The 115,343-nt window shown below is 55.9% G+C and carries 98 protein-coding genes, 1 riboswitch and 1 other annotated feature (1 of these 100 running past the window's edge); of the genes, 48 read left to right on the top strand and 50 right to left on the bottom strand.

Annotation, left to right across the window (positions count from 1 at the left end; translation table 11 throughout):
• From cra to ilvI, 3 genes are all read right to left on the bottom strand, one after another.
• Positions 1-512, bottom strand: the 5' portion of a protein-coding gene (cra, locus tag EPE01S_RS17070; RefSeq protein WP_062747513.1) for a catabolite repressor/activator. Its footprint begins 499 nt before the window's first position; 512 of the gene's 1,011 nt are visible here — the first part of the coding sequence; the start codon lies at positions 510-512; the stop codon falls past the left edge of the window.
• Positions 513-674: 162 nt separating this feature from the next.
• Positions 675-1,166: an acetolactate synthase small subunit gene (gene ilvN / locus EPE01S_RS17065; protein WP_062747511.1), complete on the bottom strand. Its 492-nt coding sequence runs from the start codon at positions 1,164-1,166 to the stop codon at positions 675-677.
• Positions 1,167-1,168: 2 nt separating this feature from the next.
• Positions 1,169-2,893, bottom strand: coding sequence for an acetolactate synthase 3 large subunit (gene ilvI / locus EPE01S_RS17060; RefSeq protein ID WP_062747509.1), 1,725 nt, complete (start codon positions 2,891-2,893; stop codon positions 1,169-1,171).
• Between the two features lie 463 nt (positions 2,894-3,356).
• On the opposite strand from ilvI, the gene leuL reads away from it, so the two are divergent.
• The 5 genes from leuL to leuD all read left to right on the top strand — a co-directional run bounded on the left by leuL (position 3,357) and on the right by leuD (position 8,224).
• Positions 3,357-3,455, top strand: coding sequence for a leu operon leader peptide (leuL, locus tag EPE01S_RS24110; RefSeq protein WP_373279686.1), 99 nt, complete (start codon positions 3,357-3,359; stop codon positions 3,453-3,455).
• Between the two features lie 94 nt (positions 3,456-3,549).
• Complete coding sequence (gene leuA / locus EPE01S_RS17055; protein WP_062747506.1) at positions 3,550-5,118, top strand: 2-isopropylmalate synthase; 1,569 nt, start codon at positions 3,550-3,552, stop codon at positions 5,116-5,118.
• Entirely contained in the window at positions 5,119-6,207 is a 1,089-nt protein-coding gene (leuB, locus tag EPE01S_RS17050) for a 3-isopropylmalate dehydrogenase (protein ID WP_062747504.1), read from the top strand.
• A 4-nt stretch (positions 6,208-6,211) separates the two neighbouring features.
• Positions 6,212-7,609: a 3-isopropylmalate dehydratase large subunit gene (gene leuC, locus EPE01S_RS17045; protein ID WP_062747502.1), complete on the top strand. Its 1,398-nt coding sequence runs from the start codon at positions 6,212-6,214 to the stop codon at positions 7,607-7,609.
• Between the two features lie 9 nt (positions 7,610-7,618).
• Positions 7,619-8,224 carry a 3-isopropylmalate dehydratase small subunit gene (gene leuD, locus EPE01S_RS17040; RefSeq protein WP_062747500.1) on the top strand — a complete coding sequence of 202 codons (606 nt, stop codon included), beginning with the start codon at positions 7,619-7,621 and terminating at the stop codon, positions 8,222-8,224.
• An 85-nt stretch (positions 8,225-8,309) separates the two neighbouring features.
• Here leuD and EPE01S_RS17035 read toward each other — a convergent pair whose 3' ends face one another.
• Entirely contained in the window at positions 8,310-9,491 is a 1,182-nt protein-coding gene (locus tag EPE01S_RS17035; protein WP_062747498.1) for an MFS transporter, read from the bottom strand.
• A gap of 258 nt (positions 9,492-9,749) precedes the next feature.
• On the opposite strand from EPE01S_RS17035, the gene sgrR reads away from it, so the two are divergent.
• The 4 genes from sgrR (at position 9,750) to thiQ (ending at position 14,898) form a co-directional block, all read left to right on the top strand.
• Positions 9,750-11,411 carry an HTH-type transcriptional regulator SgrR gene (sgrR, locus tag EPE01S_RS17030; RefSeq protein WP_062747496.1) on the top strand — a complete coding sequence of 554 codons (1,662 nt, stop codon included), beginning with the start codon at positions 9,750-9,752 and terminating at the stop codon, positions 11,409-11,411.
• A 35-nt stretch (positions 11,412-11,446) separates the two neighbouring features.
• A riboswitch (TPP riboswitch) is annotated at positions 11,447-11,587 on the top strand.
• 38 nt (positions 11,588-11,625) lie between these two features.
• Positions 11,626-12,612, top strand: coding sequence for a thiamine ABC transporter substrate binding subunit (thiB, locus tag EPE01S_RS17025; RefSeq protein ID WP_062747494.1), 987 nt, complete (start codon positions 11,626-11,628; stop codon positions 12,610-12,612).
• A complete protein-coding gene (gene thiP, locus EPE01S_RS17020) occupies positions 12,588-14,198 on the top strand; it encodes a thiamine/thiamine pyrophosphate ABC transporter permease ThiP (protein WP_062747492.1) in 1,611 nt (536 codons plus the stop codon). Before thiB ends, thiP begins: the two co-directional genes overlap by 25 nt.
• Entirely contained in the window at positions 14,182-14,898 is a 717-nt protein-coding gene (thiQ, locus tag EPE01S_RS17015) for a thiamine ABC transporter ATP-binding protein ThiQ (RefSeq protein WP_062747490.1), read from the top strand. Before thiP ends, thiQ begins: the two co-directional genes overlap by 17 nt.
• On the opposite strand, the gene EPE01S_RS17010 is transcribed toward thiQ, so the two are convergent.
• Entirely contained in the window at positions 14,875-15,636 is a 762-nt protein-coding gene (locus EPE01S_RS17010; RefSeq protein ID WP_062747488.1) for a DedA family protein, read from the bottom strand. The genes thiQ and EPE01S_RS17010 overlap by 24 nt on opposite strands.
• Before the next feature lie 273 nt (positions 15,637-15,909).
• On the opposite strand from EPE01S_RS17010, the gene polB reads away from it, so the two are divergent.
• From polB to rluA, 3 genes are all read left to right on the top strand, one after another.
• Complete coding sequence (polB, locus tag EPE01S_RS17005) at positions 15,910-18,273, top strand: DNA polymerase II (protein ID WP_062747486.1); 2,364 nt, start codon at positions 15,910-15,912, stop codon at positions 18,271-18,273.
• 168 nt (positions 18,274-18,441) lie between these two features.
• Positions 18,442-21,348, top strand: coding sequence for an RNA polymerase-associated protein RapA (gene rapA / locus EPE01S_RS17000; protein WP_062747484.1), 2,907 nt, complete (start codon positions 18,442-18,444; stop codon positions 21,346-21,348).
• Positions 21,349-22,008: a bifunctional tRNA pseudouridine(32) synthase/23S rRNA pseudouridine(746) synthase RluA gene (gene rluA, locus EPE01S_RS16995; protein WP_062747482.1), complete on the top strand. Its 660-nt coding sequence runs from the start codon at positions 21,349-21,351 to the stop codon at positions 22,006-22,008.
• A 45-nt stretch (positions 22,009-22,053) separates the two neighbouring features.
• Here the strand turns inward: rluA and djlA are convergent, their stop codons facing one another.
• Positions 22,054-22,875 (bottom strand): co-chaperone DjlA, encoded by an 822-nt coding sequence (gene djlA / locus EPE01S_RS16990; protein WP_062747480.1) that lies wholly within the window; start codon positions 22,873-22,875, stop codon positions 22,054-22,056.
• 268 nt (positions 22,876-23,143) lie between these two features.
• Here djlA and lptD point away from each other — a divergent pair, with 268 nt between their 5' ends.
• From lptD to apaH, 6 genes are read left to right on the top strand one after another with little or no spacing between them, the layout of a single operon-like run.
• Positions 23,144-25,522 (top strand): LPS assembly protein LptD, encoded by a 2,379-nt coding sequence (lptD, locus tag EPE01S_RS16985; RefSeq protein WP_062747478.1) that lies wholly within the window; start codon positions 23,144-23,146, stop codon positions 25,520-25,522.
• Positions 25,523-25,576: 54 nt separating this feature from the next.
• The gene (gene surA, locus EPE01S_RS16980; protein WP_062747475.1) at positions 25,577-26,872 is read left to right on the top strand and encodes a peptidylprolyl isomerase SurA; all 1,296 of its coding nucleotides are present in this window, start codon (positions 25,577-25,579) and stop codon (positions 26,870-26,872) included.
• Positions 26,862-27,854 (top strand): 4-hydroxythreonine-4-phosphate dehydrogenase PdxA, encoded by a 993-nt coding sequence (gene pdxA, locus EPE01S_RS16975; protein WP_062747473.1) that lies wholly within the window; start codon positions 26,862-26,864, stop codon positions 27,852-27,854. Before surA ends, pdxA begins: the two co-directional genes overlap by 11 nt.
• Positions 27,847-28,668 (top strand): 16S rRNA (adenine(1518)-N(6)/adenine(1519)-N(6))-dimethyltransferase RsmA, encoded by an 822-nt coding sequence (rsmA, locus tag EPE01S_RS16970; RefSeq protein ID WP_062747471.1) that lies wholly within the window; start codon positions 27,847-27,849, stop codon positions 28,666-28,668. The genes pdxA and rsmA overlap by 8 nt, the downstream gene beginning before the upstream one ends.
• Positions 28,669-28,670: 2 nt before the next feature.
• Positions 28,671-29,048 (top strand): Co2+/Mg2+ efflux facilitator ApaG/CorD, encoded by a 378-nt coding sequence (gene apaG, locus EPE01S_RS16965; protein WP_062747469.1) that lies wholly within the window; start codon positions 28,671-28,673, stop codon positions 29,046-29,048.
• 14 nt (positions 29,049-29,062) lie between these two features.
• The gene (gene apaH / locus EPE01S_RS16960) at positions 29,063-29,881 is read left to right on the top strand and encodes a bis(5'-nucleosyl)-tetraphosphatase (symmetrical) ApaH (protein WP_062747467.1); all 819 of its coding nucleotides are present in this window, start codon (positions 29,063-29,065) and stop codon (positions 29,879-29,881) included.
• Between the two features lie 47 nt (positions 29,882-29,928).
• Here the strand turns inward: apaH and folA are convergent, their stop codons facing one another.
• Complete coding sequence (gene folA / locus EPE01S_RS16955; RefSeq protein WP_062747529.1) at positions 29,929-30,411, bottom strand: type 3 dihydrofolate reductase; 483 nt, start codon at positions 30,409-30,411, stop codon at positions 29,929-29,931.
• Positions 30,412-30,600: 189 nt separating this feature from the next.
• Here folA and EPE01S_RS16950 point away from each other — a divergent pair, with 189 nt between their 5' ends.
• Positions 30,601-31,215, top strand: coding sequence for a LysE family translocator (locus EPE01S_RS16950; protein ID WP_062747465.1), 615 nt, complete (start codon positions 30,601-30,603; stop codon positions 31,213-31,215).
• A 79-nt stretch (positions 31,216-31,294) separates the two neighbouring features.
• On the opposite strand, the gene EPE01S_RS16945 is transcribed toward EPE01S_RS16950, so the two are convergent.
• From EPE01S_RS16945 to ribF, 9 genes are all read right to left on the bottom strand, one after another.
• Positions 31,295-32,038: an acid phosphatase gene (locus EPE01S_RS16945; RefSeq protein WP_062747527.1), complete on the bottom strand. Its 744-nt coding sequence runs from the start codon at positions 32,036-32,038 to the stop codon at positions 31,295-31,297.
• A gap of 224 nt (positions 32,039-32,262) precedes the next feature.
• A complete protein-coding gene (carB, locus tag EPE01S_RS16940; RefSeq protein ID WP_062747461.1) occupies positions 32,263-35,487 on the bottom strand; it encodes a carbamoyl-phosphate synthase large subunit in 3,225 nt (1,074 codons plus the stop codon).
• An 18-nt stretch (positions 35,488-35,505) separates the two neighbouring features.
• Positions 35,506-36,642, bottom strand: a complete 1,137-nt coding sequence (carA, locus tag EPE01S_RS16935; RefSeq protein ID WP_062747459.1) for a glutamine-hydrolyzing carbamoyl-phosphate synthase small subunit — start codon at positions 36,640-36,642, stop codon at positions 35,506-35,508.
• A gap of 470 nt (positions 36,643-37,112) precedes the next feature.
• Positions 37,113-37,934 carry a 4-hydroxy-tetrahydrodipicolinate reductase gene (dapB, locus tag EPE01S_RS16925; protein ID WP_062747455.1) on the bottom strand — a complete coding sequence of 274 codons (822 nt, stop codon included), beginning with the start codon at positions 37,932-37,934 and terminating at the stop codon, positions 37,113-37,115.
• Between the two features lie 301 nt (positions 37,935-38,235).
• Positions 38,236-39,189, bottom strand: a complete 954-nt coding sequence (ispH, locus tag EPE01S_RS16920) for a 4-hydroxy-3-methylbut-2-enyl diphosphate reductase (protein ID WP_062747453.1) — start codon at positions 39,187-39,189, stop codon at positions 38,236-38,238.
• Positions 39,170-39,640, bottom strand: a complete 471-nt coding sequence (gene fkpB, locus EPE01S_RS16915; RefSeq protein ID WP_062747451.1) for an FKBP-type peptidyl-prolyl cis-trans isomerase — start codon at positions 39,638-39,640, stop codon at positions 39,170-39,172. Before fkpB ends, ispH begins: the two co-directional genes overlap by 20 nt.
• Before the next feature lie 3 nt (positions 39,641-39,643).
• A complete protein-coding gene (gene lspA, locus EPE01S_RS16910) occupies positions 39,644-40,153 on the bottom strand; it encodes a signal peptidase II (RefSeq protein WP_062747449.1) in 510 nt (169 codons plus the stop codon).
• Positions 40,150-42,966, bottom strand: a complete 2,817-nt coding sequence (ileS, locus tag EPE01S_RS16905; protein WP_062747447.1) for an isoleucine--tRNA ligase — start codon at positions 42,964-42,966, stop codon at positions 40,150-40,152. The genes lspA and ileS overlap by 4 nt, the downstream gene beginning before the upstream one ends.
• Positions 42,967-43,002: 36 nt before the next feature.
• The gene (ribF, locus tag EPE01S_RS16900; RefSeq protein WP_062747445.1) at positions 43,003-43,941 is read right to left on the bottom strand and encodes a bifunctional riboflavin kinase/FAD synthetase; all 939 of its coding nucleotides are present in this window, start codon (positions 43,939-43,941) and stop codon (positions 43,003-43,005) included.
• A 316-nt stretch (positions 43,942-44,257) separates the two neighbouring features.
• Here ribF and rpsT point away from each other — a divergent pair, with 316 nt between their 5' ends.
• Positions 44,258-44,521: a 30S ribosomal protein S20 gene (rpsT, locus tag EPE01S_RS16895; RefSeq protein WP_048914793.1), complete on the top strand. Its 264-nt coding sequence runs from the start codon at positions 44,258-44,260 to the stop codon at positions 44,519-44,521.
• 155 nt (positions 44,522-44,676) lie between these two features.
• Here the strand turns inward: rpsT and nhaR are convergent, their stop codons facing one another.
• The 6 genes from nhaR to mog all read right to left on the bottom strand — a co-directional run bounded on the left by nhaR (position 44,677) and on the right by mog (position 52,353).
• Positions 44,677-45,570, bottom strand: coding sequence for a transcriptional activator NhaR (gene nhaR, locus EPE01S_RS16890; RefSeq protein WP_062747443.1), 894 nt, complete (start codon positions 45,568-45,570; stop codon positions 44,677-44,679).
• A gap of 16 nt (positions 45,571-45,586) precedes the next feature.
• Positions 45,587-46,762 (bottom strand): Na+/H+ antiporter NhaA, encoded by a 1,176-nt coding sequence (nhaA, locus tag EPE01S_RS16885; protein ID WP_062747441.1) that lies wholly within the window; start codon positions 46,760-46,762, stop codon positions 45,587-45,589.
• Positions 46,763-46,931: 169 nt separating this feature from the next.
• A complete protein-coding gene (dnaJ, locus tag EPE01S_RS16880) occupies positions 46,932-48,071 on the bottom strand; it encodes a molecular chaperone DnaJ (protein ID WP_062747439.1) in 1,140 nt (379 codons plus the stop codon).
• A 107-nt stretch (positions 48,072-48,178) separates the two neighbouring features.
• Entirely contained in the window at positions 48,179-50,092 is a 1,914-nt protein-coding gene (gene dnaK, locus EPE01S_RS16875; protein ID WP_062747437.1) for a molecular chaperone DnaK, read from the bottom strand.
• A gap of 240 nt (positions 50,093-50,332) precedes the next feature.
• A complete protein-coding gene (locus EPE01S_RS16870) occupies positions 50,333-51,637 on the bottom strand; it encodes an MFS transporter (RefSeq protein ID WP_062747525.1) in 1,305 nt (434 codons plus the stop codon).
• Between the two features lie 128 nt (positions 51,638-51,765).
• The gene (gene mog, locus EPE01S_RS16865) at positions 51,766-52,353 is read right to left on the bottom strand and encodes a molybdopterin adenylyltransferase (RefSeq protein ID WP_062747435.1); all 588 of its coding nucleotides are present in this window, start codon (positions 52,351-52,353) and stop codon (positions 51,766-51,768) included.
• A gap of 414 nt (positions 52,354-52,767) precedes the next feature.
• Between mog and EPE01S_RS16860 the strand changes: the two genes are divergently transcribed.
• Genes EPE01S_RS16860 through EPE01S_RS23265 form a run of 5 tightly spaced genes read left to right on the top strand, consistent with a single transcriptional unit; the run spans position 52,768 to position 57,650 of the window.
• Complete coding sequence (locus tag EPE01S_RS16860) at positions 52,768-53,367, top strand: fimbrial protein (protein WP_062747433.1); 600 nt, start codon at positions 52,768-52,770, stop codon at positions 53,365-53,367.
• A 33-nt stretch (positions 53,368-53,400) separates the two neighbouring features.
• Complete coding sequence (locus EPE01S_RS16855) at positions 53,401-53,943, top strand: fimbrial biogenesis chaperone (protein WP_157076027.1); 543 nt, start codon at positions 53,401-53,403, stop codon at positions 53,941-53,943.
• A gap of 20 nt (positions 53,944-53,963) precedes the next feature.
• On the top strand, positions 53,964-54,089 hold the full coding sequence (locus EPE01S_RS24105; protein WP_373279685.1) for a fimbrial biogenesis chaperone: 126 nt from the start codon (positions 53,964-53,966) through the stop codon (positions 54,087-54,089).
• A gap of 2 nt (positions 54,090-54,091) precedes the next feature.
• Positions 54,092-56,539, top strand: a complete 2,448-nt coding sequence (locus EPE01S_RS16850) for a fimbria/pilus outer membrane usher protein (RefSeq protein ID WP_062747431.1) — start codon at positions 54,092-54,094, stop codon at positions 56,537-56,539.
• Positions 56,540-56,555: 16 nt separating this feature from the next.
• Positions 56,556-57,650 (top strand): fimbrial protein, encoded by a 1,095-nt coding sequence (locus EPE01S_RS23265; protein ID WP_161975954.1) that lies wholly within the window; start codon positions 56,556-56,558, stop codon positions 57,648-57,650.
• Between the two features lie 64 nt (positions 57,651-57,714).
• On the opposite strand, the gene tal is transcribed toward EPE01S_RS23265, so the two are convergent.
• Positions 57,715-58,668, bottom strand: a complete 954-nt coding sequence (tal, locus tag EPE01S_RS16840) for a transaldolase (protein ID WP_062747427.1) — start codon at positions 58,666-58,668, stop codon at positions 57,715-57,717.
• 259 nt (positions 58,669-58,927) lie between these two features.
• Here tal and yaaA point away from each other — a divergent pair, with 259 nt between their 5' ends.
• The 3 genes from yaaA (at position 58,928) to EPE01S_RS16825 (ending at position 61,530) form a co-directional block, all read left to right on the top strand.
• Positions 58,928-59,704 (top strand): peroxide stress protein YaaA, encoded by a 777-nt coding sequence (gene yaaA / locus EPE01S_RS16835; RefSeq protein WP_062747424.1) that lies wholly within the window; start codon positions 58,928-58,930, stop codon positions 59,702-59,704.
• Positions 59,705-60,074: 370 nt separating this feature from the next.
• Entirely contained in the window at positions 60,075-61,034 is a 960-nt protein-coding gene (locus EPE01S_RS16830) for a fimbrial protein (protein WP_084344214.1), read from the top strand.
• Between the two features lie 13 nt (positions 61,035-61,047).
• Positions 61,048-61,530, top strand: a complete 483-nt coding sequence (locus tag EPE01S_RS16825) for a fimbrial protein (protein WP_062747422.1) — start codon at positions 61,048-61,050, stop codon at positions 61,528-61,530.
• 56 nt (positions 61,531-61,586) lie between these two features.
• On the opposite strand, the gene thrC is transcribed toward EPE01S_RS16825, so the two are convergent.
• The 4 genes from thrC to thrL all read right to left on the bottom strand — a co-directional run bounded on the left by thrC (position 61,587) and on the right by thrL (position 66,407).
• Positions 61,587-62,873, bottom strand: coding sequence for a threonine synthase (thrC, locus tag EPE01S_RS16820; protein WP_062747420.1), 1,287 nt, complete (start codon positions 62,871-62,873; stop codon positions 61,587-61,589).
• A gap of 3 nt (positions 62,874-62,876) precedes the next feature.
• The gene (gene thrB / locus EPE01S_RS16815) at positions 62,877-63,806 is read right to left on the bottom strand and encodes a homoserine kinase (RefSeq protein ID WP_062747418.1); all 930 of its coding nucleotides are present in this window, start codon (positions 63,804-63,806) and stop codon (positions 62,877-62,879) included.
• A 2-nt stretch (positions 63,807-63,808) separates the two neighbouring features.
• The gene (gene thrA / locus EPE01S_RS16810) at positions 63,809-66,271 is read right to left on the bottom strand and encodes a bifunctional aspartate kinase/homoserine dehydrogenase I (RefSeq protein WP_062747416.1); all 2,463 of its coding nucleotides are present in this window, start codon (positions 66,269-66,271) and stop codon (positions 63,809-63,811) included.
• A 25-nt stretch (positions 66,272-66,296) separates the two neighbouring features.
• Positions 66,297-66,418: a sequence feature (Thr leader region), on the bottom strand.
• Entirely contained in the window at positions 66,354-66,407 is a 54-nt protein-coding gene (gene thrL, locus EPE01S_RS22980) for a thr operon leader peptide (RefSeq protein ID WP_233268544.1), read from the bottom strand. (Overlaps the previous feature by 54 nt.)
• Between thrL and EPE01S_RS16805 the strand changes: the two genes are divergently transcribed.
• Positions 66,394-66,597 carry a hypothetical protein gene (locus EPE01S_RS16805; RefSeq protein ID WP_062747414.1) on the top strand — a complete coding sequence of 68 codons (204 nt, stop codon included), beginning with the start codon at positions 66,394-66,396 and terminating at the stop codon, positions 66,595-66,597. The genes thrL and EPE01S_RS16805 overlap by 14 nt on opposite strands.
• 22 nt (positions 66,598-66,619) lie before the next feature.
• Here EPE01S_RS16805 and EPE01S_RS16800 read toward each other — a convergent pair whose 3' ends face one another.
• Positions 66,620-67,315: a tRNA/rRNA methyltransferase gene (locus tag EPE01S_RS16800; RefSeq protein ID WP_062747412.1), complete on the bottom strand. Its 696-nt coding sequence runs from the start codon at positions 67,313-67,315 to the stop codon at positions 66,620-66,622.
• 612 nt (positions 67,316-67,927) lie between these two features.
• On the opposite strand from EPE01S_RS16800, the gene arcA reads away from it, so the two are divergent.
• Entirely contained in the window at positions 67,928-68,644 is a 717-nt protein-coding gene (arcA, locus tag EPE01S_RS16795; RefSeq protein WP_062747410.1) for a two-component system response regulator ArcA, read from the top strand.
• A 46-nt stretch (positions 68,645-68,690) separates the two neighbouring features.
• Here arcA and creA read toward each other — a convergent pair whose 3' ends face one another.
• A complete protein-coding gene (gene creA, locus EPE01S_RS16790; protein WP_062747408.1) occupies positions 68,691-69,167 on the bottom strand; it encodes a protein CreA in 477 nt (158 codons plus the stop codon).
• A gap of 208 nt (positions 69,168-69,375) precedes the next feature.
• Here creA and robA point away from each other — a divergent pair, with 208 nt between their 5' ends.
• Positions 69,376-70,257, top strand: a complete 882-nt coding sequence (gene robA / locus EPE01S_RS16785) for an MDR efflux pump AcrAB transcriptional activator RobA (RefSeq protein WP_062747406.1) — start codon at positions 69,376-69,378, stop codon at positions 70,255-70,257.
• Positions 70,258-70,295: 38 nt separating this feature from the next.
• Here the strand turns inward: robA and gpmB are convergent, their stop codons facing one another.
• Positions 70,296-70,943, bottom strand: coding sequence for a 2,3-diphosphoglycerate-dependent phosphoglycerate mutase GpmB (gene gpmB, locus EPE01S_RS16780; protein WP_062747404.1), 648 nt, complete (start codon positions 70,941-70,943; stop codon positions 70,296-70,298).
• A 50-nt stretch (positions 70,944-70,993) separates the two neighbouring features.
• Here gpmB and yjjX point away from each other — a divergent pair, with 50 nt between their 5' ends.
• On the top strand, positions 70,994-71,536 hold the full coding sequence (gene yjjX, locus EPE01S_RS16775; protein ID WP_062747402.1) for an inosine/xanthosine triphosphatase: 543 nt from the start codon (positions 70,994-70,996) through the stop codon (positions 71,534-71,536).
• On the opposite strand, the gene trpR is transcribed toward yjjX, so the two are convergent.
• Together trpR and sltY are read right to left on the bottom strand one after the other, a co-directional pair.
• Positions 71,522-71,854, bottom strand: coding sequence for a trp operon repressor (gene trpR / locus EPE01S_RS16770; RefSeq protein ID WP_062747399.1), 333 nt, complete (start codon positions 71,852-71,854; stop codon positions 71,522-71,524). The two genes, yjjX and trpR, sit on opposite strands and share 15 nt — an antisense overlap.
• Before the next feature lie 157 nt (positions 71,855-72,011).
• Positions 72,012-73,934: a murein transglycosylase gene (gene sltY, locus EPE01S_RS16765; RefSeq protein WP_062747397.1), complete on the bottom strand. Its 1,923-nt coding sequence runs from the start codon at positions 73,932-73,934 to the stop codon at positions 72,012-72,014.
• A gap of 316 nt (positions 73,935-74,250) precedes the next feature.
• Here sltY and atzF point away from each other — a divergent pair, with 316 nt between their 5' ends.
• The 10 genes from atzF (at position 74,251) to deoR (ending at position 91,039) form a co-directional block, all read left to right on the top strand.
• The gene (gene atzF / locus EPE01S_RS16760; RefSeq protein WP_062747395.1) at positions 74,251-76,050 is read left to right on the top strand and encodes an allophanate hydrolase; all 1,800 of its coding nucleotides are present in this window, start codon (positions 74,251-74,253) and stop codon (positions 76,048-76,050) included.
• Complete coding sequence (gene uca / locus EPE01S_RS16755) at positions 76,043-79,660, top strand: urea carboxylase (protein ID WP_062747393.1); 3,618 nt, start codon at positions 76,043-76,045, stop codon at positions 79,658-79,660. Before atzF ends, uca begins: the two co-directional genes overlap by 8 nt.
• Before the next feature lie 2 nt (positions 79,661-79,662).
• Positions 79,663-80,382: a GntR family transcriptional regulator gene (locus EPE01S_RS16750; protein ID WP_062747391.1), complete on the top strand. Its 720-nt coding sequence runs from the start codon at positions 79,663-79,665 to the stop codon at positions 80,380-80,382.
• Complete coding sequence (gene urtA, locus EPE01S_RS16745) at positions 80,382-81,650, top strand: urea ABC transporter substrate-binding protein (protein WP_062747389.1); 1,269 nt, start codon at positions 80,382-80,384, stop codon at positions 81,648-81,650. The genes EPE01S_RS16750 and urtA overlap by 1 nt, the downstream gene beginning before the upstream one ends.
• Positions 81,651-81,712: 62 nt before the next feature.
• Entirely contained in the window at positions 81,713-83,272 is a 1,560-nt protein-coding gene (gene urtB, locus EPE01S_RS16740) for an urea ABC transporter permease subunit UrtB (protein ID WP_373279684.1), read from the top strand.
• Positions 83,272-84,348, top strand: a complete 1,077-nt coding sequence (urtC, locus tag EPE01S_RS16735) for an urea ABC transporter permease subunit UrtC (RefSeq protein ID WP_062747385.1) — start codon at positions 83,272-83,274, stop codon at positions 84,346-84,348. The genes urtB and urtC overlap by 1 nt, the downstream gene beginning before the upstream one ends.
• Positions 84,341-85,132: an urea ABC transporter ATP-binding protein UrtD gene (urtD, locus tag EPE01S_RS16730; protein WP_062747383.1), complete on the top strand. Its 792-nt coding sequence runs from the start codon at positions 84,341-84,343 to the stop codon at positions 85,130-85,132. The genes urtC and urtD overlap by 8 nt, the downstream gene beginning before the upstream one ends.
• Position 85,133: 1 nt before the next feature.
• Positions 85,134-85,832 carry an urea ABC transporter ATP-binding subunit UrtE gene (gene urtE / locus EPE01S_RS16725; RefSeq protein ID WP_062747381.1) on the top strand — a complete coding sequence of 233 codons (699 nt, stop codon included), beginning with the start codon at positions 85,134-85,136 and terminating at the stop codon, positions 85,830-85,832.
• A 386-nt stretch (positions 85,833-86,218) separates the two neighbouring features.
• On the top strand, positions 86,219-90,157 hold the full coding sequence (locus EPE01S_RS16720) for a non-ribosomal peptide synthetase (protein WP_062747379.1): 3,939 nt from the start codon (positions 86,219-86,221) through the stop codon (positions 90,155-90,157).
• A gap of 138 nt (positions 90,158-90,295) precedes the next feature.
• Positions 90,296-91,039 carry a DNA-binding transcriptional repressor DeoR gene (gene deoR, locus EPE01S_RS16715; protein ID WP_062747377.1) on the top strand — a complete coding sequence of 248 codons (744 nt, stop codon included), beginning with the start codon at positions 90,296-90,298 and terminating at the stop codon, positions 91,037-91,039.
• Between the two features lie 47 nt (positions 91,040-91,086).
• On the opposite strand, the gene EPE01S_RS16710 is transcribed toward deoR, so the two are convergent.
• A complete protein-coding gene (locus EPE01S_RS16710) occupies positions 91,087-92,031 on the bottom strand; it encodes a 2-hydroxyacid dehydrogenase (RefSeq protein ID WP_062747375.1) in 945 nt (314 codons plus the stop codon).
• A gap of 206 nt (positions 92,032-92,237) precedes the next feature.
• Here EPE01S_RS16710 and ettA point away from each other — a divergent pair, with 206 nt between their 5' ends.
• On the top strand, positions 92,238-93,905 hold the full coding sequence (ettA, locus tag EPE01S_RS16705) for an energy-dependent translational throttle protein EttA (protein WP_062747373.1): 1,668 nt from the start codon (positions 92,238-92,240) through the stop codon (positions 93,903-93,905).
• Between the two features lie 59 nt (positions 93,906-93,964).
• Here the strand turns inward: ettA and EPE01S_RS16700 are convergent, their stop codons facing one another.
• On the bottom strand, positions 93,965-94,861 hold the full coding sequence (locus tag EPE01S_RS16700) for a LysR family transcriptional regulator (protein ID WP_062747370.1): 897 nt from the start codon (positions 94,859-94,861) through the stop codon (positions 93,965-93,967).
• Between the two features lie 96 nt (positions 94,862-94,957).
• Between EPE01S_RS16700 and EPE01S_RS16695 the strand changes: the two genes are divergently transcribed.
• Complete coding sequence (locus EPE01S_RS16695) at positions 94,958-95,959, top strand: zinc-binding alcohol dehydrogenase family protein (RefSeq protein WP_062747367.1); 1,002 nt, start codon at positions 94,958-94,960, stop codon at positions 95,957-95,959.
• A 118-nt stretch (positions 95,960-96,077) separates the two neighbouring features.
• Here EPE01S_RS16695 and nadR read toward each other — a convergent pair whose 3' ends face one another.
• Genes nadR through serB form a run of 3 tightly spaced genes read right to left on the bottom strand, consistent with a single transcriptional unit; the run spans position 96,078 to position 99,693 of the window.
• Positions 96,078-97,310 carry a multifunctional transcriptional regulator/nicotinamide-nucleotide adenylyltransferase/ribosylnicotinamide kinase NadR gene (gene nadR / locus EPE01S_RS16690; protein ID WP_062747365.1) on the bottom strand — a complete coding sequence of 411 codons (1,233 nt, stop codon included), beginning with the start codon at positions 97,308-97,310 and terminating at the stop codon, positions 96,078-96,080.
• 13 nt (positions 97,311-97,323) lie between these two features.
• Positions 97,324-98,706, bottom strand: coding sequence for a DNA repair protein RadA (gene radA, locus EPE01S_RS16685; protein WP_062747363.1), 1,383 nt, complete (start codon positions 98,704-98,706; stop codon positions 97,324-97,326).
• A gap of 9 nt (positions 98,707-98,715) precedes the next feature.
• Positions 98,716-99,693, bottom strand: a complete 978-nt coding sequence (gene serB / locus EPE01S_RS16680; RefSeq protein WP_062747361.1) for a phosphoserine phosphatase — start codon at positions 99,691-99,693, stop codon at positions 98,716-98,718.
• Positions 99,694-99,827: 134 nt separating this feature from the next.
• Here serB and EPE01S_RS16675 point away from each other — a divergent pair, with 134 nt between their 5' ends.
• Both EPE01S_RS16675 and EPE01S_RS16670 read left to right on the top strand, forming a co-directional pair.
• Positions 99,828-100,517 carry a YtjB family periplasmic protein gene (locus EPE01S_RS16675; protein WP_062747359.1) on the top strand — a complete coding sequence of 230 codons (690 nt, stop codon included), beginning with the start codon at positions 99,828-99,830 and terminating at the stop codon, positions 100,515-100,517.
• Between the two features lie 132 nt (positions 100,518-100,649).
• On the top strand, positions 100,650-101,036 hold the full coding sequence (locus EPE01S_RS16670; RefSeq protein ID WP_062747357.1) for a DUF4354 family protein: 387 nt from the start codon (positions 100,650-100,652) through the stop codon (positions 101,034-101,036).
• A gap of 168 nt (positions 101,037-101,204) precedes the next feature.
• Here EPE01S_RS16670 and deoD read toward each other — a convergent pair whose 3' ends face one another.
• The 10 genes from deoD to EPE01S_RS16625 all read right to left on the bottom strand — a co-directional run bounded on the left by deoD (position 101,205) and on the right by EPE01S_RS16625 (position 111,291).
• The gene (gene deoD, locus EPE01S_RS16665; protein WP_062747355.1) at positions 101,205-101,924 is read right to left on the bottom strand and encodes a purine-nucleoside phosphorylase; all 720 of its coding nucleotides are present in this window, start codon (positions 101,922-101,924) and stop codon (positions 101,205-101,207) included.
• 42 nt (positions 101,925-101,966) lie between these two features.
• Positions 101,967-103,190 carry a phosphopentomutase gene (gene deoB, locus EPE01S_RS16660; protein ID WP_062747353.1) on the bottom strand — a complete coding sequence of 408 codons (1,224 nt, stop codon included), beginning with the start codon at positions 103,188-103,190 and terminating at the stop codon, positions 101,967-101,969.
• Between the two features lie 66 nt (positions 103,191-103,256).
• Positions 103,257-104,576 (bottom strand): thymidine phosphorylase, encoded by a 1,320-nt coding sequence (gene deoA, locus EPE01S_RS16655; RefSeq protein WP_062747350.1) that lies wholly within the window; start codon positions 104,574-104,576, stop codon positions 103,257-103,259.
• A 106-nt stretch (positions 104,577-104,682) separates the two neighbouring features.
• A complete protein-coding gene (gene deoC / locus EPE01S_RS16650; RefSeq protein ID WP_062747347.1) occupies positions 104,683-105,462 on the bottom strand; it encodes a deoxyribose-phosphate aldolase in 780 nt (259 codons plus the stop codon).
• 272 nt (positions 105,463-105,734) lie between these two features.
• Positions 105,735-106,511, bottom strand: a complete 777-nt coding sequence (locus EPE01S_RS16645; RefSeq protein ID WP_062747345.1) for a TatD family hydrolase — start codon at positions 106,509-106,511, stop codon at positions 105,735-105,737.
• Positions 106,508-107,560 (bottom strand): patatin-like phospholipase family protein, encoded by a 1,053-nt coding sequence (locus EPE01S_RS16640; protein ID WP_062747342.1) that lies wholly within the window; start codon positions 107,558-107,560, stop codon positions 106,508-106,510. The genes EPE01S_RS16645 and EPE01S_RS16640 overlap by 4 nt, the downstream gene beginning before the upstream one ends.
• A 96-nt stretch (positions 107,561-107,656) precedes the next feature.
• A complete protein-coding gene (locus EPE01S_RS22975; RefSeq protein ID WP_013200641.1) occupies positions 107,657-107,818 on the bottom strand; it encodes a DUF1328 domain-containing protein in 162 nt (53 codons plus the stop codon).
• A gap of 126 nt (positions 107,819-107,944) precedes the next feature.
• Positions 107,945-108,556: a molecular chaperone OsmY gene (osmY, locus tag EPE01S_RS16635; RefSeq protein ID WP_062747340.1), complete on the bottom strand. Its 612-nt coding sequence runs from the start codon at positions 108,554-108,556 to the stop codon at positions 107,945-107,947.
• A 328-nt stretch (positions 108,557-108,884) separates the two neighbouring features.
• Positions 108,885-110,474: a peptide chain release factor 3 gene (gene prfC, locus EPE01S_RS16630; protein ID WP_062747338.1), complete on the bottom strand. Its 1,590-nt coding sequence runs from the start codon at positions 110,472-110,474 to the stop codon at positions 108,885-108,887.
• Positions 110,475-110,643: 169 nt separating this feature from the next.
• Positions 110,644-111,291: a DNA-3-methyladenine glycosylase I gene (locus EPE01S_RS16625; protein WP_062747336.1), complete on the bottom strand. Its 648-nt coding sequence runs from the start codon at positions 111,289-111,291 to the stop codon at positions 110,644-110,646.
• Positions 111,292-111,434: 143 nt separating this feature from the next.
• Between EPE01S_RS16625 and yghU the strand changes: the two genes are divergently transcribed.
• On the top strand, positions 111,435-112,286 hold the full coding sequence (gene yghU, locus EPE01S_RS16620) for a glutathione-dependent disulfide-bond oxidoreductase (protein ID WP_062747333.1): 852 nt from the start codon (positions 111,435-111,437) through the stop codon (positions 112,284-112,286).
• A gap of 92 nt (positions 112,287-112,378) precedes the next feature.
• Here the strand turns inward: yghU and yjjG are convergent, their stop codons facing one another.
• The 3 genes from yjjG to EPE01S_RS16605 form a co-directional block, all read right to left on the bottom strand.
• Entirely contained in the window at positions 112,379-113,059 is a 681-nt protein-coding gene (gene yjjG / locus EPE01S_RS16615; protein WP_062747331.1) for a pyrimidine 5'-nucleotidase, read from the bottom strand.
• 112 nt (positions 113,060-113,171) lie between these two features.
• Positions 113,172-113,615, bottom strand: a complete 444-nt coding sequence (gene rimI, locus EPE01S_RS16610; RefSeq protein ID WP_062747329.1) for a ribosomal protein S18-alanine N-acetyltransferase — start codon at positions 113,613-113,615, stop codon at positions 113,172-113,174.
• Positions 113,578-113,997: a DNA polymerase III subunit psi gene (locus EPE01S_RS16605; protein ID WP_062747327.1), complete on the bottom strand. Its 420-nt coding sequence runs from the start codon at positions 113,995-113,997 to the stop codon at positions 113,578-113,580. The genes rimI and EPE01S_RS16605 overlap by 38 nt, the downstream gene beginning before the upstream one ends.
• Positions 113,998-114,139: 142 nt before the next feature.
• Between EPE01S_RS16605 and rsmC the strand changes: the two genes are divergently transcribed.
• A complete protein-coding gene (gene rsmC / locus EPE01S_RS16600; RefSeq protein WP_062747325.1) occupies positions 114,140-115,168 on the top strand; it encodes a 16S rRNA (guanine(1207)-N(2))-methyltransferase RsmC in 1,029 nt (342 codons plus the stop codon).
• Positions 115,169-115,343: the final 175 nt, after the last annotated feature.

The following is a 115,343-nucleotide window of genomic DNA, read 5'->3' as shown; positions in this document are numbered from 1 at the left end:
GCCAGCGCCTCAGCATCATCCTGGTCTGCCCCCACCACGCTGGTGAAATGTTCCCGATCCAGTGCGCGATCCAGCGCAATTATCGGTAACGGATCGTTGATCCAGCGCTGATAGAAAGGATGCTCCGGCGGCAATGAGGTCGAGACGATAATCGCATCAACCTGTCGTTGCAGCAGATGCTCCACGCAGCGCATTTCATTGTCCGGCTGATCTTCTGAACAGGCAATCAGCAGTTGATAACCGCGCTGGCGTGCCTGGCGTTCCAGGTAGTTTGCAATCCTTGTGTAGCTGGTATTCTCCAGATCGGGAATAACCAGTCCTATCGAACGCGTACGCCCGGCGCGTAACCCTGCCGCGACCGCGTTCGGATGGTAATTATGCTCACGCACCACCGCCATGACTTTCTCGACGGTTTTATCGCTGACACGATACTGCTTGGCCTTGCCGTTAATGACATAGCTGGCCGTCGTGCGCGAAACACCCGCGAGGCGCGCAATTTCATCCAGTTTCACAATAACCCCACACTTCGCTATGGATTAGTATTTGTAACATCTAACCGCAGAATACCTACGCGAGCAACCGCTTTTCATCGGCGGCGGGGGCTTTATGACAAAAATAAAAAAACCCGGCATTACGCCGGGTTAACTGACAATCTTAATTATCACGCCGTGGCATCAGCGCATGATGCGTTCGCCGCGGGCAACGCCGACGATCCCGGATCGGGCGACCTCAACAATTTCCGCCACTTCGCGCACGGCACTGAGGAACGCATCCAGCTTATCGCTGGTGCCGGCGAGCTGAACCGTATAAAGCGACGGTGTGACATCCACAATCTGCCCGCGGAAGATCTCAGCGCAGCGCTTCACCTCTTCACGGCCGTAGCCGCTGGCCTGAATCTTCACCAGCATGATTTCGCGCTCAACAAATGCGCCCTGGCCCAGTTCGCTGACGCGCAGAACATCCACCAGCTTGTGCAGCTGCTTTTCGATCTGCTCAATCACCTTCTCGTCGCCCACTGTCTGAATGGTCATCCGCGACAGCGTAGGATCGTCCGTCGGGGCCACGGTGAGGCTCTCAATGTTATAGCCACGCTGGGAGAACAGACCTACCACGCGGGACAATGCGCCGGATTCGTTTTCCAGCAGAACCGATAATACACGACGCATAATTAAGTCCTCTCCGTTTTGCTCAACCACATCTCGTCCATACCGCCACCGCGAATATGCATCGGGTAAACGTGCTCCGTGCCGTCAACGTTAACGTCGACAAAGACCAGGCGCTCTTTCGCCAGGTGTTCAAGCGCTTCCGTCAGCTTCGCTTCCAGCTCTTCCGGGCGGCTTATTGAAATACCCACATGACCATAGGCTTCCGCCAGGCGCACAAAATCAGGCAGTGACTCCATATAGGACTGGGAGTGACGGCCGGAATAGATCATGTCCTGCCACTGCTTCACCATGCCCAGGAAACGGTTGTTCAGATTGAGCACCAGCACCGGAATGCCGTACTGCAACGCAGTGGACAGCTCCTGAATATTCATCTGAATACTGCCATCGCCCGTGACACACACCACGGTTTCCTGCGGTAAGGCCAGTTTCACGCCCAGCGCGGCCGGCAAACCGAAGCCCATCGTGCCCAGACCACCGGAGTTGATCCAGCGGCGGGGCTTATCAAACTGATAATAGAGTGCAGCAAACATCTGGTGCTGACCCACGTCAGAGGTCACATAGGCATCGCCATGGGTCAGACGACAGATGGTTTCTATCACCGCCTGAGGTTTGATCTTATCGCTGGTGCGATCGAATTCGAGGCACTGGCGTGAACGCCACTGATCGATATTCTGCCACCAGTCGCGCACGCTGTCGTAATCCTGCTTCACATCGCTCTGCGCCAGCAGTTCCAGCATCTGCTGCAATACCTGCTTCGCATCGCCGACGATCGGCACATCGGCTGAAACGGTTTTAGAGATCGACGTCGGGTCAATATCGATATGCAGTATGGTGGCGTTCGGGCAATATTTTGCCAGGTTGTTGGTGGTGCGGTCATCGAAGCGTACGCCAACGGCAAAGATGACGTCAGAATGGTGCATCGTCATATTGGCTTCATAGGTACCGTGCATCCCCAGCATGCCCACGCACTGACGATGGGTTCCCGGGAATGCGCCCAGGCCCATCAGTGAGGTGGTGACCGGAATATTCAGCGTTTCAGCCAGCTGGCGCAGCTCCTCATGGCAGGCAGCGTTAATCACCCCGCCCCCGGCGTAGATCACCGGCTTTTTCCCAGCCAGTAGCGTTTGCAATGCGCGTTTAATCTGCCCTTTATGGCCCTGTGTCGTCGGATTGTATGAGCGCATACTGACTTCATCTGGCCAGACGTACGGCAGTTTATTCGCCGGACTCATCATATCTTTTGGCAGGTCTACGACCACCGGCCCGGGACGTCCGCTGGCGGCCAGCCAGAAGGCTTTTTTCATAATGGTGGGGATATCTTCAACCCGCTTCACCATAAAGCTGTGCTTCACGACCGGGCGGGAAATCCCCACCATGTCACACTCCTGGAAAGCGTCATAACCGATCAGGGAAGACATCACCTGGCCGGACAGCACCACCATCGGAATAGAGTCCATATAGGCGGTAGCAATGCCGGTAATCGCATTGGTCGCACCGGGTCCGGACGTGACCAGCACAACGCCGACATCACCGGTTGCACGGGCATAGCCATCTGCCATATGAACCGCGCCCTGTTCGTGACGAACCAGGATATGATCCACGCCGCCAACCGTTTGCAGAGCGTCATAGATATCAAGGACCGCTCCGCCGGGATAGCCGAATACATGTTTTACGCCCTGATCGATTAACGATCGGACTACCATCTCGGCTCCTGACAACATCTCCATTTTTGCCTCCAGGCTTTAAGGTGCTGATTTATCGGCCATCACGCGGACAGTAAAGGACTGCGGGCGGCAGATAAGGTCAAAACCTGTTTTTATTATGCTCAGACAGTGGAAGTCATTTCCAACATCCAGGTACAGGGCGAAGCCCCAGTTTTTCGAGGTTATGGCAAATACCATAACCGTAGAAAAGTTGGCAGGCAAACGGCAAACCCTACGACACGTGCGGAAAGGGATAATTAAGGCTCTGCCGCCCTCCCCCTGCCATCGACGTTTACACTGTAATTCTGCGCTTCGTAAAGCGGAATATACTGTGGTGATGAAATATACATTGTGATCGTTTTGTTATTAAAACCCTGCGGCCTTTAAAGCCCGGCGGCACAAATAATGCCCACACTCCGGGGAGCGTTATTGAAGGTTGACAGCTCCGGTCTTAATCAGGTATCAATAAAGTCACTTGCAGAATTTAATGAGGTTTGAGTCCATGATTCGTTCCAACCGCCTACTCGGTCTACTACTAAACGCATCCCCTTTGCGCGGTAGACTTGTGGGCGGAATCAATCACTGATTCAGGCCTGTAAAACCTAAGAAACCCGCGCCGATGCGCGGGTTTTTTTATGCTCGCAGCACCCGGCGACGTAAACCCGATAAGGAACTATCCCATGAGCGACCACGTCATTATTTTCGATACCACACTGCGCGATGGCGAACAGGCATTACAGGCCAGCCTGAGTGTGAAGGAAAAACTGCAGATTGCCCTGGCGCTGGAGCGTATGGGCGTTGACGTGATGGAGGTCGGTTTTCCGGTTTCGTCCCCGGGGGATTTTGAATCGGTACAGACCATCGCCCGTCAGATCAAAAACAGCCGGGTATGTGGCCTGGCACGCTGTGTAGAAAAAGATATCGACGCCGCCTATGAAGCGCTGCGCGTGGCAGATGCCTACCGTATTCATACCTTCCTCGCCACGTCCCCAATGCATATCGCCACCAAACTGCGCAGCACCCTGCCAGAGGTGATCGAGCGCGCGGTTAAAATGGTGAAGCGCGCACGTAACTACACCGATGACGTCGAATTTTCCTGCGAAGACGGCGGCCGCACGCCGATTGACGATCTGTGCAGGGTGGTGGAAGCCGCAATTAATGCCGGTGCCACAACCATTAACATCCCTGACACCGTCGGCTACACCCTGCCTTATGAATATGCCAATATTTTCAGCGCACTGCGTGAGCGCGTACCGAATATTGATAAAGCCATCCTGTCCGTACATACCCATGATGATTTGGGGATGGCGGTCGGCAATGCGCTGGCAGCGGTGAATGCCGGTGCCCGTCAGATTGAAGGGGCGATGAACGGCCTGGGCGAGCGCGCGGGTAACTGCGCGCTGGAAGAGGTGATCATGGCAATTAAAACCCGCGGTCAGCTGATGAAAGTTCAGACGAGGATTAATCATCAGGAGATCTACCGTACCTGCCAGACCGTCAGCAAAATCTGCAATATGCCTATCCCGGCGCACAAAGCGATTATCGGCTCCAACGCCTTCGCTCACTCTTCCGGTATCCATCAGGATGGCGTACTGAAAAATCGTGAAAACTACGAAATCCTGACGCCAGAATCCATTGGCCTGAAACAGGTTCAGCTGAATCTGACCTCCCGTTCGGGGCGCGCAGCCGTCAAGCACCGCATGGAGGAGATGGGCTACACCGACGCCGAGTACAACATGGATACGCTGTACGATGCATTCAAAGCGCTGGCCGATAAGAAAGGTCAGGTATTCGACTATGACCTGGAAGCACTGGCGTTTATCAATAAACAGTCTGAAGAGCCGGAATACTTCACACTGGATACCTTCAACGTGCAGTCCGGTTCAACGGTGATTGCCACTGCCACGGTACAGCTGGGCTGCGGCGAACAACAGAAAACCGAAGCGGCCACCGGTAACGGTCCGGTGGATGCCGTTTACCAGGCCATCAACCGTATCACCGACTTTGATGCCGAGCTGATTAACTATCAACTGACCGCGAAAGGCCACGGCAAAGACGCGCTGGGTCAGGTGGATATTGTGGTGCAGTACAACGGCCGTAAATTCCACGGCGTTGGCCTGGCGACCGATATTGTCGAATCCTCCGCTAACGCAATGGTGAACGCGCTGAATACCATCTGGCGCGCACGTCAGGTGGAGCAGGAATTGCAGCGTAAGTCTCAGAATAAAGATCAGAAGGAAGCCGTATAAATGTCCCGTACTTACCATATTGCTGTATTACCCGGTGACGGCATCGGCCCGGAAGTGATGGCCCAGGCCAGTAAAGTGCTGGAAGCCATTCGCCAGCGTTTCAGTCTGCGCATCTCCACCAGCGAATACGATGTCGGTGGTATTGCCATCGACCGTCACGGCGTTCCGCTGCCTGATGCGACGGTAAAAGGCTGTGAGCAGGCTGACGCCATTCTGTTCGGTTCGGTCGGTGGCCCAAAATGGGAGCATCTGCCCCCGACAGAACAGCCGGAGCGCGGCGCTCTGCTGCCCCTGCGTAAACATTTTCAACTGTTCAGCAATCTGCGACCAGCCAGCCTGTATAAGGGGCTGGAAGATTTCTGCCCGCTGCGCCGCGATATTGCCGATCAGGGCTTTGATATTCTGGTGGTGCGCGAACTGACTGGCGGGATCTATTTCGGTCAGCCGAAAGGCCGCGAAGGCAGCGGCATGCACGAACGCGCCTTCGACACCGAGGTCTATCACCGCTTCGAGATCGAACGCATTGCCCGTATCGCCTTTGAATCGGCACGCAAGCGCCGCAGCAAAGTCACCTCCATTGATAAAGCCAACGTGCTGCAGTCCTCGATTCTCTGGCGCCAGATCGTCAATGAAGTGGCGCAGGATTACCCGGACGTTGAGCTGAGCCATATGTATATCGATAACGCCACCATGCAGCTGATCAAGGCCCCGTCGCAGTTCGACGTGATGCTCTGCTCGAATCTGTTCGGGGATATTCTGTCCGATGAATGTGCCATGATCACCGGCTCCATGGGAATGCTGCCCTCCGCCAGCCTGAACGAAAAAGGTTTTGGGCTGTTTGAACCGGCGGGCGGCTCTGCGCCGGATATCGCCGGGAAAAATATCGCCAATCCGGTGGCTCAGATCCTGTCGCTGGCCCTGCTGCTGCGCTACAGCCTGAATGAAACCGAGGCGGCAGAGGCTATTGAACATGCCATTAATCGTGCACTGGCTGAAGGTTACCGCACCGGTGACCTGGCGGGCAGCGGCACGTCAATCGGCACCGATGAAATGGGCAGCACCATTGCCCGGTTTATTCGCGAAGCATAAAAATATGAAAACACTGTACGAGAAGCTGTTTGATGCGCATGTCGTGCACGAAGCACCCGGTGAAACGCCGCTGATCTATATCGACAGGCACCTTGTTCATGAGGTGACGTCGGCGCAGGCCTTTGACGGCCTGCGTGCACACGGTCGCACGGTGCGTCAGCCGTCTAAGACCTTTGCCACCATGGATCACAACGTCTCGACCCAGTCGCGTGACATCAACGCCAGCGGTGAGATGGCGCGGATTCAGATGTCTGCGCTGATAAAAAACTGTGAGGCCTTTGGCGTACAGCTGTTTGACCTCAGCCATCAGTTCCAGGGCATTGTGCATGTGATGGGGCCGGAACAGGGCCTGTCACTGCCTGGCATGACCATTGTCTGCGGCGACTCGCATACCTCTACGCACGGCGCGTTGGGTGCGCTGGCCTTTGGTATCGGCACGTCAGAAGTGGAGCATGTGCTGGCGACGCAGACGCTAAAACAGGCCAGGGCGAAAACCATGAAGGTCGAAGTCCGCGGTCAGACCGCGCCGGGGATCACGGCAAAAGATATTGCCCTGGCGATTATCGGTAAAACCGGCAGTGGCGGGGGGAACGGCCACGTCGTGGAGTTCTGCGGGGAAGCCGTCGCCGCGTTGAGCATGGAAGGCCGCATGACGCTGTGTAATATGGCGATCGAACTGGGTGCCAAAGCCGGACTGATTGCTCCGGACGACACCACCTTCCACTACGTGAACGGCCGTCGTTTTGCCCCCAGAGGCGCGGCCTGGCAGCAGGCTGTCGACTACTGGCGCACGCTGAAAACCGACGACGGTGCGCATTTCGATAAAGTGGTGACGCTGGACGCGGCTGAGATCGCGCCGCAGGTGACCTGGGGAACCAATCCGGGGCAGGTCATTGCCGTCAGTGACCCGATCCCCGATCCCGCCTCCTTCAGCGATCCGGTAGAACGCGCCTCGGCGGAAAAAGCCCTGGCTTATATGGATCTGAAACCCGGGGTTCGCCTGACTGAGGTGCCGATAGATAAAGTGTTTATCGGCTCCTGTACCAACTCACGCATCGAGGATTTACGCGCAGCGGCGGCGGTGGTGAAAGGACATAAAATTGCACCGGGTGTGCAGGGCTACGTGGTGCCCGGCTCCGGCCCGGTAAAAGCGCAGGCCGAAGAAGAAGGTCTGGATAAAATCTTTATTGATGCCGGGTTTGAATGGCGTCTGCCTGGCTGCTCTATGTGTCTGGCCATGAATAACGATCGCCTCAGCCCGGGCGAACGCTGTGCGTCCACCAGCAACCGCAACTTTGAAGGCCGTCAGGGACGCGGCGGGCGAACGCATCTGGTCAGCCCGGCGATGGCCGCCGCTGCTGCGGTCGCCGGCCACTTTGCTGATATCCGTGAGCTGATTTAAGGAACTTTTATGGCGAAGAAATTTACTCAACACAGTGGTGTTGTGGTGCCGCTGGACGCCGCTAACGTTGATACCGACGCGATCATCCCTAAGCAGTTCCTGCAGATGGTGACGCGCACCGGTTTTGGCCGCAATCTGTTTTTTGACTGGCGCTACACCGATGCTGAAGGGCAGATCCCAGACCCGGCGTTTGTGCTGAATAAACCCGAGTTCAGCGGTGCCAGTATTATGCTTACCCGGGAAAACTTTGGTTGTGGATCGTCACGCGAGCATGCGCCCTGGGCGCTGACCGACTATGGTATTCAGGCGATTATTGGCTCCGGCTTCGCCGATATTTTTGCCAATAACGCATTCAACAACCAGCTTCTGCTGGTGACACTGAGTGAAGAGGAAATTGATGAGATATTCCGGCGGGTCGCCGACCAGCCGGGGATCCGGTTTACTGTCGATCTGGAAAAACAGCAGGTGCGGGTCGGTGAGAAAGTGTATCCCTTTGAGATCGACAGTTTTCGCCGCCACTGCCTGATTAACGGGCTGGATGCCATCGGTATGACGCTACAGCACGACGCAGATATCACGGCCTACGAGCAAAAACAGCACGCGTTTCTGCGTTAATTTGGCGGGGGCGTAACAGCCGTTTAGCCCCTGACGCTGTTCAGGGGCTGATAGGGTGTTCCGTCGCCGCATGTCGAAGGCCCTGCTATATCACCCTTTTTTCCCGTACCCGCCATGATAATGCCAGCGCCATCAGTGCCAGCCCTAATGCGGCCCAGTAAACAGCGTGATGGCCGAAGGTTTCCGCCAGCGCCCCCTGAATAATCCCGGCCAGGATCACGCCGGTCGAAATACTGTTAGTAAACAGCGTGGTCGCCGCTCCCGGCCGTGAGGGCATTAAGTCCTGAAACCAGATCATACCTATTCCGGCAATAATGCCGATGTACACCGCGTTAAACAGCTGCAGCACCATCAGCGCCGTCCGGCTCTGAAACAGCACCAGGCCAAGGTAAAACAGCGCCCCACAGCCAATCGCCACCAGCATCATATTGCGTTTACCCAGCCGCTTAACATAATGGCCCGCCAGCAGCATCACCGGAATTTCCAGACCGGCCGCAGTGCCCATCAGCAACCCGGCCAGCGTATCCGGCATCCCCAGTACGCTGCTGATATACAACGGCATATCAATGATGTACATGGTGTTACAGGTCCACATCAGCACCGATCCGATAAACAGCATGCGCACATCGCGGCTCTTCCAGCCACTAATCGCCGTAATCGGCACGCCCGCGGATACCGCAGCGCGCGGCACCGAGGGCAGGGTAAACCAGACCAGCGCGACGCAGACCATAAACAGCAGCCCTGCCAGTAGAAACATGGCGGTAAAGCCGTAATTCAGCGCGATAGCAAAGGAGAGCGGCGGCCCAATTACCCAGGCAAGGGAAAGCTGGGCACGCATGACGGAGCTGAACATCACCGCTTCACGGGCAGAGCTGTCAGCGTATTCCCGCGCCAGCGCGAAAATCTGCGGCATCGCCACGCTGGCGATAGCAGAGAGAAAAACACCAGCGGTGACCAGCGTCAGATAATGACGGTTAAAGGCAAAAAGGAGTGCGTTGCCTGTCGCCATTACGCAGCAGAACAGGATCAGCATCCGCCGATCGCCCCGGGTGTCGGATCGCTTTGCCAGCAGCAGGCTGACCACAATCCCCGCGACCGCATTGACGGTGTAAAACAGCCCCACCCAGAACGGCCGGACTGCGACTTCGCGGCTGAGAAACAGACTCAGCGTCGGGGCCTGCAGCGCGCCGGCGATGCCGACCATAAAAGAAACCGCCATAAATGCCAGATACACCGGATGAATACGACGGCTAAAGAGCGATGACATGAATAAGGCCTCAGTGACGGGACAATGCGGATAGCTCCTCAGAGCTTAGAAGAAAACCCACGAAAAAAGCCAGCTATGCCGAAGCCAGCTGGCTGGTGAAAAGCACCATACTCAGAATACCCTTAATAGCAGGGAGATGAATAACGATGATCAAGTGCCATTCAGATATGAATGCCTCCCACTCTTTCATCTGCAGCCATTATCACCGTAATATAAGGCAGGAAAAACAGACAGCTTTTAACACAGGGTTCCTCTTTTATGTCCTCACCCCGTTTACAGCAGCAATTTATCCGGCTCTGGCAGTGCTGTGATGGTCAGCCTCAGGAGACCACCCTCAGCGACCTGGCGGTACAGCTCAGTTGCTCACGCCGCCATATGCGCAACCTGCTGAATGCCATGCAGGAACAGGGGTGGCTGGAGTGGCAGGCCGAGGCCGGGCGCGGCAAACGATCGCGTCTGACCTTCCGCTATACCGGGCTGGCGCTGCAGCAGCAGCGGGCTGAGGATCTGCTGGAGCAGGATCGCATCGATCAGCTGGTGCAGTTAGTCGGCGATAAAAACCGCGTGCGCCAGATGCTGCTCTCCCATCTGGGCCGCAGTTTCCGTCAGGGAAAACACATTCTGCGCGTGCTCTACTATCGTCCCCTGCTCAATCTGCTGCCCGGAACGCCGCTGCGCCGCTCTGAAACGCACCTTGCCCGGCAGATTTTCAACGGGCTGGCGCGGATAAATGAGGAAAACGGGGAAATCGAGCCGGATATCGCCCATCACTGGCAGCAGATTGCCCCGGATCACTGGCGCTTCTTTTTGCGTCCGGCGATCCACTTTCATCACGGCCGTGAGCTGGACGTCGACGATGTTATCGCCAGCCTGGAACGCCTGAAAACGCAGCCACTTTACAGCCATTTAAACCGGATTGAGTGCCACACGCCCTGGACCCTGGATATTTATCTGCACCAGCCCGATAACTGGCTACCGTGGCTGCTGGGCAGCGTCAGCGCGATGATCCTGCCAAAAGAGTGGCCGCATATGCGCAACTTTGCCCGCCAGCCGGTCGGCACCGGGGCCTACGCGGTGGAACGCAATCAGCACAGCCAGCTGCGTATCTCCGCCTTTGATGACTACTTCGGCTACCGGGCGCTGATAGATGAGGTCAATATCTGGGTTCTGCCGGAGATCAGCGATGAGCTGGTCTACTCCGGGGTCAAACTGCAGAGTGAGAATACGGATGAGAAGTCAGAAGAGAGTCGTCTGGAAGAGGGCTGCTATTTTCTGATGTTCGACCAGCGCTCTGAGCAGGGGCGCAATGAACAGCTGCGCCGCTGGATCAGCACCATTTTTAACCCGATTGCCCTGCTTAACCACAGCGGCATCGCCTATCAGCGCTACTGGTTTCCGGCTTATGGCCTGCTGCCGCGCTGGCATCACCGACGCTCAATGGCGACCGCAGAAAAACCCGCAGGCCTGACGTCACTGACCATTACCTGGTACAGCGATCATATTGAGCATCAGGGGATCGCCAACGCGCTGGGGCCGATCCTTGCCGCGCACGGCGTCACGCTCATTACGCAGGAAATTGACTACGAAAGCTGGTATCGCGGTGAGGCGGAAAGTGACATCTGGCTGGGTAGCGCCAACTTCACGCTACCGCTGGAGTTTTCCCTGTTTTCGCTGCTGTATGAGATCCCACTGATGCACCACTGTGTGCCTACCGACTGGGAAAATGATGCGCGGCAGTGGCGTGAACAGACCCTGCCACTGGCTGACTGGAGCAAACAGCTGATAGACAGTAACTACCTGCATCCCCTGTTCCATCACTGGCTGCTGCTGCACGGCCAGCGAAGCATGCGCGGCGTACGCATGAATACCCTCGGCTGGTTTGACTTTAAATCAGCCTGGTTTGCGCCGCCCGAATCATGACGCTTTCGTAACAAAGACGAAACCACTAGAATAAGCCGTTCTCAACGGGGTGCGAACACCCTGCTGTGATATTGCCCGATGCCGGGTCAATGTCTGCGCAGCACGTTTTCGCTGAGAAAAACCCGTCGAACCTGATCCGGATCATACCGGCGTAGGGATTTGAGAGTGTCACTGACTCAGATCCTTTGCGCATTTTCCCTTAAAGGAACGCAAAGTGTTGAAAAAATTACTCCCTCTGCTGGCGCTGTTTTCCCTGCCTGCCCTCGCGGCGAAAGATACCCTGACGGTTTACACCTACGACTCCTTCTCTGCCGAATGGGGGCCTGGGCCGGCGATTAAAAAAGCCTTCGAAGCACAGTGCAACTGTGAGCTGAAATTCGTCGCGCTGGAAGACGGTGTCTCGCTGCTCAACCGCCTGCGTATGGAAGGGAAAAACAGCAAAGCCGACGTGGTGCTGGGGCTGGATAACAATCTGCTGGATGCGGCCGAAAAAACCGGCCTGTTTGCGCCGTCAAAGGTAGACACCCGAGATGCTACCGTGCCGGGCGGCTGGACGAACACAACTTTCGTCCCCTATGACTACGGCTGGTTTGCTTTCGTTTATGACAAGACCCGGCTGCAGAACCCGCCGAAAAGCCTGAAGGAACTGGTCGAGAGCGACCGTCCTCTGAAGGTGATTTATGAAGATCCGCGCACCAGCACCCCGGGGCTTGGCCTGCTGCTGTGGATGCAGAAAGTTTACGGCGATAAGAGCCCGGAAGCGTGGCAGCAGCTGGCGAAGAAGACCGTTACGGTGACAAAAGGATGGAGCGAGGCCTACGGTCTGTTCCTGAAAGGGGAAAGTGATATGGTGCTCAGCTACACGACCTCGCCCGCTTATCATCTGATTGAAGAGAAGAAAGATCAGTACGCCGCGGCAAACTTCAGTGAAGGCCACTATCTTCAGGTTGAGGTGGCCGGGCAGTTAAAAGCCAGTAAGCAACCTGAACTGGCACACGCATTTATGCAATTCGTGATGACACAACCCTTCCAGAAAACCATTGCAACCGGCAACTGGATGTATCCGGCTACCCGTACCGCGCTGCCAGAAGGGTTCAACACCCTGACCGTGCCGGCCACCTCGTTGCAGTTCAGCCCGCAGGATGTTGCTACCCAACGCAGCCAATGGATTAGTGCATGGCAACGCGCCGTCAGCCGCTAATTCCTGGCTGGTTAGTCCCGGGCCTGCTGGCCGGGCTGCTGCTGGTCAGCGTGGCCCTGCTGGCGTTTTCCGCCCTGTGGCAAAACGCGCCCGCCACGGACTGGCGCGGACTGTGGCAGGACAGCTACCTGTGGCACGTGCTGCGCTTCTCCTTCTGGCAGGCGCTGCTGTCGGCATTGCTGTCGGTACTCCCGGCGATTCCCGTGGCGCGTGCGCTTTACCGCCGTCGCTTTCCCGGGCGTGACACGCTGCTGCGGCTGTGTGCTATGACGCTGGTGCTGCCGGTACTGGTCGCCGTGTTTGGCATTCTCAGCGTGTATGGCCGCAGCGGCTGGCTGGCACAGCTTTGCGCCCTGCTCGGCATTGGTTATTCATTCACCCCCTATGGCCTGCAGGGGATCCTGCTGGCCCATGTGTTCTTTAATCTGCCGCTGGCTACGCGCCTGCTGCTCCAGGCCTTACAGCAGATCCCCGGTGAACAGCGACAGATCGCCGCGCAACTGGGACTGAGTGGCTGGGCGCATTTTCGCCTTGTCGAATGGCCGTGGCTGCGGCGGCAGCTCCTGCCCGCCGGGGCGCTGATCTTTATGCTGTGTTTTGCCAGCTTTGCGACGGTACTGTCCCTCGGGGGCGGCCCGCGCGCGACCACCATTGAGCTGGCGATCTTCCAGGCACTGAGTTTTGATTACGATCCCGGGCGAGCCGCCCTGCTGGCGCTGATACAGATGGTGTGCTGCCTCGGTCTGGTGATGTTAAGCCAGCGGCTGAGTAAGGTGCTGCCCACGGGAAGTGACAGCCTCGGGGGCTGGCGCAACCCGCAGGACAGCGGCCCCGCCCGCCTGCTTGACGGGCTACTGATCGCCAGCATGGTGTTGCTGATCCTGCCACCGCTGCTGGCGGTGGTGGCCGACGGAATGAATCAGGGGTTAAGCGGCGTCCTGCACCAGCCTGCACTGTGGCAGGCGATGTTCACCTCGCTACGCATTGCGCTGGGCGCTGGGGTCCTCAGCGTGGTGCTGACGCTGATGCTGCTGTGGAGCAGCCGTGAACTGCGCCTGCGCCAGCGGCCGCTGTGGGGCCAGACGCTGGAACTCAGCGGGATGCTCATCCTGGCGATGCCGGGAATTGTGCTGGCCACCGGTTTTTTCCTGTTACTCAACCAGACCATCGGGCTGCCGGACTCTGCAGAAGGGATTGTCATCGTCACGAATGCACTGATGGCAGTGCCGTATGCGATGAAAGTGCTGGAAAACCCACTGCGTGATGTCGCAGCACGTTATAACCCGCTGTGCCTGTCGCTGGATATTCGTGGCTGGAACCGCCTGCGGCTGATTGAGCTGCGCGCCCTGAAACGACCGCTGGCCCAGGCGCTCGCCTTTGCCTGTGTGCTGTCGATTGGCGATTTTGGCGTAGTGGCACTGTTTGGCAATGAGCACTTCCGCACCCTGCCGTTTTATCTTTATCAGCAGATCGGCTCCTATCGCAGCAGCGACGGGGCGGTTACCGCCCTGTTACTTTTACTGCTCTGCTTTCTGCTGTACACCCTGATTGAAAAACTGCCGGGGAACCATGCTAAATCTGACTAATCTGACCTGGCTGTATCATCATCTGCCGATGCGCTTTACCTTCAGCGCGCAGGCGGGAGAGCGACTGGCCATCCTGGGCCCCAGCGGGGCAGGAAAAAGTACCCTGCTGAGCCTGATTGCCGGCTTCCTGCCGGTCAACGGCGGCGAATTGATACTGAATGGCAGCGATCACCGCAACAGCGCTCCCGCGCAGCGTCCGGTATCCATGCTGTTTCAGGAAAATAACCTCTTTCCCCATCTGACCGTGGCGCAGAATATCGGGCTGGGGTTACATCCCGGGCTGAAACTGAACCACCAGCAAAAGCACGCGTTACAGAACATTGCGCAGCGCGTCGGGCTGACGGAACATTTACACCGTCTGCCGCATCAGCTTTCCGGCGGCCAGCGTCAGCGTGCCGCCCTCGCCCGCTGCCTGGTCCGTCAGCAGCCGATACTGCTGCTGGATGAACCCTTTTCTGCACTGGATCCGGCCCTGCGTAAAGAGATGCTCGGCCTGGTGGATGAGGTCTGTACCGAGCGGAATATTACCCTGCTGATGGTGTCGCACAGCATTGAAGACGCCGCCGCGATTGCCCCGCGTAGCCTGCTGATTGTCGACGGACGGGTTTACTGGGATGGCAGCACCGCGCAGTTGCAGCGCGGTGCCGTACCGGAAGCGACAGTGCTGGGGATAACCTTAGAAGAACACGTCCCACAGTAGGTGGCGGAAAACCGGCATCATTGGGTGGAACTGCAGGGCCGTGAAGCTGGCCACTGCCAGGAGCATCACCAGCGGAGCCAGCCAGCGCAGACGCGTTCGCGGCAAATACTCTGTCGCCCAGTCGTTCTGTTTTTTGGCGCGCAGCCAGCGCCAGCAGAGCCAGCAGCCCAGCCAGACAAGGATCGCCACGCCCAGTAACAGCCACTTAAACATCGCACTGTTGGCGTCTTTCGGCACGTCGATTGCGACACCGGCAAGAATGCCCGGCAGTAAATAGAGCGGTGGCCAGAGAAGACAGCCAATGATATTAGGAGGAATAAATTTCCGTATCGGCAGCTCCAGCATTCCCGCCACCAGCGGGATCAGCGGGCGGGTCGGCCCGACAAAACGGCCCACAATAATGGTGAACATGCTGTGTGCGTGCAGCGCATGTTCCGTTTTATCCATCAGCTTCTGGTGTTTTTTTATAAACGACCAGCGGTGCAGCGGCCCTTTAAACTGCCAGCCAATCAGGTAGGAAACCCAGTCTCCCAGCAGGCAGCCCAGCGTACCGACGGCCCAGGCGGGATACAGGCCAATCTGCCCGCTGCCAATCAGGGCACCAAAGGATGCCATCAATACCGTACCCGGTAACAGCAATCCGACCAGCGCCAGTGATTCAAAGAAAGTGATCAGCCCGACGGCCAGCAGAGACCAGGCCAGCGACTGGGTGATTAAATGTTGTAGCCAGGCTTCCATAATGTTCCAAACTGATTAACAGAATCCCGGATTGTCCAGAGGCTTCAGTCAAGCGTCAAGGCCTGTTTTGTATGGGAACGTAGCATAAGAGAACCCCCGCATGAACACTGTATAAATAAACATGCTATTATTGAGCTTCTGGCAGCCTGTCACCACCATCATTCGAGTGGTATCAGGGCGGCAAATGAAGGTGCTCCCTCCACTGACTGAAGTCAGTAATGGGGTCAGTCAGTGCCGCCAACGCAGAGCAGCCTGAAATCTTAAGGAGAAAAGGTGAACGACGCACGTGCAGGATTTCTGTTAACTCGCCACTGGCGGGACACCCCCGCAGGCAGTGAAATCACGCTATGGCTGGCAACCGATACGGGACCTCAGCAGGTGGTACTGCCTCCGCAGGAGTCGGTGGCATTTATCCCTGCCGAACAGCAGGCTGCCGCCGCCGCACTGCTGACCGGCGAGCGTCACTGGCGCTTTGCTCCCCTTGAGATGAAAGATTTTCGCCAGCGGCCGGTGGTAGGACTGTACTGCCGTCAGCAGCGCCAGCTCCAGCGGCTGGAAAAACTGCTGCGGGAAAAGGGCATCACCCTGTATGAAGCCGACGTGCGCCCGCCGGATCGTTTTCTGATGGAGCGCTTCATTACCGCACCGGTCTGGTTCAGCGGTCAGCCCGCCGGAGATCGTATGGTCAATACCCGGCTGAAACCCCATCCGGACTATCGTCCCCCGCTGAAATGGGTCTCGCTGGATATTGAAACCACCCGTCACGGTGAGCTGTACTGCATCGGGCTGGAGGGCTGCGGCCAGCGAGATGTCTATATGCTCGGCCCGGAAAACGGCGATGCCAGCACGCTCGATTTTCATCTGGAGTACGTTGCCAGCCGGCCGCTGCTGCTGGAAAAACTCAATGCCTGGTTTGCACGCCACGATCCCGACGTGCTGATCGGCTGGAACGTCGTACAGTTTGATCTGCGTGTCCTGCAAAAACACGCCGACCGTTACGGCATTCCCCTGAATCTGGGACGCGGGCACAGCCCGGCACTCGAGTGGCGTGAACACGGTTTCAAGCCCGGGATCTTCTTTGCCCAGGCCAGCGGCCGGCTGATTATTGATGGTATCGATGCCCTGAAATCCGCGTTCTGGAACTTCGAGTCTTTCAGCCTGGAAGCGGTATCGCGCGAACTGCTGGGAGAGGGCAAAGCCATCAATAATCCCTGGCAGCGCATGGAAGAAATTAACCAGCGTTTTGCGGAAGATAAGCCTGCGCTGGCCCATTACAACCTGAAGGACTGTGAGCTGGTTACCCGAATTTTCCAGCACACCGAGCTGATGCCCTTCCTGCTGGAGCGCGCCTCAGTGAATGGTCTGGCGGTTGACCGGCACGGGGGTTCCGTTGCTGCATTTAGCCATCTTTATCTGCCGCGCATGCACCGTGCGGGATTTGTCGCGCCGAACCTGGGGGATGTGGCGCCGGAAGCCAGCCCGGGCGGATACGTGATGGACTCGCGCCCCGGCCTGTATGACTCGGTGCTGGTACTGGATTATAAAAGCCTGTACCCCTCGATCATCCGCACCTTCCTGATTGATCCGGTGGGACTGGTCGAAGGGATGGCACATCCGGATGAGTCCGACTCTGTCCCCGGCTACCGTGGGGCGCGGTTCTCCCGCACCACCCACTGTTTGCCCGCCATTGTGAACCAGATCTGGCAGGGCCGTGAAGAAGCTAAAAAACAGGGCAACAAGCCCCTTTCGCAGGCGCTGAAAATCATTATGAATGCCTTCTACGGCGTACTGGGTACCAGCGCCTGCCGGTTTTTCGATCCCCGCCTGGCGTCGTCAATAACGATGCGTGGCCACGATATTATGCGTCAGACCCGTGAACTGATCGAAGCAGAAGGCTATGACGTCATTTATGGCGATACGGACTCCACCTTCGTCTGGCTGAAGTCGGCTCATGATGAAACACAGGCCGCGGACATTGGCCGCCATCTGGTGAACCGGGTCAATCAGTGGTGGCAGGAGCATCTGCGCACAACGTTCAATCTGGACAGCGCGCTGGAACTGGAGTACGAAACCCACTTCTGCCGCTTTCTGATGCCCACCATACGCGGCGCTGAACAGGGCAGCAAAAAACGCTACGCGGGCCTGATCCGTAACGGGGATAATCAGCGTATGGTGTTTAAGGGGCTGGAAACCGTCCGTACTGACTGGACGCCACTGGCACAGAAATTTCAGCAGGAGCTCTATCTGCGCATCTTTACCGGACAGCCTTATCAGGATTATATCCTTGAAACCGTGCGCCAGCTGATGGAGGGCGAGCTGGACGATCAGCTGACTTACAGCAAGCGCCTGCGTCGCCCGCTGGGCGAGTATCAGCGCAACGTGCCTCCGCACGTGCGTGCCGCGCGTATTGCGGATGAACAGAATGAGAAGCTGGGCCGGCCGCTGCTGTATCAGAAAGGGGGGAAGATCCGCTATGTAATGGCGACGTCAGGCCCCGAGCCGCTGGAAGCCCGCCTCACGCCGCTGGACTACGATCACTACCTCACACGGCAGTTGGAGCCGGTAGCCGATGGCATCCTGCCCTTTATGCAGGATGACTTTGCTACACTGGTCACTGGACAGCTGGGGCTTTTTTGACAGGTGACGAACGGGCAGCCTTCCAGTACCATAGCGCCCTTCCTGAGTATCAACACCCTCATACTTGAAGCTGCTGTGCAGACTGTGTGCATTCATCGCCGGGCACTCTTTACCGGGCAGCAGTGCTATTGCCGAAAATAAACTAGACGAGAATCGAGCCGAATATTTATGCCTTTTACACTTGGTCAGCGCTGGATAAGCGATACGGAAAGCGAACTGGGATTGGGAACTGTGGTTGCCGTAGATACACGTATGGTTACCCTGCTCTTTCCTGCCACGGGCGAAAACCGTCTCTACGCCAGAAGTGATTCACCGATCACCCGCGTGGTGTTCAATCCCGGTGACACCATCACCAGCCACGAAGGCTGGCAGATGGAGGTTGACGAGGTAATTACCGACAATGGCGTGGTCAGTTATGTCGGCACCCGGCTTGATAGCGAAGAAGCAAACGTCGTTCTGCGTGAAGTGATGCTGGACAGCAAACTGGTGTTTGGCAAACCGCAGGATCGCCTGTTTGCCGGGCAGTTGGACCGTATGGACCGTTTTGCCCTGCGCTTTCGCGCGCGAAAGTACCAGAGTGAGCAGTATCGCCTGGCCACCAGCGGCCTGCGCGGAATGCGTACCAACCTGATCCCCCATCAGTTGCATATCGCTCACGATGTTGGCCGCCGCCACGCGCCGCGCGTACTGCTGGCCGATGAGGTGGGCTTAGGGAAAACCATCGAAGCCGGGATGATCATTCACCAGCAGCTGCTGGCAGGCCGTGCTGAACGTATTCTGATTGTGGTGCCGGAAACCCTGCAACACCAGTGGCTGGTTGAGATGCTGCGCCGCTTCAACCTGCGCTTCGCGCTGTTTGATGATGACCGCTATGCCGAAGCGCAGCACGACAGCGATAACCCGTTTGAAACGGAACAGATGATTATCTGTTCGCTGGACTTTGTCCGCCGCAACAAGCAGCGCCTGGAAAAACTGGCGGATGCCGAGTGGGACCTGATGGTGGTCGATGAAGCCCATCACCTGGTGTGGTCAGAAGAGGCACCAAGCCGCGAGTACCAGGTTATTGAACAGTTAGCCGAGCAGATCCCGGGGATCCTGCTGCTGACCGCCACGCCAGAGCAGCTGGGCATGGAGAGCCATTTCGCCCGTCTGCGTCTGCTTGACCCCAATCGTTTCCATGATTTCGCCCAGTTTGTTGAAGAGCAGAAGCACTTCCGTCCGATTGCCGATGCGGTAGCCATGCTGCTAGCGGACAAAACCATCAGCAACGATGAACTGAACCTGCTTAACGACCTGATGGGTGAACAGGATATTGAGCCGCTGCTGCAAACAGCAAACAGCGATCGTGAAGGCAAGCTGGAAGCCCGTCAGGAGCTGATCAGCATGCTGATGGACCGTCACGGCACCAGCCGCGTCCTGTTCCGTAACACCCGTAACGGGGTAAAAGGGTTCCCGAAACGCGAACTGCATCAGATTCGCCTGCCGTTACCTACACAGTATCAGACAGCGATCAAAGTTTCCGGCATCATGAGCGCCCGTAAATCTGCCGATGAACGCGCCCGCGATATGCTTTACCCGGAGCAGATTTATCAGGAATTTGAAGGCGACAGCGGTACCTGGTGGAACTTTGACCCGCGCGTTGAATGGCTGATGGGCTTCCTGACCAGTAACCGGGATAAGAAGGTGCTGGTGATCTGCGCCAAAGCCGCAACGGCACTGCAGCTTGAGCAGGTGCTGCGCGAGCGCGAAGGCATCCGTGCCGCCGTGTTCCATGAAGGCCTGTCAATCATCGAACGTGACCGGGCAGCCGCGTGGTTTGCCTCCGAAGAAGACGGCGCTCAGGTTCTGCTGTGCTCAGAAATCGGTTCAGAAGGCCGTAACTTCCAGTTTGCCAGCCAGATGGTAATGTTCGATCTGCCGTTCAACCCGGATCTGCTGGAACAGCGAATTGGCCGTCTTGACCGTATCGGCCAGGCGCACGATATCCAGATCCACGTTCCTTATCTGGAAAAGACGGCGCAGTCCGTGTTGGTGAAGTGGTATCACGAAGGGCTGGATGCGTTTGAGCACACCTGTCCGACCGGTCGTACCGTTTACGACAGCGTCTATGCGCCGCTGATCGAGTATCTGGCCGCTCCGGAAAATACCGAAGGACTGGATGACTTTATCCAGGCGTGCCGCAAGCAGCACGATGCGTTGAAAGTACAGTTGGAACAGGGACGCGACCGTCTGCTGGAACTGAACTCTAACGGCGGCGAAAAAGCGCAGGCGCTGGCAGATAAGATCGCCGAACAGGATAACGACATTGAGCTGGTCAATTTCGCCCTTAACCTGTTTGATATTGTCGGCATTAACCAGGAAGATCGCAGTGATAACCTGATTATCCTCACCCCTGGCGACCATATGCTGGTGCCCGACTTCCCGGGCCTGCCGGAAGATGGCTGTACCATTACCTTTGACCGTAACCAGGCACTGTCGCGTGAAGATGCGCAATACGTAAGCTGGGAACACCCCATCATCCGAAATGGTCTGGATCTGATCCTCTCCGGGGATACCGGCAGCTGCGCGATTTCGCTGCTGAAGAACAAGGCGCTGCCCGTCGGTACCCTGCTGGTTGAGCTGATCTACGTCGTGGAGGCTCAGGCACCGAAGCATCTGCAGCTGACCCGCTTCCTGCCGCCCACCCCGGTGCGCATGCTGGTTGACCGTAAGGGCACCAACCTTGCAGCCAAAGTCGAGTTTGAAAGTTTCAACCGTCAGCTGAACGCGGTAAACCGCCACACCGGCAGCAAACTGGTGAATGCGGTGCAGCAGGACGTACACGAGATCATCAAGCTGTCAGAAGAGCAGGCCGCCATCGAAGCACGCAAGCTGATTGATGCGGCAAGGAGCGAGGCCAATGAGAAACTGAGTGCGGAACTGTCGCGTCTGCTGGCTCTGAGCGCCGTCAATCCCAATATCCGTCAGGATGAAATTGAGGCACTGGAAAGTAATCGTGAACAGGTGCTGGCCAACCTTGACGATGCAGGCTGGCGTCTTGATGCGCTGCGTCTGATTGTTGTGACGCATCAGTAAATGATGATGGCACCCTATCATCCGCCGCTGGAGCCGTGGCTGCATATCCTCTATCAGGATGAGCACATCATGGTGATCAATAAACCCAGCGGGCTGCTGTCCGTACCGGGTCGTCTGGATGAGCACAAGGACAGCGTCATGACGCGCGTCCAGCGTGACTTCCCGACGGCAGAATCGGTTCACCGGCTGGACATGGCCACCAGCGGCGTTATCGTGGTAGCGCTGACCAAAGCCGCCGAGCGGGAGCTTAAGCGTCAGTTCCGCGAGCGTGAACCACAGAAAACTTATGTGGCACGCGTCTGGGGACATCCGCAGCCGGAGAAAGGGGTGGTGGATTTACCGCTAATCTGTGACTGGCCGAACCGGCCTAAGCAGAAAGTCTGTTTTGACACCGGGAAATCGGCACAGACAGAGTATCAGGTGCTGGATTACGCCAGTGATAACAGCGCCCGCGTAAAGCTGAAGCCGATTACCGGCCGTTCTCATCAGCTGCGCGTGCATATGCTGGCGCTGGGGCATCCGATACTGGGAGATAACTTCTATGCGCACGATGAAGCCAGAATGATAGCCCCCCGTCTGCAACTGCATGCAGAGAGTCTGAGCATTACTCATCCGCAGTACGGCACACCAATGACATTCCGTCAGCCAGCGGAATTTTAATCCGGCACGGGGCGAACCTTTTTTCGGTTCGCCCTCTTTCACCGATTATTTAAATCCTTTCTCGCGTTTGATCAGGTCGTATGCCCCCTGAATTTCCTGCGCTTTCTGCTTCGCCATCTCCATCATCTCCGGCGGTAAGCCTTTCGCTACCAGTTTATCCGGATGATGTTCACTCATCAGCTTACGATAGGCACGCTTAATGGTGGTGGCATCATCGCTACTCCTGACCCCCAGTACGCTGCAGGCATCGTCCAGCGTAGGCCCGCGCTGGGCGCCGGCAAATCCACCCTGTGAAGATCCGCCCTGATACGCCCCGCCGCCAAATTGCTGGCCGCTTTCCATCATGCGCAGGAACTGGTCAAACTGCGCCCGGGAAATACCCAGCTCCTCAGCGATGACATACAACACCTGGCGTTCATTGGGATGCAGCGAACCGTCGGCAAAGGCGGCCTGAATCTGAATTTCCAGGAACATTCGGATCAGGTCAAAGCGGCCAAAGCAGGCGCTGCGCAGTTCACGCAGCTTATCGCGCAGGGGATAGTCGCCCTGCTTACCTTCACGAAAGGCCTGCTGTGCTGCCGCCCGTCCGGCCGCATCAAGCTGCATACGATCCATTAACAGCGACGCCATCTGAATATCGGCGTCCGTGACCCGGCCTTTCGATTTCGTCAGATGCCCCATCACCTGGAATGTGGTGCGGAAAAACAGCGCCTGGCGGGTCTGCTGATTCGCAAAATATCCCTGACGGGCAGGTGAGCGCGCTTTATCAATCAGATGTCCGGCCAGCAGGCCAAAAACCACGCCCCAGAAGCCCGCGCCGGACAATAAACCCAGCACAAGACCCAAAACTTTTCCCCAATAGCGCATATACTCCTCAATTCGCCATGCTGAAGGCTAAAAATTGCATTATCATACCTGTCATTTCTCTCACAGCCTATTGGTACGCGGCCAGACAATCAGAAGTATACCCGAATGATTTCAAGAAGCAGAAGGCAGTTCCGGGCTAAACCCGCACACCGACTAAAAACAGGTGACCCGGGAGAGGAGCGCTGTCAAACTCAACATATGCTTGAAAGATTAAGGGTATGACTAGCGCAATGCAGTTGAGTACGTTAGTCTCTGACCGTTTGTCGGCATGATGCCAGTGATTACGGAATTCTCGATACCGCGTATGAATAAAAGACTACCTACATTGCTGGCCACGTTAATTGGTACAGCTCTTTACAGCCAGCAAGGGTTGGCCGATGACCTCGCATCACAGTGTATGCTTGGGGTGCCCAGTTACGACCGTCCTCTGGTGCAGGGAAAGGCGACGAATCAGTTGCCCGTCACCATCGATGCCGATACCGCCAAAGGCAACTATCCTGATGACGCCGTCTTTACGGGTAATGTTGATATCCGTCAGGGTAACAGCCGCCTGCAGTCCGATGAAGTTCAGCTGCATCAAAAAATACTTAACGGGCAAACGACGCCGACGCGAACCGTCGATGCCCTGGGTAATGTGCACTATGATGACAACCAGGTCATCCTGAAAGGTCCGAAAGCCTGGTCCAATCTGAATACCAAAGATACCAACGTCTGGAACGGTAACTATCAGATGGTGGGTCGCCAGGGGCGCGGTGTCGCGGACCAGATGAAGTTGCGTGATAATAACCGCTACACGATCCTGGAAAATGGCACGTTCACGTCCTGCCTGCCGGGACAAAACAGCTGGAGCGTGGTGGGTTCTGAAGTGATCCACGACCGCGATGAACAGCTGGCTGAAATCTGGAATGCCCGCTTTAAAATCGGTCCGGTGCCGGTATTTTACAGCCCTTACCTGCAGTTGCCGGTCGGCGACAAGCGCCGCTCCGGGTTCCTGATCCCGAATGCGAAATACGGCAGTAATACCGGCTTCGAATTTATGCTGCCGTATTACTGGAACATTGCGCCACAGGCCGATGCCACGCTGACACCACACTACATCAGCCGCCGTGGTATGCAGTGGCAGAATGAGTTCCGCTACCTGACCGTTGCCGGCCAGGGCCTGATGCAGTTCGACTACCTCGGTTCAGACAGTTTGTATAACCGAGAGCATCCGGACGATAAAGATTCCAACCGCTGGCTGTTCTACTGGCGCCATACCGGCGTTTACGATCAGCACTGGCGCTTCAATGCTGACTACACCAAAGTCAGCGATCCGTACTATTTTAACGATCTCGACTCCACGTACGGTTCCACCACCGATGGTTACGTCACGCAGAAGTTCAGTATTGGCTACGCTGATACCAACTGGGATGCCACGCTGTCGACTAAACAGTTCCAGATTTTCTCGACCAATGCGACCCGTGACGTCTATCGCGCCGAACCTCAGCTCGATATTAATTATTACCAGAATGATGTCGGCCCGTTTGATACTCATCTGTATGCCCAGGCGGTAAAATTCACCAACGTCAATGAGAAGCTGCCGGACGCCACGCGTCTGCACCTTGAGCCGACGATTGATTTACCGATGTCAAACGGCTGGGGAAGCCTGAACACCGAAGCCAAACTGCTGGCCACGCATTATCAGCAGGACAATATTGAGTACTACAACTCTCTGTCGGGCAACAGTGACAATCAGTTAAAAGACTCGGTCAACCGCGTGATGCCGCAGTTCAAAGTTGATGGCAAGATGGTATTTGACCGCGACATGGACTGGGCAAAAGGGTACACCCAGACGCTGGAACCGCGCGTACAGTACCTCTACACGCCGTATCGCGACCAGAGTGATATCCGTGCCTATGACTCTACGCTGCTGCAAAGTGACTACACGGGCCTGTTCCGTGACCGCACTTACAGCGGTCTGGATCGCATCGCCTCCGCAAACCAGGTCAGCACCGGTGTCACCTCGCGAATTTTTGATGATCAACTGGTTGAACGTTTTAACGCTTCCATTGGTCAAATCTACTCGTTCACCCCGGCTCGTACCGGGTTAAACACCACGAGCGACGACGACAGGGGGAGCCTGGTATGGGCTGGCGACAGTTACTGGAAGATCAGTGACCGGTGGGCAGCGCGCGGCGGACTGCAATATGACACTAACCTGAATGATATTTCGCAGGGTAATGCCGTACTGGAATACCGCCGGGATGCAGACCGGATGATCCAGCTGAACTACCGCTACACCAGCAAGGAGTATGTGCAGCAAACGCTGACCAGCTTAAATAACCCGCTTTGGCAGCAGGAGATTTCGCAGATCGGTGCTACTGCCAGCTGGCCAATTGCTGATGCATGGTCTGTCGTTGGGGCCTGGTATTATGATACCAAAGCCAACCAGGCTGCCGATCAGCTGATTGGCGTGCAGTACAGCTCCTGTTGCTATGCGCTCCGCCTTGGCTACGAACGTAAGATCAACGGTTGGGAAAACGACAACAGTAAGTACGACAATAAAATCTCGTTCAACATTGAACTGCGTGGCCTCAGCCCAAGCTATGGGTTAGGTACCGGTCAGATGCTGCGTCAGGGCATCCTGCCCTATCAACGCGCTTTCTGATGTTGTGATGTTTGGTAGGCAAACCCGCAGTGCGGATAGAAGAATGGAAAAAGTATGAAGAACTGGAGAATGCTGATCCTCGGTGCAGCCCTGACAGCCAACACGGCGTTCGCAGCCCCGCAAGTTGTTGATAAAGTTGCTGCCGTAGTGAATAACGGCGTAGTGTTGGAAAGTGATGTGGATGGCATGATGCAGTCCGTAAAAGGCCAGTCGCAGCAGGCAGGTCAGCAGCTACCGGATGACAAAACCCTGCGTCACCAGATCCTTGAACGTCTGGTGATGGATAATATTTTGCTGCAAATGGCAAAACAGGCCGGTATTCAGGTGTCCGATGCCCAGTTGGATCAGGCGATCGGTAACATTGCCGCTCAGAATAAAATGAGTGTCGATCAGTTGCGCAGCCGTCTGGCGTACGATGGTATGAACTATGCCACCTACCGTGAGCAGATCCGTAAGGAGATGCTCACCTCAGAAGTGCGCAACAACGAAGTTCGCCGCCGCGTCACCATCCTGCCCCAGGAAGTGGATCAGCTCGCTACGCAGCTGGCGTCACAGAATGATGCCGGTACAGAGCTGAACCTGAGCCACATTCTGCTGCCACTGCCAGAGAACCCGACTCAGCAGCAGGTGGATGACCAGGAAAGCCTGGCCAGACAGCTGGCTGGCGAAGCGAAGTCCGGCGCTGATTTCGGCAAGCTGGCAATCACCTACTCTGCCGACCCACAGGCGCTGAAAGGCGGCAACATGGGCTGGGGCCGTATTCAGGAGCTGCCATCCCTGTTTGCTCAGGCGCTGGTGACGGCGAAGAAAGGTGACATCATTGGTCCGATCCGTTCGGGTGTGGGTTTCCATATCCTGAAAGTGAACGATATGCGCGGTGATAACCAGAGCATCTCGGTAACTGAAGTTCATGCACGCCATATCCTGCTCAAGCCCTCGCCGATCATGACTGACGATCAGGCACGCCAGAAGCTGCAGGAAGTGGCCGCAGAGATCAAAAGCGGCAAGCTGACCTTCGCTGATGCGGCGAAACAGCTGTCGCAGGATCCAGGTTCAGCGAACCAGGGCGGCGATCTCGGCTGGAGCTCACCGGAGGTGTTCGACCCGGCTTTCCGTGATGCCCTGCTGCGCCTGCAGAAAGGCCAGATGAGCGGTCCGGTGCACTCCTCCTTCGGCTGGCATCTGATACAGCTGATGGATACCCGTAAAGTCGATAAGACCGATGCAGCGAAGAAAGAGCGTGCTTACCGCCTGCTGTTCAACCGTAAGTTCTCCGAAGAAGCGCAGACCTGGATGCAGGAACAGCGCGCGGCTGCCTACGTGAAGATTCTGGATCCGAATGCGCAGTAGCCAACGCGTGGTGATTACTCCCGGCGAACCCGCCGGGATTGGTCCCGACTTAATCGTTCAACTGGCCCGGCAAGACTGGCCGGTTGAGCTGGTTGTCTGTGCCGACCCTGAGCTGCTGCGCACCCGCGCGGCAGCTTTGCATTTACCCCTGACTCTGCGCCTCTATCAGCCGGACCGTCCCGCAGTGCCACAGCAGGCCGGCACCCTTACCGTGCTGCCGGTACCGCTGGCGCAGCCTGCCGTACCGGGTGAGCTCTGCGTCGAGAATGGTCAATACGTGCTGGCCACGCTTGCCCGCGCCTGCGACGGCTGCCTGAGCGGCGAGTTTGCCGCACTGATCACCGGACCGGTCCACAAGGGCGTGATTAACGATGCGGGTATTCCTTTCAGCGGGCATACTGAATTCTTCGCTGAACGTGCCGGGTGTGAACGCGTGGTCATGATGCTGGCAACGGAGGAGCTGCGCGTGGCGCTGGCCACCACCCATCTGCCGCTGAAAGAGGTTGCGGACAGCATCACACGTGACAGCCTGCATGAGGTGATCACCATCCTGAATGCGGATCTGCAACGCCAGTTTGGTCTGCCTGCGCCGCATATTTTTGTCTGCGGTCTGAATCCGCATGCGGGTGAAGGCGGCCATATGGGTCGTGAAGAGATAGACGTCATTATCCCGGCGCTGGAAGAACTCCGGCAGCGCGGAATACGGCTGACCGGGCCGCTGCCTGCTGATACGTTGTTCCAGCCGAAATATCTGCAACATGCCGATGCGGTGCTGGCGATGTATCACGATCAGGGACTTCCGGTGCTAAAATATCAGGGCTTTGGTCGGGCGGTGAATATCACCCTCGGTCTGCCATTTATCCGCACGTCTGTTGACCATGGCACAGCTCTTGAGCTGGCCGGAAGCGGTCAGGCTGATGCGGGCAGCTTTAAGACGGCGCTTAACCTCGCCATTACCATGATTAAGAGCAGTAATGAATAGTCGCGTTCACCAGGGCCACTTTGCCCGCAAACGTTTTGGACAGAACTTCCTTAACGATCCGTACATTATCGAAAGTATTGTTAATGCCATCCACCCACAGAAGGGTGAAGTGGTGGTTGAGATCGGCCCCGGCCTTGCTGCGCTTACCGAGCCGGTAGGGGAACGTCTGGATGCCATGACGGTCATTGAAATTGACCGTGACCTGGCCGCGCGTTTGCAGACTCACCCTTTTCTTGGCCCTAAGCTGACCATTTTCCAGCAGGATGCCATGGCCTTTGACTTCGCCGCCTATGCGCAGGAAAAAGGGCAAAAGCTGCGCGTGTTTGGTAATCTGCCCTATAACATTTCCACCCCCCTGATGTTCCACCTGTTCAGCTATACCGGTGCCATCCAGGACATGCACTTTATGCTGCAAAAAGAGGTGGTGAATCGCCTGGTTGCCGGTCCTGGCAGCAAAGCCTATGGCCGTCTGACCGTCATGGCGCAATATTACTGCCAGGTGATCCCGGTGCTGGAAGTGCCACCAGAATCCTTTACCCCGGCACCGAAAGTCGATTCCGCCGTGGTGCGTCTGATGCCTTATGCGCAGATCCCTCACCCGGTTGACGATATTCGTGCCCTGAGTCGCATCACCACAGAAGCTTTCGGCAAACGTCGTAAGACGCTGCGTAACAGCCTGGGTCATCTGTTCTCTGCCGACGCGCTGGCAGAAATGGAGATTGATCCGACGCTACGTGCGGAGAATATCAGCGTTGCACAATATTGCCGTCTGGCGAACTGGTTGACTGCGCATCCTCAGCCGCAGGAGAACTGAGTATGAACAATACGCCCAAAGTCTGTGTTCAGGTGCAAAGTGCTTACGTCGCGTCACAGTCTGCACCTGATGAAGAACGTTACGTGTTTGCTTACACCATCACTGTTCGTAATCTGGGGCGTATCCCGGTTCAGCTCATCGGCCGTTACTGGTTAATAACCAACGGTAACGGCCGTGAAACCGAAGTTCAGGGTGAAGGCGTGGTGGGCGAACAGCCACACATCGAACCCGGCGGCGAGTTTCAGTACACCAGCGGAGCGATACTCGAAACCCCAATGGGCACCATGCAGGGCCACTACCAGATGCTCGATGCCGATGGTGAGTCCTTCGTCGTTGATATCCCGGTCTTCCGTCTGGCTATTGCCACCCATATTCATTAAACCGGCCTTTTTGCATGAGCACTTATTTAATCGGTGATGTTCACGGTTGCTACGACGAGTTGCGTTCGCTGCTTGATCAGGCGCAGTTTGACCCGGCGTCCGATCAGCTCTGGCTGACCGGAGACCTGGTGGCTCGTGGGCCTGCGTCACTGGAAGTTCTGCGTTTTGTGCGTTATCTGGGCGACTGCGTCAGACTGGTGCTGGGCAACCATGACCTGCATCTGCTGGCGGTGTATGCCGGTATCAGCCGCAATAAACCCAAAGATCGTATCACGCCGCTACTGGAAGCCCCTGACGCTGATCTGCTGATCAACTGGCTTCGTCGTCAGCCATTGCTTCAGGTTGATGAAGAAAAAAAGCTGGTCATGGCCCATGCCGGGATAACCCCGCAGTGGGACATTGAAACGGCACAAAGCTGCGCACGTGAAGTGGAAGCCGTACTGAGCAGTGATACTTATCCGCTGTTTCTCGATGCCATGTACGGAGATATGCCTAACAACTGGTCCCCCGAGCTGACGGGGCTGGCCCGCTTACGCTTCAGCACCAATGCCCTGACGCGGATGCGTTTTTGCTTCCCGAACGGCCAACTGGACATGATTGCGAAAGAGGCTCCGGACAGTGCTCCTCCGCCGTTAAAACCGTGGTTCAACATTCCCGGAGTCGTACCGCGCGATTATACCATCGTGTTTGGTCACTGGGCTTCGCTGGAAGGAAAAGGTACACCAGAAGGGATTATTGCCCTGGATACCGGCTGCTGCTGGGGAGGTACGCTGACCATGCTGCGCTGGGAAGATAAGCGTGTATTTACTCAGGTGTCGAACCGCGAACGTTAACAGAGCCCAGGTCGGGCGGACCGGTACAGCGTGTCCGCCCCGGTCAGTTAACGGCGATCTAAAATCTCGAAGCAGAAGCTGTGGGAGTTCTTCTCATCCGCATCATGGAATTCGCTGAACACGGACTGCCATTCATCCGGTTCATAGTCCGGGAAATGGGTGTCCCCTTCCACTTCTGCATCAATATGCGTCAGATACAGGCGGTCTGCGCGCGGCAGTAATTGTTCATAAATACGCCCACCGCCGATCACCATCAGTTCCTCAACATCCCCTGCCGTTTTCAGCGCCTCCTCAATCGAGGTTACCCAGGTCACCCCGGCTGCATCGCCTTTCTGGCTGCTGATAACAATGTTCAGACGCCCTGGCAGCGGACGGCCAATTGATTCCCAGGTGCGACGGCCCATGATCACTGGCTTGTTGAGGGTGTGCTTCTTAAACCACGCCAGGTCGGCAGGCAAGTGCCAGGGCATGGCGTTTTCCATCCCAATAACGCGGTCAGCCGCAAGGGCTGCAATCAGGCTAATCATCATATCAAACTCAGCAGGGGGTAAAATTGGCGCCATGATACGTAAAGGCGAAACTTTCGTCGATAGGTAAGCGGAGGATATTCGGTAAAGGTTTTTCAGTGTATCGGTTACATCACCTTCCGCCTATTTTTCGCCGCACAAAACAAGGAGACATGGTAGAATCTGCCGCTCAATCCGCTAAAGACCGCCACTATGTTAGAAACCAGCTTATTCGTCGCCACGATTGTGGTGCTGGGCATGCTCTCCCCCGGCCCTGACTTTTTTCTGATTATCAAAAACGCCGCACGTTACCGTCGCAGCGCCGCGCTGATGAGCGCATTAGGCGTAAACTGTGCCGTTGCCACCCATATGGCTTACTGCGTGGCCGGGCTGGCCGTGGTCATCACCACAACGCCGTGGCTGTTTATGCTGCTGAAATATGCCGGTGCCGCCTATCTGATTTATATCGGCATACAGGCGCTGCTGTCGCGCGGTGGCAGCAAGATGGACCTCAGTAACGTGACGCCCGAGCAAACCTCACTGAAAAAGGCCTTTTTGCAGGGTTATTTGTGTAACCTGCTGAATCCTAAAGCGACGTTATTTTTCCTGTCGATCTTCACACAGGTTCTGAGTGTTGACTCGAGCCTTCACGAGAAGCTGCTGTATGCGGGCATCATCCTCGGCCTGTCCATGCTGTGGTGGCCGCTGCTGGTGATGTTGATCCAGAGTGGCCCGGTGCGTCGCGGGCTGGCAAAAGCCCAGCGTATCGTTGATAAGCTGCTCGGCGGCGTACTGATCGCCCTGGGGATTAAGGTGGCGTTGTCCTGATGGGGGGTGGAGGGCGCTGATAAAGGCGCCCCCGCCTGTCTTTCAGCGCGGGCGGAACAGACCGCCCGCAAAAGGTGTCTTAATGAGCACTGCCCTTCAGGCGTTTAAATTCATCTTTGGCTTTTTGCAGCTGAGTCACGAAGGTGGGTTCCGCGTGCAGACGCGCCACAATCGCCGATGCGACGACGCGGGCGGCGGTGACGTCACTCTGCCAGTGATATCCACAGATGACACGACTTTGCCCCATCTCATAGCCCCGCTGTAAAATCTGCCCCTGCCGTTCGGTATTAATTTCAGACAGCACCAGCGCCGTTGCCCAGCCGATAGTGGTATGCCCGGAAGGGTAAGAACCGTTGGTAGAGAGCTTGCCTTCATCGTCGGAGCGACAGGTCGCTTCGTGATAGAACGCAAACGGACGGATGCGCATGTAATGCTCTTTGGCGCTGCGCGTCGCCAGATCGCCCGCATCTTCGCGCATTTTCTTCACCAGACGGTACTGCTCAGGGGTTTTCTCTGGCGAGATCGTCATGCCGTACGCTTCTGAGAACGCTTCGGCTACGCCATCGCCTTCGACATTAGCATCTTTCCACGCCTGCTTCCCTCGCGGCGTATTGCGCAGCATCTTACCTGCATCGTACTGGGTTTTATCGTTCAGGAACTCAATGCTGTCCATGGCGGGAGGGGGAGGCAACAGCGCCAGGCTGTCAATCGACTGCGACTCTTTCAGGAAGTAAACGTCAGGTTTGGTTGTCACATCTTTTGCCGCATACGCAAACTGCGACATCACTGCACCGATCAGCGTGGCCAGTACAATTTTTTTCATCATCATTTCCCTATAATTGTGGGTATTAAACGGGCTGTTCATTCAGCCCAGAATATAAAAAAATCGAGCCTGGACAATACTATAGGATGCAGGCGATGCTGCAATGGCGGAGATCACAAAACCCGTAATCCCTGTAACAAACCTGAGACAAAAAAAAGGCCAATCGTCAGATCGGCCTTACAGCAGCAGGACGGGCCAGAGTCAGCCCCATTTCACTGGCGAGATTATGCGTTAATCTGCGCGTGCATCTCCTGTACGGAAATGACCTGATCCGTCGCGCTGGAGTGCAGGGAAGTCGTGGTGGCGAATGCACCGTTCAGCGTGGTGTCGTAGTGCACTTTATACTGCAGCGCACTGCGGCGGATCAGCTTGGAGTCCTCAATCGCCTGACGCCCTGCGGTGGTGTTAACGATGTACACGTACTCCCCGTTTTTCACCCGATCCTGAATGTGCGGTCGGCCTTCGTGCACCTTGTTGACCTGACGCACCGCAATCCCGGCGGCCTTCAGCACGTCGGCAGTGCCGGCGGTAGCATCCAGTTCAAAGCCGAAGTCCTGCAGACGCTGCGCCAGTTCAACGATGCGTTTTTTATCACCTTCGCGCACTGACAGCAGCGCACGGCCACTTTTCTTCATGTTGCTCTGTGCGCCCAGCATCGCCTTGCAGAACGCTTCAGCAAAGGTACGGCCTACACCCATCACTTCGCCCGTTGAACGCATCTCCGGGCCAAGGATCGGGTCAACGCCCTGGAACTTGTTAAACGGCAGCACCACTTCTTTCACCGAGTAGTACGGCGGGATAATCTCTTTGGTCACGCCCTGGGCAGCCAGTGTTTTACCGGCCATCACGCGTGCAGCCACCTTCGCCAGCGGCATGCCGGTCGCTTTGGAGACAAACGGCACGGTACGGGCGGCACGCGGGTTCACCTCAATCAGGTAAACTTCATTATCCTTCACCGCAAACTGCACGTTCATCAGGCCGCGTACGCCCAGCTCAAACGCCAGCTTTTTCACCTGCTCACGCATGACGTCCTGAATGTCCTGACTCAGCGTGTAGGCTGGCAGGGAACACGCCGAGTCACCGGAGTGCACACCGGCCTGCTCAATGTGTTCCATGATACCGCCGATCAGCACCTGCTCACCGTCGCAGATCGCATCCACGTCGACTTCAACCGCGTCGTCAAGGAAGCGATCCAGCAGCACCGGGGCGTCGTTAGAAACCGAGACCGCGGTGTTGAAGTAGCGCTTCAGGTCAATTTCGTCGTACACGATTTCCATCGCCCGGCCACCCAGTACGTAAGACGGGCGCACCACCAGCGGATAGCCAATCAGCGCCGCTTTTTCTACGGCCATATCGATGGCGGTGACGGTGGCGTTGGCCGGCTGCTTCAGGCCCAGGCGCTCAACGGCCTGCTGGAAACGTTCGCGGTCTTCAGCACGGTCAATGGCGTCCGGGCTGGTACCGATAACCGGTACACCGGCGGCTTCCAGCGCGCGCGCCAGCTTCAGTGGGGTCTGGCCACCGTACTGCACGATAACGCCTTTTGGCTTTTCGATGCGCACAATTTCCAGCACGTCTTCCAGGGTCACGGGTTCGAAGTACAGACGATCAGAGGTGTCGTAGTCGGTCGATACGGTTTCCGGGTTACAGTTGACCATGATGGTCTCGAAGCCGTCTTCACGCAGCGCCAGCGAAGCATGAACGCAGCAGTAGTCAAACTCGATGCCCTGGCCGATACGGTTTGGACCGCCGCCCAGCACCATGATTTTATCACGGTCCTGATTCGGGTTCGCTTCACACTCTTCTTCATAGGTGGAGTACATGTAGGCGGTATTGGTCGAGAATTCCGCCGCACAGGTATCAACACGCTTATACACCGGATGCAGGTTATGCTGCTCGCGTAGCGCACGGATTTCCGCTTCAGACACGCCAGCCACATCCGCCAGGCGCGCATCGGCAAAGCCTTTGCGCTTCAGCGTGCGCAGGAAGTCATAGCTCAGGCCGTTAATACCCTGTTCTGCTACCTGACTTTCCAGCGTCACCAGCTCTTCAATCTGCACCAGGAACCAGCGGTCAACGTTGGTCAGCGCAAAAACATCGTCCACGCTCATCCCGGCGCGGAAGGCATCAGCGATATACCAGATACGGTCGCAACCGGCATCTTTCAGCTCGCGGCGAATAGTGGTCAGCGCTTCCGGGTCATTCAGGTCAACTTTCGGGTCGAAACCATGAGCACCGACTTCAAGGCCACGCAGCGCTTTCTGCATCGATTCCTGCAGGGTGCGGCCAATCGCCATCACTTCACCCACAGATTTCATCTGCGTGGTCAGACGATCATTAGCCCCGGCGAACTTTTCAAAGTTGAAGCGTGGAATTTTCGTCACAACGTAGTCGATAGACGGCTCAAACGAGGCCGGGGTCAGGCCACCGGTAATGTCGTTAGTCAGCTCATCCAGCGTAAAGCCCACCGCCAGCTTGGCGGCAATTTTGGCAATCGGGAAGCCGGTGGCTTTAGACGCCAGCGCAGAAGAACGCGACACGCGTGGGTTCATCTCGATAACGATCAGACGGCCATTCTCCGGGTTAACGGAGAACTGTACGTTAGACCCGCCGGTTTCCACGCCGATTTCACGCAGCACCGCAAGCGAAGCGTTACGCATGATCTGGTACTCTTTATCGGTCAGCGTCTGGGCTGGCGCAACGGTAATGGAATCACCCGTGTGGATGCCCATGGCATCAAAGTTTTCGATGGAGCAGACGATGATGCAGTTGTCGTTTTTATCACGCACCACTTCCATCTCATACTCTTTCCAGCCAATCAGCGACTCATCAATCAGCAGCTCATTAGTCGGTGACAGATCGAGGCCGCGCTCACAGATCTCTTCGAACTCTTCGCGATTGTAGGCAATACCGCCACCGGTGCCGCCCATTGTAAAGGAAGGTCGGATGATGCACGGGAAGCCGACGTCAGCAGCCACGGCCAGCGCTTCTTCCATGGTGTGGGCGATCCCTGAACGCGCCGTATCGAGGCCGATTTTTTTCATTGCCACGTCGAAACGACGGCGGTCTTCGGCTTTATCAATCGCGTCAGCGGTAGCACCAATCATGGTTACGCCAAACTCTTCCAGCACGCCCTGGCGCTCTAATTCTAACGCACAGTTCAGCGCCGTCTGGCCGCCCATGGTCGGCAATACTGCATCCGGGCGCTCTTTTTCGATGATCTTCCGCACCACTTCCCAGTGAATCGGCTCAATATAGGTTGCATCGGCCATGTCCGGGTCGGTCATGATGGTGGCCGGGTTAGAGTTCACCAGAATAACGCGGTAACCCTCTTCACGCAGCGCCTTACAGGCCTGGGCACCGGAGTAGTCGAATTCGCAGGCCTGGCCGATGACAATCGGGCCAGCGCCCAGGATCAGGATACTTTTTATGTCTGTACGTTTTGGCATTCTCTTTCTCTCCCGATCTTATTTCGCGGCTTTAATCAGTTCGATAAAGTGATCGAACAACGGGGCAGCATCGTGCGGACCCGGGCTGGCTTCCGGATGGCCCTGGAAGCTGAAGGCAGCTTTATCGGTGCGGTGAATACCCTGAACCGTATGATCAAAGAGCGAGGTATGGGTCACGCGCAGGTTTGCCGGCAGGTTGCTGTCATCCACCGCAAAACCATGGTTCTGGGCGGTGATCATCACGGTGTTGTTGTCGTGATCTTTCACCGGGTGGTTACCGCCGTGGTGGCCGAGCTTCATCTTCACCGTTTTTGCACCGCTGGCCAGAGCCAGTAGCTGATGGCCCAGACAGATACCAAACACCGGAATATCGGTTTCCAGCAGGCGTTTGATCGCAGTAATGGCGTAATCGCATGGCTCTGGGTCGCCGGGACCATTCGAGAGGAAAACACCATCCGGGTTCAGCTTCAGAACGTCCTCAGCAGAGGTCTGCGCAGGAACGACCGTCAGGCGGCAGCCGCGATCCACCAGCATGCGCAGAATATTGCGCTTCACGCCGTAGTCGTAAGCCACCACGTGGAAGGGCAGATCGGCCGCCGCTGCAGGTGCCGGCAGTTCGCCTTCCAGCGTCCAGCTACCCTGCTGCCAGCTGTAAGGCTGGGCCACGGTCACTTCTTTCGCCAGGTCCATACCCTTCAGACCCGGGAACGCTTTTGCTTTGGCCAGCGCCTCTGCCGCATCCGGCGCGTCTCCGGCGATAATGCAGCCATTCTGAGCCCCTTTTTCACGCAGCAGACGAGTCAGCTTGCGTGTATCGATATCGGCAATAGCGACAATGTTGTGGCGCGTCAGATAGTCCGACAGGCCTTCTTCATTGCGGTAGTTGCTGGCAATCAACGGCAGGTCGCGGATAACTAAACCCTGTGCGTGTACCTGAGTGGATTCTGCGTCAGCGGCGTTGGTGCCGACATTGCCGATATGGGGATAAGTGAGAGTGACGATCTGGCGGGAATAGGAAGGATCAGTGAGGATTTCTTGATAACCGGTCATTGACGTGTTGAAAACAACTTCTCCCACTGCCGATCCGGTAGCCCCGATGGCCCGACCGTGGAATTGGGTTCCGTCTTCCAGAACCAATAGCGCTGACTTAATCAAAACATCCTCCAGGGGAATAAACAGTCACAATATCTGCATATTAATTCAGGAATGACCCCAAAATCAATGCAAAAACTGCCTGACTGCTCAGTTTTTGGCAAATTGCGCGCATTCTAAAGATCGCCCCCGCTGTTGTCTACCCTGCGAGGCACTTTTCCTGTCATTTTTAACTAACTGAGGATAAAACAGGAACATTTACCCTGAAACCACCACATATCCTGGTGATAAAATCGGTTGCCTGCCACGGTGTAAATTATTTCATGGCGGTTAATGGTAAAAATCAGACCAAATGGTCAAAAACAGACAGGAAGAGAGGAAATAAATGCGAAAAAGAAGATATTAAATCAGTTAAGATGCACGGAAAACTTAAAAGCCGTATTTTTACAAAAAACAAAAAGGGCAATAAAATTATTGCCCTTCCAATCAAATAGTTATGATTGAAATAACCACATCACGATGGTACACAACACTTATAAATCATCAAGATTAAGCACATTTCGCATGTCATAAAGACCAACTTTATGCGCCTTCAACCATACTGCCGCACGAACCGCACCATTCGCAAAGGTCATACGGCTTGAAGCCTTATGGGTTATCTCTACTCGCTCACCCACATCTGCAAACATCGCCGTATGCTCACCGACGATGTCACCGGCACGCACAGTGGCAAAACCAATGGTCTGTGCCTCGCGTTCACCAGTGTGGCCTTCACGGGCATAGACCGCATGCTCATTCAGGTTCCAGTTCATGGCGTCTGCTATCGCCTCCCCCATCGCCAGCGCCGTGCCTGAGGGCGCATCCACTTTGTGACGATGGTGCGCTTCAATAATTTCGATATCCGCATAGTCACCCATCACTTTGGCTGCTTTCTCCAGCAGCTTCAGCACCAGGTTAACGCCAACGCTAAAGTTAGCGGCAAATACGATAGCGGTATCCGCTGAGGCGGCTTTGATGGCCGCCTTACCCGCCTCATCAAACCCCGTCGTTCCAATCACCATCGCTTTTTTATGCTGGCGGCAAAAGTCCAGATAATGCAGTGAAGCCTCAGGACGGGTAAAGTCGACCAGTACATCAAAGTCATTCACGACCGCATCAAGGTTATCGGTGATGTTCACGCCCAGCACGCCACAACCGGCCAGCTCGCCCGCATCAGCGCCTACGAGGGAAGATGCTGAACGCACCAGCGCGGCTCCCAGACACGCCCCTTCAGCCTGTACCGTCGCCTGGATTAACTGGCGTCCCATGCGCCCGGAGGCACCCACAATGGCGATACGGATTGCTGCATTACTCATATTTATTCATTCCTGACAGATTTCTATGCATGTACAACGCATCCAGATTAACCAGCGGTTAACTTCTGCGCCACAACTAAAAACGGATAATAAGAATTTTACGCCAGCGCGTGAGGATTATCAGTAAAACAGATTTCGTCAGGATTGGGGAAAGGAAATGATTAAGCATGGCAGGCGTAACGTGGCGTCATCGGCGCAGCGAGTTTGAACAAGGACAGCGCACAACACCCGGAGCGTACACGTAGTACGTGAGGAGTGTGAGCACTGCCCAGCTTCAAAATAGCAAGTAAGATAGCCGCCCTCAGGTGATCTGCTTTACCTCTACGCGCAGTTCTTTCGGCACTTCAAACACGATATTCTCTTCACGCCCAATCAGTTCGATGGCATCAACACCGCCGAGTTCATTGAGACGCTGGATGACCTGCTGCACCAGAATATCGGGTGCGGAGGCACCAGCGGTCACCCCGACACAGCCCACACCTCTGACCCACTCTTCCTGAATATCCTCAGCCGAGTCAATCAGGCGTGCCAGCTTACCGGCACGCTGTGCCAGCTCTGCCAGACGGTTTGAGTTCGAGGAGTTTTTCGAACCAACCACCAGCACCACATCAGCATCCCGGGCCAGCGTACGCACGGCCTCCTGGCGGTTGGTAGTGGCATAGCAGATATCATCTTTACGCGGACCGATAATCTTCGGGAAGCGGGCGCGAAGTGCGTCAATCACTTCACAGGTATCATCAACGGACAGTGTGGTTTGCGTCATAAAGCTCAGGTTGTTTTCGTCTTTTACCTGTAGCTTCCAGACATCCGCGGGCGCTTCAACCAGGTACATGCCCCCTTTCGGGTTATTGTACTGGCCCATCGTGCCCTCTACCTCCGGATGGCCGGCATGGCCAATCAGGATCGCTTCTGTCCCTTTGCGGCTGGCACGCGCGACTTCCATATGCACTTTGGTGACCAGCGGGCAGGTCGCATCAAAGAGCATTGTCAGGTCACGCGCTTTCGCTTCTGCACGCACGGCCTGAGAAACGCCGTGAGCCGAGAAGATCAGGATCGACCCGTCCGGCACTTCAGCAATTTCCTCAATGAAAATCGCCCCACGCTCACGCAGGCTGTTCACCACGTAGCGGTTATGCACCACTTCATGCCGCACGTAGATAGGGGCGCCATACATCTCCAGCGCACGCTCGACAATACTGATAGCGCGATCAACGCCCGCGCAGAAGCCGCGCGGGTTAGCCAGCAGGATCTGCATTGCTCGTCTCCCGTACCGGATCAATCTCCAGCACTTCTACGTCAAAGTGAATAGTCTGTCCGGCCAGTGGATGATTGAAATCCACGGTGATCGAATCCCCGGAAATCTCACGGATCACGCCCGGCATTTCGTTACCATCCATGCCGCTGAACAGCATGATGGCACCTATTTCCGGCTCCCCGGCCTCGACAAAGTCGCGGCGCGAGAAGTACTGAACCAGATCGGGACTGATGCCGCCAAAGGCATCGGCTGCTTCCAGCGCAAAGGCACATTTATCGCCTGTTTTCAGCCCAATCAAATGGCTTTCCAGCCCCTCTGACAGGCTGCCATCGCCCAGACAAAACAGCGCGGGTTTCCCGTTGCTGCGCGTCGATTCCGCCGTGGAACCGTCCGCCAGCTTTAAGGTGAAATGTACCAGCACTTCGCTGTTACGCTGTACAGAATCGGTCATGCCCTACCCTTTATTCTTAGCCTGTTTACCGGCCGGGCTCAGGAACCCTTCCAGCACGATCAGCGCGGCACCAATACAGATACCACAGTCGGCAATATTAAACGTGGCGAAGTGCCAGTCACCGACATAGAAGTCGATGAAATCCACCACAAAGCCATGATATGACCGGTCAAACAGGTTACCTACTGCGCCACCCACAATCAGCGCATAGGCAATGTTATTCAGTTTACTGGTGGCTGGAGTACGGTACATCATCACCAGCAGCACCACGACGATAGCAATGGCAATGCCGGCAAAGAACCAGCGCTGCCAGCCCCCTTTATCGGCGAGGAAGCTGAACGCCGCGCCGTAGTTGTGAGCATAGAAGAAGTTAAAGTATGGCATCACCGGCATCGATTCGTGCAGCATCAGATTATCCATAATCCACTGCTTACTGGCGAAATCGATGCCAATGACCAACACCACCAGCCACAGCCAGCGTAATCCGGTTGAGAGAACAGGTTTAGTCATCATGCAAACTTACGCTGTTCGCCGCTGCCCGCGACGTTAGTGACACAACGGCCGCACACGTCAGCGTGTTCAGCATTCTGGCCGATATCGTTAGTGTAATGCCAGCAGCGCGGGCACTTCTCGCCTTCCGCTTTGCTCAGGGCAATTTTCAGACCTTTTACCCCTTCGCTTTGCTGTGCATCAGCGGTGGCCTGCGCATAATCCGCAACCTGCGCCCCGGAAGTCAGCAACACAAAGCGCAGCTCCTCACCCAGGCTGGTCAGCTTCGCGGCCAGGTCTGCGTCAGCATACAGCGTCACGCTGGCTTCCAGAGACCCGCCAATCCGCTTATCAGCGCGGGCCTGCTCGATCACCTTGTTGACTTCACCGCGTACTTTCAGCAGTTCTGCCCAGTAACTGTCGTTCATCGGCTGGTTGTCTTCCAGGCTGAACAGCCCGTCAAACCACTCTTCGGTAAAGACATACTGGCTGCGTTTACCCGGCAGGTAACCCCAGATTTCATCGGCAGTGAAGGACATAATCGGTGCCATCCAGCGCACCAGCGCTTCCACGATATACCACAGCGCCGTCTGACAGCTGCGACGCGCCAGGCCATCGGCCTTCGCGGTGTACTGACGATCCTTGATGATATCCAGGTAGAAGGAGCCCATCTCAACCGAACAGAACTGCATCAGACGCTGCACGACTTCATGGAAGTCATAAGCTTCATACGAGGCTACGATATCATTCTGTGCCGCCAGCGCACGGCCAACGGCCCAGCGATCCACCACCACCATCTCTTCCGGTTTCACCCTATCGGTTTCCGGATTAAAACCGGCAAGGTTTGCCAGCAGGAAACGTGCGGTGTTACGGATGCGGCGATAGCTGTCGGCAGAGCGTTTAAGGATTTCGTCGGATACGGCGATCTCACCGGAGTAGTCCGTAGAGGCGACCCACAGGCGCAGAATATCGGCGCCCAGTTTGTTCATCACATCCTGCGGGCTGACAGTATTGCCCAGTGACTTGGACATCTTACGGCCCTGACCATCGACGGTGAAGCCGTGCGTCAGTACCTGACGGTAAGGCGCTTTGCCTTTCATCGCGGTCGAGATCATCAGTGAGGACATAAACCAGCCGCGGTGCTGATCCGATCCTTCCAGATACAGGTCAGGGGCATTGCCGTCAAATTCAGGGCGGGCATCGACGACCGAGTAGCTGGTTGAACCGGAGTCAAACCAGACGTCCAGGGTATCCGGGACTTTAACGTAGTTGTCAGCATCGGCGCCCATCAGGTCGCGGGCATCAAGATCCCACCATGCCTGAATGCCGTCCTGCTCAACCCGCTTCGCCACTTTCTCCATCAGCTCCAGCGAATCCGGGTGCAGCTGTTCGGTGTCTTTATGGACGAACAGCGCCATCGGCACGCCCCAGGTACGCTGACGGGAAATACACCAGTCAGGACGGTTCGCGACCATCGATTCAATACGTGCCTGACCCCAGTCCGGGATCCACTGCACGCCCTTGATCTCTTTCAGCGACTGCGCACGCAGGCCCTTCTGATCCATGCTGATAAACCACTGTGGCGTAGCGCGGAAGATGATGGGCGTTTTATGACGCCAGCAGTGTGGATAGCTGTGGAACAGTTTCTCAACGTGCAGCAGAGCGCCCTTTTCACGCAGCAGTTCAACGATCATATCGTTGGCTTTAAAGACGTTCACACCATCCAGCGTCGGGTAGGTTCCCGGCAGATAGCAGCCGTCCGGGCCGACCGGGTTAGCCACTTCGATACCGTATTTCTGGCCGATAACATAGTCGTCCGGGCCATGGCCTGGTGCGGTATGGACCGCACCGGTACCGGCTTCCAGCGTGACATGCTCACCCAGCACAACCGGAGAGGTATGGTCGAGGAACGGATGCTGGAAGCCCATCAGCTCCAGGTCTGCCCCTTTCGCTTCGCCCAGCACGGTCCAGGCGGCAACACCAACGCGCTGCATCACGCTCTCAACCATCTCTTTGGCGAGGATCAGAGCACGGCCTTCAATCTGTACCAGCTGGTAGTCGAATTCAGGATGCAGTGAGATAGCGCGGTTAGCCGGCATGGTCCACGGCGTGGTAGTCCAGATCACCAGCGAGATCGGGCCGTCAACATTCGTTGCCGCAAATTTGGCCTGTACCCCCTCTTTATCAGTCGCATTGAACATGACATCGATAGACGGAGAGGTTTTATCGTAGTACTCCACTTCCGCCTCAGCCAGGGCAGAACGGCAGTCCAGGCACCAGTGTACCGGCTTGGCCCCTTTGTGCAGGTGCCCGTTACCGATGATTTTACCCAGCGCACGGATAATATTGGCTTCGGTCTGGAAGTTCATTGTCAGATACGGACGGTCCCAGTCACCCAACACACCCAGACGGATAAAGTCGGCTTTCTGCCCTTCCACCTGCTCGGCAGCGTATTTGCGGCAGGCAGCACGGAACTCAGCGGCGCTGACTTTCTCTCCCGGCTTACCGATCATCTGCTCAACTTTATGCTCGATAGGCAGACCGTGGCAGTCCCAACCCGGTACATAAGGCGAGTCATAGCCCGCCATGCCTTTCGACTTAACGATAATGTCTTTCAGAATCTTGTTAACGGAGTGACCAATATGAATGCTGCCGTTGGCGTAAGGAGGGCCATCGTGCAGGATAAAGGTTTTTTTCCCTTTCTTGGCTTCGCGAATGATGCCGTACAGCTTGTCATCATACCAACGTTGCAGCATACCCGGTTCGCGTTTGGCCAGATCGCCACGCATCGGGAACCCCGTTTCCGGCAAATTCAGGGTAGATTTATAGTCACTCATCAGATTCTCGGTTCCGTATGTCGGTTCTGTTTACACTTAAACCGATGCGTTCAGCCCAAAAAAGCGTCGGGCAGTCACCACATCGTTAGCAATTTGTTCTTTCAGCGCATCGAGCGAAGCAAAACGCTGCTCGTTACGTATTTTGTCTCGCAACACCACTTCAATATGGCGGCCGTACAGATTCATCGTCACGTCCAGCAGGTGCACTTCCAGTTGCTGACGTACCCCAGAAACAGTCGGTCGTGTCCCGATATTGGCAACAGCAGGAAGCGGATGCTCAACTAATCCCAGCACCTCAACGGCGTAGACCCCTTTTACCGGGGAAACCGTACGCTTAAGCGGCAGGTTAGCGGTAGGAAAACCAATAGTGCGGCCCAGCGCATCACCATGCACTACGCGGCCGGAAATACTGAAGGGACGACCCAGCAACGCATTGGCCAGCGGCAGGTCATCCTCTGCCAGCGCCTGGCGCACTGCCGTACTGCTTATGCGTTTACCATCATCACAAAAAGTCTGGGTGCTGATGACATCAAAACCATATTCGACGCCAGCATTCTGTAATAACAGGAAATCTCCCTGGCGACCAGCGCCAAAGCGGAAATCATCACCTACCGCCAGGAACTGCACGCCGAGTTTATCCACCAACAGGTCAGCGACAAAACTTTGTGCGGTATAGGCAGCGAATCGGCGATCGAAACGCACACAGAGGACGGCATCAACACCGGCCTGTGCAAGGTAGCGCACCTTTTCCCGCAGACGTGTCAGCCGTGCAGGGGCTTTATCTGCTGCAAACAGCTCCAGCGGCTGGGGCTCAAACAGCATGACCATCACCGGCAAACCACGCTGGCGCCCTTCTTTGCACAGTTGTGCCAGCAGCGCCTGGTGGCCACGATGTACACCATCGAAGTTGCCAATGGTCAGTACGCAGCCTCGATGCTGCTCTCTCAGGTTATGTATGCCGCGGATAAACTTCATGGCTGGCTCAAATTGGTGGAAACCGACGGATTATACCTTGTACAGCCCTGAAGGTTAACCCACGAATACGGGCTTTCATGCTTTCTTCTTACCATTTCGTTCTGTATGGTGCTGATCCGGCGGGGGATGTTATTTTTCTTGTGAATAAGCTGTATTCGCCAGGCCGAAGCTGATAGAATCTTGCGCCATCGAAACGTAATCAAGTGCCACTGTTTGACCGGCGCTTATTTGCACAAATCCATTGACAACCGAAGGCGAAAAGGGCATATTCCTCGGCCTTTGAATTGTCCTCATAGAACTATTTGGGAGTTGGACCTTGGCTAATATCAAATCAGCTAAGAAACGCGCCGTAACGTCTGAGAAGCGTCGTAAGCACAACGCTAGCCGTCGTTCAATGTTGCGTACTTTTATCAAGAAAGTTTACGCGGCTATCGCTACTGGCGATAAAGCGGCTGCGCAGAATGCATTTAATGATATGCAACCAATTGTGGACCGTCAGGCAGCTAAAGGCCTGATCCACAAGAACAAAGCTGCACGTCATAAAGCAAATCTGGCTGCACAGATCAGCAAACTGGCTTAATGTCAGTCTGTTAATCGAGCTTTGATAAAGAAACCGCCTTCTGGCGGTTTTTTTATTGGTGTGTTTTGTACCGCTTGTGGTGCGTACGTCACGCTGGGTTAAAAAAAGCCCTTGCCTGACCCTGGCTCACGGCTGACGATGCGGGAGTAAACAGGCTACACGCCTGAAAATAAATCGCTAAAATCGCTATTACAAATACGCTGTACCGCCGGGTGCTGGATCATTCTTTCGGCAAAAATCACGTGATACTCTTCCATCACCGCATCAATTCTTCCCAGTTCAACAATCCCTTCACGATAAAAATACTCCCGACCGTAGAGGGTTGGCGCGACAAAAATTGCCTGGTTGGCGGCTCCGAATGCCTTCATCAGCGCCGCATCATCGAATTCACCTAAAATATCCACCGTCAGATCCTGAGATTGCAGCCAGTTCAGTACTTTCCTCCCCAGCATGGAACGGCGGCCGGGGATCAGTAATTTATGCTGGCTCAGGCACGCAGGGAACGGCGCGACCGGCTGCGGCGCATAGCACCAGAAACTGACCGCACACTCTCCCAGCTTCACTGAAAACAGCCCCTCCTGCAGCGAGGAGCCGACGGAACAGTCAGAGAGGATCATATCCAGCTTATGCTGACTTAACTGTTCCAGCAGCATTTCATGGGTAGATTCAAAGCAGCGCAGATGGATAGGTTCTCCGGCCACCACCGCCGTTTCCAGCACCTTGCTGACCAGCAGCTTGGAGAGCGCATCTGCCACCCCCACATCGAACAGCAGGCTCGCCTCCTTGCGATAGTTAACAATATCCAGCATCTCCTGGCTGAGCGTAAACATGCGGTCGGCATAACGGAAGACCAGTTGACCGAGTTCGGAGGGAACCAGACCACGTCCATGACGTTTGAAGAGTTTTCCCTGCAAACGCTCCTCCAGGTTTTTCAACTGGCCGGTAATAGTTTGCGGCATGAGATTTAATACCTCGGCCGCCCCCACCACCGAACCAGATTTACACACCTGCCAGAAATAATAGAGGTGGTTATAGTTCATCTGCGCCATCGCGGGTCCAGTGCCGTTAGTGCTGCGGCTGCGGACGCAGCTTAAGACGCAGTAGGGTATAACCCAGTACCGCAGACAATACGGAGCCGCTCAAAATACCCAGCTTGGCGAGCGTCACCATCTCTTCGTGTGCGGCATCAAAGGCCAGGGAGGCAATAAAGATCGACATGGTAAAGCCAATGCCACACAGAACGCCCACCGCAGCAATATCAACCATCTTGGTATTTTCAGGCAGCACGGCGATTTTCAACTTCACAGACAACCAGCAAATCAGTGTGATGCCTAAAGGTTTCCCCACCAGCAGCCCGAGAATAATCCCCAGTGGCACCATGGAGAACAGTCCTTCGACCGACACGCCGGTCAGGGAGACCCCGGCGTTGGCAAAAGCAAACAGCGGCAGGATCAGCCAGCTCACCCATGAATGCAGACCGTTGGCCAGTTCAATCGCCGGAGAGTGCCCCTCCTGTTTTTTCAGGGGAATAAACAGCCCGACAATGACCCCGGCCAGCGTGGCGTGAACGCCAGACTTCAGCACCGCCACCCACAACACCATCCCGACCAGCAGATAGACCGACGTTTTACGCACGCCGCACAGGTTAAGTATCGCCAGCACCACGATAGAGGCCGCAGCCACAGCGAGCGACGTCAGAGACAGATCGTTGGTATAGAAGAAGGCGATAATCACAATCGCCCCCAGGTCATCAATCACGGCCAGCGCCATTAAAAACATTTTTAGCGCCGGGGGCACGCGGCTGCCCAGCAGCGCCAGAATACCCAGCGCGAAGGCGATATCGGTCGCCGCCGGGATTGCCCAGCCGTGGATCGCCAGCGGGTCGCTGTGGTTTAACGCAGCGTAGATTAATCCCGGTGCGACCATACCGCCGAGGGCGGCAATCAGCGGGAACATCGCACGCTCCCGCCCTTTCAGCGAGCCCATCATCAGCTCGCGTTTTACTTCCAGACCGATCATCAGGAAGAACAGCGCCATCAGCGCATCATTAATCCACAGCAGCAGATCTTTATTGATCTCCAGTGCGCCGAAGCGGAACTGCACCGGCATCGCCAGAATGGCCTGGTAGTCCTGTTGTGTACTGGCATTATTGGCGAGAAACATGGCAACGGCAGCGGCAACAATCAGTACCACACCGCCCGTGGCGTCATTTTTTAACAGTTTTTTGAGGAAAAGGTTCATACAGGCTCCGCTGAATATCCCAAAGATAAGAGGATCTATAACTTAGCGGATAGCATACGCGGTTAAACCGCTCGAAAAAAACAGTTTATACAGGCAAAAAGGATCGGTATTTACGAGGTATCAATAAGAAGGGCCGATCGGTTCATCGATCGGCCCTCAGGCTGGATAATTAGCGGGTTAAATCATCAAAGAATTTTTTTACGCCATCAAAGAAGCTTTTAGAACGCGGGCTGTTTTTCTCACCGGATGGACCGCCAAAGCTTTCCTCCAGTTCACGTAGCAGCGATTTCTGCTTCTCATTCAGGCTGACCGGGGTTTCGACCACTACGCGGCACAGCAGGTCACCCTGTGCACCACCGCGTACGGATTTCACACCCTTGCCCCGCATGCGGAACAGCTTACCGGTCTGCGTTTCCGCCGGAACCTTCAGCTTCACGCGGCCATCCAGCGTAGGGACTTCGATTTCTCCCCCCAGTGCCGCCATCACAAAGTTAATCGGCACTTCGCAGTACAGGTTATTCTCTTCACGTTCAAAGATATTGTGCTTACGCACCTGCACCTGGACATACAGATCGCCCGCTGGCGCGCCCTGCTCACCCGCTTCCCCTTCGCCAGTCAGACGAATGCGGTCACCGGTATCCACGCCCGCCGGAATTTTCACCGATAGCGTCTTCGAACGTTCTACCCGGCCATGACCATGACAGGCATTGCACGGATCTTTAATGACCGAGCCGCGACCATGACAGGTCGGACACGCCTGCTGCACAGTAAAGAAGCCCTGACGCATCTGAACCTGGCCCGCACCATGGCAGGTTGAACAGGTTTGCGGCTTGGTACCCGCTTTCGCGCCACTGCCGTGGCAGACATCACACTCTTCCAGCGTTGGAATGCGGATCTCTTTGGTCACGCCGCGTACCGCTTCTTCCAGCGACAGCTCCATGTTGTAGCGTAAATCAGCGCCACGAGCGGCACGCTGCTGACGGCGGCCTCCGCCAAAGATATCGCCGAATACGTCGCCAAAGATATCACTGAAGTCAGCACCGCCACCGCCACCGAAGCCACCGTGACCGCCGCCCATACCACCCTGCTCAAAAGCAGCATGGCCATACTGATCGTAGGCCGCACGTTTCTGCGCATCGGTCAGAATTTCGTAGGCCTCTTTGACCTCTTTAAACTGCTCTTCGGCACCTTCACCCTGGTTACGATCGGGGTGAAACTTCATTGCCAGGCGTTTATAGGCCTTTTTGATCTCACGCTCATCCGCAGATTTGGATACGCCTAAAACCTCGTAATAGTCTCTTTTCGCCATTGTTGTTGATCCTGCCCTTAACATGCGTGCACGGGCGTAGGATTTCTCCGACGCCCGTGCTGGTGATCAATGGCGCATCACACGCCACCTTGCCCGCTCAAGGGCGATTATTTTTTGTTGTCTTTCACTTCTTCAAATTCAGCGTCGACAACATCATCATCTTTCTTCGCACCGTCGGTAGCCTCTGCTGCACCGCCAGCGGCCTGCTGCTGCTGTGCGAACTCCATCAGCTTACCAGACACTTCCATCAGAGCCTGGATCTTGGCTTCGATTTCCGCTTTGTCTTCGCCTTTCAGCGCCGTGTTCAGATCGGTCAGTGCGGCTTCGATAGGCGCTTTGTCATCGGCTGGCAGTTTATCGCCCGCTTCATCCAGCTGCTTACGCGTGCTGTGTGACAGCTGATCGCCCTGGTTACGTGTCTGCACCAGCTCTTCGAACTTACGGTCAGACTCAGCGTTAGCTTCTGCATCACGCACCATTTTTTCGATCTCTTCGTCGTTCAGACCGGAAGAGGCCTTGATGGTGATCTTCTGCTCTTTACCGCTGTTTTTGTCTTTCGCAGACACGTGCAGAATACCGTCAGCATCGATGTCGAAGGTCACTTCGATCTGAGGTAAACCGCGTGGTGCATTCTGGATACCGTCCAGGTTGAACTGACCCAGTGATTTGTTATCCGCAGCACGTTTACGCTCACCCTGCACAACATGGATGGTCACCGCAGACTGGTTGTCTTCTGCAGTTGAGAATACCTGGCTGTGTTTGGTCGGGATCGTGGTGTTCTTGGCAATCAGCGGAGTCATCACGCCACCCATGGTTTCGATACCCAGTGACAGCGGGGTAACGTCCAGCAGCAGAACGTCTTTAACTTCACCGGCCAGCACGCCCCCCTGAACCGCAGCACCTACCGCTACCGCTTCATCCGGGTTCACGTCTTTACGTGGCTCTTTACCGAAGAACTCAGCTACTTTCGCCTGCACCATTGGCATACGAGTCTGACCGCCGACCAGGATCACGTCGTTAATGTCTGAAACAGACAGACCCGCATCCTGCAATGCCACTTTCAGTGGGTCGATAGAGCGAGCCACCAGGTCTTCAACCAGTGATTCCAGTTTCGCACGGGTCACTTTAATGTTCAGGTGCTTAGGCCCGGTTGCATCTGCAGTGATGTACGGCAGGTTAACGTCGGTCTGCTGTGCAGAAGACAGCTCGATCTTCGCTTTTTCTGCCGCTTCTTTCAGACGCTGCATGGCCAGCGGATCGTTGTGCAGATCGATGCCCTGATCTTTCTTAAACTCAGCCACCAGATAGTTAATCATGCGGCTATCGAAGTCTTCACCACCCAGGTGGGTATCACCGTTGGTAGCCAGAACTTCAAAGGTTTTTTCGCCATCTACTTCATCGATTTCGATGATAGAGATATCGAAAGTACCACCACCCAGGTCATAAACCGCGATAGTACGGTTGCCCTGACCTTTATCCAGACCGTATGCCAGTGCGGCTGCGGTTGGTTCGTTGATGATACGTTTTACTTCCAGACCGGCGATACGACCGGCATCTTTCGTTGCCTGACGCTGCGCATCGTTGAAGTAAGCCGGTACAGTGATAACCGCTTCAGTAACGGGTTCACCCAGATAATCTTCTGCTGTTTTCTTCATTTTTTTCAGCACTTCGGCTGAAATCTGTGGCGGAGCCACGCGCTGGCCTTTCACGTCCAGCCATGCGTCACCGTTGTCAGCGCCAACGATTTTGAACGGCATGATTTTCAGGTCACGCTGAACTTCTTCATCCTGGAAGCGACGGCCAATCAGGCGCTTAATCGCAAACAGGGTATTCTGCGGGTTGGTTACGGCCTGACGTTTAGCAGGCTGACCTACCAGCGTTTCACCGTCCTGGGTGTAAGCAATAATGGAAGGTGTGGTACGATCCCCTTCCGCATTTTCCAGTACACGCGCTTTGCCGCCATCCATGATAGCTACACAAGAGTTAGTTGTACCCAGGTCAATACCAATAATTTTACCCATCTAAACATCTCCCACTTAAATTCAATTCAAATCAGCCTATGAACCATTAATGTGGGCATTTTTTACAGTTTCAACTGCTCGCCCTACGCTTTTTTTCCAGGTCCGTAGCCTCGGATGCCAACTAAGATGGGGCCGGGCAACGCGGCATCAAGGGGCAGAGGAAAAAAAATTTTCACTTTGCCTTTCTAACGAGAACGGGCCAGCCTGAGCTGACCCGTTATAACGACAGGTAAAAGCACACTAATGCAGGCTCACCTGCTTCAACAGCGCCTGCTGCCCTGCACGCCCGCGCAGCCAGAGTCCTACCAGCACCCCTATCCCCGCCAGCGCCAGAACATAATAAGCTGGCGCCATCGGCGTCAGCTTCAGCATCAACGTCAGGGCAATCGGCGTTAACCCGCCGAAAATGGCATAGGCAATATTATAAGAGAAGGAGATGCCGGTGAAACGCACTTCCGCCGGGAACGCACTGACCATAACAAACGGCACCACCCCCACAACACCAACGCAAAGCCCTGCCAGCGCATAGGCGGCAAACAGATATTGTGGTTCCTGTGCAGCAATATGAAAGAAGGCCCAGCTGGAAAACGCCATCAGCAGACTACCCACAATCAGAGTCGTTGACGCGCCGATGCGGTCGACTAATGCACCAGCAATGATGCAGCCAAAAATCAGCATCACCGTCGCCAGGCTGTTGGCCTGCAGCGTCACGGCAGCGGGCAGACCATGCAATTTTTGTAACAGCGCAGGGGCCATTAACAGCACCACCACAATGCAGGCCGACAGCAACCAGGTCAGTAGCATGGAAACGACCACAGCATGCGTGTGCCGTAACAGGACGGTTTTTAACGGCAACTCTACCGACAGCGCCTTGCGCTGCTTCATCTCGATAAATACCGGCGTTTCATGCAGCCAGCGGCGCAGGTACATAGCCAGCAGGCCAAAACCGCCCCCTAGCAGGAAAGGAATGCGCCAGCCTGTTTCGGCGATACTTTGCGTACTCATGGTGGTGGTAATCAGCGTGGCAACCAGCGATCCCAGCAGGATGCCAAAGGTCAGTCCGGCCGTCAGCGTTCCACAGGCAAAACCAATCCGCTTTTCCGGAACATGCTCGGCAACAAAGACCCAGGCACCAGGCACTTCACCACCAATGGCTGCTCCCTGCAGCACACGCAGCAGTAAAAGCAGCAGCGGTGCCGCCAGTCCGATGGAGGCAAAAGTCGGGAGCAGCCCCATGGCCAGGGTTGGTAACGCCATCAGTAAGATGCTCAGACTGAACATTTTTTTGCGGCCGAGGCTGTCACCAAAGTGCGCCATAATAAGGCCGCCTAAGGGACGGGCAAGATAACCGGCAGCAAATATCCCAAATGTCTGAAGCTGACGCAGCCATTCGGGAATGTCCGCAGGAAAAAACAGTTCGCCGATCACGCTGGCAAAAAAGATGAAAATAATAAAGTCGTAAAACTCCAGCGCGCCACCCAGCGCGGCCAGAGTTAACGTCCTGTAGTCCTGTCGGTTGAGATGACGAGCATGATTGAGAGGCATCATTTTTTACGAAAGTCCAGAGCCAGAGAAAAAACGTATAATCAGAATATGTAAAGCAGGAATGACTATACCGTCAATTATCCGCAACAGCAGCGTGCGCTGGATCATATGCGTGAAAAAATCATTTTTTAGCTGTTTGTTTCGCGATGGGCGCTTTTGGGGCGAAATGCTGCTACCACCTGCGGATCAGTCTCGATATACGGCCCTTCCAGCAGTTGAATGCAGTAAGGGACACTGGCGAAAATCCCCGGTACCTGCGTGAGGCCTTCACTGTCCTTCAGGCCCTCCAGCGTTTCCTGAATCGACTTCGGCTGACCGGGCAGATTGATCACCAGGGACTGCTTACGGATCACCGCCATCTGGCGCGATAAAATCGCCGTCGGCACAAAGTTCAGGCTGATCTGACGCATCTGTTCACCAAAGCCAGGCATCTCACGATCGGCAATCGCCAGAGTGGCATCGGGGGTCACATCCCGCCGCGCCGGGCCCGTTCCGCCCGTGGTGAGGACAAGGTGACAGAACAGTTCATCGACCAGCTCACAAATCGCCTGCTCAATCATCGGCTGCTCATCAGGGACCAGCCGTTTTTCGATCCCGAAGGGCGAAGTCAGCGCCCGGGATAGCCAGCTCTCCAGAGCAGGCAGCCCCTGGTCCTGGTAAAGACCATTGGCAGCCCGATCGGAGACAGAAATCAAGCCTATACGTAATGTATTCATTTAGTTATCGCCATTCATACCCGGCATAACAATACAGCCGGTGGGGGTAAGAGTGTCTTCACAAGAATACACTGAAGTAGGGAAACCTGGCAAAGTAGCAGGCAGCGATTTTGCAAAAAAAGGCATCGGAAATAAAAAGAAAAGGAAAACTCAACATGCACACAATTAAAAAAAGATCGCCTGTGTTTTTCTAATTCAAAAAATTCAGCCCTGCGAGTTATCGCTTTTTTTGCCCCTATAAGAATAGTAAAAAGCACTAAAATCCGCGCCACTCTATCAGATACAAGGATGTGCCATTATTAAATAACTGACCGGTGAAAACGTAAAACTTAATACATCCTCAACCTCGACCCAGAAATCGAGGCGGGAAACCCTGTAAAAAATCATCATGTCATTTAAGAAACAGAGGTAAAAATGAAAAAGATCATTTTGAGTACGATATTACCCGTAGCGTTATTCAGCTCGATGAGTCACGCAACAACCAATGTTTCAGGGGGAACCATTAATTTCTCAGGTGCGGTAACGGATGCAACCTGTACTATTAATGGCAATAGCTCGGCCAATCTTTCCGTCGCGCTGAATCCGATCAGTGCCGAACAGGCAGGAACGGCGGAAGGTTTAATTGACGTAGGTAAAAAGGCCTTCTCGCTGGATTTTTCCAATTGCTCATCGGCTAAAATTGGTAAAGTGGCTGACGTAGGTACACCGACAGCCACCCCTGGCCTCCAGATGCAGTTCTCCTCTCCGAATACCATTTCCAATGACGGGAAATACCTGATCAACCAGGAGACTGACCCTGAGGGTAATCCACGCAATGTCGGTATCGCTATTGTTTTACAGAATACCGAAACACGGCCCATTATTCTTAACCAGATGCTGGATACCAAACTGGCCGGGACATCAGCAACCCCGGACACCATTAACTTCTATGCTAAATATTATAAAGTGGGTACACAACCGGCCGAAGCTGGTGTGGTCAGAACGATGGTGACCTATAACATCACCTACCTGTAATTTTTAATAAAAAGATTATTGAGTGATTGTTCTATGAGACGTATTTTACTGTTACTTTTTTTGTTCCCTTTTTTATGCCACGCCAATGTGATTATCAGCGCGACGCGTGAGATTTATCCTTCCGACAGCAAAGAAGTCTCTGTTCAATTGCTCAATAATGGTTCTGATCCGTCACTGGTTCAGGCGTGGATTGATGATGGTGACCCTGACTCAACCCCGGAAACAGCGAGAGTACCGTTTCTGTTGATGCCGCCTGTGGCAAAAGTCGCTGCACACAGTGGGCAGCAACTTAAGATACGCTATATGGGTAGCACGCTACCTACCGATCGTGAATCTGTTTTCTATCTTAATGTGCTGGATATCCCTCCTGTACCCGAAAACCTTAAGGGAAAAAGCGTGATGCAACTGGCGATTCGATCCCGTATTAAACTCTTTTTCCGTCCGGCCGGGTTAAAAATATCGCCAAAAAAAATGATCGATAACGTCACGCTCACACAGCAGAATGACAGCATTATATTGCATAACGCGACGCCTTATTTTTTAACGCTTCGGGTATATCGCTTAATAAGACAGTGAATATTTTGAAAAGTGGTCTGATGGTTACCCCCTTTTCTCAACAGTCATTGAAAACCAGCAAGACAATCATCAGCGGAACACCTGTTACTCTTGTCTATATCAATGATTATGGTGCCAGTGTTGAATTGCAGAAAAAAATCCAGTAACGATGCCTAATTTTAAAATAAATCGCATAACACTGCATCTGGCGTTAATATTCTCTTTACTCCTGAAACAGCAGACCACTTATGCCGTCACATTTAATACTGACTTCCTGGTGGGAAAATCCAGCCATGCCGATTTATCTCGCTTCTATCAAAACAGCGATCTGGCTGCCGGTAATTATGATATCGATGTTTATATTAATGGTGACTGGAAAGGGAAATATAATGCGAATATCGTTAGCAGCACGACCGACATCCGAATAAAATCACAAGAATTTACACGAATGGGATTAAGAAAAGTCCTTGAAGATCCCAAGAATGGAAAAAGTGAATTCCTTAATGTCTACTCCCTTGATAAAGGAATCAAGAGCAGCTTCGACAGCGGTCAGCTGAGACTGGATTTAAGTGTGCCGCAGCAGGAGATGGACACAAAGTGGCAGGGTTATATTGACCCTAAGTTTTGGAGCCAGGGTATACCCGGCCTGACACTCTCCTATCAGGCAAACTATTATCACTCTACTTCTAACAATCACCAACATGAGGATAATGGTTATATCTCATTAAACAGTGGATTAAATCTGTTTAACTGGCAACTTCGTGACAACAGTTCATATAATTACTCCCGAACGGGAATATCAAAATGGCAAAACAATACCCGTTATGTACAGCGAAACATCAGCAATATAAATTCTCAGCTACGTGTTGGTGACAGCTACACCACGTCAGATCTCTTTGATTCCTACCGTTTTCGCGGTATCAGCATGGGGACAGATACCCGCATGTTTCCTGACTCCATGCAGGGGTTTGCGCCCATCGTTCATGGGGTGGCACAAACCAATGCGCTGGTGAAAATCATTCAGAATGGCGTGGTGATCTATCAGCAAAATGTCTCGCCAGGCCCCTTCGCGATTAACGACATTTTGCCCACGGGATCAGGGGGCGACCTGAACGTTGAAGTCGACGAGGCCGACGGCCACATTCAGCGGTTTACCGTTCCCTACTCGTCGGTTCCCGGTATGTTGAAACCCGGCGTTAACGTCTATAACCTGGCGATGGGTAAAGTGCAGATCCCAGGCGTCACTGTCCATCCTGATTTCATTCAGGGTACCTGGCGAAGGGGGATGTCGAACCTGTTTACCGCCTATGCTGGCGGGATCTGGAGTAGCCATTACAGTTCAATTTTGCTCGGTACAGGACTTAACCTGCCCCTGGGAGCCCTGTCCTTTGACATCACGCAGGCACGACAGACGTCATACCGCCAGGTAGAGAGCAGCAGCGGGCAGAGTTTCCGTCTCGCCTACAGCAAGTTCATCACCGATACGGGGACCAACTTTGCGCTGGCCGCCTACCGCTATTCAACCAGTGGCTTCCTGACGATGGAGGATTCGGTGCAGAGAGAAAGTGACGGCACCAGTCAAAACAACAACGTCACGCTTAACCAAAAAAACAGCTTTAACTTTAACGTGAATCAAAACCTGGGAGGGGCAGCGGGATCACTGTTCCTATCCGGTACAATAAGAAACTACTGGGGAGGAAAGCAGAGCAGCAAAGAGTACCAGGTAGGTTATTCAAATACGCTGTGTAATGTGGCCTTTAATACTTCCGTCAGCCGTACCCGGGATAACAATAACCATGAAGAGATGCGTTACTACGTGGGCTTATCCATCCCCTTCACCGTCTTCGACTCACCCATGTATTTGTCGACCAACTCATCCTTCACGCAAAACCACTATGACAACAGTGATGTCGGGTTAAGCGGCAGTGCCGGTAAAGCTAATCAGTGGAATTACAACATTGATATGGCGAACAGCCAGGGTGGCAAGACCACCACCAATGCCAATGTCGGTTATCGCGCTACGGCCACGACCATGAACGCCTCATGGAGTGAATCTTCGTCCTTTAATCAGGAAGGGGTGGGCCTGACAGGAAGCCTGGTGGCCTATCAGGGTGGCGTACTGTTTGCCAATCAGGTTGGCAGCACCTTTGCCATTATTGATGCTCCTGGCGTGGTCAACGCCGCGGTCAATAGTGATGCAACTATTGTCACCAATAGTAGCGGGAAAGCCCTGGTGCCTTATATGTCGCCTTACCGCAAAAATGCGATGACACTGGATACGACTAACCTTGACGACAATGTACAGCTGCTGGGCAACCGTAAAGATGTCGTCCCGTATGCCGGTTCAATCAGCTATGTGAAATTTGAAACCGACCAGCGGAAGAGTTTTATTTTTTATGCAGTTGATCAGGCAAACGCGCCGTTACCGTTTGGCGCTATGGTCACAAACAGTCAGGGTAATGAGCTGGGCTATGTCGGGCAGGGCAGCGTGATCTTTGTGCATAGCGAGCAGCTGCCGGATAAGGTCATCGTTCATTTCTCCAGTGAAGATGCACGCATTTGTACCATTACCCATCCGAAAACCAGTCTGTCAAACGATGTCAATCACTGCCAGTAAACAGGGAAGCGTTAATATGAAACGGCCTATCCATCCCCCCTTTCTCAATCCGCCAGGAAGCGTGCTAATCGCCTTTATTTTCCTGTTTTTTCTCCCCTCCCCGGCAAGGGCGAACTGTTTACAGAACTCCGCGTTTGACGCGCCAACGCTCTATTACGATGCCACTACATCATTGAACCTGACAGGCTATGCATCGGTATCCGGGCGAACAGATTATCCGGGAACCTTCAAATGTAGTAGTCCTGCCTGGGGAATTATTGGGGGGAAGAACAGCGTAGATAATTCCAGTCCGTATGCCAAAAATACACTGTATCTGAAGTTTCCGGGAAACGCGTATGTCAGCGTGTCGGTTACCGATCTCGCCCCGGAGGAGACCCATCCCAAAGTGGGTACCAACAATGCGACAACCATCGATGCCAGCTTTACGGTTAATCTGAAACTGCTTAAAACCACCCCTACACAAAATGTGATGACGGTGAATGGCGACACGGCCTTCATTAACCCTGTTGTGTTAGCACAGGACAGTACTGGCCTGACGATTATTCAAAACATTGCCAGACTGGTGGGTGACTTCGCCTATTTCATTTTTCACTGGAGCTGGCCAAAGCATGATTATGATATTTACTACAAGCCTATGCAGATAAAATTTATCAAGCGCGTTACCACCTGCAGCTTTGATGATGACAATAAAATCGTCAGGCTAAATAATATCAGTCTGCCAATGCTGGCTAACGGAAACCTTTACGGGAAAGCATTTGAACTGAACTTTACCTGTACCGATCTGCAAAACGGTGTCACCAGCCGCAGCGTGCTGGCCTATCTCAGTAGCAATAATGTGTCGACAACGGATAACACCACGCTGATTTCCCCCGACGGAGGGAGTGCAGGAGGGGTAGGTATCCGTGTATATAAAAATAATACCCCCATCATATTCAGCCCGTCCGCCACCGATCAGGGTGATGCGACAGCGTTATTTTCTTTTTCTGCCAGTCAACCCTTAGCACCAAAACTGTCGATTCCATTAACTGCCTGGTATCACGTTTATGATGCGAAAGCACTGTCCAGCGGACCGGTCAGAACAACGGCCGTGGTCAATTTTGTCTATGACTGAAGCAGGCAGAACAGGAAGGGCAATGAGAGAACGGTGGCCCGGGCGGGCCACCGGTGACAGACAATTACAGCAGGTCGGCAATCATCTTATCCAGTTTGCCCTGGTCAATGGCAAAGTTACGGATGCCTTCAGCCAGTTTCTGTACGGCCATCGGATCCTGGTTGTGCTGCCACAGGAACTCAGACTCGGTCATTTTCGCCGGACGCGCTTTCACTTCACCGCTGTAGGACAGTTTGCGCTCAACGCTACCTTCGGTTTCTGCCAGTTCTTTCAGCAGGCCCGGGGAAATGGTCAGACGGTCGCAGCCCGCCAGCTCGATGATTTCACCAACGTTACGGAAGCTGGCGCCCATCACCACGGTTTCGTAACCGTGCTGCTTGTAGTATTCATAGATTTCAGTGACGGACACCACGCCTGGATCTTCGTTCGGTGCGTACTCTTTCTTATCGGTATTGGCTTTATACCAGTCGAGGATACGGCCAACAAACGGAGAGATCAGGAATACGCCGGCTTCCGCACAGGCACGCGCCTGGGCAAAGGAGAACAGCAGCGTCAGGTTACAGTTGATGCCTTCTTTTTCCAGCTGTTCCGCCGCGCGAATACCCTGCCAGGTAGAAGCCAGCTTGATCAGGATGCGGTCGTTGCTGATGCCGGCATCGTTATACAGTTTGATCAGGCTGCGGGCTTTAGCAATGCTGCCTTCAGTATCGTAAGACAGGCGTGCATCGACTTCGGTAGAAATACGGCCAGGCACCAGTTGCAGAATTTCCAGACCAATGTTCACGGCCAGCTTGTCGGCAGCGTAAGCGACCTGCTCTTCTTTATTGCTGCTCTGCTTGCGCGCCCATACCACGGCTTCATCAATCAGCTTACGGTATTCGGGGATCTGTGCGGCGCTAAGGATCAGAGAAGGGTTGGTGGTGGCATCTTGTGGTTTGTAGAGTTTCATCGCTGCGATGTCGCCAGTATCAGCAACAACGGTAGTGAGTTGACGCAGGGAAGATAATTTGTCCGTCATAGTTGTCATTCTCATCAAAGTTGATTTGTCAGGGTGTTGAAAATGTCTGCCCCGGATGATAGCACGCGTACCCCACCATGCAAGAGGCGGAGACTATCGTGCCTCATCGGGTTAAAACCAGCGCACAAAAGCCCCATTCTCCCGGCGATTTCGGGGTTTTCGTCAGTGACCAATGGCAGCGATTAGCCACCCGTGGCCACTTTTTTGTTACAGTAGGCACTGATACTTTTCTGCCCCCTCTGCAATGAAGGACGCGTTCATGTTAATGGTAATTTCCCCGGCCAAAACGCTGGACTTTGAAAGCCCGCTGGCGACGCAACGCTACACTCAGCCGGCCCTGCTGGAAGAGTCACAGAAGCTGATTGCCCTGGCGCGTAAGCTCTCACCGGCCGATATCGGCTCACTGATGCATATCAGCGACAAACTGGCCGTGCTGAACGCCCAGCGCTTTAACGACTGGCAGCCGGATTTCACCCCCGACAATGCCCGTCAGGCGATCCTCGCGTTTAAAGGGGATGTATATACCGGCCTGCAGGCCGAAACCTTCAGTGAAAAAGAGTTCGATTTCGCCCAGCAGCATCTGCGCATGCTGTCAGGGCTGTACGGACTGCTGCGCCCGCTGGATCTGATGCAGGCCTATCGCCTGGAAATGGGCATTAAACTGGCCAATCCGGCAGGCAAAGATCTCTACAGCTTCTGGGGTGAAAAACTGACTCTCGCGCTGAATGATGCGCTGGCAGACCAGGGCGATGACGTGCTGATCAATCTCGCGTCCGATGAGTATTTCAAAGCGGTTAAACCTAAACTGCTTAAGGGCGAGATCGTCAAACCGGTATTTTTAGACGAGAAAAACGGCACGTTTAAGGTCATCAGCTTCTATGCAAAAAAAGCACGTGGCCTGATGAGTCGCTATATCATTGAGCATCGCCTGAGCAAACCTGCACAACTCAAGAAATTTGATGTGGACGGTTATGTGTTTGATGCGGAAGCCAGCAAAGGGAACGAGCTGGTGTTTAAACGCCCGGAGATATCTTGACCTGATATCGAGTAGCCAGGGGGCCGTATGGCCTCCTTCTTGACACATCCTCTGATAGTAAAAATAAGTCCTGCTTATAACCACAGTAAAATAATAATGCTAATTATTTTTATTGAACCAGTGAAAAAACCTGATAAATGAACAATAAACGGACAATAAGAATAACCAGACCCAGAATGAAATTGATAAAAAGACGAAAAAATTAAAATTAAAAACCCAGTAAAAACAACGATATAATGAAAAATTAATTCATGGAAAAATAAAAAAATCATTAAGAGATTAAAAATTACAACGAAAAATACATTGATGGCTTTTACAGTAACCGGCATATTAAAATAAGCTCTTTAAAATTAAGCAAAAGGATTTTGCCGTGAAGAGAATTATATTTATAACAATACAATCAATTATCTTTCTGATAGCGTCAGGAAATGCGCTGGCATTTACATGTGAATCGGTTGATGGCGTTATTCCCCCCGGAGGTTCTAGTGTCCCTATTGATGTTAGGGTCAATCTTGAATCATCCCTCACTTCCGGGCTTAATCAGATATATTCCCTTACGCAAATCTCCTGCCGTAATGATGTAGAATCCTGGAATGACGTATTAAAAACTGACAAGATGAGTAGCATCTTAAATCAGACGCTGTTCCCCGACTTCACTGCTTTAGTCGTTATTAATGGAATACGCTATAGCCTGCCACTATTGCAAGAAATAGAGGTTATGTCTTTGACGCAACTTAAAACTAAAGCCGTGGACATACAATTATTAATGGAGCTGAACCCAAACCCAACAAAAGATATTGCTATACATAAAGGGGATGTGATTGGGGAATTTTATTTCCAGCAATATAATGATCAAGAAGGCTGCCCAAAATGTGGGCCCTATCGCTGGCGTTTAATCGCTGGCAATGATATATACCTTTTAACCAACACATGCACCATTAATAATTCTCAATCAATTTATGTCCAGTTTAACAACATTCGTCAGGATCTTCTGACAAAATCAGCCCAGGGTTCATTATATAAAGAAAATAAACCCCTGGTCTTTAACTGTGCAAACTCTAATGCAACGCAGGACGTGCTGATACGTCTGGTTAGCGATGCTGCATCTTTTTCATCCGATTTGACCAAAACAAGCAACAGTAATATCGGTATCGCTCTGATACATAATGGCATCGTTGTTAAACCCGGTGAAAATTTCAGGTCTCACATCGTCAATGGTAGCGGCAGCGATATGATTAGTTTTGTGCCGGTCAAAAATGATGTAGAGAGCAGTGCAATCGCTACAGGACCGTTATCGGCTTCTGCTATATTGATTTTCAGCGCGCCATGACAGGGAAGATATAATGCAACTGAGTCAATATATTTTTCACAGTATGCTGGCATTGACCCTCTTAGCTGCCGCAGAAACCTATGCCGAAGTAGATACTGGTGGAACAAAGGTCACTATCTCAGCGATGGTAGTAGCGCCACCTCCGTGCACAGTACCCGCGAATATGAATATCAGTTTTGAAAACGTGAACGTAGAAAATATTACAACATACAAGAAAAAAATAGATTACTTCATAATGTGTGAGGGCAGTTCCAAGATAAAAATGAAAATAACAGGAGAGGGTGCAACCTTTGACGGGAACGTACTAAAAACCAGCAACGGCAATCTGGGAATTCGTCTGTATGCTGATGGCACTCCGTGGCATATTAACACCCCACTGCCAATAAACTACCCGGTAATACCACAGATTGACGCCATGCTGGTCAAACAGCGTAACGCAACCTTAGCGACAGGAATCTTCACCAGTGAAGCAATAATGATTGTGGAAACGAACTAGCCTGGCAGGGATGACTACAACAGCAGGACGAGGCACTTGCCTCGCCCTGTTTATCGTTATTTTTTCAGCAGAAACTCACGCAGTTCGGCAAAGTCACCTTTCATCTTATGCGACAGCAGCGGCAGATCGGCCCGTTCGGCCAGCGCCTCCGGCAACGGCAGCGTTTGATCCAGAATCGCTTCCACACTCTCTTTAAACTTCGCCGGGTGCGCGGTGCCGAGGAACAGACCAAACTCGCCTTCCTGCAGCTGATCGCGCAGCAGACGGTAGGCGATAGCGGCGTGCGGCTCTGAAAGGTAGCCCAGATCGGCCAGCTCACGCATGGTGGCTTTGGTGGTTTCATCATCCACGGCCCCGTAACCCAGATCCTGCAGACGCCAGATTTTGCGACGGAAGATCTCTTCCACGCGCGGCCAGTTGTTGGGCTGTGACACATCCATCGCGTTAGACAGGGTGGCGACCGTCACGTTAGGTGCCCACTCACCGTTCACCAGGAAGCGCGGCACAGTATCATTCGCGTTGGTGGCGGCAATAAAGCGCTTCACCGGCAGACCGAGCGTCTTCGCCAGCAGACCAGCCGTCAGGTCACCGAAGTTACCGCTTGGCACGGAGATCACCAGCTGGTTGCGTTTTTCCTGTGGCAGCTGCGCCACCGCTTCAAAGTAATAGCAGATTTGCGCCAGCAGACGGCTGATGTTGATCGAGTTCGCCGAGTTCAGGCCGATGGCCTTCTTCAGCTCTTCATCATCAAAGGCCTGTTTCACCAGCGACTGGCAGGCATCGAAATCACCGTCGATAGCGATGGTCTGAATATTCCCACCCAGCGTACAGAACAGCTTCTCCTGCAGCGGACTGATTTTGCCCTGCGGATAGAGGATCACCACACGCACGTTTTCCATACCGTAGAAGGCATGAGCGACGGCAGCACCGGTATCACCCGACGTGGCGGTCAGGATGGTGATCTTCTCGTCGGCTCCGCTGACACAGGCAAGCATCTGCGCCATAAAGCGGCCACCGAAGTCTTTGAACGCCAGCGTCGGCCCGTGGAACAGCTCCAGTGCAGCGATATCTTCCGTGACATCCACGACCGGCGCCGGGAAAGTGAAGGCCGTTTTCAGACGCTCATTCAGCTGATGCGCTTCAATTTCGTCACCGATAAAGGCCGACAGGATCTTGCTACTGCGGGTGACGAAATCCATTTCCAGCATGGCATCGATGTCGGTCAGTTCGAACTCAGGTAATTCCAGCGGAAAGAACAGGCCCTGCTGTTTACCCAGACCCTGCTTCACCGCCTGGGCGAAGCTGACCTGCTCATTGTGATCCTTAAGATTATACAGTTTCATGCGTTATCCCAGTTTACGTGCGCCTGCCGTGTCTAAACGGCAGATATGGACGAAGCCTTCATCATTTTGCAGATAATGCTGGCGGAGCCAGTCTGCCATACGTTGTGCGGTATCCTGCTGGTTACACACGGCAAACAGCGTGGGGCCGGAGCCAGAGATACCGCAGGCCAGTGCACCGATATCGGCAGCGGCCTGACGGGCTTCACTGAAGCCCGGTAACAATTGGGTGCGGTACGGTTCCGCAATCACGTCCTGCATCAGCTTTGCCGCCAGCAGCGGCTGCTGCGTATGACAGGCGTGAATAAAGCCGCCGAGGTAGCGGCCGTGGTGGATAATATCCTCTTTGCGATAGTGCGCAGGCAGGATCGCCCGGGCTTCCGCCGTTGACACCTTAATGCCCGGATACGCCATCACCCACAGCCAGTTATCAAAGCCTGGCACTTCCTGACTGATAATGCCGTTCTCTTCCAGCATCAGCTGCATGCCGCCCAGGAAACAGGGGGCCACATTGTCATAGTGTACGCTGCCGGAGATACGTCCTTCCAGTTCGCCCATCAGCGCCAGTAACGCCGTATCGTCCAGCGGCTTACCGCAGTGTTCATTCATTGCCATTAACCCGGCGACCACCGAGCAGGCGCTGGAGCCCAGGCCGGAGCCAATCGGCATATTTTTTTCCAGCGTCATCCTGACCGGCACGCGCTGCCCAATCGCTTCACAGAAGCGATCCCAGCATTGATAGACAATATTTTCTTTCGGGTTCGCCGGCAGCTTGCTGACGAAGCGGCCTTCATTGTGCAGACTGAATTCGTCGGCCGATTCCACGGTTACGCAATCACCCAGCAGCGTGCCATCCACCGGCGACACGGCCGCCCCGAGAACGTCAAAGCCAACGCTGACGTTGCCAATTGAGGCAGGGGCATGAATTTTAACCATGATTAAACTCCCAACTTCCACGACAGAGTGCGTAACAGATCGGCAAACACGCCCGCCGCCGTCACATCATTACCGGCACCATAACCACGCAGCACCAGCGGGATCGGCTGATAGTAGCGGCTGTAAAACGCCAGCGCATTCTCGCCATTTTTGACTTTATACAGCGGGTCGTTACCGTCGACCGCATCGATTTTCACTTTACACACCCCGCCCTCTTCAATGGCACCGACAAAGCGTAATACCTTACCTGCCTCACCTGCGCTGGCCACTCTCGCCGCAAAACCGGCATCCAGCTCCGGCAGTCGTGCCATAAAGGTTTCCACATCGGTGATGGCGGTCAGTTCGGGCGGTAAGACGGCCTCAATCTCGATATCGCTCAGTTCAAGCTGATAGCCCGCCTCACGGGCCAGGATCAGCAGCTTACGTGCGACATCCAGCCCGGACAGGTCTTCCCGTGGGTCCGGCTCGGTAAAGCCCATCTCACGGGCCATTTTCGTGGCATCCGACAGCGACACGCCTTCATCCAGTTTACCGAAGATAAACGACAGGGAACCAGAGAGAATACCGGAGAAGCTGATCAAATCATCCCCGGCGTTCAGCAGATTTTGCAGGTTCTCAATCACCGGCAGCCCGGCCCCGACGTTAGTGTCATAGAGGAATTTACGGCGGGACTTTGCCGCCGCCGTACGCATCTGCTGGTAATAGTGATACGAGGAGGTATTGGCCTTTTTATTCGGCGTCACCACATGGAAACCGTCACTCAGGAAGTCAGCGTACTGGTCAGCGACCTGCTGGCTGGAGGTACAGTCAACGATCACCGGGTTCAACAGATGATACTCTTTCACCAGACGGCTCAGGCGGCCCAGATCAAACGGCTCTTTCGCCGCCTTTAGCTGTTCCTGCCAGTTCTCCAGAGGGATACCGTGCACATTGGTCAGCAGCGCACGCGAATTGGCGATGCCGCACACCCGCAGGTCAATATGCTTGTTTTTCAGCCAGGTCTGCTGACGATGGAGCTGCTCAATCAGTGCGGATCCGACGCCACCAACGCCGATCACGAAGACTTCGATGACCTGGTCGGTGGCAAACAGCATCTGATGTACCACACGTACGCCGGTGGTCGCTTCATCATTGCTGACCACCACGGAAATGGAGCGTTCAGACGAGCCCTGGGCAATGGCGACGATATTAATATTCGCCCGGGCCAGCGCGGAGAAGAACTTGGCGGAGATACCCCGGAGGGTGCGCATGCCGTCACCCACCACGGAGATCACGGCAAGGTGCTCCATCACGTCCAGCGGCTCCAGCAGGCCATCCTTCAGCTCAAGGTAGAACTCATCTTCCAGCACGCGGCGCGCGCGCGCCAGGTCGCTCTGGGAGACGCAGAAACTGATACTGTATTCAGACGATGACTGGGTGATCAGCACGACGGAAATTCCGCTGCGTGACATGGCCGCAAACACGCGTGCCGCCATGCCCACCATGCCTTTCATGCCCGGGCCGGAGACGTTGAACATCGCCATGTTGTTCAGGTTGGTAATGCCCTTAACCGGATTATCTTCATCGCTGCCATCGCCGCCAATCAGCGTGCCGGGTGCCTGCGGATTCGCAGTGTTTTTGATCAGGCAGGGGATCTGGAACTGGGCAATCGGCGCAATCGTGCGGGGGTGAAGGACTTTAGCGCCAAAATAGGAGAGCTCCATCGCTTCCTGATAGGACATCGACTTCAGCAGGCGGGCGTCCGGCACCTGGCGTGGATCGCAGGTATAGACCCCGTCCACATCAGTCCAGATTTCACAGCAGTCGGCGCGCAGGCAGGCCGCCAGCACTGCTGCAGAATAATCAGACCCGTTACGGCCCAGTACCACCAGCTCACCGCGTTCATTACCGGCAGTGAAGCCCGCCATCAGCACCATGTTGCTGGCCGGGATCTGACTGGCAGCGATACGACGGGTGGATTCCGCAATATCTACGGTAGATTCCAGATAGTGACCAACGGCCAACAGTTGCTCTACCGGGTTGATGACGCTGACACCATAACCGCGAGCCTGGAGCAGACCTTCCATAATAGCGATAGAGAGCTTTTCCCCCCGGCAGATGATCGCGGCATTCACGCTGTCCGGGCACTGCCCCAGCAGGGCAATGCCGTGCAGCACCTGCTTAAGCTGCACGAACTCCTGATCCACTACCCCTTTGAGCCTGTCGAAGGCGAAACCCGGTTGCGCCTCAGCCAGCCCCTGCAGCAACTCAGCGAAGATACGCTCCGCGTCGCTGATATTGGGTGAGGCATCCTGACCGCTAATGGTTTTCTCAATCATCGCCACCAGATGGTTGGTAATCTTCGCTGGCGCGGACAATACGGTAGCAACCTGTCCCTGCTTTACGTTACTTTCCAGAATATCAGCCACGCGCAGAAAACGTTCCGCATTGGCTACTGAGGTTCCACCGAATTTCAGCACTCGCATGTTCAAACTCTCCTGAATTTTTGCCGAAAAAAAAGCCCGCACTGGTTAGGTGCGGGCTTATTTTTGATTTTTCCTGTATGCGTCAGCCCGCACCGTTACCTGTGGTAATGGTGGTGGTAATAATGATTGTTGTCATCAGGCTGTTTTTGCGCATTGAGATTTATCTTTTATCTGTCTGTAAAATCTGTCGGCTTTCAGAAGTAAAGCAAACGGTCGGCCAAGTCAATTTTTTTATCGAAAGCGACTTTTTTGCGCCGCGAGGTAGCCGGGCACTTTTCGCCGCCCGGGCCAATCTGTTGTGTTACACAGAGAAAAAATGGCAGTAAATAGCACTACTTTTCAGACTTTCTACAGTTTTTTTAGCTGGAGGTTTTTTTCGATGTCATGCAGTAAACGGTGGAGCATGGCGATATCCCGCTGCTGTAACAGGCCCATACGCTGCTGCAGCCAGTTAGCCAGTTTTTCATCACCCGCGACCTCCAGCCGCTGTAACAAATTCCGGGCTCGCTGGCGCAGAGCGGCAAGCTGGTCAGCCTCAGCACCCACTTCCGTCTGTGCACTGACCTGACGCAGCGCCGAGAGCTGATAGCAGTAGACCATCACCGCCTGACCGAGATTGAGCGACGGATAGTCAGCCGCCATCGGGATACCTGTCAGCAGATCAACCTGCGCCAGCTCTTCATTAGTCAGACCACTGTCCTCACGGCCAAATACCATTGCCGCACTGCCAATCCAAGATTGTTTCTCTTCCAGCACGCCCTGTACCTGCTGGGGGGTGGCGTAATAGCGAAATTTTGCCCGCGAACGTGCCGTCGTGGCGATGCTAAAATCAATATCTGCCAGCGCCGCGTCGAGTGAGGTCCAGTGGGTCGCCTGGCTCAGGATCTCCGCCGAACCATGGGCCACGCGCTGCGCAACAGGATCAAGATGCACCTGACTGTTAACAATGCGCAACTCATCAAACCCCATGGTTTTCATCGCACGGGCTGCCGCGCCGACATTTTCAGCCCGGGCAGGAGAAACAAGGATCAGGGGAAAACGCATAGCCACCTACAAGAAAGAGAAAATTACCGCCATGACTCTGCCACGTCAGCATTCAAAATGAAACTGACATGCTTCAACATGATATCAACCCACTAAAAAAAAACCTTTGTAACGATAAAATGTATTTTATCAGCTGATTAACATGGAGCGAAAAGCATTTAAGCCTCTTGTCACGTCTGCGTACGAATGCGTAAACACAGGGTCATAATTGTGAGCTAACCAGGCATTCCGGTAAGAGTTTTTCACAAAAGTGTTAACGTGCTACAATTGGTTTGATATAAGTCAACTAAGCGTTGTTTTATTGCGTAATGGTTGTTGCCTGTGCTGTTATGTTGCTGTTAATACAGTTAGGATATACGCCGTTTAGCACTACCGGGGCATGCAGGATACAGCCTGATGGCTGAGCAAAACCCAGTAAAACGGACGCTTCAGGAACGCTGAATCATCACGTATAACGGGTTAGCCGCGTTGTTGACGGTACATGGAACCTGTATCAAGAACATCATTCTGTACTGCTGTTGTTTTGCTTCTGGCTCTGAACACCGGGTTTAGCCAGCGCCAACAGCCGTATGTCCTGTTTTCGATTTTGTTGGCAATTTAGGTAGCGAACACATGCAGACCCCGCACATACTTATCGTTGAAGACGAATTAGTCACTCGTAATACGCTCAAAAGTATTTTTGAAGCCGAAGGCTACATGGTTTTTGAAGCTACGGATGGCGCTGAAATGCACCAGATACTGACAGATAATGATATTAATCTGGTGATTATGGACATCAACCTGCCGGGCAAAAATGGCCTGTTGCTGGCACGTGAGCTGCGTGAGCAGGCAAACGTAGCCCTGATGTTCCTGACGGGTCGTGATAATGAAGTTGATAAGATCCTTGGCCTGGAAATCGGCGCTGATGACTATATTACCAAGCCTTTCAACCCACGTGAACTGACTATCCGCGCCCGCAATCTTCTGTCACGGACGATGAATCTGGCCGCCGTTAGCGAAGAGCGCAAGCTGGTTGAATCCTACCGTTTCAACGGCTGGGAACTGGATATCAACAGTCGTTCGCTGGTCAGCCCGCAGGGCGAACAATATAAGCTGCCACGCAGCGAGTTCCGTGCGATGCTGCACTTCTGCGAAAACCCGGGCAAGATCCAGACCCGTGCTGATCTGCTGAAGAAAATGACGGGCCGCGAACTGAAGCCTCACGATCGTACCGTCGACGTGACAATCCGCCGCATCCGTAAGCATTTTGAATCCACACCTGACACCCCGGAAATCATCGCCACGATTCATGGCGAAGGGTACCGTTTCTGTGGTGATCTGCAGGATTAATGCTCGTGGGGGTCGACCCTCAGTTCCGGTCGACCCGCGCATTCTTCTACTGATGACCCCATGGAATAATTGGCACGGCACTGAGCGCGTTCTTCGGTGAACCGTCGACCACCTTATCCGAATAGCTCAGGTAAATGAGTGCATTACGTTTTTTGTCAAAGAAACGCACGACCTGGAGCTTTTTGAACACCAGCGAAGTCCGTTTTCTGAAAACCACTTCACCCTCTGATTTCCCCTGCGCAATCTTGTCACTCAGTTCCACTGGCCCTACCTGCTGACAGGAAATTGCCGCATCTGACGTATCTTCAGCCAGTCCCAGTCCGCCTTTGATGCCACCGGTTTTTGCACGGCTCAGATAACAGGTGACGTTTTTCACCTCAGGGTCATCGAATGCTTCAACCACAATTTTATGGTCGGGGCCAAACATTTTAAAGACGGTATCCACTGACCCCACCTGCTCCGCATGTAATAAACTTGGAAACAAGAATACTGAAGTGACTATTAACACTTTTTTAATTGTCATGACGTTACCATTTCAAAGAAAATAGATGACATTGTAAGGTAGACACGAAACTACCGTACGCTTACGTTTATAACGCTATTTGTCGCTAATATGACCGTATTTAGCACTTTTTTACAGCTAATGCCCGGTACTTAGCTTTTGCAATTAATGCTATTATTCGTCGACTTTGCTTACCATGCACCAATTCTGAGTAACATGAGGACGATTTATGGACCAAGCCGGTATCATTCGAGATTTGCTTGTCTGGCTGGAGAGCCACCTCGACCAACCATTATCCCTGGATAATGTTGCGGCAAAGGCAGGTTATTCAAAATGGCATTTGCAAAGAATGTTCAAGGACGTCACTGGTCACGCGATTGGCGCTTATATTCGCGCTCGTCGTTTGTCAAAAGCAGCCGTCGCCTTAAGGCTGACAAGCCGCCCTATTCTGGATATTGCTTTGCAGTATCGTTTCGATTCTCAACAAACTTTCACCAGAGCGTTTAAAAAGCAGTTTGCGCAGACGCCAGCCTGGTATCGCCGGTCATCGGACTGGAATGCCTACGGACTGCGTCCCCCGATCCGTCTCAATGACGTCAGATTACCTGATCCTACCTGGGTTAGTCTGCCGGAAATTGTACTGACAGGGCAAACGCAGTCTTACACCTGCACGCTGGAGCAAATCTCTCGCTTTCGTGATGAAATGCGTATGCACTTCTGGCGTCAGTTCCTGACAGAGACAGATACTGTACCCCCGGTACTGTATGGCCTCCATCAGTCGCGCCCCAGTGCAGAGAAAGATGATGAACAGGAAATCCTCTATACCACAGCCGTTCCTTCCGGGGAGATAGCTAACCTGCTACATTCAACCCAAACGGTGCTGTTGGAGGCGGGCGATTATGTCCAGTTCACCTATGAAGGGCCACGCACCGGGCTTCAGGAGTTCGTCTTACAGATTTACGGTACCTGTATGCCGACACTGAACCTGACACGTCGCCACGGACAGGATATTGAGCGTTTTTATACTCACGGTGGTAAGAAACGTCCCGAACCTCCCGTCGATATCCACTGTGAATATCTGATCCCCATCCGACGTCAGTCGTCTGTCTGATCATGAAAAAGGGCCGGATTACCGGCCCTTTTTGCAGGTTAACGCTGAAGTTCGTCGAGCGCGGTCTCCTCGAGATGCGCCACATCCCCGGCGGTTTCCACCACCCAGCCTGAAGCCAGCCAGGCGCTTTGCTGATGGTCCACGCGTGAAAGAGAGCAATTGCGCAGACGAAGGCGACGCTCCGCATTGGCCGGCAGCCCAAGAATAGTACTGAGCAACACCCCCAGCGCCATGCCGTGGCTGACAATCAGCGGACGACTTCCCTCTGGCAGCGCCAGACAGGCATCCAGCGCCTGATGCATACGCTGCGCCATTTCACCCATCGACTCCCCCTGAGGGATACGGCCATTTTCCGTACCATCCACCAGCGTTTTCCGCCAGCCCTCTTCTTCTGCGCTCAATGAATCCAGCAGGCGCTGTTCCAGCACCCCCATATTCAGCTCACGCAGGCGGGGATCCAGTACCACTGAACAGCCGCAGGCGTCGGCAATGATCTCGGCGGTACGTCGGGTACGGCCCAGATCGCTGGCAATCACATGGGTGATACCGAGTTTTTTTACCCGCTCCCCCACCTGATGAGCCTGCTGCTCTCCTTTCTCAGTCAGCGCGCTGTCTGACTGCCCCTGAATGCGACGTGCCGCATTCCATAGCGTTTCTCCGTGGCGAACAAGATAGACCTGTAACATGCGATTTTCCGTTATACTGCGACAAATTTGCGTAGAGGGTTCAAACAATTATGTACCATGTTGTCGCTGCTACCATCAATCCAGCCAAAATTAAGGCAATTTCTCAAGCGTTCAGCGATATCTTCGGGGAAGGATCCTGCCATATTGAGGGCGTCGAGGTCGACAGCGGCGTTGCCGCACAACCGATCACAAACACAGAAACGCGAACTGGCGCACGTCAGCGCGTGATGAATGCCCGTCAGGTCAGACCCGAAGCCGATTTCTGGGTGGCGATCGAGGCCGGCATTGAAGACAACACGGCCTTTGCGTGGATGGTGGTAGAAAATCATAAGCTACGTGGCGAGTCGCGCTCTGCCAGCTTCACCCTGCCCGCCATTGTGATGAAAGGCATTCATGAAGGGCGGGAACTGGGCGAAGAGATGGCACGCCTCACGGGCATTGACAATATCAAGCACAAGGGCGGCGCTATTGGTGCCTTTACAGCTGGCCACCTGTCCCGTACCAGCGTGTATCATCAGGCCCTGATCCTCGCTCTCTGCCCGTTCCATAACGATATCTACCAGCGCAAAGACGACGACTCAGACCTTATCTGACCCGTTCAACAGCTGTGCCTCCAGCCAGGCCTTTAACGCCGGGGGGGCACTTTTCAGGCTGTTTGAGCCTCGCGTAATGGTCGCAATCCCTGCTCCCAGCTCATTTTTCAGCTCACGCTGGCTCATTTCGCCACGCATCAGCTCTTCGACGATGCGCAATCGCGTACCCAGCGCTTCGCGCTCATCCGGAGTCAGCATCAGCTGCAACAGCGGAAGGTGCAGCTCACCCTGATAGGCCCGCTGTAGCAGCGTGACAAAACGCAGCCAGTCTTCACTGGCCGAATCTGTCGTCACGGGAACAGGAGTTTGGTTGGTCATGGTATTCCGCCATACTATTCAACTAGTACAGTAGCATATCATTATCCCCTTCATACTTGAAGCGACAGCGGTGTCAGCGGCACATATTCCCGTCCCCGACGGAAGGCACGAGCACGCTGTCTTGCTGTCGCCTCAGCGATTCTGGCGAGCTTTCCCCTCAGTAACGCTGCTGCCACTCGCTGTCAGAGAACAGGTTGTCAGACTGTTTCATGAAGTAACGATAATAGGCGTCATAGGCCAGCACGTTCTTCACATATCCCCGGGTCTCCGAGAACGGGATGGTTTCGATAAAGGCCACGGCGTCCAGCTTACCGGCGCTGTTACCCTGCCAGGTGCGAACCCGCGATGGTCCGGCGTTATACGCTGCCGAGGCAAAGATACGGTTCTGACCGAACTGCTGATACACCGACTCAAGATACTGCGTCCCAATCTGGATGTTGGTTTCAGCATCCAGCAGCTGGCTGCTGTTGCTGTATCCCGGAATGCTGAATTTGGTCACCGTATGCTGTGCCGTCGCAGGCATGACCTGCATCAGGCCCGATGCGCCCACCGGGGAGCGTGCTTTGGGATTCCAGGCACTCTCCTGACGGGCAATCGCCATGGCGTAACTCATCGGGATGCTCTTACCGCTGATATTACGCTCAAACTGCGGCTGCCAGGCCAGCGGGAAACGCTCCTGCAGGCTGTTCCACAGTTTGCCCGTAATCGTGGCCTGCACGCTGAGATCCCACCAGTTTTGCTGGCGTGCGTAGCTGGCCAGCATCTGCTGCTGCGACGTGGTGCGGCTGGACACCAGATAACTCCACTCGCTGCGGGCAAGGTTATCCATTCCCCAGTACATCAGCTCCCGCACGCGGGCGATCTCCGGGCCTTCGGTCAGGCTGCTGTCCACCGCCGGGGCTTTGTCGACCTGCAACGGATACTCCACGCCCAGCTTCTGCGCAGCGACCATAGGATAGAACCCACGCTCCTGCATCAGCTTGCGCAGGATGCCCTCTGCTTCCTCTTTGCGCCCCTGCTCAAGCAACAGGTCAGCCTGCCAGTACTGCCACTCATCTTTCTCTTTTGCTTCTACCGGCAGGCGGGCAATCCAGGTATTCATTCCCCGGCGATCGTTGTTGCCCAGTGACATCCGCACCCGGCGTTCAATCAGGGAGGTGGCGTCACTGCGCATTACCACATCGTCGCGCCAGCGCGCCTGCTCGCTGGTGATATCGTTGCCCATCAGACGCCAGGCCACCGCTTCCTTCAGCGCCTGGGTCTGCTGTTCATCCAGCTTTTGCGACTGCACCAGAGAAGGGATCATCTGCCGCGCCCGCTCGGCATCCGTCCGGGCCAGGCTGCTGAAAGCAATTGCCGTCGCCTGGCGGGTAAAGTCCGTCGCGCCGACGCTGCGCGCAAAGTTCTCAACCGTACCCGGATTATTTTGCAGATCCATCACCGCATTGGCGATGGTCTGATAATCCTCAGGCAGCTGTTTCGCCAGGAAATTTACCAGATTGCTGTTCCCGGCTTTCATCGCCAGGCGGATGCGTTCCAGCGTGGTAATCGGGTTCTGCTGTCCGGCCGCCTGCCAGGCACTGAACAGCTTATCGCAGGTGCCGGGCAGCGAGCTGCCGGTCAGCCAGATGGCTTTCGCCCCGTCCCAGGCTACCTGCTGCTGGCCGGTGGCCCATTTGGCGTAATACCAGTTACAGCGTGCCGCCACAGGCTTGGGTGCCTGCGGGCTGAAGACCAGCAGACCGCGCCAGTCCTGACGTCGTGCCAGCTCATTCACAAAGCGTGAAGAAAGCGAGCGTACGGGCGGCAGCGTCGGATAGCGTTTAATAAAGTCATTGACTGCCAGGCCGGTTTCCTGATCAAGATTCTGCGCCAGCTGGCGATATTCCAGATAAGGATAAAGGGGATAGTCGTGCAGCGTCGGCATCAGCCGATCGACGGTATCCATCTGTTTACTGTCCCAGGCCTGTTTAATTTGCAGGTAACGGGTACGTTGTTCATCCAGTGAATCCGCCCGGGCGCTGCCGGTGGCTGCTGTTAAGCACGCCGCTACTACCCATAACTGCCACTTGTCCACCATGACTTTCCCCACGTTACCGCCTTAATTATTCCTGAATCGCGAAATTTATCTGCTTCATGCTAACCAGTTGCAGCCCATCGTGCCATGAACTGAACAAATATTTACGGAATGCGCGCCCCCGGCAGGGGCACCGGCACCGTTGGGGCCGCGCTTTTTTTCCGACAGACCGATGCTCTATGATAGTACAAACCCTGCGCACCGATCGTGCACCGGCCACTGCCCGCATCAATGAATCTATTCAAAATCAGTGAATTAAAAACTGGCACGCCCTTTGCTCTGTTGAATTCCATCTTGTATACCAGACGGAATTCAACTTATGGCTTTCACCACCGGGTTTACGATCCAGGACTGGCAGCATCACCATCAACAGCACCCGCAGGAGGTGCTCTCCACGCTGGAAGCCCTGCTGGCAGCGCTCTCCTCCGCAGACAATGCCTGGATCTACCTCGCCACGCCCGCGCAGCTGCGTGCGCAGGTAGAGCCACTGCTGGCGGCCTGGCAGCAGGATCCGGCCTCGCTGCCGCTGTTTGGCGTTCCGTTCGCGGTAAAAGACAATATTGATATTGCCGGCTGGCCCACCAGTGCCGCCTGCCCGGCGTTTACCTACACCGCGGAGAGCGACGCCGTCGCCGTGGCTAATCTGAAAGGCAAAGGGGCGGTGGTCATTGGCAAAACTAACCTCGACCAGTACGCCACCGGTCTGGTCGGGACACGTTCGCCGTTTGGCGCAGTTTGTAACACGTTTAATCCTGCGTATGTCAGCGGCGGTTCCAGCTCCGGCTCCGCCTCTGTTACCGCCCGGGGCCTGGTGTGCTTTGCACTGGGTACCGATACCGCCGGTTCCGGGCGCGTCCCTGCAGGATTTAATAATATCGTCGGCCTGAAGCCGACAAAAGGCTGGCTTTCGGCCACCGGGGTGGTGCCTGCCTGCCGCCTGAACGACACCATTTCCGTCTTCGCGCTGACCGTGGAAGATGCCTTCCTTGCCGCCAGCTGTGCCGGAGGCTATGACAGTCTGGATGCCTACGCCCGCCATAATCCGGGCCTCGCCCCGGCTGCTCTGCCGGACGCCCCGCGTTTTGCCATTCCGGCCAGCCCGGAATTCTTTGGCGACGCGAAAGCGCAGGCCGCGTGGGAGGCCGCCTGTGCCGACCTGATCGCCGCCGGTGCCAGCCTGCAGCCGGTGGACTTTACCCCCTTTACGCAGCTGGCGGAACAGCTCTACTCCGGCCCGTGGGTGGCCGAACGCACCGTGGCCGTGGGCGCGATGCTCTCGCGCCCGGAAGAGATGGATCCGGTGGTGTACGACATCGTCGCCAGTGGCAACCACTACAGCGCCGTGGACGCTTACAAAGCGGAATATCTGCGCGCCGAACTGACGCGCCAGATCCAGCAGACGCTCAGCCAGTTTGATGCGCTGGTGGTGCCGACCTCACCGACCATTCACACCCTGGAAGAGATGAAACAGGAGCCAGTGCGCTACAACTCGCAGTTCGGCACCTATACCAACTTTACCAACCTGGCCGATCTGGCGGCGCTGGCGCTGCCCGCGCCGTTCCGCGCCGACGGTCTGCCGGCGGGCATTACGCTGATCGCACTGGCCTGGCACGACCGCGCGCTGGCGACCTTCGGCCTGCGCTGGCAGCAACGGCAGGCTCTTAGCCTCGGTGCCACCGGCCGGCCGCAGCCTGCGCCCGCAACCCTGCCCGCCTCATCACTGCACGTGCGTGTGGCGGTGGTCGGTGCCCATTTGACCGGCATGCCGCTCAACCACCAGCTGACCCGACGAAATGCGGTTCGGGTGGAAGAGACCACCACCGCAGCCTGTTATCGCCTGTATGCGCTGGCCAATACCATCCCGGCCAAACCCGGGCTGGTCAAAGCCGCCACAGGGGCCGCCATCCTCGTTGAGCTGTGGGATATCCCGCTGGCGCGCTTTGGCGAGTTTGTAGCAGAAATCCCCGCCCCGCTGGGGATCGGCACGCTGGAACTGGCCGACGGCCGCAGCGTGAAAGGGTTCATCTGTGAGCCTGCCGCCCTGACGCAGGCCACTGACATCACTGAATTCGGCGGCTGGCGCCGCTGGCTGAGCCGCGAGGAGAAGTCTGATGTTTAACACTGTTCTGGTTGCCAACCGTGGCGAAATTGCCTGCCGCGCCATCCGTACCCTGAAGCGCCTCGGCATCACCAGCGTCGCGGTGTACTCCGATGCCGACAAAAACGCCCAGCACGTCAAAGATGCCGATATCGCCATTGCCCTCGGGGGTGCTAAGGCCAGCGACAGCTATCTGGTCATCGACAAAATTCTTGCCGCCGCCCGCGAGAGCGGCGCTGAAGCCATCTGGCCCGGCTACGGCTTCCTCTCTGAAAGCCTGCCGTTTGCCGCCGCCTGCGAAGCCGCAGACATTGCCTTTATCGGCCCGACCGCGCAGCAGATTGGCGAGTTTGGCCTGAAGCACCGGGCACGCGAGCTGGCGGCCGCGGCAGGCGTCCCCATGACGCCGGGCACGCCGCTGCTGGACTCGCTTGCAGAGGCGATTGCCGCCGCGACGCGTATTGGTTACCCGGTGATGCTGAAAAGTACGGCGGGGGGCGGCGGTATTGGCCTGACGCGCTGCGCCAGTGAAGCCGCGCTGGTCAGCGCCTGGGAGAGCGTACGCCGCCTGGGCGAACAGTTTTTCAGCGATGCCGGCGTGTTCCTTGAGCGCTGCATCGATCAGGCCCGTCACGTTGAGGTACAGATTTTTGGCGATGGCCAGGGCAAGGTCGTGGCCCTCGGTGAGCGCGACTGTTCACTGCAGCGCCGCAATCAGAAGGTCGTGGAAGAGACTCCGGCCCCGAACCTGCCCGCTGCGACCCGCGCCGCCCTGCTCGACTCCGCCGTCAAACTCGGCGAACTGGTGAACTACCGCAGCGCCGGAACGGTGGAATACATCTATGACGCCGTGCGCGATGAATTCTTCTTCCTGGAAGTGAACACCCGCCTGCAGGTGGAGCACCCGGTGACCGAGTGCGTTACCGGCCTGGACCTGGTGGAGTGCATGCTGCAGGTCGCCGCCGGGGAGTCGCCAGACTGGGATAAGATGGCGCAGGCTCCGCGGGGAGCATCTATTGAAGTCCGAATTTATGCTGAAGATCCGCTGAAAAACTTCCAGCCCAGCCCCGGTATCCTGACCGAAGTCTGTTTCCCGGAGGGCGTTCGCATCGACAGCTGGGTCAGTACCGGCACGGAGGTTTCTGCCTTCTACGATCCGATGATCGCCAAACTGATCGTCCACGCGGACAACCGCGCGGCAGCACTGGAAAAAATGCAGACGGCGCTGAATGAAACCCGTCTGCACGGCATCGCCACCAACCTCGATTATCTGCGTCAGGTGGTCGCCACCGAGGCCTTCCGCAGCGGCAACGTCTGGACGCGCCTGCTCGACGGCTTTACACCGGAAGCCGCAGTGATTGAAGTAATCCAGCCCGGCACCTGGAGCAGCATTCAGGACTACCCGGGCCGTCCTGGCTACTGGGATATCGGCGTGCCCCCCTCCGGGCCAATGGATGACTACGCCTTCCGCCTCGCCAACCGCATCGTCGGCAATGCTGAAGAAGCCGCCGGGCTGGAGTTTACCCTGCAGGGTCCCACGCTGCGGTTTCACAGCGACGCGCTGATCGCCCTGACCGGGGCGGCCTGTCCGGCATCACTGGATGGGGAAGAGGTGGCGTACTGGCAGCCGGTGGCGGTCAAAGCCGGACAGACGCTGACCCTGGGCCGGGCGCAGCAGGGCTGCCGCACCTGCCTGGCCGTACGTAACGGCTTTGACGTGCCGGAATACCTCGGCAGCCGCTCCACGTTTGCCCTCGGTCAGTTTGGCGGCCACGCCGGGCGGACCCTGCGGGTGGCCGATATGCTGCCCATCTCTCAGCCGCATCTGGCGGCCTGTACCACCCCTGCGCCGGTCAGCGAACCGGCGGCCCTGCCCGCCGCCGATCGCCCGGTGTACGGGGATGAATGGCGCATCGGCGTACTGTATGGCCCGCACGGCGCACCGGACTTCTTCACTGCACAGTCGATTGACGAATTCTTTGCCGCCGAATGGCAGGTGCACTACAACTCTAACCGCCTCGGCGTGCGGCTGGTCGGGCCGAAGCCGGGCTGGGCACGCGCCAACGGCGGCGAAGCCGGACTGCATCCGTCTAACGTCCACGACTGCGAATATGCCATCGGGGCGGTTAACTTTACCGGAGACTTTCCGGTAATCCTCACCCGGGACGGGCCCAGCCTGGGCGGTTTTGTCTGCCCGGTGACCATTGCGAAAGCGGAACTGTGGAAAGTCGGCCAGGTCAAACCGGGCGACCGCATTCGTTTCCACCCCATCAGCGTTGAAGAAGCGCATGCGCTGGCGCTGGCGCAGGATCGCAGTATTCACGACCTGTGCGCCCTGCGTACCGCCCCCTTTGCCACGCCGCCACTGGCGGATACTGTCCACGGCTCAGCAACCATACTGGCAGCGATCAAGGCCACAGATACCACGCCCACGGCGATTTATCGTCAGGCGGGTGACAACTATATTCTGCTGGAGTACGGCGATAACGTGCTGGATCTCGCCCTGCGCCTGCGCGTGCATCTGCTGATGACCGCTCTCACCGGCGTCGGCCAGCCCGGTATTGAAGAGCTCTCTCCCGGCGTACGTTCCCTGCAGATCCGTTACGACAGTCAGATCCTCAGCCAGAAGCAGCTGATGAGCCTGTTGCTGACGCTGGAACAGAATCTGGGTGACGTGACGCAGATGAAAGTGCCCTCGCGCATTGTTCACCTGCCGATGGCCTTTGAGGACAGCGCGACCCTGGGGGCCGTCGCGCGCTATGCCGAAACCGTGCGGGCCAGCGCGCCCTGGCTGCCGAATAACGTCGACTTTATTCAGCGTATTAATGGTCTTGCCAGCCGCGAAGAGGTCAGTCGCACACTCTTTGACGCCAGCTACCTGATCCTCGGCCTGGGGGATGTCTATCTGGGTGCGCCCTGTGCCGTGCCGATCGATCCGCGTCACCGCCTGCTCAGTTCAAAATACAACCCGGCGCGGACCCACACCGCCGAAGGCACCGTCGGCATTGGCGGCATGTATATGTGCATCTACGGCATGGACTCCCCCGGCGGCTATCAGCTGGTGGGCCGCACGCTGCCGATCTGGAACAAATTCCTGAAGAATGACCAGTTCGCTGCCGGCGAACCCTGGCTGCTGCGCTTCTTCGACCAGGTGCGTTTCTACCCGGTCAGCGAGGCCGAACTCGACGTCCTGCGCGATGACTTCCGCGAGGGACGCGCCCGGGTGCGCATTGAACAGTCGGTCTTTGATTTTGCTGAACATACCCGGTTCCTCACCGACCATGCTGACGCCATCAGCGCCTTCCGCCAGAAGCAGGCCCGCGCCTTCGAGACTGAAGTCGCCCTGTGGGCGCAGGAAGAGGACGGTGCGCCACTGACCAGCGATGAGACGCTGCTGCCGCCGGAAGAGGATGAGGGTGCGTTTCAGGTCAGTGCCGATCTGAACGGCAATATCTGGAAAGTGCTGGTACAGCCGGGCGATGAGGTGGCCGCCGGTCAGCCACTGATTATCGTCGAGGCGATGAAAATGGAGCTGGCGGTTAACGCCCCGCGGGCCGGGCGCGTCAAGCGCATCGGCTGCCAGCCTGGCCGCCCGGTCAGCCCCGGCGATGCCCTGCTGTGGCTGGAATAAACATGGACGACAAACGCAGCCCGCCCCGGCCGGAAGCGCTGGCCGATCGTGTCTACCAGCAGCTGAAAAATGACATCTTCGATTTTCGCCTGATGCCGGGGGATGCCTTCAGTGAAAATGAAGTGGCCGAACGCTTCGCGGTCAGCCGCACCCCGGTTCGTCAGGCGCTGTTCCGCCTGGAGCGCGAAGGTTACGTCGAGGTGTGGCACCGCCGGGGCTGGCAGGTGCGGCAGTTTGATTTCGCCTACTTTGAGGAGCTGTACGACCTGCGCATCGTGCTGGAGTGCGAGGCGGTGAAACGCCTGTGCCGGCTGCCCGCCGGCGAGACGGAACGTCTGCTGGCGCGGCCGATTGGCGTCTGGATCACGGAGCCCCCCCTGGCGGATGGCAACACGGTGTCACTGCACGATGAGGCCTTCCATATCGCCCTGGTGGCGGCGGTGGGCAACGGTGAAATGACGCGCATTCACGGCGAGCTGACGGAAAAAATCCGCATAATTCGCCGCCTTGACTTCACCCGTGAAGATCGTATCAGCGCCACCTATAACGAACACGCGAGCATCCTGCGCGCGATATTGCACCAGCACAGCGAGGAGGCCCGGCGCATTCTGACCGACCATATTGCCGTCAGCCGCGCCGAAGTCAGAAAAATCACCGTCCATATGCTCCAGCAGGCCAGACACCATATCGTTTCATCCAACTCAATGTTAGGGGATTACTGATGAAGAGACGTTCGTTGATCAAAGCATTTGCGCTGTCTGCCAGCGTAGTCGCCATGGGACTCTCCTGGAGCGTTCAGGCTGCCGACACCATCAAAGTGGGGATCATGCATTCCCTGTCCGGCACCATGGCCATTTCCGAAACACCGCTGAAAGACGTGGCGCTGATGACCATCGAAGAGATCAACGCGAAAGGCGGGGTGCTGGGGAAAAAACTGGAGCCGGTGGTGGTCGACCCGGCCTCTAACTGGCCACTGTTTGCGGAAAAAGCCCGTCAGTTACTCACTCAGGATAAAGCCGCCGTCGTCTTTGGCTGCTGGACGTCGGTATCACGTAAATCGGTGCTGCCGGTATTCGAGGAACTGAATGGACTGCTGTTCTACCCAGTTCAGTATGAAGGCGAGGAGATGTCGCCAAACGTGTTTTATACCGGCGCCGCGCCAAATCAGCAGGCCATCCCGGCCGTGGAGTACCTGATGAGTGAAGACGGCGGCAGCGCGAAACGCTTCTTCCTGCTGGGTACTGACTACGTTTATCCGCGTACCACCAACAAGATCCTGCGCGCTTTCCTGCACGCCAAAGGTGTGAAGGACAGCGATATCGAAGAGGTCTACACGCCGTTTGGCTACAGTGACTATCAGACTATCGTAACCAATATTAAGAAGTTCTCTGCCGGCGGCAAAACTGCCGTGGTTTCCACCATCAACGGCGACTCCAACGTGCCGTTCTACAAAGAACTGGCCAACCAGGGCATTAAAGCCACGGATGTGCCGGTTGTCGCCTTCTCCGTCGGGGAAGAAGAGCTGCGCGGCATCGACACCAAACCGCTGGTAGGGAACCTGGCCGCATGGAACTACTTCGAATCCGTCGATAACCCGACCAACGCGCGATTCGTTGCGGCTTACCGCGCTTATGCCAAAGCCCACAAGCTGCCAAATGCGGATACCGTGGTGACGAATGATCCCATGGAAGCCACTTACGTCGGCATTCATATGTGGGCACAGGCGGTAGAAAAAGCCGGAACAACCGATGTGGACAAAGTCCGTGCGGCCATGGCCGGACAGACCTTTGCCGCGCCGGATGGCTTTACCCTGACCATGGACCAGACCAATCACCATCTGCACAAACCGGTAATGATTGGTGAGATTGAAGATAACGGTCAGTTCAACGTCGTCTGGCAGACTGACAAGCCGGTGCGCGCCCAGCCGTGGAGCCCCTATATCGCCGGTAACGACAAGAAGCCCGACCACCCGGTGAAAGCCAGCCACTGATCCCGTCACGGGGCGGGCCACTGACTCCCGCCCCTCCTCAGCACGCAAGAGAGCGAATGATGATGATGCGATTCCTGCTGTTACTGCTGTTCTGCCTGCCGCTGATGGCCCAGGCCGGGCCGGCCGTCGACTTCGCTGCTGCCAGCCGCAGCGATCAACTCCGCCTCTTACAGCAGTGGGCCGCCGCACCGGATGCCGCGCGCCTGCCCCTGCTACAGGCTCTGCACAGCGAAAATGTGGTGCTGGATGAGAAGAAACAGCCCTATACCCGTGTTAACGATCGTCTGATGGCATTGGAGGGCAGCGCAGCCCCCACCGGGAAGACCAAAAAGTTGTTTATGAATAACCGCCTGCGCGTGATGATCGCCTCCGCGCTGGCCGCTCATCAGTTGGTCAGTCCGGTCACGGCTGTCCGGCTGCAGGCCGCACGCGCATTACAGAATGAAGCCACGGGCGATCAACTCCCGCTGCTGAAACAGCGCCTGGCGACCGAAGAGGACGCCACCGTTCATGAGGTGCTGGCTCAGGCAGTCGCCGGACTGCAACTGGCCGATGCCAACCCGCTGGTACGGCTGGAAGCGGTCAAACGGCTGGGTGAAACCAGCGATCCACAGACACAGGCCCGTCTGGAGCAGCTGCTGCAGCCGCAGAATGAGACCGATGCCCGCGTCCGCAGCGCCGCCACCGACAGCCTGAAGCAGATCCGCTATCGTCTGCTGCCCGGCGATCTGCTGGGCCAGGCCTTTACCGGACTGTCGCTGGGATCGGTGCTGCTGCTGGCCGCGCTCGGTCTGGCGATCACCTACGGCCTGCTGGGGGTGATCAATATGGCCCACGGTGAAATGCTGATGATCGGCGCTTACGCCACCTGGATGGTACAGAACCTGTTCCAGCGTTTCGCCCCGGAATGGCTGGCCTTTTACCCGCTGCTGGCGCTGCCGGTGGCGTTCTTTATGACTGCGGCCATCGGCATGGCGCTGGAACGCACCATCATTCGCCACCTGTACGGCCGGCCGCTGGAAACCCTGCTGGCCACCTGGGGCATCAGCCTGATGCTGATCCAGCTGGTGCGCATTCTGTTTGGTGCGCAGAACCTGGAGGTGGCCAACCCACCCTGGCTGTCCGGCGGACTGCAGGTGCTGCCTAATCTGGTGTTGCCGTACAACCGACTGGCGGTGATCCTGTTTGTTACCGGGGTGCTGGCGCTGACCTGGCTGCTGCTGAACAAAACCCGCCTCGGGATGAACGTACGGGCGGTGACGCAAAACCGCGCCATGGCTGATTGCTGCGGCGTACCGACCGGGCGCGTGGACATGCTGGCATTTGGCCTCGGCTCCGGCATCGCCGGACTGGGCGGTGTCGCACTGTCGCAGTTAGGCAACGTCGGCCCGGAGCTCGGCCAGGGCTATATCATCGACTCTTTCCTGGTGGTGGTGACCGGGGGCGTCGGCCAGCTGGCCGGCACCGTGGTGGCTGCGCTCGGGCTGGGCATTCTTAACAAAGTGCTGGAGCCACAGATCGGTGCAGTGCTCGGTAAGATCCTGATTCTGGTGCTGATCGTGCTGTTTATTCAGAAACGGCCTCAGGGCCTGTTTGCCGTTAAAGGAAGGGTGACTGACTGATGACGCAACCCATGACGCTGACCCTGGTACAAAAATCCCCGCGGCTGGTGACCGCCGCAGGTACGGCGCTGTTGCTCGCGCTGCTGCTGCTGCCGTTTCTCGCGCTGCTTCCTGCGGATCATCCGCTGGCTATCTCAACCTATACGCTGACGCTGGTGGGTAAAATTCTCTGTTATGCCATTGTCGCAGTCGCACTGGACCTGGTGTGGGGTTACGCCGGGATGCTGTCGCTCGGCCACGGGCTGTTCTTCGCCCTCGGCGGTTACGCGATGGGCATGTACCTGATGCGCCAGGCGGCAGGAGACGGTCTGCCGGCGTTTATGTCCTTTCTGTCCTGGACAGAGATGCCGTGGTTCTGGGCAGGAACACAGCACTTTGCCTGGGCACTGTGCCTGATTGTGCTGGTCCCCGGCCTGCTGGCGCTGGTGTTTGGCTGGTTTGCTTTCCGATCGAAAATCAAAGGAGTTTATTTTTCCATCATGACCCAGGCACTGACCTATGCCGGGATGCTGCTGTTCTTCCGGAATGAAACCGGCTTTGGCGGTAACAATGGCTTTACCGGGTTTACCACCCTGCTGGGCTTTCCGGTGACGGCAACCGGCACGCGTATCGGGCTGTTTATCGCCACCGTGCTGCTGCTGGCAGGCAGCCTGGCCGTGGGCCTGATGCTGGCGCGCAGCAAGTTTGGCCGCGTGCTGACGGCGGTGCGCGACGCGGAAAATCGCCTCGCTTTCTGTGGCTACGATCCGCGCGGCTTTAAGCTGTTTGTCTGGACGCTTTCCGCCGTGCTGTGCGGGCTGGCCGGGGCGCTGTACGTCCCACAGGTCGGGATTATTAACCCCGGCGAGATGTCACCCACCAACTCCATTGAGGCCGCCATCTGGGTGGCGCTGGGCGGGCGCGGGACGCTGATCGGCCCGCTGCTGGGGGCCGGCATTGTTAACGGGGCCAAAAGCTGGTTTACCGTCGCCTTCCCGGAATACTGGCTGTTTTTCTTAGGGCTGATGTTTATCCTCGTCACGCTGTTTCTGCCAAACGGGGTGATTGGCCTGCTGCGCAGGAGGAAAGATGACTGAGCACCTGTTTACCCAGCCCCACCGGGCCGATCGCCACCGCGAACAAACCGACCCGGTGTTACAGCTGGAGAATATTACCGTGGCGTTCGACGGCTTTAAGGCCCTGAATGACCTCTCTTTGCAGATCGGCGTCGGCGAACTCCGCTGTATCATCGGCCCCAACGGCGCGGGAAAAACCACACTGATGGATGTGATCACCGGCAAAACCCGCCCGGACAGTGGCCGGGTGTTCTATGACCAGAGCACCGATCTCACCACGCTTTCCCCGGTGGACATTGCCCGAATCGGCATCGGACGCAAATTTCAGAAACCCACGGTGTTCGAGGCGCTGACGGTGTTTGAGAATCTGGAAATTGCCCTGAAAACCGATAAGTCGGTGTGGGCCTGCCTGCGGGCCAGGCTGAACAGTGAGCAGCAGGATCGCATTACCGGGGTGCTGGCGTTGCTGCGTCTTGACAGCCAGCGTCAGCGTCCCGCCGGAATGTTGTCTCACGGGCAGAAGCAGTTTCTGGAGATCGGCATGCTGCTGGTGCAGGATCCGCACCTGCTGCTGCTGGATGAGCCCGCCGCCGGCATGACCGACGCAGAAACCGACTATACCGCCGAGCTGTTTCGCACGCTGGCCGGGAAGCATTCGCTGATGGTAGTGGAACACGATATGGGCTTTGTCGAAACCATTGCTGACCATGTCACGGTACTTCATCAGGGCCAGGTGCTGGCGGAAGGTTCGCTGCGCGAGGTACAGGCTAACGAGCAGGTCATTGAAGTCTATCTGGGGCGATAATATGTTACAGGTCACTGAACTCCATCAATATTACGGCGGCAGCCATATTCTTCGCGGGCTGTCATTTGACACTCAACCGGGTGAAATTACCTGCCTGCTGGGGCGTAACGGCGTGGGGAAAACGACCCTGCTGAAGTGCCTGATGGGGCTGATCCCGGCGAAGTCCGGCAGTATCCACTGGCAGGGGCAGCCGATCAACCACCGCAAACCGCACCAGCGCGTGCAGGCGGGGATCGCCTATGTGCCACAGGGTCGGGAGATCTTCCCGCGCCTGACGGTGGAAGAAAATTTGCTGATGGGCCTGGCCCGTTTTTCCGGCGCTCAGGCAACCCGGGTACCGGAAGAGATCTGGCAGCTGTTTCCGGTGCTGTGGCAGATGAAGCAGCGGCGCGGCGGGGATCTCTCCGGCGGCCAGCAGCAGCAGCTGGCTATAGGGCGGGCGCTGGCCTGCAGGCCGCAGCTGTTGATCCTGGATGAGCCGACCGAAGGTATTCAACCCTCGGTGATCAAAGAGATCGGGTCGGTGATCCGCCAGCTTGCCGCACGCGGCGATATGGCGATCCTGCTGGTTGAGCAGTTCTATGATTTTGCCGCCGGACTGGCCGACAGCTATCTGGTGATGTCGCGCGGTGAGATCGTGCAGCGCGGGGCCGGCAATGAAATGGAAGCCGACGGCGTGCGCGGACTAGTGACGATTTAGTGCCGCCACCGCGATAAATCACCGGCCCGGGGCGACCAGAAAACAACGTCGCCCCGGCGGAATAATATGCCGGGGCAGATCTTATTTTTCGCCCCAGCTCAGTGAACCTTATTATCCCGTAACCGGTAAAAATTACCGACTCCCAGCCATCGTCTTTCCCTTCATTCTTACTCTTTCCAGCCAGGTTAATTAATGCAATTAAATAAATGGCCATCTCATTAATAGATTAATATCTCCGACCGTTATATTACAATTACCCGTCGTTACTGAATATTCTTCATAAAGAAATAAATTTAATTTCATTTCATATTTCGGAAATATTCATATACTACTTTCCTGTATTGTTATGAATTTTAATTTACCGATCCTTTAATGGAGGTACTCGCGTGGCTATTTATCCCTTAACCAGCGTACAGCAGGCCGTATGGCTCGATCAGCTTCTGACGCCCTCCACGCCCTGCTACAACGTGGGCGCGCTGTGGCGCATCGAAAGGGATATTGATATCCCACTGTTAAATCGGGCAATAAAAGAAATATTCAGTCAGCATGATGCACTTAAATTAACGTTAGAAGACAGCGAACAGGGTGTCATTCAGACGACCGTATCGAATAGAGACCTGACTCTCGAATACCACGATTTTAGTCTGGATAAAAATGCCCGCCAGAAAGCTTTGTACTATTTCCGTGAAAAACTCAATCAACCCTTTAAACTGTATGAAGAATTACTCTGGCGCTGTGTTTTTATCAAAATAAGTGCAACGACGGGTTACTGGCTGATTAATGCCCATCATATTATTGTCGACGGTACCTCCGTTTCCCTGCTCAGCGGCATGATCATGGATCGTTATAAGCAGCTGAAAAGCGGGCAGATCCCCTCCCCCGTGGCGGTGTATAATTACCGGGACTTTATCGCCAATGATCAGGCGTATATGCACTCCACCCGCTATGAGCATGACCGGGCCTTCTGGCTGGATCGCTTTGCGGATGCCGGGCCGGCGGGCATGGATCGCCGCCCGGGTTTTGCCGCCGATCAGGTATGGCCAAGCCAGCAGATTACCCGTCAGTTGCCTTCCGAACGCTATCAACAGCTCTGCACGCTGGCGGCAGCGCACCAGTGCTCACCCATGCACCTGATGACCGCCCTGCTCGCCTGCTGGTACAGCCGCCTGTGGCAGGTTGAACAGGTGACAGTAGGCGTACCGGTGCATAACCGCAGCAGCGCCCGGTATAAGCAAACCCTGGGCATGTTCTCCTCCATGATCCCGGTGAAGCTGCATGTTGACCACCGCCAGCCTTTCAGCGCGCTGATGGTGCAGATCGCTGCAGAGCTGCGTCGTTGCTACCGTCACCAACGCTTCCCGATTGCCGAGCTGAACCGTCATCTGCGCCTGGGGCAGCAGGGACGTCGCCAGCTGTATGACCTGAGTTTTTCACTGGAAACCTTCCCGACCGACATTGAGCTGGAAGGCCACCCGCTGAAAGTCGAAACGCTGCATCACGGCTTTGAACAGATGCCGCTGGCGCTCTATCTCCGTCACTATCACCCTGGCGATCCCCCGCTGCTGGAGTTCAACATGAACCAGGCCTGGTTCAGCGCTGAGAAGGCCCGGCGCACCGCCGATCGCCTGCTGCAAATGCTGGATCATCTGCTCGATCACGGTGTACAGCAGCCGCTGGCCAACCTTCCCCTGCTGCTGGCCAACGAGCGGCAGCAGATCCTCGGCAGCTGGAACGATACGGAACGGACGTGGCCGCTGCCGGATGGCATTCATCGCTGGTTTGAACAACAGGCCGATCGCACACCTCAGGCCATCGCACTCTGCGGCCACGGCGGCAGCGTCAGCTATCAGCAGCTGAATCAGCGTGCTAACCGCCTGGCGGCACAGCTGCGTCAGGCAGGGATCGGCCCCGACGACCGTGTGGCACTGTGTGCAGCCCGCAGCAGCGAGATGGTGACTGCCCTGCTCGCCATCCTCAAAGCCGGCGGCGCCTATGTCCCCCTCGATCCGGACTACCCGACCGATCGTCTGAGCCATATGCTGGAAGACTGCGGGGCCAGACTGGTGCTGCTGGACGATGCGGGGAAACAGGCGCTGGCTCCCCTGCTGAGTGATGCACACCGGGTCTGGCACCTGCATGACGATCGCGCGTGCTGGCAAACGCAGAGTGATCGTAACCTGCCGTCACTGTCGGCCAGCCCGCAGCGATCGCTGGCGTATGTGATTTACACCTCCGGCTCCACCGGGAAGCCGAAAGGGGTGATGAATGAGCACCTCGGCGTAATGAACCGCCTGCAGTGGATGCAGGAAGAATATGCCCTTACGCCTCAGGATACCGTACTGCAGAAAACGCCGTTCAGCTTCGATGTTTCTGTCTGGGAGTTCTTCTGGCCACTGATGGTCGGCGCACGGCTGGCAATAGCACAACCCGGCGGCCATCAGGATCCGGAGTATCTCAGCCAGCTGATCGCCCGTGAGCAGGTCACGACCCTGCATTTTGTTCCTTCCATGCTGCAGCTGTTCCTGCGCCACGGCAACATGGCGCAGTGCGCCAGCCTGCGTCGGGTGATGTGCAGTGGCGAAGCGCTGCCGCTGGCGGCAGTACAGCGTTTCCACCAGCAGTTAGCGCAGGCAGAACTGCATAATCTGTACGGGCCGACCGAAGCGGCAGTGGATGTCTCTTACTGGCACTGCCAGCGCGATGATACGCGCGGGATTGTCCCCATCGGCAGACCGGTTGCCAATACCCGACTGCATATTCTTGATGCCCATCTGCAACCGCTACCGCCAGGCGTCAGCGGTGAACTGCATATCGGCGGCGTTCAGGTGGCGCGCGGTTACCTTAACCGTGCGGCGTTAAACGCCGAACGTTTTATTCCCGACCCGTTCAGTGACGAAGCGACGGCGCGCCTGTACAAAACCGGCGATCTGGCACGCTGGCTGGAGGATGGCAGCATTGAGTATCTGGGCCGTAACGATTTCCAGGTCAAAATTCACGGTCTGCGTATTGAATTGGGTGAAATTGAACAGCAGATCGCCCGCTTTGACGGCGTCGAGGATGTCGTGGTGATGGCCTGCGATGACGGCCAGGGGGATAAAAGGCTGATCGCGTGGCTGGTCGCCCCGCCCATCCCCGCTCTGCGCGAGTCGCTGCGTCTGCACCTGCAATCCACCCTGCCGGACTTTATGATCCCCTGTGCGTTTGTGCGTATGGAGGCCTTCCCGCTGTCGCCGAACGGCAAGCTCGACCGTAAAGCCCTGCCCGCGCCGGAGCGGCTGACGGAAGCCTGTGCATACCGCGCGCCGCAAAGCGAAGGTGAGCGCAAGCTGGCAGCATGGTGGCGCGAACTGTTGCAGGTCGAACAGATTGGCTGCGACGATGACTTTTTCGCCCTCGGCGGTCACTCGCTGCATGCCATCCAGCTGATGGTGAAACTGAAGCGCGAGGGCATAGCGCTGGAAATGAAAACGCTGTTTGCCCACAGCACCCTGAGCGCGCAGGCGCTGGCCATCGCCGGGCAGGCGGCACAGAACACGACGCCACACGCGCCTTTACCCCTGCACAACCTGCTACTGCAGCTCAACCAGCCTGCCCCTCATTTCCGGCTGACCCAGCGGCTGAACGCACCCGCGACGGCGGAGGAGGTATGGATGGTGCACCCTGCCGTGGTCGGCTGTGAGATTTACCGCGATCTGGCAGCGTCGTTCGAAGGGCAGTTAAATGCCATTGGCATCAATAATTACAACCTGTTCAACCAGCCACGTATTTCCTCGCTGTCGGCGCTGGCCAGCTATTATCTGCAACATATGGTCAGCCAGGGCCTGACACGTCAGCAGCCGGTGCGCCTGCTGGGCTGGTCGCTGGGCGGGATTATTGCGCTGGAGATCGCCGCTCAGCTGGAACAGCTCGGCTATCGCGATATTCATCTCTGCCTGCTCGACAGCCTCTACCAGACCGAATTCCAGCAGCGTATTGCGGCCGGAATGCTCGCCCCGATTCTGGCAATGATCGGCATTGAAGGCGAGGCTGCAGCACGTGCGCTGCGCATCGAACAGCTGGAGCTGGAAATGAACAACCAGCCGTTGAGCGCCCCGCTCAGCCACAGCCGCGTGACGCTTTTTAAAGCCACCGAATTTGCCGACCTCAGCATGGAGGGCGTGGACGGCGCAGAGATGCTGGCGCTGGCCGATAACGGCCTGGGTCAAGTCTGTCCGCATCTGGAGATTATCCCGCTGGCGGCGAATCACCATTCGATTATTCTGTGCCACAAGGCAATCGGGGCGGCACTGATTTCGGGAGCGAAAATTCGCAGCAGCGCGGCGTAAAAGCCCTTGGGGCGAAACAGGATCGCCCCGGGGATGATCGAATAAGGGTCGGCCTTTCTGACGGGCCGGCCCTTGTTGTTTGCAGCACTATCCTGTTGAAGGTAAACTGCAAATTCCGCGACAACTGGAAGAAAACCCATGGAAACCCGGCGCGCAGAGCGTATCAACAAGCTGGTCCAGGCGCTGAAAGGCACCGACAAGATCCATCTGAAAGAGGCGGCGCATCTGCTCGGGGTCTCTGAAATGACTATCCGCCGCGATCTGAATGAGGGGCCGGGTATGGTGCTGCTGCTGGGGGGATATATTGTCAGCGATCCCCTGCGGCATCAGCTGCACTATTTTGTCTCCGACCAGCAGGAACAAAATGTCGACCGTAAACGGCGGCTCGGACAGCATGCCGCCACGCTGATCCAGCCCGGGGAGATGGTCTGGTTCGACTGTGGCACGACCGTGCCGTGGATTATTGATGCGATTGACGGCGATCTGCCGTTTACCGCTGTCTGCTGCGCGATGAATACCTTCCTGGCGCTGAAAGAAAAAACCGCCTGTCGCGTGATCCTCTGCGGCGGCGAATTCCACCCGGATAACGCTATCTTTACCCCGCTCGGGCAGCTGTCGGTGATGGACAGCCTGTGCCCGGATAAAGCGTTTATTTCGGCGGCAGGTATCGACGTTGATCAGGGCGCCAGCTGCTATAACCTGAACGAGCTGCCGCTCAAACGGCTGGCCTTACAGCGTGCACGCACCCGCCTGCTGGTGGGCGACAGCAGCAAGTTTGGTAAAGTGCTGCCTGCGCGAATTGCCGATCTCAGCGCCTTTGACGGGCTGGTCAGCGACGCCGCGCCGCTGCAGGATATCGGTATTGACATTATTACCCCGTAACCGGGGTATCCCCTGTCGGGTGGGCCTCATCGGGACGGTGCGACCGCTCACCAGCGGTTTAAAATCGCTTCCCCGTCGCGCAGACGGCGCAGGTTTTCACAGACCCCGGTGACGTTGCCCTCCAGTGAGATATCGGTAACGCCACCAATATGCGGGGTGGCGATCACGTTAAGGGCAAACAGCGGATCCTGCGGATCGGGCGGCTCCTGCCAGAACACATCCAGCCCGGCCCCGGCCAGCGCCCCACTCTCCAGCGCCGCCATCAGCGCGGGTTTCTCAATCAGACCACCGCGACCGAGATTGATCAGGAAACTGCCCGGCTTCATCCTCGCCAGCGCCGGTTCATCAATAATGTGATGTGTTTCCGCATTGTCAGGCAGACTCAGCACAACAAAATCCGCTTCGCGCAGCAGGTGTGGAAGACGCTCCATTCCCCCCACCCAGTCCAGACGGTGCTGGCGCGCAAAATCATCGGAGGCCTGGCGCTTGACGCCAATCATCCGCATGCCGAACGCTGACAGCCGCTCCGCCAGTGCTTTACCAATGCCGCCCAGCCCGACCAGCCCGACGGTTTTTCCCTTCAGCCCCATGCCCACCGGCAAACCCAACTGGCGGGTAGCGAGCATCTGCGGTACCTCGCTGATCCGCCGCGCCAGGCCGGTCATCATCCAGATCCCCAGTTCGGCAACAGAGTCCGCATTACCGGAACGATCCGACGGCACATTCGCCACTGCAATGCCACGCGACCGCGCCGCGTCGACATCCACCCCTTCCAGGCCCGTGCCAGCCTGCTGGATCAGCTTCAGGCGATCGGCCGTCTGCAACAGCCGGCGATCGACTTTCGCCATACCCGGGATCAGTGCATCAAACCCCGCCAGACTCTCTGCGGCATGGCCAGCAGAGGCAATAAATTCGACATCGGGTAGCCTCTGACGAAACTGCTGGATCATGCCTCCCCAGGCATTTTCTTCCGCTGCTATCAGAACGCGCATCGATATCCCCCTAATTTATAAGACAAAAAAACAGCATAGTTGCCGCTGATTATAAATCAAACAAAAATCAGGCCGTTGCGCTGATATCGGGATAATCGTCTGCCTGGCGGCTGTGATTAAGGGGGGAAAACAGCTAAACTCCGCTATCTGAGTGGGCACTTCTTTTGCCCCAATTAAAACCCAGACCCTAAGAGGCTCAACCCAACGTGGCTCAATTCGTCTATAGCATGCATCGCGTCGGCAAAGTCGTTCCGCCGAAGCGTCATATTTTAAAAAACATCTCCCTCAGCTTCTTCCCGGGCGCCAAGATCGGCGTACTGGGTCTGAACGGTGCGGGTAAATCCACTCTGCTGCGCATCATGGCGGGCATCGATAAAGATATCGAAGGGGAAGCGCGTCCGCAGCCAGGCCTGAAAATTGGCTATCTGGAACAGGAACCGAAGCTGAACCTGGAACACACCGTGCGTGAATCGGTAGAAGAAGCCGTTGCCGAAGTCGTTAACGCACTGAAAGGTCTGGACGAGGTGTACGCGAAATACGCCGAGCCGGATGCTGACTTCGATAAACTCGCCGCGCAGCAGGGCAAGTTTGAAGAGATCATCCAGGCGCACGACGGCCACAACCTGAATACCCAGTTGGAACGTGCGGCCGATGCCCTGCGTCTGCCGGACTGGGAGGCGAAGATCGGTAATCTGTCCGGGGGGGAACGCCGTCGCGTCGCACTGTGCCGCCTGCTGCTGGAAAAACCCGACATGCTGCTGCTCGACGAACCGACGAACCATCTGGATGCAGAATCCGTCGCCTGGCTGGAACGCTTCCTGCACGACTTCGAAGGCACCGTGGTGGCGATTACGCACGACCGTTACTTCCTCGATAACGTGGCGGGCTGGATCCTGGAACTGGACCGCGGTGAAGGTATTCCATGGGAAGGAAACTACTCTTCCTGGCTGGAGCAGAAAGATGCCCGCCTGGCACAGGAAGCCTCTTCAGAAGCCGCTCGTCGCAAGTCGATTGAGAAAGAGCTGGAGTGGGTGCGCAAAGGAGCGAAAGGCCAGCAATCCAAAGGTAAGGCTCGTCTGAACCGCTTTGAAGAGCTGAACAACGCCGAATACCAGAAGCGTAACGAGACCAACGAACTGTTTATTCCACCTGGCGCACGCCTGGGCGATAAAGTGGTCGAGGTCAGCAACCTGAGCAAGTCTTACGGCGACCGTCTGCTGATTGACGATCTCTCCTTCTCCGTGCCGAAAGGGGCAATTGTCGGCATTATCGGGCCGAACGGCGCGGGTAAATCGACCCTGTTCCGCATGATGTCGGGTCAGGAACAGCCGGACTCCGGCAGCATCGTGCTGGGCGAGACCGTAAAACTGGCGTCGGTTGATCAGTTCCGCGACAGCATGGACGGGTCGAAAACCGTGTGGGAAGAAGTGTCCGGTGGTCAGGACATCATGCGTATCGGCAACACCGAGATGCCAAGCCGTGCCTACGTCGGCCGCTTTAACTTTAAAGGGGTTGATCAGGGCAAGCGCGTCGGCGAATTGTCCGGGGGTGAGCGTGGTCGTCTGCACCTGGCGAAGCTGTTACAGGTGGGCGGCAACATGCTGCTGCTGGATGAACCGACCAACGACCTGGACATTGAAACCCTGCGCGCGCTGGAAAACGCCCTGCTGGAATTCCCGGGCTGTGCGATGGTGATCTCGCATGACCGCTGGTTCCTTGACCGTATTGCCACACACATTCTGGACTACCAGGATGAAGGCAAAATCGAGTTCTTTGAAGGTAACTTTACTGAATACGAAGAGTACAAGAAACGTACGCTGGGTGCAGAAGCACTGGAGCCAAAACGTATCAAGTACAAGCGTATGATCAAGTAAGGACTGACCTCCTGTTCCGGTCGGCCCGTCACGGGGCGACCGGAACACGCGATCGCCCCCTATGTGTAGAATTCCCGGAATATCGGGGACTGTATCGCAAAATCAATAAACCGCATCAGCGCAGGGGAATTCAGCTTACGGCCTGGATACACCAGCCACAGCTCATTGCCTTCCATTTCCCACTCCGGTAGCACCCTCAACAACCTTCCCTGCAACAACCCGTCTTCAGTTAAGAAGCGCGGTAGCAGAGTGATCCCGGCATTGCCCAGCGCGCATTCGCGTGCATAGACCAGATTATCCGTGACATGAGCAGGCGGCAGCAGCCAGCGATAATACTCCTCCCCCCGTTTCAGTACCCATTCATTCCACGCGCGATGGGCAATGGAACGGTGTTCAGACAGCTGGCCGGGATGGGCCAGCGGTGGATGGGCTGCCAGATAGTCCGGTGAAGCTACCAGCAGTCTTTCACAGTAGCCAATACGGCGACCGATCAGCGAGGAATCCTGCGGTCTGCCGGTGCGCAGCGCCACGTCATACCCGCCCTGCACCAAATCGCAGATCTCATCGGAAACCGACACATCCAGCGTGACGTCCGGGTATTCCTGCTGAAAAGCGGTATTGAGCCGTGCCAGTAACGTCGCACCAATGCCGGCCGGTGAGGTGATACGCAAACGGCCGCTGGGATTATCACGCAGCCGTTCAATGGCCGTCGCCGCCCTCTCACTGGCCTGCAGCATCTCCTGGCAATGGACCAGATAGCGTTCACCGGCAAAGGTCAGGTTAAGCTGGCGCGTCGTACGATTGATCAGCCGCAGGCCCAGCGCCAGCTCCAACTGGCCAACGCGCTGGCTGACGCTGGATTTCGGTAATCCTGCGCGATTCGCTGCGGCGGTAAAGCTACCGCATTCTGCGACCAGCGCAAACAGGGCCATATCCTGCAACTGTTTAAACATTATTGTTCATCCCTCGCGAACACTGAGTGCGTTATTGTCCATCTTATCATCAGGGTTTATTTTCCCTACACTGATAGCACATCATTCAGGAGAAATGCTATGACCACCAAAGCGATTGCGATCAATCCAGAAAATCCGCAGCAGTTTATTGCTATTGAGTACCCTCAGCCGGTCGCGGGTGACTATGACCTGCTGGTTGAGGTGAAAGCCGCTTCCATCAACCCGGTGGACACCAAGGTTCACAAAGGCGCACAGAAAAATGGCCTTGAACAGCCGCGCGTGCTCGGCTGGGATGCCAGCGGCGTGGTGCTGGCCACCGGCAGTAAAGTGACCGGTTTTAAAGCCGGTGACGAAGTCTATTATGCCGGTGACATCACCCGCTCCGGCAGCAATGCCAGCCAGCAGCTGATCGATGCCCGCATTACCGGCCATAAACCCCGCACCCTGGACTGGGCTGAAGCCGCAGCGATCCCGCTGACCGCCCTGACAGCATGGGAAGGCCTGTTCGATCGCCTGCAGCTGGATAAGGCAGCGGCGGGCAAAACCCTGCTGATCGTTGGCGGTGCGGGCGGCGTGGGATCGCTGGCTATCCCCCTGGCTAAACTGCACAGCAAGGTAACGGTCATTGCGACCGCCTCACGCCCGGATTCTGCCCAGTGGTGCCGGGAACGCGGGGCCGACCTGGTGATTGATTATCGAGATATGGCGGGTGAGCTGGAGCAACAGGGTATCAAACAGGTCGACTATATTTTCTGCCTGAACGATACCGACGGCCACTGGGAAGCAATGAGCCAGCTGATCGCCCCGCAGGGTCATATCTGCACCATTGTTGAAAATGAAAAACCGCTGAATATGGATCAACTGAAGCTGAAGAGTGCCGCGCTGCACTTCGAGTTTATGTATACACGCAGCATGTTCACCACAGCGGATATTGCGCGGCAGGGGGAGATTCTGCAGGCGACAGCAGCGCTGCTGGACGAAGGCAAGCTGGCGGGTTCACTGAGCAAAACCCTGCAGGGTCTGAGCGTGGAGACGCTGACGGAAGCCCACCAGCTGGTGCTGGACGGCCATATGCGCGGTAAAGTCGTTATTGTTTATTGATCATCGCCTCGCGGCGGCCTTGATTGCTGCCGCGAGGCGCTGAACGCTGCCGGCCGGACTCACAAACCATCCCCGGCAGCGATACGCGGAATTACTGCACCCGCATTAATAAGGGCGACTATTTCTGATCGCCCAGCATCTGTTTAACCAGATCCACACAGCGCAGAAAGCGCTCGTCGTAGCTGTCCTGTTCCACGTGGACGTACTTGATGTTGTTTTCATCCAGCATGGCGATCAGTAGCGACTGAAATTCTTTGCGATCGACAGAGCTACCCAGGCTGCGCAGGCCATCGGCCACCCACGGCACGTTGTTCTCTACCAGGATCACCAGGTCGAAGCGATACTCATCGATCAGTGCCTGCACAAACGGATGCTCACGCCCCTCATACTTCTTACAGAATGCCTGGGTGGTCACAAAGTCGGTGTCGATAAAGGCCACTTTGTTGGCGTACTTCACCGCAAAATCGATGTACTGTGCCTGCCCCAGCGCGATCTTATCGTAATCCGAATATTGCAACGCCATCTCGTCCCCGCCCAGATGCGAAAAGACATAATCGCGGCCAAATTCCCAGGCGCTGGTGGTGTTAAAGATGTTGGCCAACTTGTTGACCAGCGTGGACTTACCGCTCGATTCGCCGCCGAGGATCGCCACCGTTCGTACGAAAAAGGGCTTCACTTCGGTGGGAATGTATTCCCAGTAGCGGAACGGATCCTGACGGATCTGGCCACCGCTGATATTCATAAAGGAGCGACGGGGATCGATAACGATGGTTTCCACCCCCAGATGCGCGGTGAACTGTTTCGCATCGCCCTCCTCGCTGGTGTAAATACGGTTCGGGAGAATACCCTGCTCGTCCATAAACGCCTTTACGCCGTCGCTCCAGACATTCCAGCCGTAGGGATAAGGCTCCATTCCCTCTTCGTTAAACGAGTGAATGCGAATGTTTTTCTGATATTTAAAGGTCTGCAACAGCCAGCGCAGGCGGTCGCTGACCGTCGGTTGCTGTGACATCGCGCTGTCTTCAAACAGCTGGCGGTCGCGCGGTTCATCGAAGCACATAATGATGTGCAGTTCGTCAACCTGGCTGCAGGCACGCTGGATCAGATAGATATGGCCGGTGTGCAGCGGGTAAAACTTACCAAACACGACGCCAATGGTTTTCTCCCGACGTGGAAATTCAAGGCCGAGAAAACGGTGCAGTGCTTCCAGCTTCTGAGCGCTGGGGCTTTTGATTTTCGCATTCAGTAACTGACTGAGGTAACCCTTGGTCATACCGCTGGCGTCAGAGACCTGCTGCAGGGTACACCCCTGCTGGCGAATCGCGGTCTTAAGGTAGTCAAACGATGACATGCACTAGCTCCCTTTAAAGTTCGTCGAGTATAGACAACGCGTCAGCCAGTTTTTTCACCCCGTAGACTTTCATGTTTTCCGGCGGTTTTTTGGGCACATTGGCCATCGGCACAATGGCCCGGCGGAAGCCATGCTTCGCCGCTTCCGAGATACGCTCCTGCCCGCTGGGCACCGGACGGATCTCGCCCGCCAGCCCGACTTCGCCAAACACCACCAGATCCTGCGGTAACGGACGGTCACGCAGGCTGGACACCATTGACAGCATCAGTGCCAGGTCGGCACTGGTTTCCGTGACCTTCACGCCGCCGACCACGTTAACAAACACGTCCTGATCGGCCATCTGCAGGCCGCCGTGGCGGTGCAGCACCGCCAGCAGGATCGCCAGGCGGTTTTGTTCCAGCCCCACGGCAACGCGGCGGGGATTCCCCATCATTGAATGATCGACCAGCGCCTGAATCTCCACCAGCAGCGGGCGCGTTCCTTCCCACAGCACCATCACCGAACTGCCTGACGTCACTTCATCCCCCCGGCTGAGGAAAATCGCTGACGGGTTGCTGACTTCACGCAGCCCCTGCTCGGTCATGGCGAACACCCCCAGCTCATTGACCGCCCCAAAGCGGTTTTTATGGCTGCGCAAGGTGCGGAAGCGGGAGTCGGCATCGCCGTCCAGCAGCACAGAACAGTCAATACAGTGCTCCAGCACCTTCGGGCCGGCCAGCGAGCCGTCTTTGGTGACGTGGCCCACCATCACAATGGCCACACCTTTGGTCTTGGCAAAACGGGTCAGATAGGCGGCCGTTTCACGCACCTGTGCCACGCTGCCCGGCGATGACTGGATATCTGCCATATGCATCACCTGAATCGAGTCGATCACCATCAGTTTAGGCTGTTCCTGCTCGGCGATCAGGCAGATCTGCTCAATGCTGGTTTCGGACAGCATATTCAGATTTTCGGTAGGTAAACCCAGACGATGGGCGCGCATGGCCACCTGTTGCAGCGACTCCTCCCCGGTGACGTACAGGGTTTTCATCCCTTCCGCCAGCTTGCACAGGGTTTGCAGGAGCAGTGTACTTTTCCCTGCACCAGGATTCCCCCCGATCAGGATCGCACTGCCCGGCACAACGCCGCCGCCGAGTACGCGGTCAAACTCCTTAAAACCGGTGGAGAAACGCGGCAGCTCATCCAGACTGATGTCCGACAGTTTCTGCACCCGGCTCGGACCCGCGCTGCCGGCGTAGCCCGTCAGGCGTTCATTGCGTGCTACCGTCGGCGAGGCTGCCAGCCGCACCTCGGTAATCGTGTTCCACGCATGGCAGGCACTGCATTGGCCCTGCCAGCGAGGATAATCTGCGCCACATTCATTACAAACAAAGGCACGCTTTACCGCTTTAGCCAAGTCTACCCCTTAACGCTCTTCATGGATCAGGCTGCCGCTGAGAATGCAGAACACGCCCATCAGGTCAGCATGACGAATAATCACTTCGGTCTGTTCGTTCACTTTCGGCTTGGCATGATAAGCAATGCCCAGCGCCGAGGCTTTGATCATCGGCAGGTCATTGGCACCGTCTCCGACGGCTACCGTCTGTGCCGGGTCGATCTCAAAGCGGGCGGCCAGTTTGCGCAGGGTATCCGCTTTGTACTGCGCATCAACGATATCACCCAGCACTTCCCCGGTAAGCCTGCCGTCGCGAATTTCCAGCTCGTTGGCGGCAATCGCCGACAGATGCAGGGTATCGCGCAGATATTCAGCAAAATAGGTAAAGCCGCCGGAGGCGATCGCCACCTGCCAGCCCAGCGCCTGCAGCTTCGCCACCAGCGAGGTCAGCCCCGGCATCAGCGGCAGTGCATCACGCACCGTTTTCAGGATAGTCGCATCCGCATCTTTCAACGTGGCCACACGCTGGCGCAGGCTGGCCGCGAAGTCCAGCTCGCCGCGCATTGCGCGTTCGGTCACTTCCGCCACCTGCTCTCCGCAGCCCGCCAGTTTGGCAATTTCATCAATGCATTCGATCTCAATCGCCGTCGAATCCATATCCATCACCAGCAGGCCCGGTGTTTTCAGATGCGGGATGCGTCCTAACGGCGCGACGTCCATGCCGGCCTCATGCGCCAGCTTCATGGCGCGCGGCGTCAGGGAACCGGCCAGCCGCACCACCTGATAGTCTTCCACTACCCAGGCGCTGACAATCACCATGGCCGCGCCCAGCTGGCGCTGAAATTCGGTCAGACGGGCTTTATCAAGTTGACGTCCATACAGTAACCAGCCGGTACGGCCAGCGCGGTAGTCCAGCGGCATCACTTCATCACCGCTTAAAGAGAGTGGCAACCCCGGCCAGAGAGGGACTTCGGCAGGCAGGTCGCACCAGGTAAGGCTATTTGGCATTACAGCTCCTGTAGGGACATTCAACACGCAATTCTGCGCAAAATAATCCAAGAGGCTACCTTGTTACAGCGGGTTCTGGCAACATAAAGCTCATGACCGAAAACCGGTTTGTCCACCACGATTGAAGGGTTGAGATGGCTAAAGCCAAACTGAAGTTTCGCCTGCACCGTACGGTGATCGTCCTGATTTGCCTGACGCTGCTGGTTGTCCTGATGCAGGGCGCCTCCTGGTTCAGTCTTGGTCATCAGATGGCACGCTCTGAACAGGTCGAGGAACTGGCACATACGTTAACGCGCCAGGTCGCCTGGAGCCTGACACCGCTGATGGAAAACCCGGATGATAACCATCAGCGGATCATCGATTCGCTTAACCAGATGACCCATGAAAGCCGCATTCTGGATGCCTCGTTATATGACAGCTCCGGCAGCCTGGTGGCTCACAGCGGGGAAAATATTAACGTCCGTGACCGCCTGGCGCTCGACGGCCAGCGTGCCGGCAGCTACTTCAACCATCAGATTGTCGAACCGCTGGCCAGTAAAGATGGCCCGCGCGGATTTTTACGCGTGACGCTCGATACCCACGTGCTGGTCACCGAATCCAAACAGGTGGATAACACCACCAACATTCTGCGTCTGATGATGCTGCTGGCGCTGGCGATTGGCATCATTCTTTCGCGGACGCTGCTGCGCTCCCGCCGAACCCGCTGGCAGCAGTCGCCGTTCCTGCTCACCGCCAATAATCCGGTGAAAGAGGATGATGAAGAAGACGAAGAAAAAAGTCCCGATGCCCCGGCAATGAGTGAAACGGCCGCAAAAACCGACTGACCCCTCCGGCAAAGAGAGCTATTCCTGCGGAATAGCTCTTGATGTTCTGTACGCTGCTTCTTATCCCCTGCATTTTATTGATTCACCAGCGCAACATGCGCTTTCTGACACATTCGAATCAAGGAGAACAGGATGAAATGGAACGCACTTCTGGCCACGATCGCAGCAGCAAGCCTGACTTTTTCTGCGGCGACACTGGCGGCCGACGTATCAGGCATCACCGTGTATGCGACGCAAAAGGAGATGAAATCGAGATCGGCAGGGGATCTGAATAATTATGGAAAAACCTTCGATGTGACGCTGGAAAACACCACCTCCACCGCCGTCGACCTGAAGCGCTATTGCCTGAAGGGTTATACCAGTGACAACAGGGTGTTTCCTGTCGATCGCGTGGCGACCCATCTGGCCAGTGGCAAGCTGAAACCCCTGGGCAAAGTGAGCGGTCTGGTGATTTTCTCTGCCGCTGATGACAGCGTGTTCAATATTGATCAGGTAAAAATTAGCGATACCTGTAAATAAAAGTGCTCACCAATGACTGATGTACGCCCGTCATCAAGGTGCTGCGGCCTTCAGCATCGGATGGCGGCAAAAAAAGAGGGCGACCCGGAACGGGTCGCCCTCTGGGCACAGCAGATTGCACCGGTAATGCAGGGCTGACCTTATGTGTCGGTCAGCTGCCAGTACAAATCAGGCCTTGTCGCCCAGCAGCACCGACTCCAGCGCGATTTCAATCATCTCGCTGAAGGTGGTCTGGCGTTCGGCAGCGGTGGTCTGCTCGCCGGAACGGATGTGGTCAGAGACGGTGCAGATCGCCAGGGCTTTCGCTCCAAACTCTGCCGCCACGCCGTAGATACCTGCGGCTTCCATCTCTACGCCCAGGATGCCGTATTTTTCCATCACATCAAACATCTGCGGGTCCGGGGTATAGAACAGATCGGCAGAGAAGATGTTACCGACGCGGGCATCCACACCCAGCGCTTTCGCAGCGTCAACCGCGTTGCGCACCATCTCAAAGTCAGCAATCGCGGCAAAATCATGGTCTTTGAAACGCATACGGTTGACTTTGGAATCGGTACTCGCTCCCATGCCGATGACCACGTCACGCAGTTTCACATCGGCACGTACCGCACCGCAGGAACCGACGCGGATGATTTTTTTCACGCCGAAATCGGTAATCAGCTCTTTCGCGTAGATTGAGCAGGACGGAATACCCATACCGTGGCCCATCACCGAGATTTTGCGGCCTTTATAGGTGCCGGTGTAGCCCAGCATCCCGCGGACGTTGTTGACCTCTACCGCGTCCTGCAGGAAGGTTTCCGCGATGTGTTTCGCGCGCAGCGGATCGCCCGGCATCAGCACGACGTCAGCGAAATCACCCATCTCAGCGTTAATATGTGGCGTAGCCATGTTTAATCCTTATTCAAATAATGAGTTACTGCGCTTTTCCCTTCAGAATAACGATTTACCGTATTCCATCGGTGAAAGACCAAAATAGTGGGCAACCGTCTGGCCAATATCGGCAAAGGTTTCGCGATAGCCATAGTCGCCCGGCTTCACGCCCGGGCCGTAAATCAGCACCGGGATATGCTCACGGGTATGCTCGGTGCCCGGCCAGCTTGGATCACAGCCATGGTCAGCGGTGAGGATCAGGATATCGCCCTCTTTCACCTGCGCCATCAGCTCTGGCAGGCGGCGGTCAAACAACTCCAGCCCACCGGCATAGCCCGGAATATCGCGACGGTGGCCCCAGGTGGAGTCGAAGTCAACAAAGTTGGTGAACACGATGCTGTTATCCGGTGCGATTTTCATCTCTTCAACCGTCGCATCAAACAGCGCGTCCAGACCTGTTGCCTTCACTTTTTTCGTGATGCCAACATGTGCATAGATATCGGCAATTTTGCCCACAGAGATCACTTCTCCGCCCTGCTCGTCGACCAGCTTTTTCAGCACGGTCGGCGCAGGTGGCTCTACCGCCAGATCGTGACGGTTACCGGTACGTTCAAAGCTGCCCGGCTTATCACCAATAAACGGACGCGCAATGACGCGACCAATATTGTAACCGCCTTCGGTCAGCGCTTCGCGCGCAATTTCACACAGCTCGTAGAGACGATCGAGGCCGAATGTCTCTTCATGGCAGGCAATCTGGAACACCGAGTCAGCAGAGGTGTAGAAGATCGGCTTACCGGTTTTCATATGCTCTTCACCCAGCTGATCAAGGATCACGGTACCTGAGGAGTGGCAGTTACCGAGGTAGCCCGGCAGGTTGGCTTTTTCCACCAGCAGATCGAGCAGCTCCTGCGGGAAGCTGTTTTCCAGATCGCTGAAGTAGCCCCAGTCAAACAGCACCGGTACCCCGGCAATTTCCCAGTGCCCGGACGGCGTATCTTTACCGGAAGAGAGTTCGCTGGCGTAGGCGTATGCCCCGATGATCTCCGCCTCTTTGTCCAGGCCGGGCGGGAACTTACCGCTGGAGGCTTCCGCCGCTTTGCCTAACCCCAGTGCCGTCAGATTCGGCAGATGAAGCGGACCTTTGCGTCCTTTGTCTGCTTCACCCCTGAAGCACGCCTCGGCAATATGTCCGAGGGTATCCGAGCCTTTATCGCCGAATTTGTCGGCGTCTTTGCTGTGCCCGATTCCAAAGGAATCAAGCACCATGATAAATGCACGTTTCATCCTGATCTCCTGCGCGATTTTCGCGATGAGCGTTAAAAAAATGCGATCAGAACAGAATACCCCTAATTACGATATTCTGCGATAAATAACTGGCGTTGACTCGGGTTTCACGTCGCTGAGGGCAATGGCCTTTTTCACGGCGGCGGCGGCTTCCTGCCAGCTGGCTTCACTGGTGGCATGGATCACCGCCAGTGGACGCTGGCCGTCCACGGCATCCCCTAACTGCGCCATCTCACTGAAGCCGACGCTGTAGTCAATGCTGTCACTGGCGCGGCGACGGCCACCGCCCATCGATACCACGGCCATCCCCAGCGCACGGGTGTCCATGGCGCTGACGATGCCATCCCGGTCGGCGTAGACGGCCTTACTCAGCATCGGCGCTGGCAGATAGCTGTCCATGCGTTCGATAAAGTCGGCCGGGCCCTTCTGCGCCGCAACCATACGGGCAAACACCTCAGCCGCACGACCGTTGTCCAGCACGGCCTGAAGTTTCGCCCTGGCCTCTTCATCACTCTTAGCCAGACCACCGGAGAGCAGCATTTCACTACACAGCGCGAGGGTGACTTCCAGCAGACGTGGGTTGCGGTACGCCCCCGTCAGGAACTGAACGGCCTCGCGGACTTCAAGCGCATTACCTGCGCTGGAGGCCAGCACCTGATTCATGTCGGTCAGCAGCGCGGTGGTTTTGCATCCGGCCCCGTTGGCTACGCCGACAATCGCCTGCGCCAGCGCTTCTGACTGTTCAAAAGTCGGCATAAAGGCGCCTGAACCCACTTTGACATCCATCACCAGCGCATCCAGTCCTTCCGCCAGTTTCTTGGCGAGGATCGACGCAGTGATCAGCGGAATAGAGTCCACCGTCGCGGTAATATCACGCGTGGCGTAAAAACGTTTATCCGCCGGTGCCAGTGAGCTGGTCTGGCCGATAATGGCCACACCCACGTCTTTAATAATCTGACGGAAACGATCGTCCTGTGGGAAAATATCGAATCCGGGGATAGCCTCAAGTTTGTCCAGCGTGCCGCCGGTATGACCCAGCCCACGACCGGAAATCATCGGCACGTAGCCACCGCAGGCTGCCACCATCGGGCCCAGCATCAGGGAGGTAACATCCCCCACGCCACCGGTGGAGTGTTTATCCACCACCGGGCCATTCAGGTTAAGCGCCTTCCAGTTCAGCACCGAGCCGGAGTCCCGCATCGCCATGGTCAGGGCCACACGTTCAGGCAGTGACATATCGTGAAAATAGATGGTCATCGCCAGCGCAGCAATCTGCCCTTCAGATACCGTGTTGTCTCGCACACCGTTGATAAAAAAGCGGATCTCTTCTTCACTCAGCGCCAGTCCATCACGTTTCTTACGGATAATTTCTTGTGGCAGGAACACGGTAACCCCCGGTATTTCAATGAATTAAAGTGCAAAACGGGCGTGATCAGTACAGCCCGTTTAGCTGCGGCCGGCGCGGGTTCAACATGGCGAACCCACCCGCCTGTTAATATTTGCTGTCGCTGGTCGCGCCGCTAAAACCGGCGGTATTCAGCAGGCTGGCGAGCAGGCTGGAGGCACCAAAGCGGAAATGACGCGCATCCGCCCAGTCGCTGCCCAGAATATCATCGGCCAGCTTCAGGTAGATCGCTGCATCGTCAGCGGTACGGACGCCGCCAGCAGGCTTAAAGCCGACCTGCGATTTCACCCCTTTTTCAGCGATAACGCGCATCATGATTTCCGCGACTTCCGGGGTGGCATTCACCGGCACTTTACCGGTTGAGGTTTTGATAAAGTCAGCGCCGGCATCAATCGCAATCTCTGAGGCTTTGCGGATCAGCGCTTCTTCTTTCAACTCACCGGTTTCAATGATTACTTTCAGCAGCACGTTGGCTTCAGCACAAGCGGTTTTACAGGCTTTTACCAGTTCGAAGCCGACCGTTTCATTGCCGGCAATCAGCGCCCGGTAAGGGAACACCACATCGACCTCATCGGCGCCGTAGGCAATGGCCGCGCGGGTTTCGGCCAGCGCAATGGCAATATCATCGTTGCCGTGCGGGAAGTTAGTCACCGTGGCGATACGAATATCGGGGGTGCCCTGTTCACGCAGCGTTTTACGTGCAATCGGGATAAAACGGGGGTAAATACAGATGGCCGCCGTATTCCCCGCCGGGGATTTCGCCTGATGACACAGGGCGATGACCTTCGCATCGGTATCGTCGTCATTCAGGGTGGTCAAATCCATCAGTTGCAGCGCACGCAGCGCCTGAGTTTTTACATCGGACATGGTTTATCTCCAGATCGTTATCAGTCAGGGCACGATCGCCAGGCTGGCAGCCTGAAATGCCCTGTAATGTTAGAATTATAACAGCGGGATCCCCGGCATGTTGTGGCGATCCTCACAATAAAAAGATGACAGTTTCATGATTATTACATTAAAGGTGATTTAAATCACCTCTGATGGCCGCTGCTGGCGCAGGGACAGCCAGGTGGGGCCAGAGGAAAATGTTATAATAATAACATTACGGGATCGGACAGGATCAGGCAAGTCGGGTGTGTTCAAAGACCAAAGAGGATACGGGTGTTTTCACGCAGCGTTTCAGCAATCTGTTGTGGGGGTTCAGCACGCAGTTCACACAGCGTCTGCCAGACATTTTTTACCCGCTCAGGGCGGTTAGGCTCCCCCTGGAATCCCTGCAAAGGCATATCGGGTGAGTCCGTCTCCAGTAACAGTGACGTCAGCGGCAGCCGGGATATCGCCCGGCGGGTTTTGCTGGCGCGCTCGTAGGTGATGGTTCCGCCCACGCCGATGGCATACCCGGCGCGGATGAAGGCCAGCGCCTGCTGTTCACTGCCGGCAAAACCGTGCACCACGCCACGGCGTGGCAGATCGATACGCCGCAGATGCTGAACCAGCTTGTCATGCGTGCGGCGCGAATGCAGGATCACCGGCAGGTCGTACTCACGCGCCAGCCGCAGCTGTGCGTCCAGCAGCGTCTGCTGGCGGTCAAACTGCGGATTATCGATATAGAGATCGAGGCCAATTTCACCCACGGCCACCAGCTTATTGTGCCGGCGCTGCAGGTGCTGTTCCAGCGTTACCAGATCCTGCGGCTGGTGCTCTGCAATCGCCATCGGATGCACGCCCAGTGCTGCGTAAACAGCCTGATACTGTTCTGCCAGCGCCAGTACACCTTCAAAGCGCGAAGCCGACACCCCCACGGCAATGATCTTCTCTACTCCCGCCGCCGCGGCGCGGGCAATACTGGCCGCTTCATCGCCGGCAAATGGGGCAAAATCAAAGTGACAGTGGGTATCAACGAAGCGCAGCGTCATGCCAGCGATCCTTTATCAAAGCCAACATCATTGCCTGACAGCGGACCAGGCAGGATCCCCTGCCGGTCAGACTCATTGGCCACAGCAGCGGGCGGCACCACCGTACGGAAGCGGGTCAGGCTGCTGCCTTCGCTCAGGAACTGCCCCAGTGTGGCAAGGAAATAACGGCCGCAGCGCCTGCCCAGGTGGTAATCCTGATTCAGCGAAGCGATCCGGCTGCCGAGCGCCGAACTGGCCAGCGGGCGGGGCGGGTAAATTTCAATGATCCGCAGTTTCCCCGGCGGCTTATCAATAAAGCGCTGGATCTCGCCGTAGCTCTCTTCATGCACCTGCATAATATTGATCAGCGGCTGCAGCGCTCCGTCACTCAGCCAGCGTTCCACGCGTTTCAGCCACTGAGGAGTATAGGTCATCTGCGACGGTACCGTGCGGATCACCACGATGGTTTCCGCGCCGCGCCGGGCGGCCTCGCGGACCGGGATGGCATCGCGGATCCCGCCGTCAAGATAGCTGACCCCATCCAGCAGCACGCCCGGCCGGTAAAAACCCGGTATCGCGCTGGAGGCTCTGATAATGTCATGCCAGGTGTCCGGCGTAGGCGAAAAGTAGCCGGGGGTATAGTCATCGCTGCGACAGGCGCACATATAAAACTCGCGCCCACTGGAGAACAGCTTGTCAGCCGACGCCATCGCCAGCGGAAACTCCCTGCGGGTAATATCTATCAGCCAGTCGAGATCGATAAGATGCCCCCCGCGCACAAAGCGCAGCGGATCGAAAAACTGTTTGCTGGTGGTGTAACGGGTAATGACGCGGCGGGCATAACCTGGCTGGGCGCAGACAAAAGCCGACAGATTTTGTGCCCCGGCAGAGGTGCCGAGCATCAGATCAAAGGGATTAAAGTGAGCCTGCTGGAAACTGTCCAGCACACCAGCGGTGAAGATACCGCGTTGCCCACCGCCTTCACAGACCAGGGCAAGTTTGCCTGGGTGGAAGGGTTTTAACGCCAGCGGCGCAATATTGCCGAGGGTTATCGGGATGCGTATGCCCAAGCCAGGTATCCTCTCAAGGTAAAGAAAGAGAGGATACCTGTTCTCAGTCACGTGCGTGAGGCGCTTATTGCTTAATTAACGACTCAGGCTGTTGTACTAGAGTTTTTTACGTCCGGTAAACAGGCTGATAAGGAAGATAATAATACCGACGACAAAGACGATTTTTGCAGCCCATGCCGCTGTACCCGCCAAACCACCGAAACCTAACGCCGCAGCAATCAGCGCAATAATCAGAAAGATAATACCCCAACGAAACATATGCCTCTCCTTACCAGTAGTGAAATCGAACAGTTTTTATCATTCACATCACCTGCACAGCAGGGGCGAACGTTTTTTCTTTGCGGGTGAATCGACTGGCGGCCCCTGATACGGGCCGCCGGGCCATTACTTAACGGTCAAATCGTTTTTAACGCTTTTCACGCCTTCAATGGCTTTGGCAATACCTTCAGCGCGCTCGGACTGCGCCTGCGTCTTCACCGCACCGGACAGCTGAACCACACCGTTGGTGGTTTCCACTTTCACATTACGTGAAGGTACGATGTCGTCTGCTAACAGTTTAGCCTTAATTTCGCTGGTCGTTGCAGTATCGCCTGCATAACCGCTTACTGACTGTTTTGTGCTGTCTTTTACGTGTAGTTTATCGCTCACGGATTTCACGCCTTCCACTTTCTTAGCGGCGGCAACGGCCAGTTCAGCCTGATCCTGCGAAGTCACAAAGCCGTTCAACGTCACAACACCTTCGTGCGTTTCAACGGAAATATCGGTGCTTTTGATGGCATCGTTGTCCACCAGCGCGGCTTTCACTTTTGCCGTCACGCCGCTGTCATCCATATAGCCGCCGACTTTTTTCATAGAGCTATCGATTTTTGAACCCGCGCTGTCTGCCGTAGACTCCGCTTTGCCCGTCATGGTGCCTTCTGCCAGCGCAGAACCGCTTACCAGAGCAGAACCTACCATCAGGGCCATCAGCGTTTTTGCCATTTTAGTCTTCATCATCGATTCGTTCCTTTTGTCTTTTGCACTCACAACGGTGAGCTTTTCAGTCACAAACGGCGTGACTGTAGTTGTTGGCAAGATGGTACTTTTGCCGTTGAACGTTGCAGCCATCGCGCCGCGTATTTTTCGTCCTGTAGAAATGAATATAGTCGGTAATGAGGATTTCACCGGGGATGGCGGATGATTTGTTGGATAAAGCAGCAAAAAAGAGGGGTTTTAGGAGGAGTCTGTACGGTAAGGGGGGCGACCCTGTGTTGCGGCCGCCCTTCAACCTGAACGCGCACTGCGCGGTGGACGGCCTCCAAACACAGAGTCCGTCCCTGGAGGATTAATGTTCGCGCGTTTTACGGAATACCACGTCAGGATAACGTTCCTGAGTAATATTCAGATTCACCATGGTCGGCGCGATATAGGTGAGGTTATCACCGCCATCAAGCGCCAGGTTCACTTCGTTCTTACGCTGGAATTCATCAAACTTCTTCGCGTCACTGCACTCTACCCAGCGGGCGGTGGCGACGTTGATCGCTTCGTAGATGGCTTCGACGTTGTACTCGCTTTTCAGACGGGCCACGACCACGTCGAACTGCAGCACACCGACAGCCCCAACGATAAGATCGTTGTTGTGTACCGGACGGAACACCTGCACGGCACCCTCTTCCGACAGCTGCACCAGCCCTTTCAGCAGCTGTTTCTGCTTCAGCGGGTCGCGCAGGCGAATGCGGCGGAACAGTTCCGGCGCGAAGTTCGGAATACCGGTGAACTTCATGTTCTCACCCTGGGTAAAGGTGTCGCCGATCTGAATAGTGCCGTGGTTATGCAGGCCGATAATATCGCCCGGATACGCTTCTTCCACGTGCGAACGGTCACCGGCCATAAAGGTCAGTGCATCCGCGATCACCACGTCTTTCCCGGTACGCACCTGACGTAGCTTCATGCCTTTTTCATACTTGCCGGAAACCACGCGCATAAAGGCCACGCGGTCACGGTGTTTCGGATCCATATTCGCCTGGATCTTGAAGACAAAGCCGGTAAATTTCTCGTCCGTCGCGGTAACAGTACGGACATCGGTGTTACGCGGCATCGGTGACGGTGCCCACTCGACCAGCCCGTCGAGCATATGGTCTACGCCGAAGTTGCCCAGCGCCGTCCCAAAGAATACCGGGCTTAACTTTCCGTTGAGGAAGGCTTCACGGTCAAACTCGTGCGATGCACCCTGCACCAGCTCAAGCTCGTCACGCAGCTGTGCAGCAAGATCTTCACCAATCGCTGCATCCAGCTCCGGGTTATCCAGCCCTTTAACAATGCGCACTTCCTGGATGGTATGGCCCTTACCGGTCTGATACAGGTAGGTTTCATTTTTGTACAGGTGGTACACGCCTTTGAACAACTTGCCGCAGCCCACAGGCCAGGTGATAGGCGCGCAGGCAATTTTCAGCTCGCTTTCCACTTCATCCATCACTTCCATGGGATCGCGGATGTCACGGTCAAGTTTGTTCATAAAGGTCAGGATCGGGGTGTCACGCAGACGGGTCACTTCCATCAGCTTACGGGTACGATCCTCAACGCCCTTGGCGGCGTCGATCACCATCAGACAGCAGTCGACGGCGGTCAGGGTACGATAGGTATCTTCCGAGAAGTCTTCGTGCCCCGGGGTATCCAGCAGGTTGACCAGGCTACCGCGATACGGAAACTGCATCACCGAGGTGGTAATGGAGATCCCACGCTGTTTTTCCATCTCCATCCAGTCTGATTTAGCATGCTGGTTGGAGCCACGGCCTTTTACTGTACCGGCGGTCTGGATAGCCTGTCCGAACAGCAGCACTTTTTCAGTGATGGTGGTTTTACCGGCATCCGGGTGAGAAATGATGGCAAAAGTGCGGCGACGGGCCACCTCCTGCATAAAGGGTGCATTTGACATGACGCTTCTTCTGGTTTGACGCTGCGCCGCCGTGCGACGGAGCGCGCGCAACGGGAACCACAGCCGATTAATCGATAATGGGCGGCATTTTCGCTTATCCCGGCGTTATACACAATGACTGACCGGCGCTTATTCAACCGAAAGTGCGACAGTCAGCCCCGGTAGCGGGTCAGCGCGGACGGATTAACCGCGCGCGTTCCGCCTCACACTCCGCCCGGCAGCAGCACCCCTCCAGGTGATCGTTCACCAGCCCCAGCGCCTGCATAAGCGAATAGGTGGCCACCGGCCCCACCCAGGTCCAGCCGCGTTTTTTCAGCGCTTTTGACATCGCTTCGGCTTCCGGGCAGGTTTTTACCGTTTGCCAGAACGGCAGATCAATTTTTGCCGGACGCCTCTCCGGAGCTGGCTCAAACTGCCAGAACCAGGCAGCAAGCGAACCCGCCTCCTCCACCAGCGCCAGCGCCCGCTGGGCATTGTTGATGGCAGAAACGATTTTGGCGCGATTACGCACAATGCTTTTATCCGCCATCAGCCGTGCAATATCGTCCTCACCGAACCGTGCCACAAGCCGAAAGTCGAAGCCGGCAAAGGCACGGCGGAAATTATCGCGCTTGTTATAGATCATCTTCCATGACATGCCGGAGAGAAACCCCTCCAGACACACTTTTTCATACAACATTATGTCATCGACCACCACGCGCCCCCACTCGCTGTCGTGGTAAGCCGGCATGGCAGACTGCCACGCACAACAGATGCGGCCATCGGCCGTCACGGCCAGCCCGGCGGCATGTAGCGTGGTGAGATCCGTTGAATTCATTTCAGACTCTCCTTGTGTCATTGTGCTCTTTGAAGGTAAACGTGCTCGCCTGCGTAATGCTATACCTGATCGCGTTTATCACCCTGTTCCACTATGTTTAGTTCATTACCTGCCATTTATTTTGCAAAAGGGCCCGTTGAATTATGAGCGATAAAGAGTATCAACCTGCGAAAGTCTGGAGCGAAAATAAAGGTCTGGGCGGCACCTGGGGCAGCATCAACCGTCCGACAGCTGGCGCACGCTTTGAGGCCGATCTGCCGGTTGGCAAACACCCGCTGCAGCTTTATTCGATGGGGACGCCGAACGGACAGAAGGTCACCATCCTGCTGGAAGAGCTGCTGGCGCTGAACGTGAAGGAGGCGGAGTATGATGCGCATCTGATCCGCATTGGCGACAGCGAACAGTTCTCTTCCGGTTTTGTGGCCGTCAATCCCAACTCCAAGATCCCGGCCCTGCTTGATAACAGCACCGTGCCGGGTACCCGCGTATTTGAGTCAGGTGCCATTCTGCTCTATCTGGCCGAAAAAATGGGTCACTTCCTGCCAAAAGATCCGGCTGGCCGTACGGAAACGCTGAACTGGCTGTTCTGGCTGCATGGTGCGGCACCCTACCTGGGTGGCGGGTTTGGCCATTTCTACCATTATGCCCCGGTGAAGATCGAGTACGCCATCGACCGCTTTACGATGGAAGCCAAACGTCAGCTCGACCTGCTTGACCAGCAGCTGGCGAAACACCGGTATATTGCCGGGGAAAACTACACTATTGCCGATATGGCGGTGTGGCCGTGGTACGGCACGCTGGTGAAGGGACTGGCCTACGACGCGGCGGAGTTCCTTGATGCCGGTTCCTATAAAAATCTGCTGCGCTGGACCGATGAAGTTGCTGCCCGTCCGGCAGTAAAACGCGGCCGCGTCGTTAACCGCACCTGGGGGCCGGAAAACGAACAGCTGCCAGAGCGTCACGACGCGTCCGATTTCGACAAACTGGGGCTGTAATCCCCCGCCCTGGTACGTGGCGGGTGAACGTTTTTTGCCGTCCACCCGCCCGGTAAACCCTCGCCGTCCCGGTCACGGATCGTCTGTTTCGATCAGCCGACTAACTTATTCTGTAACGCTTTCAGAGACGTGACCTCCCAGGTGGGGGTAATGCCTTCCGGCCGTGGACGGCTATCCGCATTCAGCCAGCAGGTCGCCATACCGGCGTTGATCCCACCTAAAATATCCGAATCCGGGTTATCACCGACCATCAGCACCCGTTCGCGCAGCGGGTTGCCCATCTGGTTTAACGCATAGTCAAAGATGGCCGGATGCGGCTTGGCGTGGCCCACCTGCTCCGAAATCACCAGCACATCGAACACCCCCAGAAAGCCGGTGCGTTCCAGGCGTGCCTGCTGCAGCGCAGTAAAGCCGTTGGTGATAATGCCCATTTTCACCCGCCCCTTCAGCGCAGTCAGCAGTTCGACGGCCCCGTCGAGCGGCGTACAGATCTCCGCCATGGCGCCCAGAAATCCGGTGTTCAGATCGCCGGCCGTGACATCCAGCCTTGCCGCCCAGCCCTCAAAACGCTGATGTTGAAGCTGCAGGGCGCTGATGGCTCCATTCTGGTAGTCCACCCACAGCGGCTTATTAATTGCCTGATAGTCGTCATAGTCAGCGCGGCTGAACGGCACATCGTACTGCTGAAACAGACGCTGCAAACCGGCAAACGCATCGAAGTGGAACAGCGTCTCGTCAGCGTCAAATAAAACCCAATCCCAGTTGTTGAGCATCGTCATTCCTTAAATCCATAGCCTTCAATATTCAGGCGTTCTCGTCATCTGCAAGGTGTGAGCACAGCCTGATCCCGCAAGGGCAGGTCAGAGAGCCTGTGCTATGCCCCCTTTAAATCGTCAGGGCCATCATGATCGCATCTTCTTTGCCCCCGTCTGCCGCCGGGTAATAGTTGCGGCGGATGGAGACTTCATTGAAATCAAGCTGCTCATACAGCGCTATCGCCGCGTGATTAGAGGCCCGGACCTCCAGCCACAGCGTCACTATGCCGCGCTGCTCCAGCTCGCTAATCAGGTGCTGTAACAGCTCGCGGCCGAGGCCCCGGCGCTGAAAGGCCGGGTCGACGGCCAGATTAAACAACGTGGCTTCATCCAGTACTACCTGAGTAATGGCAAACGCCGCCAGCGTCTCATCCACCGTCAGGCGATAATTCAGGTAACGTTCACCCTGATTGCTGGTAAAGGTTTTTTCAGTCCAGGGAAAAGCGTGGCTGCGCTGCTCAATGGCATACGCCTGTTCAAGATCGTGCGCTGTGAGTAAGGAAATCTGATTCATTTTGACAAATCTGCAGCCAGAGCGCCCGTTTGGCGGCGGCATTGTGATAGAGCTCCGCCAGTAACGGCGAAGCCAGTTGGGTTCCGGCCAGTGGCACCGGGGCATCAAGTCCTAAGCACCAGCTGTTGCAGCGGGCATCATCCGGCAGCATTTCCAGCTGTTCTGGCGTCAACGCCTGTACCTGTGGCACCTGCAGATTCAGGGCGCGCAGGACATCGTTTACCAGCGGATCGTGCAGCGCCGGAGGGGTTTCCGCCACAATCACCAGGCGGGTCTCTGCGGGCAACGTCACCGCGATTTCGCCCTGCAGGGCGCGCGGACGCCGCAGCGTATACTGCGTGATGCCCATTTGCTCTAATAACCAGTCACGTCTGGAAGACATCTTATTATCCTGTCTGGTCGCCTGAATGCGCCGCCATGCTAGCAAATTCGTCGAAACGGTGCCAATAAACGACGCAGCTAACGCAGTTGCAGCTTCAGGTATGCAGGGTATAATCGCCGCTCTGATTTATAAGGAGCCATCGATGTCCGCATTTACCCCGGCCAGTGAAGTGATACTGCGCCATAGTGATGAGTTTACTGAACGCCGCGTGCTGTTTGCTGGTGACCTGCAGGATGACCTGCCCGCCCAGCTGGAAACGGCGCTGAGCCGGGTACATACCCAGCAATACCATCACTGGCAGATCCTCAGCCGTGCCCTTGGGGAAAACGCCCATTATGGTCTGGTTGCCACCCCCGAGGTGGTCGCAGACTGCGACACCCTGGTCTACTACTGGACAAAAAACAAACCTGAAGTTCAGTTCCAGCTACAGAACCTGCTGTCCCTGCTGCCGGTCGGCTGCGATATTTTCGTTATCGGTGAAAACCGCAGCGGCGTACGTAGTGCGGAACAGATGCTGGAAGGCTGGGCGACCGTCACCAAGATCGACAGCGCCCGCCGCTGTGGACTGTATCACGGCAGGCTGGATAAGCAGCCGACCTTTGCGGTCGACACCTTCTGGGATGAATACCCGCTGGGCGACCTCACCATCAAAACGCTGCCCGGCGTGTTCAGCCGCGATGCGCTCGATATCGGCAGTCAGCTGTTGCTCTCCACCCTCAAGCCTCACACCAAAGGCAAAGTGCTGGATATGGGCTGCGGCGCAGGCGTCATTGCCGCCCTGCTGGCCACCCACTCACCGAAGGTGCGTCTGACGCTGACCGACGTGAATGCAGCGGCCATTGAAGCCAGTAAAGCCACGCTGGCCGCCAACCAGCTGGAAGGTGAAGTGTTTGCCAGTAATGTCTACTCAGACATCCCCGGCCGCTTTGATATGATCCTGTCTAACCCGCCGTTCCATGATGGTGTACAGACCAGCCTTGATGCCGCGCAGACGCTGATCCGTGGGGCAATCACGCACCTGAACACCGGCGGAGAGCTGCGTATCGTGGCGAATGCCTTCCTGCCTTATCCGCAGGTGCTGGACGAAACCTTCGGCAGCCATGAAGTGCTGTTGCAGAACGGCCGCTTTAAGGTGTACCGCGCCGTCAAAGGCCGTCCACCGAAGAAATAACGCCGCTGATGTCCGTTTCTGGCAGGGGTCGACTGTTTTACGGCCGCCCCTCTGCCCCTGGCGATTCTTTTCCAGGCGATTGTTTCAACAATAAGAAATAACTGTTGACGTAGCGGGTAAAATCTCTAGAATGCGCCTCCGTGGTTGCGATATAACATTGTTATGTTGCGGGTAT

Source organism: Erwinia persicina NBRC 102418, assembly GCF_001571305.1.
GTDB classification, from domain to species: Bacteria; Pseudomonadota; Gammaproteobacteria; order Enterobacterales; family Enterobacteriaceae; genus Erwinia; species Erwinia persicina.
Note: the sequence above shows the minus strand (reverse complement) of the source record. Positions and strands in the feature narration are given on the sequence as shown.

What these genes read in the sequence shown, in the direction of transcription:
- urtD (WP_062747383.1), top strand. Translation starts at nt 84,341, where the DNA reads ATGACTGAGCACCTGTTTACCCAGCCCCACCGGGCCGATCGCCACCGC.
- urtC (WP_062747385.1), top strand. Translation starts at nt 83,272, where the DNA reads ATGACGCAACCCATGACGCTGACCCTGGTACAAAAATCCCCGCGGCTG.
- leuA (WP_062747506.1), top strand. Translation starts at nt 3,550, where the DNA reads ATGAGCGACCACGTCATTATTTTCGATACCACACTGCGCGATGGCGAA.
- EPE01S_RS22975 (WP_013200641.1), bottom strand. Translation starts at nt 107,818, where the DNA reads ATGTTTCGTTGGGGTATTATCTTTCTGATTATTGCGCTGATTGCTGCG.
- prfC (WP_062747338.1), bottom strand. Translation starts at nt 110,474, where the DNA reads ATGTCAAATGCACCCTTTATGCAGGAGGTGGCCCGTCGCCGCACTTTT.
- ribF (WP_062747445.1), bottom strand. Translation starts at nt 43,941, where the DNA reads ATGAAGTTTATCCGCGGCATACATAACCTGAGAGAGCAGCATCGAGGC.
- arcA (WP_062747410.1), top strand. Translation starts at nt 67,928, where the DNA reads ATGCAGACCCCGCACATACTTATCGTTGAAGACGAATTAGTCACTCGT.
- rluA (WP_062747482.1), top strand. Translation starts at nt 21,349, where the DNA reads ATGATGATGGCACCCTATCATCCGCCGCTGGAGCCGTGGCTGCATATC.
- folA (WP_062747529.1), bottom strand. Translation starts at nt 30,411, where the DNA reads ATGATGATTAGCCTGATTGCAGCCCTTGCGGCTGACCGCGTTATTGGG.
- thiQ (WP_062747490.1), top strand. Translation starts at nt 14,182, where the DNA reads ATGCTAAATCTGACTAATCTGACCTGGCTGTATCATCATCTGCCGATG.
- mog (WP_062747435.1), bottom strand. Translation starts at nt 52,353, where the DNA reads ATGAATACATTACGTATAGGCTTGATTTCTGTCTCCGATCGGGCTGCC.
- ileS (WP_062747447.1), bottom strand. Translation starts at nt 42,966, where the DNA reads ATGAGTGACTATAAATCTACCCTGAATTTGCCGGAAACGGGGTTCCCG.
- leuB (WP_062747504.1), top strand. Translation starts at nt 5,119, where the DNA reads ATGTCCCGTACTTACCATATTGCTGTATTACCCGGTGACGGCATCGGC.
- EPE01S_RS16710 (WP_062747375.1), bottom strand. Translation starts at nt 92,031, where the DNA reads ATGCGCGTTCTGATAGCAGCGGAAGAAAATGCCTGGGGAGGCATGATC.
- EPE01S_RS16675 (WP_062747359.1), top strand. Translation starts at nt 99,828, where the DNA reads ATGGCTAAAGCCAAACTGAAGTTTCGCCTGCACCGTACGGTGATCGTC.
- EPE01S_RS16670 (WP_062747357.1), top strand. Translation starts at nt 100,650, where the DNA reads ATGAAATGGAACGCACTTCTGGCCACGATCGCAGCAGCAAGCCTGACT.
- gpmB (WP_062747404.1), bottom strand. Translation starts at nt 70,943, where the DNA reads ATGTTACAGGTCTATCTTGTTCGCCACGGAGAAACGCTATGGAATGCG.
- djlA (WP_062747480.1), bottom strand. Translation starts at nt 22,875, where the DNA reads ATGCGCTATTGGGGAAAAGTTTTGGGTCTTGTGCTGGGTTTATTGTCC.
- ispH (WP_062747453.1), bottom strand. Translation starts at nt 39,189, where the DNA reads ATGCAGATCCTGCTGGCTAACCCGCGCGGCTTCTGCGCGGGCGTTGAT.
- EPE01S_RS16945 (WP_062747527.1), bottom strand. Translation starts at nt 32,038, where the DNA reads ATGAAAAAAATTGTACTGGCCACGCTGATCGGTGCAGTGATGTCGCAG.
- yjjG (WP_062747331.1), bottom strand. Translation starts at nt 113,059, where the DNA reads ATGCTCAACAACTGGGATTGGGTTTTATTTGACGCTGACGAGACGCTG.
- rsmC (WP_062747325.1), top strand. Translation starts at nt 114,140, where the DNA reads ATGTCCGCATTTACCCCGGCCAGTGAAGTGATACTGCGCCATAGTGAT.
- serB (WP_062747361.1), bottom strand. Translation starts at nt 99,693, where the DNA reads ATGCCAAATAGCCTTACCTGGTGCGACCTGCCTGCCGAAGTCCCTCTC.
- thrB (WP_062747418.1), bottom strand. Translation starts at nt 63,806, where the DNA reads ATGGTTAAAATTCATGCCCCTGCCTCAATTGGCAACGTCAGCGTTGGC.
- EPE01S_RS16645 (WP_062747345.1), bottom strand. Translation starts at nt 106,511, where the DNA reads ATGACGCTGCGCTTCGTTGATACCCACTGTCACTTTGATTTTGCCCCA.
- urtA (WP_062747389.1), top strand. Translation starts at nt 80,382, where the DNA reads ATGAAGAGACGTTCGTTGATCAAAGCATTTGCGCTGTCTGCCAGCGTA.
- leuD (WP_062747500.1), top strand. Translation starts at nt 7,619, where the DNA reads ATGGCGAAGAAATTTACTCAACACAGTGGTGTTGTGGTGCCGCTGGAC.
- trpR (WP_062747399.1), bottom strand. Translation starts at nt 71,854, where the DNA reads ATGACCAACCAAACTCCTGTTCCCGTGACGACAGATTCGGCCAGTGAA.
- EPE01S_RS16805 (WP_062747414.1), top strand. Translation starts at nt 66,394, where the DNA reads ATGATTGTTGTCATCAGGCTGTTTTTGCGCATTGAGATTTATCTTTTA.
- creA (WP_062747408.1), bottom strand. Translation starts at nt 69,167, where the DNA reads ATGACAATTAAAAAAGTGTTAATAGTCACTTCAGTATTCTTGTTTCCA.
- deoD (WP_062747355.1), bottom strand. Translation starts at nt 101,924, where the DNA reads ATGGCTACGCCACATATTAACGCTGAGATGGGTGATTTCGCTGACGTC.
- EPE01S_RS16695 (WP_062747367.1), top strand. Translation starts at nt 94,958, where the DNA reads ATGACCACCAAAGCGATTGCGATCAATCCAGAAAATCCGCAGCAGTTT.
- robA (WP_062747406.1), top strand. Translation starts at nt 69,376, where the DNA reads ATGGACCAAGCCGGTATCATTCGAGATTTGCTTGTCTGGCTGGAGAGC.
- rapA (WP_062747484.1), top strand. Translation starts at nt 18,442, where the DNA reads ATGCCTTTTACACTTGGTCAGCGCTGGATAAGCGATACGGAAAGCGAA.
- yghU (WP_062747333.1), top strand. Translation starts at nt 111,435, where the DNA reads ATGAGCGATAAAGAGTATCAACCTGCGAAAGTCTGGAGCGAAAATAAA.
- rimI (WP_062747329.1), bottom strand. Translation starts at nt 113,615, where the DNA reads ATGAATCAGATTTCCTTACTCACAGCGCACGATCTTGAACAGGCGTAT.
- ilvI (WP_062747509.1), bottom strand. Translation starts at nt 2,893, where the DNA reads ATGGAGATGTTGTCAGGAGCCGAGATGGTAGTCCGATCGTTAATCGAT.
- nhaR (WP_062747443.1), bottom strand. Translation starts at nt 45,570, where the DNA reads ATGGCGCAGATGAACTATAACCACCTCTATTATTTCTGGCAGGTGTGT.
- rsmA (WP_062747471.1), top strand. Translation starts at nt 27,847, where the DNA reads ATGAATAGTCGCGTTCACCAGGGCCACTTTGCCCGCAAACGTTTTGGA.
- EPE01S_RS24105 (WP_373279685.1), top strand. Translation starts at nt 53,964, where the DNA reads ATGGTTACCCCCTTTTCTCAACAGTCATTGAAAACCAGCAAGACAATC.
- deoR (WP_062747377.1), top strand. Translation starts at nt 90,296, where the DNA reads ATGGAAACCCGGCGCGCAGAGCGTATCAACAAGCTGGTCCAGGCGCTG.
- EPE01S_RS16950 (WP_062747465.1), top strand. Translation starts at nt 30,601, where the DNA reads ATGTTAGAAACCAGCTTATTCGTCGCCACGATTGTGGTGCTGGGCATG.
- EPE01S_RS16800 (WP_062747412.1), bottom strand. Translation starts at nt 67,315, where the DNA reads ATGCGTTTTCCCCTGATCCTTGTTTCTCCTGCCCGGGCTGAAAATGTC.
- ilvN (WP_062747511.1), bottom strand. Translation starts at nt 1,166, where the DNA reads ATGCGTCGTGTATTATCGGTTCTGCTGGAAAACGAATCCGGCGCATTG.
- dnaK (WP_062747437.1), bottom strand. Translation starts at nt 50,092, where the DNA reads ATGGGTAAAATTATTGGTATTGACCTGGGTACAACTAACTCTTGTGTA.
- nadR (WP_062747365.1), bottom strand. Translation starts at nt 97,310, where the DNA reads ATGTCATCGTTTGACTACCTTAAGACCGCGATTCGCCAGCAGGGGTGT.
- deoB (WP_062747353.1), bottom strand. Translation starts at nt 103,190, where the DNA reads ATGAAACGTGCATTTATCATGGTGCTTGATTCCTTTGGAATCGGGCAC.
- EPE01S_RS16825 (WP_062747422.1), top strand. Translation starts at nt 61,048, where the DNA reads ATGCAACTGAGTCAATATATTTTTCACAGTATGCTGGCATTGACCCTC.
- EPE01S_RS17010 (WP_062747488.1), bottom strand. Translation starts at nt 15,636, where the DNA reads ATGGAAGCCTGGCTACAACATTTAATCACCCAGTCGCTGGCCTGGTCT.
- dapB (WP_062747455.1), bottom strand. Translation starts at nt 37,934, where the DNA reads ATGAGTAATGCAGCAATCCGTATCGCCATTGTGGGTGCCTCCGGGCGC.
- EPE01S_RS16625 (WP_062747336.1), bottom strand. Translation starts at nt 111,291, where the DNA reads ATGAATTCAACGGATCTCACCACGCTACATGCCGCCGGGCTGGCCGTG.
- EPE01S_RS16870 (WP_062747525.1), bottom strand. Translation starts at nt 51,637, where the DNA reads ATGCCTCTCAATCATGCTCGTCATCTCAACCGACAGGACTACAGGACG.
- sltY (WP_062747397.1), bottom strand. Translation starts at nt 73,934, where the DNA reads ATGGTGGACAAGTGGCAGTTATGGGTAGTAGCGGCGTGCTTAACAGCA.
- EPE01S_RS23265 (WP_161975954.1), top strand. Translation starts at nt 56,556, where the DNA reads ATGAAACGGCCTATCCATCCCCCCTTTCTCAATCCGCCAGGAAGCGTG.
- osmY (WP_062747340.1), bottom strand. Translation starts at nt 108,556, where the DNA reads ATGATGAAGACTAAAATGGCAAAAACGCTGATGGCCCTGATGGTAGGT.
- thiP (WP_062747492.1), top strand. Translation starts at nt 12,588, where the DNA reads ATGGCAACGCGCCGTCAGCCGCTAATTCCTGGCTGGTTAGTCCCGGGC.
- fkpB (WP_062747451.1), bottom strand. Translation starts at nt 39,640, where the DNA reads ATGACCGATTCTGTACAGCGTAACAGCGAAGTGCTGGTACATTTCACC.
- thrA (WP_062747416.1), bottom strand. Translation starts at nt 66,271, where the DNA reads ATGCGAGTGCTGAAATTCGGTGGAACCTCAGTAGCCAATGCGGAACGT.
- yaaA (WP_062747424.1), top strand. Translation starts at nt 58,928, where the DNA reads ATGTTAATGGTAATTTCCCCGGCCAAAACGCTGGACTTTGAAAGCCCG.
- urtE (WP_062747381.1), top strand. Translation starts at nt 85,134, where the DNA reads ATGTTACAGGTCACTGAACTCCATCAATATTACGGCGGCAGCCATATT.
- lptD (WP_062747478.1), top strand. Translation starts at nt 23,144, where the DNA reads ATGATGCCAGTGATTACGGAATTCTCGATACCGCGTATGAATAAAAGA.
- EPE01S_RS16860 (WP_062747433.1), top strand. Translation starts at nt 52,768, where the DNA reads ATGAAAAAGATCATTTTGAGTACGATATTACCCGTAGCGTTATTCAGC.
- thrC (WP_062747420.1), bottom strand. Translation starts at nt 62,873, where the DNA reads ATGAAACTGTATAATCTTAAGGATCACAATGAGCAGGTCAGCTTCGCC.
- urtB (WP_373279684.1), top strand. Translation starts at nt 81,713, where the DNA reads ATGATGCGATTCCTGCTGTTACTGCTGTTCTGCCTGCCGCTGATGGCC.
- EPE01S_RS16605 (WP_062747327.1), bottom strand. Translation starts at nt 113,997, where the DNA reads ATGTCTTCCAGACGTGACTGGTTATTAGAGCAAATGGGCATCACGCAG.
- EPE01S_RS16850 (WP_062747431.1), top strand. Translation starts at nt 54,092, where the DNA reads ATGCCTAATTTTAAAATAAATCGCATAACACTGCATCTGGCGTTAATA.
- EPE01S_RS16855 (WP_157076027.1), top strand. Translation starts at nt 53,401, where the DNA reads ATGAGACGTATTTTACTGTTACTTTTTTTGTTCCCTTTTTTATGCCAC.
- dnaJ (WP_062747439.1), bottom strand. Translation starts at nt 48,071, where the DNA reads ATGGCGAAAAGAGACTATTACGAGGTTTTAGGCGTATCCAAATCTGCG.
- tal (WP_062747427.1), bottom strand. Translation starts at nt 58,668, where the DNA reads ATGACGGACAAATTATCTTCCCTGCGTCAACTCACTACCGTTGTTGCT.
- pdxA (WP_062747473.1), top strand. Translation starts at nt 26,862, where the DNA reads ATGCGCAGTAGCCAACGCGTGGTGATTACTCCCGGCGAACCCGCCGGG.
- nhaA (WP_062747441.1), bottom strand. Translation starts at nt 46,762, where the DNA reads ATGAACCTTTTCCTCAAAAAACTGTTAAAAAATGACGCCACGGGCGGT.
- sgrR (WP_062747496.1), top strand. Translation starts at nt 9,750, where the DNA reads ATGTCCTCACCCCGTTTACAGCAGCAATTTATCCGGCTCTGGCAGTGC.
- EPE01S_RS16750 (WP_062747391.1), top strand. Translation starts at nt 79,663, where the DNA reads ATGGACGACAAACGCAGCCCGCCCCGGCCGGAAGCGCTGGCCGATCGT.
- lspA (WP_062747449.1), bottom strand. Translation starts at nt 40,153, where the DNA reads ATGATGACTAAACCTGTTCTCTCAACCGGATTACGCTGGCTGTGGCTG.
- leuL (WP_373279686.1), top strand. Translation starts at nt 3,357, where the DNA reads ATGAGGTTTGAGTCCATGATTCGTTCCAACCGCCTACTCGGTCTACTA.
- carB (WP_062747461.1), bottom strand. Translation starts at nt 35,487, where the DNA reads ATGCCAAAACGTACAGACATAAAAAGTATCCTGATCCTGGGCGCTGGC.
- surA (WP_062747475.1), top strand. Translation starts at nt 25,577, where the DNA reads ATGAAGAACTGGAGAATGCTGATCCTCGGTGCAGCCCTGACAGCCAAC.
- EPE01S_RS17035 (WP_062747498.1), bottom strand. Translation starts at nt 9,491, where the DNA reads ATGTCATCGCTCTTTAGCCGTCGTATTCATCCGGTGTATCTGGCATTT.
- uca (WP_062747393.1), top strand. Translation starts at nt 76,043, where the DNA reads ATGTTTAACACTGTTCTGGTTGCCAACCGTGGCGAAATTGCCTGCCGC.
- leuC (WP_062747502.1), top strand. Translation starts at nt 6,212, where the DNA reads ATGAAAACACTGTACGAGAAGCTGTTTGATGCGCATGTCGTGCACGAA.
- apaH (WP_062747467.1), top strand. Translation starts at nt 29,063, where the DNA reads ATGAGCACTTATTTAATCGGTGATGTTCACGGTTGCTACGACGAGTTG.
- atzF (WP_062747395.1), top strand. Translation starts at nt 74,251, where the DNA reads ATGGCTTTCACCACCGGGTTTACGATCCAGGACTGGCAGCATCACCAT.
- deoC (WP_062747347.1), bottom strand. Translation starts at nt 105,462, where the DNA reads ATGTCCGATGTAAAAACTCAGGCGCTGCGTGCGCTGCAACTGATGGAT.
- apaG (WP_062747469.1), top strand. Translation starts at nt 28,671, where the DNA reads ATGAACAATACGCCCAAAGTCTGTGTTCAGGTGCAAAGTGCTTACGTC.
- yjjX (WP_062747402.1), top strand. Translation starts at nt 70,994, where the DNA reads ATGTACCATGTTGTCGCTGCTACCATCAATCCAGCCAAAATTAAGGCA.